Annotated in this window: 84 protein-coding genes, 1 tRNA gene and 4 pseudogenes (2 of these 89 cut by a window edge); 67 read left to right on the top strand and 22 right to left on the bottom strand. The window is 70.5% G+C overall.

The genetic code is table 11. The features are described 5' to 3' along the window. A protein-coding gene (locus tag AB0I16_RS14540; protein ID WP_363249701.1) for an amino acid permease crosses the window boundary here: on the top strand, positions 1 to 844 show its 3' portion. The gene continues 614 nt to the left of window position 1, outside the view; 844 of the gene's 1,458 nt are visible here — the last part of the coding sequence; its start codon lies off the left edge, out of view; its stop codon occupies positions 842 to 844. Positions 845 to 945: 101 nt separating this feature from the next. Then, complete coding sequence (locus tag AB0I16_RS14535) at positions 946 to 1,755, top strand: alpha/beta hydrolase (RefSeq protein ID WP_363249700.1); 810 nt, start codon at positions 946 to 948, stop codon at positions 1,753 to 1,755. A gap of 68 nt (positions 1,756 to 1,823) precedes the next feature. Here the strand turns inward: AB0I16_RS14535 and AB0I16_RS14530 are convergent, their stop codons facing one another. Next, the gene (locus tag AB0I16_RS14530) at positions 1,824 to 3,347 is read right to left on the bottom strand and encodes a M1 family metallopeptidase (RefSeq protein WP_363249699.1); all 1,524 of its coding nucleotides are present in this window, start codon (positions 3,345 to 3,347) and stop codon (positions 1,824 to 1,826) included. Positions 3,348 to 3,562: 215 nt separating this feature from the next. Here AB0I16_RS14530 and AB0I16_RS14525 point away from each other — a divergent pair, with 215 nt between their 5' ends. The 4 genes from AB0I16_RS14525 (at position 3,563) to AB0I16_RS14510 (ending at position 9,917) form a co-directional block, all read left to right on the top strand. Further along, the gene (locus AB0I16_RS14525) at positions 3,563 to 5,530 is read left to right on the top strand and encodes a Xaa-Pro dipeptidyl-peptidase (RefSeq protein ID WP_363249698.1); all 1,968 of its coding nucleotides are present in this window, start codon (positions 3,563 to 3,565) and stop codon (positions 5,528 to 5,530) included. Continuing rightward, entirely contained in the window at positions 5,527 to 6,807 is a 1,281-nt protein-coding gene (locus AB0I16_RS14520) for a M14 family metallocarboxypeptidase (RefSeq protein WP_363249697.1), read from the top strand. The genes AB0I16_RS14525 and AB0I16_RS14520 overlap by 4 nt, the downstream gene beginning before the upstream one ends. A gap of 165 nt (positions 6,808 to 6,972) precedes the next feature. Beyond that, positions 6,973 to 8,652: a BCCT family transporter gene (locus AB0I16_RS14515; protein ID WP_363249717.1), complete on the top strand. Its 1,680-nt coding sequence runs from the start codon at positions 6,973 to 6,975 to the stop codon at positions 8,650 to 8,652. Positions 8,653 to 8,831: 179 nt separating this feature from the next. Continuing rightward, positions 8,832 to 9,917 (top strand): oxidoreductase, encoded by a 1,086-nt coding sequence (locus AB0I16_RS14510; RefSeq protein WP_363249696.1) that lies wholly within the window; start codon positions 8,832 to 8,834, stop codon positions 9,915 to 9,917. Between the two features lie 51 nt (positions 9,918 to 9,968). Here AB0I16_RS14510 and AB0I16_RS14505 read toward each other — a convergent pair whose 3' ends face one another. Further along, positions 9,969 to 11,594 (bottom strand): hypothetical protein, encoded by a 1,626-nt coding sequence (locus AB0I16_RS14505; protein ID WP_363249695.1) that lies wholly within the window; start codon positions 11,592 to 11,594, stop codon positions 9,969 to 9,971. A gap of 136 nt (positions 11,595 to 11,730) precedes the next feature. Between AB0I16_RS14505 and AB0I16_RS14500 the strand changes: the two genes are divergently transcribed. Then, complete coding sequence (locus tag AB0I16_RS14500) at positions 11,731 to 13,386, top strand: ABC-F family ATP-binding cassette domain-containing protein (protein WP_363249694.1); 1,656 nt, start codon at positions 11,731 to 11,733, stop codon at positions 13,384 to 13,386. Between the two features lie 45 nt (positions 13,387 to 13,431). Here AB0I16_RS14500 and AB0I16_RS14495 read toward each other — a convergent pair whose 3' ends face one another. The 3 genes from AB0I16_RS14495 to AB0I16_RS14485 all read right to left on the bottom strand — a co-directional run bounded on the left by AB0I16_RS14495 (position 13,432) and on the right by AB0I16_RS14485 (position 17,085). Continuing rightward, positions 13,432 to 15,840, bottom strand: a complete 2,409-nt coding sequence (locus AB0I16_RS14495; RefSeq protein WP_363249693.1) for a Tex family protein — start codon at positions 15,838 to 15,840, stop codon at positions 13,432 to 13,434. Positions 15,841 to 15,914: 74 nt separating this feature from the next. Then, entirely contained in the window at positions 15,915 to 16,070 is a 156-nt protein-coding gene (locus AB0I16_RS14490; protein ID WP_363249692.1) for an LPFR motif small protein, read from the bottom strand. Between the two features lie 88 nt (positions 16,071 to 16,158). Beyond that, the gene (locus AB0I16_RS14485) at positions 16,159 to 17,085 is read right to left on the bottom strand and encodes a hypothetical protein (protein ID WP_363249691.1); all 927 of its coding nucleotides are present in this window, start codon (positions 17,083 to 17,085) and stop codon (positions 16,159 to 16,161) included. Positions 17,086 to 17,296: 211 nt separating this feature from the next. Between AB0I16_RS14485 and AB0I16_RS14480 the strand changes: the two genes are divergently transcribed. Further along, on the top strand, positions 17,297 to 18,313 hold the full coding sequence (locus AB0I16_RS14480) for a GlxA family transcriptional regulator (RefSeq protein ID WP_363249690.1): 1,017 nt from the start codon (positions 17,297 to 17,299) through the stop codon (positions 18,311 to 18,313). A gap of 7 nt (positions 18,314 to 18,320) precedes the next feature. Then, on the top strand, positions 18,321 to 18,953 hold the full coding sequence (locus AB0I16_RS14475) for a DJ-1/PfpI family protein (RefSeq protein ID WP_363249689.1): 633 nt from the start codon (positions 18,321 to 18,323) through the stop codon (positions 18,951 to 18,953). Positions 18,954 to 18,976: 23 nt separating this feature from the next. Here AB0I16_RS14475 and AB0I16_RS14470 read toward each other — a convergent pair whose 3' ends face one another. Continuing rightward, positions 18,977 to 19,729, bottom strand: a complete 753-nt coding sequence (locus AB0I16_RS14470) for an enoyl-CoA hydratase-related protein (protein WP_363249688.1) — start codon at positions 19,727 to 19,729, stop codon at positions 18,977 to 18,979. A gap of 197 nt (positions 19,730 to 19,926) precedes the next feature. Between AB0I16_RS14470 and AB0I16_RS14465 the strand changes: the two genes are divergently transcribed. Continuing rightward, a complete protein-coding gene (locus AB0I16_RS14465) occupies positions 19,927 to 20,520 on the top strand; it encodes an ATP-binding protein (protein ID WP_363249687.1) in 594 nt (197 codons plus the stop codon). A 24-nt stretch (positions 20,521 to 20,544) separates the two neighbouring features. Here AB0I16_RS14465 and idi read toward each other — a convergent pair whose 3' ends face one another. The 4 genes and pseudogenes from idi to galE all read right to left on the bottom strand — a co-directional run bounded on the left by idi (position 20,545) and on the right by galE (position 24,590). Beyond that, positions 20,545 to 21,138 carry an isopentenyl-diphosphate Delta-isomerase gene (idi, locus tag AB0I16_RS14460; protein ID WP_363249686.1) on the bottom strand — a complete coding sequence of 198 codons (594 nt, stop codon included), beginning with the start codon at positions 21,136 to 21,138 and terminating at the stop codon, positions 20,545 to 20,547. 383 nt (positions 21,139 to 21,521) lie between these two features. Beyond that, positions 21,522 to 22,259, bottom strand: a pseudogene (locus AB0I16_RS14455) (methyltransferase domain-containing protein); the annotation flags it as partial. 211 nt (positions 22,260 to 22,470) lie between these two features. Continuing rightward, positions 22,471 to 23,409, bottom strand: coding sequence for a cation diffusion facilitator family transporter (locus tag AB0I16_RS14450; protein WP_363249685.1), 939 nt, complete (start codon positions 23,407 to 23,409; stop codon positions 22,471 to 22,473). A 176-nt stretch (positions 23,410 to 23,585) separates the two neighbouring features. Next, entirely contained in the window at positions 23,586 to 24,590 is a 1,005-nt protein-coding gene (gene galE, locus AB0I16_RS14445) for a UDP-glucose 4-epimerase GalE (RefSeq protein ID WP_363249684.1), read from the bottom strand. Positions 24,591 to 24,867: 277 nt separating this feature from the next. Between galE and AB0I16_RS14440 the strand changes: the two genes are divergently transcribed. From AB0I16_RS14440 to AB0I16_RS14355, 18 genes are all read left to right on the top strand, one after another. Further along, a complete protein-coding gene (locus AB0I16_RS14440; RefSeq protein ID WP_363249716.1) occupies positions 24,868 to 26,676 on the top strand; it encodes a DUF5941 domain-containing protein in 1,809 nt (602 codons plus the stop codon). Further along, positions 26,673 to 27,410, top strand: coding sequence for a phosphocholine cytidylyltransferase family protein (locus AB0I16_RS14435; protein WP_363249683.1), 738 nt, complete (start codon positions 26,673 to 26,675; stop codon positions 27,408 to 27,410). The genes AB0I16_RS14440 and AB0I16_RS14435 overlap by 4 nt, the downstream gene beginning before the upstream one ends. Beyond that, on the top strand, positions 27,398 to 28,462 hold the full coding sequence (locus tag AB0I16_RS14430; protein ID WP_363249682.1) for an iron-containing alcohol dehydrogenase family protein: 1,065 nt from the start codon (positions 27,398 to 27,400) through the stop codon (positions 28,460 to 28,462). Before AB0I16_RS14435 ends, AB0I16_RS14430 begins: the two co-directional genes overlap by 13 nt. Then, positions 28,440 to 29,219, top strand: a complete 780-nt coding sequence (locus AB0I16_RS14425; protein WP_076683139.1) for a CDP-alcohol phosphatidyltransferase family protein — start codon at positions 28,440 to 28,442, stop codon at positions 29,217 to 29,219. The genes AB0I16_RS14430 and AB0I16_RS14425 overlap by 23 nt, the downstream gene beginning before the upstream one ends. A gap of 29 nt (positions 29,220 to 29,248) precedes the next feature. Continuing rightward, positions 29,249 to 30,130, top strand: a complete 882-nt coding sequence (locus AB0I16_RS14420; protein WP_363249715.1) for a glycosyltransferase — start codon at positions 29,249 to 29,251, stop codon at positions 30,128 to 30,130. A 95-nt stretch (positions 30,131 to 30,225) separates the two neighbouring features. Continuing rightward, positions 30,226 to 31,164 carry an ABC transporter permease gene (locus AB0I16_RS14415; protein WP_363249681.1) on the top strand — a complete coding sequence of 313 codons (939 nt, stop codon included), beginning with the start codon at positions 30,226 to 30,228 and terminating at the stop codon, positions 31,162 to 31,164. Beyond that, on the top strand, positions 31,157 to 31,954 hold the full coding sequence (locus AB0I16_RS14410; protein ID WP_363249680.1) for an ABC transporter ATP-binding protein: 798 nt from the start codon (positions 31,157 to 31,159) through the stop codon (positions 31,952 to 31,954). The genes AB0I16_RS14415 and AB0I16_RS14410 overlap by 8 nt, the downstream gene beginning before the upstream one ends. A 364-nt stretch (positions 31,955 to 32,318) precedes the next feature. After that, a complete protein-coding gene (hpnC, locus tag AB0I16_RS14405; RefSeq protein ID WP_363249679.1) occupies positions 32,319 to 33,218 on the top strand; it encodes a squalene synthase HpnC in 900 nt (299 codons plus the stop codon). After that, complete coding sequence (gene hpnD / locus AB0I16_RS14400) at positions 33,215 to 34,165, top strand: presqualene diphosphate synthase HpnD (RefSeq protein ID WP_363249678.1); 951 nt, start codon at positions 33,215 to 33,217, stop codon at positions 34,163 to 34,165. Before hpnC ends, hpnD begins: the two co-directional genes overlap by 4 nt. A gap of 124 nt (positions 34,166 to 34,289) precedes the next feature. Next, entirely contained in the window at positions 34,290 to 35,696 is a 1,407-nt protein-coding gene (gene hpnE / locus AB0I16_RS14395; RefSeq protein WP_363249714.1) for a hydroxysqualene dehydroxylase HpnE, read from the top strand. Then, positions 35,693 to 36,823: a polyprenyl synthetase family protein gene (locus tag AB0I16_RS14390; protein WP_363249677.1), complete on the top strand. Its 1,131-nt coding sequence runs from the start codon at positions 35,693 to 35,695 to the stop codon at positions 36,821 to 36,823. Before hpnE ends, AB0I16_RS14390 begins: the two co-directional genes overlap by 4 nt. A 104-nt stretch (positions 36,824 to 36,927) precedes the next feature. Beyond that, positions 36,928 to 38,940 (top strand): squalene--hopene cyclase, encoded by a 2,013-nt coding sequence (gene shc, locus AB0I16_RS14385; RefSeq protein ID WP_363249676.1) that lies wholly within the window; start codon positions 36,928 to 36,930, stop codon positions 38,938 to 38,940. Further along, positions 38,940 to 39,593, top strand: coding sequence for a 1-hydroxy-2-methyl-2-butenyl 4-diphosphate reductase (locus tag AB0I16_RS14380; RefSeq protein WP_363249675.1), 654 nt, complete (start codon positions 38,940 to 38,942; stop codon positions 39,591 to 39,593). The genes shc and AB0I16_RS14380 overlap by 1 nt, the downstream gene beginning before the upstream one ends. A 5-nt stretch (positions 39,594 to 39,598) precedes the next feature. Further along, the gene (hpnH, locus tag AB0I16_RS14375; RefSeq protein ID WP_363249674.1) at positions 39,599 to 40,621 is read left to right on the top strand and encodes an adenosyl-hopene transferase HpnH; all 1,023 of its coding nucleotides are present in this window, start codon (positions 39,599 to 39,601) and stop codon (positions 40,619 to 40,621) included. 230 nt (positions 40,622 to 40,851) lie between these two features. Beyond that, positions 40,852 to 42,819, top strand: coding sequence for a 1-deoxy-D-xylulose-5-phosphate synthase (gene dxs, locus AB0I16_RS14370; protein ID WP_363249673.1), 1,968 nt, complete (start codon positions 40,852 to 40,854; stop codon positions 42,817 to 42,819). Continuing rightward, the gene (locus AB0I16_RS14365) at positions 42,816 to 44,201 is read left to right on the top strand and encodes an aspartate aminotransferase family protein (protein ID WP_363249672.1); all 1,386 of its coding nucleotides are present in this window, start codon (positions 42,816 to 42,818) and stop codon (positions 44,199 to 44,201) included. Before dxs ends, AB0I16_RS14365 begins: the two co-directional genes overlap by 4 nt. Before the next feature lie 158 nt (positions 44,202 to 44,359). Then, the gene (locus AB0I16_RS14360; protein ID WP_363249670.1) at positions 44,360 to 44,986 is read left to right on the top strand and encodes an XRE family transcriptional regulator; all 627 of its coding nucleotides are present in this window, start codon (positions 44,360 to 44,362) and stop codon (positions 44,984 to 44,986) included. A gap of 50 nt (positions 44,987 to 45,036) precedes the next feature. Then, a complete protein-coding gene (locus AB0I16_RS14355) occupies positions 45,037 to 45,153 on the top strand; it encodes a DUF6126 family protein (protein WP_062781807.1) in 117 nt (38 codons plus the stop codon). 22 nt (positions 45,154 to 45,175) lie between these two features. Here AB0I16_RS14355 and AB0I16_RS14350 read toward each other — a convergent pair whose 3' ends face one another. Further along, positions 45,176 to 45,973, bottom strand: a complete 798-nt coding sequence (locus AB0I16_RS14350; protein ID WP_363249669.1) for a tyrosine-protein phosphatase — start codon at positions 45,971 to 45,973, stop codon at positions 45,176 to 45,178. A gap of 279 nt (positions 45,974 to 46,252) precedes the next feature. Between AB0I16_RS14350 and AB0I16_RS14345 the strand changes: the two are divergent. The 8 genes and pseudogenes from AB0I16_RS14345 to AB0I16_RS14310 all read left to right on the top strand — a co-directional run. After that, positions 46,253 to 46,546, top strand: a pseudogene (locus tag AB0I16_RS14345) (alpha-galactosidase); the annotation flags it as partial. Positions 46,547 to 46,624: 78 nt separating this feature from the next. Then, positions 46,625 to 47,431 (top strand): SGNH/GDSL hydrolase family protein, encoded by an 807-nt coding sequence (locus AB0I16_RS14340; protein ID WP_363249668.1) that lies wholly within the window; start codon positions 46,625 to 46,627, stop codon positions 47,429 to 47,431. Between the two features lie 101 nt (positions 47,432 to 47,532). Next, the gene (locus AB0I16_RS14335) at positions 47,533 to 48,735 is read left to right on the top strand and encodes an MBL fold metallo-hydrolase (RefSeq protein ID WP_363249667.1); all 1,203 of its coding nucleotides are present in this window, start codon (positions 47,533 to 47,535) and stop codon (positions 48,733 to 48,735) included. Between the two features lie 448 nt (positions 48,736 to 49,183). After that, positions 49,184 to 51,058, top strand: a complete 1,875-nt coding sequence (locus AB0I16_RS14330; protein ID WP_363249666.1) for an ATP-binding protein — start codon at positions 49,184 to 49,186, stop codon at positions 51,056 to 51,058. 126 nt (positions 51,059 to 51,184) lie between these two features. Further along, a complete protein-coding gene (locus tag AB0I16_RS14325) occupies positions 51,185 to 51,619 on the top strand; it encodes a roadblock/LC7 domain-containing protein (protein WP_363249665.1) in 435 nt (144 codons plus the stop codon). A 2-nt stretch (positions 51,620 to 51,621) separates the two neighbouring features. Further along, complete coding sequence (locus AB0I16_RS14320) at positions 51,622 to 51,993, top strand: DUF742 domain-containing protein (RefSeq protein ID WP_363249664.1); 372 nt, start codon at positions 51,622 to 51,624, stop codon at positions 51,991 to 51,993. After that, the gene (locus AB0I16_RS14315; protein ID WP_363249663.1) at positions 51,971 to 52,564 is read left to right on the top strand and encodes an ATP/GTP-binding protein; all 594 of its coding nucleotides are present in this window, start codon (positions 51,971 to 51,973) and stop codon (positions 52,562 to 52,564) included. The genes AB0I16_RS14320 and AB0I16_RS14315 overlap by 23 nt, the downstream gene beginning before the upstream one ends. Continuing rightward, positions 52,561 to 53,100, top strand: coding sequence for a GAF domain-containing protein (locus AB0I16_RS14310; RefSeq protein ID WP_363249662.1), 540 nt, complete (start codon positions 52,561 to 52,563; stop codon positions 53,098 to 53,100). The genes AB0I16_RS14315 and AB0I16_RS14310 overlap by 4 nt, the downstream gene beginning before the upstream one ends. A gap of 185 nt (positions 53,101 to 53,285) precedes the next feature. Here the strand turns inward: AB0I16_RS14310 and AB0I16_RS14305 are convergent, their stop codons facing one another. Further along, on the bottom strand, positions 53,286 to 56,009 hold the full coding sequence (locus tag AB0I16_RS14305; protein WP_363249661.1) for a LuxR family transcriptional regulator: 2,724 nt from the start codon (positions 56,007 to 56,009) through the stop codon (positions 53,286 to 53,288). Positions 56,010 to 56,187: 178 nt separating this feature from the next. Between AB0I16_RS14305 and AB0I16_RS14300 the strand changes: the two genes are divergently transcribed. Further along, entirely contained in the window at positions 56,188 to 58,338 is a 2,151-nt protein-coding gene (locus tag AB0I16_RS14300; protein ID WP_363249660.1) for a M4 family metallopeptidase, read from the top strand. A 120-nt stretch (positions 58,339 to 58,458) separates the two neighbouring features. On the opposite strand, the gene AB0I16_RS14295 is transcribed toward AB0I16_RS14300, so the two are convergent. Beyond that, positions 58,459 to 58,668 (bottom strand): hypothetical protein, encoded by a 210-nt coding sequence (locus AB0I16_RS14295; protein ID WP_363249719.1) that lies wholly within the window; start codon positions 58,666 to 58,668, stop codon positions 58,459 to 58,461. Between AB0I16_RS14295 and AB0I16_RS14290 the strand changes: the two are divergent. Then, positions 58,568 to 59,624 (top strand): annotated as a pseudogene (locus AB0I16_RS14290) (phytase). The gene AB0I16_RS14295 and the pseudogene AB0I16_RS14290 overlap by 101 nt on opposite strands. A 111-nt stretch (positions 59,625 to 59,735) precedes the next feature. Here AB0I16_RS14290 and AB0I16_RS14285 read toward each other — a convergent pair. Both AB0I16_RS14285 and AB0I16_RS14280 read right to left on the bottom strand, forming a co-directional pair. Further along, positions 59,736 to 59,835 (bottom strand): annotated as a pseudogene (locus tag AB0I16_RS14285) (IS5/IS1182 family transposase); the annotation flags it as partial. A gap of 211 nt (positions 59,836 to 60,046) precedes the next feature. Then, complete coding sequence (locus AB0I16_RS14280) at positions 60,047 to 63,037, bottom strand: S8 family serine peptidase (RefSeq protein WP_363249659.1); 2,991 nt, start codon at positions 63,035 to 63,037, stop codon at positions 60,047 to 60,049. A gap of 277 nt (positions 63,038 to 63,314) precedes the next feature. On the opposite strand from AB0I16_RS14280, the gene AB0I16_RS14275 reads away from it, so the two are divergent. The 5 genes from AB0I16_RS14275 (at position 63,315) to AB0I16_RS14255 (ending at position 68,222) form a co-directional block, all read left to right on the top strand. Then, positions 63,315 to 64,298: a transcriptional regulator gene (locus AB0I16_RS14275; protein WP_363249658.1), complete on the top strand. Its 984-nt coding sequence runs from the start codon at positions 63,315 to 63,317 to the stop codon at positions 64,296 to 64,298. A gap of 128 nt (positions 64,299 to 64,426) precedes the next feature. After that, positions 64,427 to 64,843, top strand: coding sequence for a hypothetical protein (locus AB0I16_RS14270; protein ID WP_363249718.1), 417 nt, complete (start codon positions 64,427 to 64,429; stop codon positions 64,841 to 64,843). A gap of 109 nt (positions 64,844 to 64,952) precedes the next feature. After that, positions 64,953 to 65,981: an L-threonine 3-dehydrogenase gene (tdh, locus tag AB0I16_RS14265; protein WP_363249657.1), complete on the top strand. Its 1,029-nt coding sequence runs from the start codon at positions 64,953 to 64,955 to the stop codon at positions 65,979 to 65,981. A gap of 54 nt (positions 65,982 to 66,035) precedes the next feature. Then, positions 66,036 to 67,232, top strand: a complete 1,197-nt coding sequence (locus AB0I16_RS14260; protein WP_363249656.1) for a glycine C-acetyltransferase — start codon at positions 66,036 to 66,038, stop codon at positions 67,230 to 67,232. A gap of 90 nt (positions 67,233 to 67,322) precedes the next feature. Continuing rightward, a complete protein-coding gene (locus AB0I16_RS14255) occupies positions 67,323 to 68,222 on the top strand; it encodes a LysR family transcriptional regulator (RefSeq protein WP_363249655.1) in 900 nt (299 codons plus the stop codon). Between the two features lie 193 nt (positions 68,223 to 68,415). On the opposite strand, the gene AB0I16_RS14250 is transcribed toward AB0I16_RS14255, so the two are convergent. Further along, positions 68,416 to 69,489 carry an alkene reductase gene (locus AB0I16_RS14250; protein WP_363249654.1) on the bottom strand — a complete coding sequence of 358 codons (1,074 nt, stop codon included), beginning with the start codon at positions 69,487 to 69,489 and terminating at the stop codon, positions 68,416 to 68,418. A gap of 108 nt (positions 69,490 to 69,597) precedes the next feature. On the opposite strand from AB0I16_RS14250, the gene AB0I16_RS14245 reads away from it, so the two are divergent. From AB0I16_RS14245 to AB0I16_RS14220, 6 genes are all read left to right on the top strand, one after another. Continuing rightward, complete coding sequence (locus AB0I16_RS14245; protein WP_363249652.1) at positions 69,598 to 69,969, top strand: MerR family transcriptional regulator; 372 nt, start codon at positions 69,598 to 69,600, stop codon at positions 69,967 to 69,969. Between the two features lie 91 nt (positions 69,970 to 70,060). Beyond that, positions 70,061 to 70,639, top strand: a complete 579-nt coding sequence (locus AB0I16_RS14240; protein WP_363249651.1) for an XRE family transcriptional regulator — start codon at positions 70,061 to 70,063, stop codon at positions 70,637 to 70,639. A gap of 217 nt (positions 70,640 to 70,856) precedes the next feature. Continuing rightward, on the top strand, positions 70,857 to 71,846 hold the full coding sequence (locus AB0I16_RS14235) for an alpha/beta hydrolase (RefSeq protein ID WP_363249650.1): 990 nt from the start codon (positions 70,857 to 70,859) through the stop codon (positions 71,844 to 71,846). Between the two features lie 72 nt (positions 71,847 to 71,918). Beyond that, the gene (locus AB0I16_RS14230) at positions 71,919 to 72,311 is read left to right on the top strand and encodes an MmcQ/YjbR family DNA-binding protein (protein ID WP_363249649.1); all 393 of its coding nucleotides are present in this window, start codon (positions 71,919 to 71,921) and stop codon (positions 72,309 to 72,311) included. Between the two features lie 206 nt (positions 72,312 to 72,517). After that, on the top strand, positions 72,518 to 73,804 hold the full coding sequence (locus tag AB0I16_RS14225) for an MFS transporter (protein WP_363249713.1): 1,287 nt from the start codon (positions 72,518 to 72,520) through the stop codon (positions 73,802 to 73,804). 139 nt (positions 73,805 to 73,943) lie between these two features. Further along, positions 73,944 to 74,020, top strand: a tRNA-Pro gene (locus AB0I16_RS14220). Positions 74,021 to 74,331: 311 nt separating this feature from the next. Here the strand turns inward: AB0I16_RS14220 and AB0I16_RS14215 are convergent. Together AB0I16_RS14215 and AB0I16_RS14210 are read right to left on the bottom strand one after the other, a co-directional pair. Then, positions 74,332 to 75,285, bottom strand: a complete 954-nt coding sequence (locus tag AB0I16_RS14215; protein WP_363249648.1) for a site-specific integrase — start codon at positions 75,283 to 75,285, stop codon at positions 74,332 to 74,334. A gap of 810 nt (positions 75,286 to 76,095) precedes the next feature. After that, positions 76,096 to 76,725, bottom strand: a complete 630-nt coding sequence (locus AB0I16_RS14210) for a TetR family transcriptional regulator (RefSeq protein ID WP_363249647.1) — start codon at positions 76,723 to 76,725, stop codon at positions 76,096 to 76,098. Between the two features lie 125 nt (positions 76,726 to 76,850). On the opposite strand from AB0I16_RS14210, the gene AB0I16_RS14205 reads away from it, so the two are divergent. The 14 genes from AB0I16_RS14205 to AB0I16_RS14140 all read left to right on the top strand — a co-directional run bounded on the left by AB0I16_RS14205 (position 76,851) and on the right by AB0I16_RS14140 (position 107,068). Next, entirely contained in the window at positions 76,851 to 77,843 is a 993-nt protein-coding gene (locus AB0I16_RS14205; RefSeq protein WP_363249646.1) for an aldo/keto reductase, read from the top strand. A gap of 128 nt (positions 77,844 to 77,971) precedes the next feature. After that, on the top strand, positions 77,972 to 78,262 hold the full coding sequence (locus tag AB0I16_RS14200; RefSeq protein WP_363249645.1) for a hypothetical protein: 291 nt from the start codon (positions 77,972 to 77,974) through the stop codon (positions 78,260 to 78,262). A gap of 343 nt (positions 78,263 to 78,605) precedes the next feature. Continuing rightward, positions 78,606 to 79,706: a serine/threonine-protein kinase gene (locus tag AB0I16_RS14195; protein WP_363249644.1), complete on the top strand. Its 1,101-nt coding sequence runs from the start codon at positions 78,606 to 78,608 to the stop codon at positions 79,704 to 79,706. 115 nt (positions 79,707 to 79,821) lie between these two features. Then, positions 79,822 to 82,941, top strand: coding sequence for a DEAD/DEAH box helicase (locus AB0I16_RS14190; protein WP_363249643.1), 3,120 nt, complete (start codon positions 79,822 to 79,824; stop codon positions 82,939 to 82,941). Further along, positions 82,938 to 88,394 (top strand): hypothetical protein, encoded by a 5,457-nt coding sequence (locus tag AB0I16_RS14185; RefSeq protein ID WP_363249642.1) that lies wholly within the window; start codon positions 82,938 to 82,940, stop codon positions 88,392 to 88,394. The genes AB0I16_RS14190 and AB0I16_RS14185 overlap by 4 nt, the downstream gene beginning before the upstream one ends. After that, positions 88,391 to 95,062, top strand: a complete 6,672-nt coding sequence (locus AB0I16_RS14180) for a DEAD/DEAH box helicase (RefSeq protein WP_363249641.1) — start codon at positions 88,391 to 88,393, stop codon at positions 95,060 to 95,062. Before AB0I16_RS14185 ends, AB0I16_RS14180 begins: the two co-directional genes overlap by 4 nt. Continuing rightward, the gene (locus AB0I16_RS14175; RefSeq protein ID WP_363249640.1) at positions 95,059 to 97,449 is read left to right on the top strand and encodes a UvrD-helicase domain-containing protein; all 2,391 of its coding nucleotides are present in this window, start codon (positions 95,059 to 95,061) and stop codon (positions 97,447 to 97,449) included. The genes AB0I16_RS14180 and AB0I16_RS14175 overlap by 4 nt, the downstream gene beginning before the upstream one ends. 912 nt (positions 97,450 to 98,361) lie before the next feature. Beyond that, positions 98,362 to 99,417 carry a restriction endonuclease gene (locus tag AB0I16_RS14170; RefSeq protein WP_363249638.1) on the top strand — a complete coding sequence of 352 codons (1,056 nt, stop codon included), beginning with the start codon at positions 98,362 to 98,364 and terminating at the stop codon, positions 99,415 to 99,417. 1,054 nt (positions 99,418 to 100,471) lie between these two features. Further along, on the top strand, positions 100,472 to 101,011 hold the full coding sequence (locus tag AB0I16_RS14165) for a GNAT family N-acetyltransferase (RefSeq protein WP_363249712.1): 540 nt from the start codon (positions 100,472 to 100,474) through the stop codon (positions 101,009 to 101,011). 438 nt (positions 101,012 to 101,449) lie between these two features. After that, the gene (locus AB0I16_RS14160; RefSeq protein WP_363249637.1) at positions 101,450 to 102,601 is read left to right on the top strand and encodes a tyrosine-type recombinase/integrase; all 1,152 of its coding nucleotides are present in this window, start codon (positions 101,450 to 101,452) and stop codon (positions 102,599 to 102,601) included. After that, complete coding sequence (locus tag AB0I16_RS14155) at positions 102,598 to 105,222, top strand: site-specific integrase (protein ID WP_363249636.1); 2,625 nt, start codon at positions 102,598 to 102,600, stop codon at positions 105,220 to 105,222. Before AB0I16_RS14160 ends, AB0I16_RS14155 begins: the two co-directional genes overlap by 4 nt. Further along, positions 105,219 to 105,806 (top strand): DUF6262 family protein, encoded by a 588-nt coding sequence (locus AB0I16_RS14150; protein WP_363249635.1) that lies wholly within the window; start codon positions 105,219 to 105,221, stop codon positions 105,804 to 105,806. Before AB0I16_RS14155 ends, AB0I16_RS14150 begins: the two co-directional genes overlap by 4 nt. A gap of 69 nt (positions 105,807 to 105,875) precedes the next feature. Then, on the top strand, positions 105,876 to 106,451 hold the full coding sequence (locus tag AB0I16_RS14145; protein ID WP_363249634.1) for a hypothetical protein: 576 nt from the start codon (positions 105,876 to 105,878) through the stop codon (positions 106,449 to 106,451). Positions 106,452 to 106,561: 110 nt separating this feature from the next. Continuing rightward, entirely contained in the window at positions 106,562 to 107,068 is a 507-nt protein-coding gene (locus AB0I16_RS14140; RefSeq protein ID WP_363249711.1) for a hypothetical protein, read from the top strand. A gap of 112 nt (positions 107,069 to 107,180) precedes the next feature. On the opposite strand, the gene AB0I16_RS14135 is transcribed toward AB0I16_RS14140, so the two are convergent. Further along, entirely contained in the window at positions 107,181 to 107,813 is a 633-nt protein-coding gene (locus AB0I16_RS14135; protein WP_363249633.1) for an HAD-IA family hydrolase, read from the bottom strand. A 173-nt stretch (positions 107,814 to 107,986) separates the two neighbouring features. On the opposite strand from AB0I16_RS14135, the gene AB0I16_RS14130 reads away from it, so the two are divergent. Both AB0I16_RS14130 and AB0I16_RS14125 read left to right on the top strand, forming a co-directional pair. Beyond that, positions 107,987 to 108,151: a helix-turn-helix transcriptional regulator gene (locus AB0I16_RS14130; RefSeq protein ID WP_363249632.1), complete on the top strand. Its 165-nt coding sequence runs from the start codon at positions 107,987 to 107,989 to the stop codon at positions 108,149 to 108,151. Between the two features lie 92 nt (positions 108,152 to 108,243). After that, positions 108,244 to 108,840, top strand: a complete 597-nt coding sequence (locus tag AB0I16_RS14125) for a hypothetical protein (protein WP_363249630.1) — start codon at positions 108,244 to 108,246, stop codon at positions 108,838 to 108,840. Here AB0I16_RS14125 and AB0I16_RS14120 read toward each other — a convergent pair. From AB0I16_RS14120 to AB0I16_RS14110, 3 genes are all read right to left on the bottom strand, one after another. Continuing rightward, a complete protein-coding gene (locus AB0I16_RS14120; protein ID WP_363249629.1) occupies positions 108,815 to 109,900 on the bottom strand; it encodes an integrase core domain-containing protein in 1,086 nt (361 codons plus the stop codon). The genes AB0I16_RS14125 and AB0I16_RS14120 overlap by 26 nt on opposite strands. A 63-nt stretch (positions 109,901 to 109,963) precedes the next feature. Continuing rightward, a complete protein-coding gene (locus tag AB0I16_RS14115) occupies positions 109,964 to 111,130 on the bottom strand; it encodes an integrase (protein ID WP_363249628.1) in 1,167 nt (388 codons plus the stop codon). Between the two features lie 28 nt (positions 111,131 to 111,158). Beyond that, the gene (locus AB0I16_RS14110; protein ID WP_363249627.1) at positions 111,159 to 111,893 is read right to left on the bottom strand and encodes a hypothetical protein; all 735 of its coding nucleotides are present in this window, start codon (positions 111,891 to 111,893) and stop codon (positions 111,159 to 111,161) included. Between the two features lie 212 nt (positions 111,894 to 112,105). On the opposite strand from AB0I16_RS14110, the gene AB0I16_RS14105 reads away from it, so the two are divergent. After that, on the top strand, positions 112,106 to 114,208 hold the full coding sequence (locus AB0I16_RS14105; RefSeq protein ID WP_363249626.1) for an AAA family ATPase: 2,103 nt from the start codon (positions 112,106 to 112,108) through the stop codon (positions 114,206 to 114,208). Beyond that, on the top strand, positions 114,183 to 115,343 hold the 5' portion of the coding sequence (locus tag AB0I16_RS14100; RefSeq protein ID WP_363249625.1) for a PE-PGRS family protein. 171 nt of this gene lie beyond the right edge of the window; only the first 1,161 of its 1,332 coding nucleotides appear in the window; its start codon is at positions 114,183 to 114,185; its stop codon lies off the right edge, out of view. Before AB0I16_RS14105 ends, AB0I16_RS14100 begins: the two co-directional genes overlap by 26 nt.

Genomic DNA, 115,343 nt, shown 5'->3' with positions numbered 1-115,343 from the left:
GAAGCCGGGTCTGAGCGTCATCACCGACAACGGCGGATTCCTGCCGAACGGCCTGATGCCCGTCGTGATCGTCATGCAGGGCGTCGTCTTCGCCTACGCCTCGCTGGAACTGGTCGGCGTCGCGGCGGGCGAGACCGCCGACCCGCAGGAGATCGTGCCGCGCGCCGTGAACTCGATCATGTGGCGCGTGGGCCTGTTCTACGTGGGCTCGGTCGTCCTCCTCGCGCTGCTGCTCCCCGGATCGGTGTACTCGGCGGGCGAGAGCCCCTTCGTGACGGTCCTGTCCAAGATCGGCGTCCCGGCGGCCGGTGACGTGATGAACCTCGTCGTCCTGACCGCGGCCATGTCCTCGCTGAACTCGGGCCTGTACTCCACGGGCCGCATCCTGCGCTCCATGGCGATGTCGGGCTCGGCCCCCCGGTTCACCGCCCGGATGAACAAGAGCCAGGTGCCCTACGGCGGCATCCTGCTCACCGCGGGCGTGGGCGTCCTCGGTGTCGCCCTGAACAGCATCGTGCCGAGCAAGGCCTTCGAGATCGTCCTGAACGTGGCGTCCCTCGGGATCATCAGCACCTGGGTGATCATCATGGTCTGCCACCTGGCGTTCGTCCGCCGCTCCAAGGAGGGCGCCTTCGAACGTCCGAAGTTCCGGCTGCCGGGCAACCCGGTCACGGAGATCGTCACGATCGTCTTCCTGGTGGCCGTGCTCGGCCTGATGTGGAAGGACCCCGAGGTCGGCCGCAAGACGCTGTTCCTCATCCCGATCGTCGCCGCGGCCCTGGTCGTGGGCTGGTACGCGATCCGCCGCAAGGCCGACCGCGAGCGGGACGCCCTGACGGAGTAGCCCCTGGGGCTCGGCGGCACCACGGCACCCCCACAGGTGGCCGTGGGACTCGGCCGAGTCCGCACTGGCGGTGTGGCCCCCGGCGCCGGATGCTCGGGGGCATGGACCTCATGGTGCCGGTCAAGGACGGCGAAGTGTGGGCGCGGGACTCGGGGGTGCCGGGCGGCGCCGACGGCGAACGCCCGCCCCTGGTGCTGCTGCACCCGGGAGTCGCGGACTCCCGCGTCTGGGACGGCATGCTGCCGCGGCTCACCGCCCGGCACCGGGTGATCCGCTACGACGCGCGGGCGTACGGCAGGTCGCCCGAGCCGACGGCGGCGTACTCGCTCGTCGAGGACCTCGTCGCGGTCCTCGACCACTTCGGCGTGGCGCGGGCGTTCCTCGCCGGGTCGTCCATGGGCGGCGCCACCGCCATCGGCCTGGCCCTCCACGACCCCGCGCGCGTCACGGGCCTCGCCCTGGTGGTGCCGGCCGTCACCGGCTGCCCGGACCTCGTCTCGCCCGACTTCACGGCCGAGGTCGGCAGGCTCGCGGGGGCGGGCGACATCGACGGCATCGTGGCACTGGTCATGCGCGTCTCGGCCGCCGCGGGCACCGGCGACGACCCGCGGGTCCGCCGTTACGTCAGGGCGGTGATCCCGGCGTGGTTCGCCGCCCACGCCCACAGCGTGGAGGACCCGCCCGCCTACGACCGGCTCGGCGAACTCGACGTGCCGTGCGTCCTCGCCCTGGGCGAGCGCGACCAGCCCGAGGTGGTCCGGGCCAACGAGGAGATGGCGCGGCGCATCCCGGGCTGCCGCCTGGTGCGCCTCGCGGACAGTGACCACTTCCCGATGGTGCGTGAGCCGGAGGCGGTGACCGACCTCATCCTGGACGCCTACGAGAGCGCGCACCGACGGGCGGCGCACTGACGCGCGGCGCCCCACCGGCCGGCCGGAACAGGACCGGCCGGCCGGCGGCACGTCTCACGACAGGGCCGTCAGTGCCCGTGCCCGTCTCCACGGCCGTGGCCGTGGTCGTGGACGGTGTTCGTGGCGGCGATCTTCTTCCAGGACTTCGGCTCGGCCGTGTGGGCGGCCGACGAGAGGGTCAGGCCGGCGGCCTTCGCGGCCGGGGCCTCCGGACGCGTCGGCTGGTACAGCCAGGTGTCGAAGAGCCCGGCGAGCGGCTTGCCCGAGACCTTCTCGGCGTACTTCACGAAGTCGCCGACCTTGGCGTTGCCGTACGCGTACGCCTTCGGCCAGCCCTTCAGGATCGCGAAGAACGCGTCGTCGCCGATCTCGTTGCGCAGCGCCTGCAGGGCCAGCGCGCCCCGGTCGTAGACGGCGATGTCGAACTGGTCGTCCGGGCCCGGGTCGCCCGGCTTCACCGTCCAGAACGGGTCGTCGGCGGGGTGCTGCGCGTACACGTGGTCCGCGAGTTCCTGCGCGGTGCCCTCGCCCTCCTTCTCCGACCACAGCCACTGGCTGTAGCGGGCGAAGCCCTCGTTGACCCAGATGTCCTTCCAGCCGTGCACGGAGACGCTGTCCCCGTACCACTGGTGGGCCAGCTCATGGACGACGATGGAGGTGTTGGCGCCGTTCCTGAACGCGGCGGGGCTGTAGAACGGCCGCGTCTGGGTCTCCAGGGCGTAGCTGCTCTTGACGTTCGGGACGTATCCGCCGAGCGCGTTGAAGGGGTAGTCCCCGAAGACCGTCTCCAGCCACTCGGCGACCTCGGCGGTCCGCTCGATGCTGGCGCGCGCGGCGCCCGCGTTGTCGCCGAGGTCCTTGCTGTAGGCGTTGAGGACCGGCAGACCGCCCTCGGTCCTGTCGGTCGTGATGTCGAACTTGCCGACCGCGAGCGTGGTGAGATAGCTGGCCTGCGGCTTGTTGGAGCGCCAGTTGTAGCGCGTCCAGCCCAGCTTCGAACTCTGCGACTGGAGCACGCCGTTGGAGATCGCCTGCGTGCCGTCGGGCACGGAGACCGACACGTCGTAGGTGGCCTTGTCCAGCGGGTGGTCGTTGGACGGGAACCACCACACGGCGGCCTCCGGCTCCTGTGCGGCGACACCGCCGTCCGGCGTCCGGTGCCAGGCCGTGTAGCCGTTGATCTTCAGCTCGGACGGCTTGCCCGCGTACCGCACGACGACCGTGACGGCCGTGTTCCTGGGCAGCCCCGCGGCCGGCGTGATCTCCAGCTCCTGGTCGCCGGTCTTGGCGAACCTGGCCTTCTTGCCGTTGACCCGCACCTCGGAGACCTTGAGCCCGAAGTCGAGGTTGAACCGCGAGAGGTCCTGCTTCGTGCGGGCGTTGATCGTCGCCGTGCCCTCGATGAGGTCGGTGGCGGGCTGGTACTTCAGCCGCAGGTCGTAGTGCGAGACGTCGTATCCGCCGTTGCCGCTCGCCGGGTAGTAGGGGTCGCCGATGCCCGGGGCCCCGGGGGTGAAGTCCGCGGCCGATGCCGGGATCGCCAGCAGCAGGGAGGCCGCGATCGCCCCCGGAACGATGAGTCTGCGGTGCACGTCAAGCTCCAAGTCGTCGTCACGAGTCACAGAGGCCCAAGACCCTGTATGTCTTGGTCGCCGAGCCTATTCAGCCCTTACGGCGCACGTCATGTCCATGGCCCCTGCTGTCACACGATCGCCATTCGGCCGACATGTGCCTCGATGTCCCGAGCACCTGACAGGCACGTCCCGCCCCCTGTCGCGCGGGAGTTCGCCGGTGTACCTTCCGCGCCATGCCGATACGTGCGCGACGCACCCGCCTCCTCTGGAGATCGCTGCTGACGGCGGCCCTGGCCGCCCTGATGGCCACGCTCATGACCCCGGGCGCGGCACAGGGGGCCGCGGGCCCCCGTACCCCCGATGAGAGCAAGCCCGTGTACGCGTACGAGAACGCGATACGCGAGTCCGTGTGGGTCGACACCGGACTCGACGGTGACGCGGACGGCAGGAGCGACCGCGTCGCCGTCGACATCGTCAGGCCCCGCGAACTCGACCGCACCGGCCGCCGGATACCCGTGATCATGGACGCCAGCCCGTACTACGCCTGCTGCGGGCGCGGCAACGAGAGCCAGAGGAAGACCTACGACGCGCAGGGGAACCCCGTACGGTTCCCGCTCTACTACGACAACTACTTCGTCCCGCGCGGCTACGGCTACGTCGCCGTGGACCTGGCGGGAACGAACCGCTCGGACGGCTGCGTCGACGTCGGCGGCCGCTCCGACGTCCGGTCCGCCAAGGCCGTCGTCGACTGGCTGAACGGCCGGGCCCGGGGCTACACCAGCCGCGCGGGACAGGAACGCGCGAAGGCGTCCTGGTCCAACGGCAGGACCGGGATGATCGGCAAGAGCTACGACGGCACCGTCGCGCAGGGCGTGGCCGCCACCGGTGTCGAGGGGCTCAAGACGATCGTGCCGATCGGCGCGATCTCCTCCTGGTACGACTACTACTTCCAGCAGGGCGCCCCCCTCTACGACAGCGGCCCCGAATGGCTCTCGAACGCCGTCGAGAGCCCCGAGGCGCGCGCCCGCTGCGGCGCCGTGCAGCAGCGCCTGATCGACGGCGCGCCCCGCAGCGGCGACTGGACCCGCCTGTGGAGCGAGCGCGACCACGTCCCGGACGCCGACAAGGTGCGGGCCAGCGTCTTCGTCGTCCACGGCATGCAGGACCTGAACGTCCGCGCCAAGCACTTCGGCCAGTGGTGGGACGCCCTCGCCGAGAACGGCGTCGACCGCAAGATCTGGCTCAGCCAGGCCGGTCACGTCGACCCCTTCGACTTCCGCAGGGCCGACTGGGTCCGCACCCTGCACCGCTGGTTCGACCACGAACTCCTCGGCCACGACAACGGCGTGGACCGCGAGCCGATGGCCGACGTCGAACGCGCCCCCGACCACTGGACCACCGACCGCGTGTGGCCCCCGCGCGCCACCGACACGGTCGCGCTCCGGCCCGCCGAAGGCGACGCGCCGGGCGTCGGCACGCTCGGCACCCGTCGGGCCAAGGGCACCGAGACCTTCACCGACGACCCGGGCCTGAGCGAGACGGACTGGGCCGAGCGGATCGACGTGCCGACACCCGCCAAGGCCGGCTTCGTCACCCGGCCCCTCGCCCGTGACCTGCGCCTGTCCGGCTCCTCCAGCGTGACCGTGACCGCGACCCCGACGACCCGCACCGCCCACCTCTCCGCCGTCCTCGTCGACCTCGGCCCGGCCACCATCCGCGACTACGCCGCCGCGGGCGAGGGCATCACCACGCTCGCCGAACGCGACTGCTGGGGACCGAGCACCGCCGGCGACAGCTCCTGCTACCGCCGGACGCAGGCCAGGACCGCCGACGTCGAGCACACGGTCTTCAGCCGCGGCTGGGCCGACCTCGGCACCTGGGCCGACGCGCGCCGCGGGCGCCCGCTCACCCCGGGCAGGCCCCACACCATCACGGTGGACCTCGCCGCGAGCGACCACGTCGTCCCCAAGGGGCACCGCCTCGCGCTGATCGTCGCGGGCACCGACAAGAACCTCATCGAACCCCCCGCCGACACCCCGACGCTCACCGTCGACCTGGCCCGCACCCACGCGAAGGTGCCGCTCGTCGGCGGCGCGAGCGCGTTCAGGACCACCGCGTCCGCCACCCCCCGCGAGACCCGTCTCGACGGCGTCGCCCCGCCGCGTCCGCTCACCCCCCTACCGGGAGGCAGAACCTCATGACACCCCGCATCCGCACCCTCGCGCTCGCCTGCGCCACCGCGGCCCTCGCCGCCCCGCTCCTGACGGTGCCCGCCCGGGCGAGCGCGGAGCCGCCCCGCACCGGCTTCGAGGAGTCCGAAGGCGCCCGCTGGACCAGCGGGCCCGAGGAACAGCGGCTCCTGGCCACGGTCGACGAGGCGAGCGACCGCATAGCCGTCTCCCGGATCGGAAGAACCAAGCAGGACCGGCCGATCCAGCTGGTCCGCGTCGGGGAGCACCGCACGAAGAACACCGTGCTGCTGATCTGCAGCCAGCACGGCGACGAGCCGTCCGGGCGCGAGGCCTGTCTGACCACCGTCCGCGACCTGGCGTACGCCAAGGACCGCGCGACCCGGGAGTTCCTGAAGCGCACCACGCTCCTCGTCGTCCCGACGGCCAACCCCGACGGCCGCGCCGCCGACACCCGCGGCAACTCCGACGGCCTCGACGTCAACCGCGACCACCTCTCGCTGGCGACCGCCGAGGCCCGCGCGACGGCCGCGGTCATCCGCGACCACCGGCCCGACGTCATCTACGACCTGCACGAGTACGGGGCCACCCCCAAGTACTACGACAAGGACCTCTTCGACCTCTGGCCGCGCAACCTCAACACCGACGAGGCGGTGCACAAGGAGGCGCGGACCCTCTCGAAGGCGTACGTACGCCCGGCCGCGGAGAGCGACGGCTACACGACGGGCACCTACGGCATCTGGACGGACCCCGTCACCGGTGAGCCCGTCAAGCAGACCGCGGGCGACGGCCAGGAGCGCATCCTGCGCAACATGTCCGGCATCAAGCACGCGGCGGGCCTGCTCATCGAGAGCCGCGTCGACCCGCTCACCGACGCGGAGAAGAACGACGAGGCGCTGAACAACCGCCGCCGCGTCGACTCCCAGCTCTCCGCGCTCGGCGGCCTCTTCGACTACACGGACGAGCGGCGCGCGGGCCTGGAGCGGGCCACCGGAGCGGCCCGTGCCGAGGGCTACCGCGACCGCGGCCCGGTCTACGTCGGCGGCGCCGACAACGACCCCGCCGAGCCGTCCGAGGTCATCGCCGACCCGCCCTGCGGCTACCGCCTGACCGCCGCCCAGTACGCCGGCATCAAGGACGAACTCGCCCTGCACGGGGTGCGCGTGAAGCGCCAGAAGTCCGGCGCGTACGTCCCGCTCCGGCAGCCGGCCAGGGCCCTCGTGCCGCTGCTCCTCGACGAGCGGGCGACTTACCACATGGTCACAGCTCGGCCCGACATGAGCTGTTGACGGGTGAGATGTAGGTCACATGTGGTAGGGGGTATCAAGAACAAACAGTCGACCGAAAACGGTCGGCGACAGACGATCGACGACAAGCGATCGACCCCTTGAAAGGTGCCACTTGTGACGCATGAACAGCAGAAGGCGGACGACGGGGGAGGGTCGCCGGACATCATGACGCCCGCCCCCGGCGGCCGGTCCCCACAGACGGACCGGGTGGTGTTCGGCGTCACCGCCGTGCTGACCCTGGCGTTCGTGGTCTGGGGCGCGGTGGCGACGGACACGCTCAAGGATGTCTCCACGGACATGCTGAACGGTCTGATGCACAACGGCGGTTGGTTCTTCATGCTGGCCGCCACCGGATTCGTCGTCTTCGCGCTCTGGCTGGCCGTCAGCCGGTACGGCAAGATCACCCTGGGCAGGGAGGGCGAGGCACCGGAGTTCCGCACGGTCTCCTGGGTCGCCATGATGTTCAGCGCCGGCATGGGCATCGGCCTGATGTTCTACGGCGTGAGCGAGCCCCTGGCGCACTTCACCTCGCCGCCGCCGGGCACCGACCCGGCGGACGCGGCCGCCGCGATGGAGACGTCGCTGGCCACCACCCTCTTCCACTGGACGCTCCACCCCTGGGCGATCTACGCGGTCGTGGGCCTCGCCATCGCGTACAGCACCTTCCGGCGCAACCGGCGCCAGACCATCAGCGCCGTCTTCGAACCGCTCATCGGCAAGAAGCACGCCCGCGGCGCCTGGGGCCGGGTCATCGACATCCTGGCCATCTTCGCGACGCTCTTCGGCTCGGCGGCCTCCCTCGGCCTCGGCGCCCTGCAGATCGGCAGCGGCATCGAGGTGCTCGACTGGATGAACGACGCGGGCACCGGCCTGCTCGTCGTCATCATCGGCGTGCTGACCCTGGCCTTCGTGGCCTCCGCCATCTCCGGGGTGGAGAAGGGCGTCCAGTGGCTGTCCAACATCAACATGGTGCTCGCGCTGCTGCTCGTCGTGTTCGTCTTCATCGCGGGCCCGACGGTCATCATGCTCGACATGCTGCCGACCTCCATCGGCGCCTACCTCGACGACCTGCCGCAGCTCATCGGCCGCACCGAGGCATCCAGCGGCAAGGGCGTCGCGGACTGGCTGAGCGGCTGGACGGTCTTCTACTGGGCCTGGTGGATCTCCTGGACACCCTTCGTCGGCATGTTCATCGCGCGCATCAGCCGCGGCCGTACGATCCGCCAGTTCGTCGGCGGCGTGATGCTGGTGCCCAGCACGGTCAGCCTCATCTGGTTCGCCGTCTTCGGCGGCAGCGCCATGACCGTCTCCGAGCGAGGCGGCCTCAAGGGCGAGACGACGGCGGAGGCGCAGCTCTTCGGCCTGCTCCACGAGTACCCGATCGCCACCGTCACCAGCCTGCTCGTGATGATCCTGGTCGGCATCTTCTTCGTCTCGGGAGCCGACGCCGCGTCCATCGTCATGGGCACGCTCTCGCAGAAGGGCGCGCTCGAACCCAGCCGGCTCGTCGTGGTCTTCTGGGGCGTCGTGACCGGCGCCGTGGCGGCGATCATGCTGCTCATCGGGGACGGTTCGGGTGACGCGCTCACCGGTCTGCAGAACCTCACGATCCTCGTGGCGGCCCCCTTCACCCTCGTGATGATCGGCCTGTGCGTGTCCCTGATGCGGGACCTGCGCCACGACCCGCTGATCGTGCGCGGCGAGCACGGCACGGAAGCCGTCGAGAAGGCCGTGATCGCGGGACACGAGCAGTACGACGGCGACTTCGAGATCCGTATCGGCCCGTCCACGGACGAGGACCTGGACGGTCCGGAGCCGGACAACGACTCGGCACCGGCGCGCTGAGCCCGGCCGGGCCGGGTCCGGACCCGACCCGGCCCGGCCCGTCCAGCCGAGTGTGCTCGGGTACGCCATCGAGCACGCGTACGCCCCACCGGCCCCAGCCACCCCGGGGCGGCGGCGGATCGGGCGAGGAATGTGCCGTGCCGTGCTCACATCACACCATCGGCGGGGATACTCACAGCATGTCTGCCGAGTACGCGACCTTCGGTCTGGCGCCGGCCATGCGGGCCGGCGGGGTCCTCGCCAACGGTGACTACCAAGTGCACCGTGACTTCGTCGACTTCATCGTCGACGGCCGCCCCCTGCTGTTCCGGCTCTCCGACCTCGACGCGGTGTCCCCGCTGGCCGCGGACATCCCGCCCGCCATATTCACCGCACACGTCCGCAGACTCCTGCTGGAGGCGGAGGCACCGCTGCGTGACAACCGGTACGTCATATACGGCTGCCCGGAGTGCGAGGGCCTGGAGTGCGGTGCCGTCACCGCGGTCATCGAGAAGGCCGCCGACGGCAGCGACGACTTCGTCTGGCGCGACTTCGCCTGGCAGACGGGGGAACCGGTCGATCTGCGGCTCAACGGGTACCACGGCATAGGGCCGTTCCGCTTCAGCGGTCCCGAGTACCGCCGGGCGCTGCGGCAGTTGCTCGCGGCCGACGAGCCGCAGGCCCGCCGCCGGGTGCTGCTCATCGGGGCCCGCGTCGCGCTCCTCGCCAAGCTGGCCGCGGCCCTGCGGACCATCGGCATCGGCGCGGAGATCGCCGCCGACGCGGCGGACGTGCCGCCGGACGAGCTGCGCACGTACGGGGCGGTCGCCTTCGGGCGCACGGTGCCCGCCGAGACCCGTCAATCCGTGCGGTCCGCCTTCGAGGGGGCGGGGGTACGGGTCGCCTACGTCGACGGGCTCGCCCCGATAGTGCCGCTCCTGGTGGCGCAGATCGAGTACGCGCTCGACCGGAGCCCCGCGGAGCAGCGGCGGCTCACCCGGCTCGCGGCCGGGCGGGACGCGGCGCGGCTCTCCGTCACGTCCACGTGCCGGGTGCAGTTGATCGCGTACCGCAGGGACCGGCTGTCGCGGACGCACGTCCACGAGGTCTTCGACGAGGTGCTGGAGCCGGGGGAGCACCGGGTGCCGTTGGCCGCGCACAGCACGAAGGGCGACTCGTACGTGGTGGCCCGGACCTCCACCAGTGTTCTCGTCACGTCGACCTCCGCGGGTGGCGTGCGGCGCCGCGCGGAACGCCGGCCGGGAGGAACCGGTAAGAACCCGTAAGAACCGGTAAGAACCGGTAAGAGGGTCTCCTCGCGGCCGACGTGTCGGAGCTTACGACTCGGCTGAGATGAACTGGCTCCCGAGGGCCTCGGGGGGCGGCTCGGAGACGTCGCCCTGGGCCCCGGTGGGCTCCTGCCGCCCGCCGCTCCCGGTCACCGCGTCGGGGCCGGGCACGGAATCGGCACCGGCCGCGTCCAGGGACTCCAGCCACGGCGCGGCATACACGTTGGCGCGCGCGGGCCGCCTGGCCGCCGCCAGGGCGAGCTGCTCCGCCCGTGCCGAGGGCGGTCCGTCGGTCGGCGGCGAGTAGGGCACCACGCTGCTCAGCCAGGCGACGATCTGCGCCCCGGGGACCGTGAGCGTCGTGCCGTCGAAGGACGACGCGAAGCGCCGGGTCGACGAACTGTTCTGGTAGCTGCCCGACAGCGAGAACGGGCCGAAGCCCACGCTGCCCCTGATCGACGTGGACTGCGTGGCCCTCTGGAGGTCGGTGGTGCCCCAGTCCGCGCTTATCTTGATGTCCCTGGCCAGAATGAAGGAAGAGGGCAGCAGCGAGAAGATCCCCTCGTTCTTGTCGTTGACCTCCCCGGTCGAATAGTCGCCGGGACGGCGGCCGGCCGTGCTCCACCCGCGCAGGGACGTCAGTGACGAGTCCAGCCAGCGGCGGCGTATCTCGATGCGGCCGAAGCGGAAGGAGATGGTCATGTTCGACGTCTCGGTCTGCAGGCTGTACTGGGTCCTCTCCGTGGAACCGGCGGAACCGACGCGCCACAGTCCGAGATTGATTCCGCCACCGGCCCCGTACCGCGAGAAGCGCGATTCCTCGTTGATGCGGAGACGGCTGCTCTGGAGTGTCAGTGCCGTGAAGTTCGTGGCGCCCGACTCGGCGAACCAGTTGCCGGGGAACGCCTCGCACAGATGCCAGAAGATGTTCGGGTCGACGACACTGCCCCGCCGGGTCTGCACATACGTCTGCCGGGCACGCGAGAAGATGCCCGCGAGGCTCGACTGCTGGTACTGGCCCAGGGTGGCGAGGGCGCTCTCCACCACACCGGGGCTCGCGGCCTGGAGGTCCTGGTAGGCCAGGTCCACGGGCGCCCTGAGCACCGGCGCGAGGACGGCCCACTTCCGCTGGTCCTCCGGCTTGCTCAGGTCGTACTGGAGGAAGTTCGTCGTGTAGCTGAGCAGGGCGGCGTTGTAGAGCTGGAACTTGTTCTTGTAGTTGCGGTACAGCGGCGAGTCGACCTTCACCGTGACGGGCAGGCCGTTCTCGTCGAAGTCCTGGCCGTCCACGAAAAGCGTGTTGAACGCCTTCTCGTACGCCCTCTGTCCGTCGGGGTCGGGCTGCTGCGGATTCACGTTCGCGCGCACGATCTCGCCGTAGACGGTGTCCGTGCTGACACCGCCGACCGCATAGGACGGGGTCAGCAGCGGAACCGGGTCCACCAGCGTGGCGAAGTTCTCGCTGGCCGCGACGGAACCGTTCGGATTGCTCGGGGACCACGGATTGGCGAACTGGGCCGCGTCCACGGGATTTCCGGGCAGTTGCAGCGACATGTACGTAGACGCCCGGCGCAGTATCGGCTGCCCGCCGCCCACCCCGGAAGGGGCGACGGTGAGTGCGTCGAAGATCGCGTCGTAAATCGACTGCAGAAGTTGCTTCTGATCGATGGCCATGGGATTCCCCCTAGATTGACCACCATCGGATGGGATGGAGAGCCGCTGGGTCGCGGCGAGTGTCACTGTGGTCCTACTCCGGCGGAGCGAGAGCGTCAACGAGGGCGGAGGCGAGTCCCCGTAGAATGCCCCCCTGATGACCGCAACCCTCGTCGCCAAAGACCTCGCCGCCGGCCACGGCGACCGCACCCTCTTCTCCGGCCTTGACCTCGTCGTCGCCCCTGGTGACGTCATCGGTCTCGTCGGCCCCAACGGGGCGGGCAAAAGCACCCTCCTGCGGCTGCTCGCCGGGCTGGAGACCCCCGAGGGCGGCGCGCTGAGACTGTCGCCGCCCGCCGCCTCCGTGGGGCACCTGCCCCAGGAGCCCGACCGCCGCCCCGGCGAGACGGTCCGCGCCTTCCTGGCCCGCCGCACCGGCGTCGCGGAGGCCCAGCGCCTGATGGACGAGGCGACCCGGGCCCTGGTCGACGGCGCCCCGGGCGCCGACGACGCGTACGCCGACAGCCTGGAGCGGTGGCTGGCACTCGGCGGCGCGGACCTCGACGAGCGCGCCGAGGAGGTCGCGGACTCCCTCGGCCTCGCCGTCGGCCCCGACCAGGAGATGACGTCGCTCTCCGGGGGCCAGGCGGCCCGCGCGGGCCTCGCCTCCCTCCTGCTCTCGCGCTACGACGTGTTCCTCCTGGACGAGCCGACGAACGACCTCGACCTGGCGGGCCTCGACCGCCTGGAGCACTTCGTGAAGGGCCTGCGGGCGGGCACGGTCGTCGTCAGCCACGACCGGGAGTTCCTCAGCCGCACCGTCACCAAGGTCCTCGAACTGGACCTGGCCCAGCAGCAGATCAACCTCTACGGCGGCGGCTACGACGCCTACCTGGAGGAGCGGGAGGTGGCCCGCAGGCACGCCCGCGACGAGTACGAGGAGTACGCCGACAAGAAGGCGGCGCTGGAGGGCCGCGCCCAGATGCAGCGCTCCTGGGCGGACAAGGGCGTCAAGAACGCCCGCCGCAAGGCCAGGGCCGGCGGCGGCGACAACGACAAGATCGGACGGAACTTCCGCAGCGACGCCACCGAGAAGCAGGCCGCCAAGGCCCGCCAGACGCAGCGCATGATCGAGCGGCTCGACGTCGTCGACGAACCCCGCAAGGAGTGGGAGCTGCGCATGGAGATCGCCGCGGCCCCCCGCTCCGGCGCGGTCGTGGCGGGGCTGCGGGACGCCGAGGTGCGCCGCGGCGCGTTCACGCTGGGCCCCGTGACCCTGCAGATCGACTGGGCGGACCGCGTGGCGATCACCGGCGCGAACGGCTCGGGCAAGTCGACGCTGCTCGGGGCCATGCTCGACCGCGTCCCCCTGAGCGCGGGCCACGCGAACCTCGGCTCGGGCGTCCTCGTCGGCGAGGTCGACCAGGCCCGCGCGCTGTTCCACGGCGAGGAGTCGCTGCTCGACGCGTTCTGCGCGGCCGTGCCCGACACCGAACCGGCCGAAGTCCGCACGCTGCTCGCGAAGTTCGGTCTGAAGGCGGACCACGTCCTGCGGCCGGCGGCGACGCTCTCACCCGGCGAGCGCACCCGCGCCGCCCTGGCCCTGCTCCAGGGCAGGGGCGTCAACCTCCTGGTCCTCGACGAGCCGACCAACCACCTCGACCTGCCGGCGATCGAGCAGCTGGAGTCCGCCCTCGACTCCTACGAGGGGACCCTGCTGCTCGTCACCCACGACCGCAGGATGCTGGACGCCGTCCGCGTGACGCGCCGCCTCGAGGTGGCGGAGGGCAGAGTGACCGAGCTGTCACTCTGACCTCCGCCCCGCCCCGGACCGCGAGGACGACGCGGCGTCAGGACGTCAGCGTCGCTTCGGGTCCACCAGGCCGGCCCGGCGCAGCGCCTCGGCCATCGCGTCGTTGGCGGGCGGCGGACCCTGCCGCTGCCCGCCGCGCCGGTCGCCTCCCTGGCCGCCGCCGCGCTTGCCCTGCCCACCGCGCTGCCCCTGCCCGGGCGCCTGGCCCTGGCCCTGCCGCTGCTGCGGCGGACGGCCGCCGCCGCGCCGGGGCCGCTCCTCGCCCGACGGGCTCGCCTCGTCGTCGAGGCGGAGCGTCAGCGAGATCCGCTTGCGCGGGATGTCGACGTCCATGACCTTCACCTTGACGATGTCGCCGGGCTTCACGACGTCCCGCGGGTCCTTCACGAACGTCTTCGACATGGCGGACACGTGCACCAGACCGTCCTGGTGCACGCCCACGTCCACGAACGCCCCGAACGCCGCCACGTTGGTCACGACGCCTTCCAGCACCATGCCGGAGGCCAGGTCGGAGATCTTCTCGACGCCTTCCTTGAACGTGGCCGTCTTGAAGGCGGGACGCGGGTCGCGGCCGGGCTTCTCCAGCTCCTTCAGGATGTCCGTGACGGTCGGCAGACCGAAGACCTCGTCCACGAAGTCGTCGGGGCGGAGCGAGCGCAGCGCCGCCGTGTCGCCGATCAGCGAGGCGACCTCGCCGCCCGTCGCCTTCACCATCTTGCGCACCACCGGATACGCCTCGGGGTGCACGCTGGAGGCGTCCAGCGGGTCGTCGCCGCCGCGGATGCGCAGGAAGCCGGCGCACTGCTCGTACGCCTTGGGACCGAGCCTGGCGACGTCCTTGAGGCCCTTGCGGCTCGTGAAGGGGCCGTTGGCGTCACGGTGCGCGACGATGTTCTCCGCGAGGCCCGCGCCGATGCCGGAGACCCGGGCGAGCAGCGGGGCGGACGCGGTGTTCACGTCCACGCCCACGCCGTTCACACAGTCCTCGACGACCGCGTCGAGCGAGCGCGAGAGCTTCACCTCGGAGAGGTCGTGCTGGTACTGGCCGACGCCGATCGACTTCGGGTCGATCTTCACCAGCTCGGCGAGCGGGTCCTGAAGCCGCCGCGCGATGGAGACCGCGCCGCGGATCGACACGTCCAGGCCGGGCAGCTCCTGCGAGGCGAAGGCCGAGGCGGAGTACACGGAGGCGCCCGCCTCGGAGACCATCACCTTGGTGAGGTTCAGCTCGGGGTGGCGCGCGATGAGGTCGGCGGCGAGCCTGTCGGTCTCGCGGGACGCGGTGCCGTTGCCGATCGCGAGCAGGTCGACCTCGTGCGCCTCTGCCAGCGCGGCGAGCGTGGCCAGCGACTGGTCCCACTTGTTGGCGGGCACGTGCGGGTGGATCGTGTCGGTCGCCACGACCTTGCCCGTGGCGTCGACGACCGCGACCTTCACACCCGTACGGAAACCGGGGTCGAGGCCCAGCGTCGCGCGCGTGCCCGCCGGTGCCGCGAGCAGCAGGTCGCGCAGGTTGGACGCGAAGACCCGCACGGCCTCGTCCTCGGCGGCCGTGCGCAGCCGCAGCCGCAGGTCGATGCCGAGGTGGACCAGGATGCGGGTGCGCCAGGCCCAGCGCACCGTGTCCCGCAGCCACTTGTCGCCGGGGCGCCCGCGGTCGGCGACGCCGAAGCGGTGCGCCACGATCCCCTCGTACGAGGAAGGACCCTCCGTGGGCTCCTCGGGCTCCAGGACGAGGTCGAGGACGTCCTCCTTCTCGCCGCGCAGCATGGCGAGCACGCGGTGCGAGGGCAGCTCGGTGAAGGGCTCGGCGAAGTCGAAGTAGTCGGCGAACTTGGCGCCCGCCTCCTCCTTGCCCTCCCTGACCTTCGCGGCGAGCCTGCCGCGCACCCACATGCGCTCGCGCAGCTCGCCGATCAGATCGGCGTCCTCGGAGAACCGCTCGGCGAGGATCGCGCGCGCCCCGTCGAGGGCGGCCTGCGGGTCCGCGACGCCCTTGTCCGCGTCGACGAACGCGGCGGCCGCGGCGCGCGGCTCGACCGAGGGGTCGGCGAGCAGGCCGTCGGCCAGCGGTTCGAGACCGGCCTCGCGGGCGATCTGCGCCTTGGTGCGCCGCTTGGGCTTGAACGGGAGGTAGATGTCCTCCAGGCGCGCCTTGGTGTCCGCCTCGCGGATGCGCGCCTCGAGGTCGTCGGTGAGCTTGCCCTGCTCGCGGACCGAGTCGAGGATCGCGGCGCGCCGCTCCTCCAACTCGCGCAGGTAGCGCAGCCGCTCCTCAAGCGTGCGCAGCTGCGCGTCGTCGAGCATCTCGGTCGCTTCCTTGCGGTAGCGCGCGATGAAGGGCACCGTCGAACCGCCGTCGAGCAGGTCGACGGCGGCCTTCACCTGCCGCTCCCGTACGCCGAGCTCCTCGGCGATCCTGCCTTCGATGGAGGACGCAGTGGGCGTCTTCAAAGCTGCCACGTTCCGGTACCGCCTTCTCGCTGGGTTGCCCGGCAATTGTGGCAGGTGGTCACGGCAACGGGCGGTCAGACCCGGCGGGCCCGCCCGGCGCGCCCCCCGCTCCTGCCGGTGGAACGCGAAGCTCCGCCGAACAGCCGGGCCAGCGCCCGGAACGGCAGGGTGACGACGGTGGCGACGGCACCGGCGATCTGGCGCAGGACATCCGCGATGGCACGGAACATGAGGTTCCCCTCTCGTCTCCCGGCGCGCAGGTGTGCGGCCGGGGGACGGACGGGTACCTCGGTCGGGCCGTACCATGCCGAACGCGTCTCAGCGCTTGCCGATGAGGTCCGCGGGGAACGCCCCGGCCCGCAGCGCGGCCCCGACGAACACCGTGCCCAGCTCCGTGAGGCGTTCGACGCCCGCCGGGCCCAAGTGCTCGTAGGGCGCGCGGTCCAGGCGGTCGGTCTCCGCCTCGATCTCCTCGCGCAGTGCGATCCCGGCGCCGGTCAGCTCGCCCTCGGCGTCGAGCACGCCGCGGGCGCGCAGGCGCTCCTCCGCGGCGTCCCACTCGTCCTTGTTCCAGCCGCGGGTGGAGAAGACCCACTTCGGGCGGGTGCCCTTGCCGGTGGCGGTATGGGTGACCAGCGCCTCCAGACCGTCGAGCCCGGCGCCGAGCAGGACGCCCACGTGCCCGTCGCCGCGGTGCTCGCGCAGCAGCGTCGCGGCGTGCCAGTACGCCAGGTGCGGCTCCCGCGGCACGGGCAGGTCGGCGTGGGCGGAGTACAGGGGCCGGCCGCCGCGGGCGCAGGCCTCGGTGGCGCGCAGCGCGAGCCCGGCGGCCTCGGCCATCTCCGGTGAGGCGACGGCGTCGTCGCCGAGGAGGCGCCGCAGCGTCGCGTCGACGCCGCGCAGCCGGGCCGCGAGGACGTCCTCGGGGGAGGCGGTGCGCCAGATGTCCGGCACGTGCGCGGCCACGAGGTCGTGCTTGTAGTTGTAGAAGGCGGCGGTCACGGCTCCGGCCCCGACGGCTCCCAGGGCCGCCGCGCGCACCGCGAAGTTGACGGCGCTGGGGTGGGTGATGCCGAGTCCGGCCAGCTCACGCGTCACGTCCGGCGAGAAGTAGTGCGACGAGTGCAGGGCGTTGAGCGCGTTGTGGCAGCGGCGTCCGGCGCGGGGGTGCGGCGCGGCGGACGAGGGCGCGGCCGTCGCGGCCGTGGAGGTCGTCGAGGCCGTGGAGGTCGTCGAAGAGGTCATGGGAGCACGCTACCTACTGGTCGGTATGACGTCTCCGGTCCACCCCCGCGCAAACACGCCATGGCGGGAACGGCACCGGCTCCCGGAGAGCGCGAGGAAGACCATGGCAGGAAGGGCCATGGCAGGGAGGGCCATGGCAGGGAGGGCCATGGCAGGAATGGTGGGTCATGCGTCATTGCGGCCATGCGGCGGGCGCCGAAGAATCGAGGGCATGGAGCAGCGAACCGTTCTGGTCGTCCTCTTCGACGGTGTCCAGAGCCTGGACGTCACCGGCCCCGTGGAGGTCTTCACGGGCGCCGGCATGGCCCACGACGGCGGCGAACCCGCGTACGCCGTGCGCACCGCCTCCCTGGACGGCGGCCCCGTACGCACGTCGAGCGGCCTCACGCTCGTCCCGGACCACCCGCTGTCCGACGCCCCCGTGCCGCACACGCTGCTCGTGCCCGGCGGCATGGGCACGCGCCCCGAGGACCCGGCGCTGATCGGCTGGCTGCGCGCGCACGGCCCGCGCGCCGAGCGCCTGGTCTCGGTCTGCACCGGCGCCATCAGGCTCGCCCAGGCGGGCCTGCTGGAGGGGCGCAGGGCGACGACGCACTGGGCGTACTGCGACAAGCTCGCCAGGGACCATCCGGGCGTCGAGGTCGACCCCGATCCGATCTACGTCCGCGACGGCCGGGTCGCGACGTCGGCGGGGGTCACCGCGGGCATCGACCTCGCCCTGGCGCTCGTGGAGGAGGACCTGGGCCGCGAGGTCGCCCTGACCGTCGCCCGGCACCTCGTGGTCTTCCTGCGGCGGCCGGGCAACCAGGCGCAGTTCAGCGTCCAGCTCTCCGCGCAGACCGCGCGGCGCGAACCGCTGCGCGAGGTGCAGCAGTGGATCACCGAGCACCCGGAAGCGGACCTCTCGGTGGACGCGCTGGCGGCACGCGCGAACCTCTCGCCCCGCCACTTCGCCCGCGCCTTCCAGGCCGAGACCGGGCTGACGCCGGGCAAGTACGTCGACCGCGTCCGCGTCGAGCACGCGCGCCGGCTCCTGGAGGACACGTCCGACGGGGTCGAGGAGGTCTCGCGCGCCTGCGGCTACGGCACTCCGGAGGCCATGCGCCGCGCCTTCCTCAAGGCGCTCGGCACGGCCCCCGCGGAGTACCGCCGCCGCTTCCACCCCGTGCCACCCGCGGCGGACCCCGCCGCCCCGAACCGCACATCCACCGCCCACGCCAACCGATGAGGACACCATGCAGATAGCCATTGCCCTGTACGAGCGCTTCACCGCCCTCGACGCGATCGGCCCGTACCAGACGCTCTCCCCGCTGCCCGGCGCCGAGACCGTCTTCGTGGCCGAGGAGGCGGGGCCGGTCCACGACGACAGCGGGAGCCTCACGCTGATCGCCGGCAAGTCGTTCGCGGAGGTGCCGCGCCCCGACATCGTGGTGGTGCCCGGCGGCCCCGGCCAGAGCGACCAGATGGAGAACGAACCGCTCCTCGGCTGGCTCCGCGCCGTCGACGCCACCTCGACCTGGACGACCTCGGTGTGCACGGGGTCGCTCGCGCTCGCCGCCGCCGGCCTGCTCAAGGGCCGCCGCGCGACCTCGCACTGGCTCGCCCTGACCGAGCTGGACGGGCTCGGCGTCGAGTCGACGGGGGAGCGAGTCGTCTTCGACGGCAAGTACGTCACCGCGGCCGGTGTCTCGTCGGGCATCGACATGGGCCTCGCCCTGGCGGGCCGGATCGCGGGCGACGAGCACGCGCAGGCCGTCCAGCTCATGACCGAGTACGACCCGCAGCCGCCCTACGACGCGGGGTCCCCGGAGAAGGCGCCCGCGCACCTGGTGGCACGGTTCCGGGAGGGGAGCCGCTTCGGGCAGTAGCCGCCCCCGGGCTCGTGCGCGGCTCAGCCGGCGGGGGCGCTCCAGGTGAAGCGCGGCTGCCTGCGTTCGAGGAAGGCGGCGACACCCTCCGCGGTGTCGCCGCCGGCGCGCGCCTGCTCCCGCCAGTGCGCGTCGCGGTCGGTGCGCCCGTCGGCGAACTCCTTCGCCGCCGCCTGCGTGAGCCCGGAGCGCGCCGCGAGGACGCGGGTGAACTCCGCGACCCGCTTGCCCAGCAGGCCCGCGGGCAGCACCTCGTCGACCAGGCCGGTGCGGGAGGCCCGCTCGGCGCCGATCAACTCGCCCGAGAACAGCAGGTACTTGGCGGTGGCGGGGCCCACCAGGGAGACCAGGCGCCGCGTGGACGACGCCGGGTAGACGAGGCCGAGCTTCGCGGGCGTGATGCCGAAGGAGGCGTCCTCGTCGGCGAAGCGCAGGTCGCAGGCGGCGGCGAGCTGGCAGCCGCCGCCCACGCAGTAGCCGCGGACCGCCGCGAGCGTCGGCTTGGGGAAGGCCGCGAGCGCCTCCTCGGCCCGCACCGCGAGGTCCTGGGCGGTCCCCGCCGCCTCCCGCAGCGAGGAGATGTCCGCGCCCGCGCAGAAGGTGTCGCCCGCGCCGGTGAGCACCAGGGTGCGCACGGCCGGGTCGGCGGCGAGCCCCGCGAGGAGCGGCGGCACCTGGCGCCACATGGCGGCGGTCATGGCATTGCGCTTGTCCTGATGGTCGATGACGAGGGTGGCGACGCCGTCCGTGACGGCGTGCCTCAGCTGCGGCTCCATGCGCCGGATGCTATCCGTCCCTGCCGCGCCGCCTCGTCGGCCTCGTACAAGCTGAAGAATCTGTGAAGACGGCAACAAAATGACGAGAACAGTCATGAAAGCGGCATCACATTGCGACGCCGATCAAATCACGTCGATAATCGCCGACTTCTCGTCAGTACGGCGGTCAGGACCCGAGCGTTCCCAACACTCGACGTGTGGTGACTATCGAGCGCGAGGGCGGCGACCGGACGATGGAGAACGACGGGAGGGGCCCCGGCCCACTCCCCGGAGACGGCCCGCGAGTGCCGTACGAGGGGGTGTGGCGCTTCACGGCACCCGCCGTCGACGCCTCCGTGCCCCAGGCGCGGCGCGCGGTGCGCGACCTGCTGTACCGGCAGGGCGTACCGGTCTCCGACGACACCATGCAGGGGCTGCTGCTCATCGTCTCCGAGCTGGTCACCAACGTGGTGCGCCACGCCGCCCTGCTCTCACCGATGCTCGCGGTGGAGGTCGCGGTCGGCGCCGAGTGGGTGCGGGTCTCCGTCGAGGACAACCACCCCTACCGGCCGACGGCCCTGGTGGCCGACCACGGGCAGACGGGCGGGCGCGGCCTGCTCCTGGTGCGCGAGGTCACGCGGGAGGTGGGCGGTGCCTGCGACGTCGAGCACACCGCGAGCGGGGGCAAGGTCATCTGGGCGGCCCTGCCCCTCAAGCCCGTCAACGGCTCGGGCCCGTCGGAGAGCGACCCGCCCGGCACGGGGCCCTGGAGCCCCGGCCACTCGGGCCTCGGCTCCGCGGGCCCCTTCTGAGCGCGCACCGGCCGGTCCCGCGTGCTACCAGCCGGCGGAGGGCCCGGTCAGCTCCCTGATCGCGGGCCGCGCCGCGTCGAGCACGGTCATGAACCACGCGGAGAACGGGCCTTCCTCGTGCCGCTCCTTCAGCTCCTCGGCGGTCACGAACGCGGTCTCGCCGACCTCGGAGGCGTCCGGGCGCAGCGGCGCCTGGACCATCCCCACGAAGAGGTGGTTGAACTCCTGCTCGACGAGGCCGGAGTCCGGGTCCGGGTGGTTGTAGCGCACGGTGCCCGCCTCGGCGAGCAGCGAGGGCGAGACGCCGAGCTCCTCGTACGTGCGCCGGGCGGCGGCGGCGAACGGCGCCTCGCCCGGATAGGGGTGGCCGCAGCAGGTGTTCGACCAGACGCCGGGGGAGTGGTACTTGCCGAGGGCGCGCTGCTGGAGCAGGAGGCGGCCCTGCTCGTCGAAGAGGAAGACGGAGAACGCCCGGTGGAGCTGTCCGGGGGCCTGGTGCGCGGCGAGTTTCTCCGCGGTGCCGATGGTCCTGCCGTCCTCGTCGACGAGTTCCAGCAAGATCGCTTCTCCGGTGCCGTTCGACGAGCTGTTCGCCGCGGTGGCAGGTGTGATCGGCATACCCATCCTTCGCTTCGGTCTTCGAGCCTCAAGTCTGCCGTACGTTCCGGACGCTCCAGGCACGTGCGGGCCCGCATGTCCCGGCGCGCGGAAGCACGCCGGGACACGCGGCGGGCGCCGCCGGCCCGGGCGCCCGCACGGGCGGGGGCCCCGGAAAGCGGCCGGACGCCCGATCACGCACCGCCGCGGCGGCGCCGAACCGCCGGAACCGCCGCGGACGAGCGCCGTCACGGCGCGGCCGGGAGCCGCGAAGCTTGGCCGGATCACGCCCCCGAAGCGGGCCGGAAACCGGACCCCGGGCGGCACGCGGAGCGCCCGGGGTCCGGCGCGGCCTACGCCGCCGGGGTCCCGGCGGCCTCCGGCCCGGCAGGCCCGGCGCCGACCGGCCGCATGACGTAGCCCGTGTAGCCGAACTCCGTCCCGTGCTCGCGCCGCATCGCGATCTCCTCGCGGGTCGCGGCGAGCGCCTCGGCCATCCCGGGCCTGCCGGGGTCCGCCGCGTCGGCGCGCGCGGCGAGCGGGCCGTAGTACTCCTCCCAGTCGGACTCGGGCTGCGCGTACACACCGAGCACGGCGTACCCGGCGGCGGTGGCGGCCCGCACGTTGTCCGCGCCCGTACGCAGCGTGTAGTGCGGCTCCCAGAAGGCGCGCGCGGCGGCGGACGGTTCGGCGACGGTCCACTCGCACTCGGTGACGACGAGCGCGCCGCCGGGCGCGAGCAGCCTGCGCCAGGCGCGCAGGGCGGTGTCGAAGCCGATGGAGTACGCCGAACTCTCCGCCCAGACGAGGTCGAAGGCCCCGTCGTCGTAGGGGAGTTCGGACATGTCGGCCTTGACGGCGGTGATCGAGCCGTCGAGCCCGCGCCGCAGCGCCGCGGCGCGCAGCTCGTCGAGGAACGGCTCGTGCAGGTCGACGGCGGTCACCTCGGCGCCCGCCTCGGCCGCGAGCAGCAGCGCGGCCCGTCCGGGCCCGCAGCCCAGATCGAGCACGCGCGGCCGCTCGGGCAGCGCGCCGGCGAGGGAGAGCAGCCGCCGGGTGGTGTCGTCGGAGCCCGGACCCTGCCGCGGAAGGCCGTGGTGCAGGGCGAAGAAGGCGTCGGTGATCGAAGAGTGGTCGGTCAACGTGGGAAACCCTTGGATGAGGGACCCGCGGACGTGACGTACGAAGGCGTACGAGAGGTCAGGCGCGGGCCCGGTGAGTGAGGACGCACGTGTGGCCGCGAAGAACGGCGCTCGTCACGACAGACATCGACCCACCTCCAGGGTTCCGGTGCCCCGTGAGCCGGGGCCGGGTCACCGTAACACCGGCCGCGGCCGGGGCGCCCGCGATTTCTCAGTGGCAGAGCCCCGCCTCGTGGCGCGCGTAGCCGCTGGGCTCCAGCTGGAAGGTGCAGTGCTCCACGTCGAAGTGGTCGCCCAGGCACTCCCGCAGCTCGTGGAGCATCTTCTCGTGGCCGAGCGAGTCGAGCGTGCCGGAGCCGACGACGACGTGCGCGGAGAGCACGGGCATCCCCGAGGTGATCGTCCAGGCGTGCACGTCGTGGACCTCCTCCACGCCGGGCAGGGCGAGCATATGGGCCCGCACCTCCGCCATGTCGACGCCCTTGGGCGCAGACTCCAGGAGGACGTTCAGGGTCTCCTTCAGGAGCTTCACCGTGCGCGGGACGATCATGAAGCCGATGACGAGTGAGGCGATCGGGTCCGCGGCCTGCCATCCGGTGAGCATGATCACGACCGCCGAGACGATGACCGTCACGGAGCCCAGCGTGTCCGCCACCACCTCAAGGAACGCGCCGCGCACGTTCAGGCTCTCCTTCTGGCCGCGCATCAGGAGCGTCAGCGAGACCATGTTGGCGACGAGGCCGAAGACGCCGAACCAGACGGTCAGGGTGCCCTGCGTCTGCGCGGGGGTGATGAACCGCTCGACCGCCTCGTACAGCACGTAGCCGCCCACGGTCAGGAGCAGCAGGCAGTTGGCGAGCGCGGCGAGTATCTCGGCGCGGGCGTACCCGAAGGTGCGGTTGCCGGTGGCCGGGCGGTTCGCGAAGTGGATCGCGAGCAGGGCCATGCCGAGCCCGAGCGCGTCCGTCGCCATGTGCGTCGCGTCCGCGACGAGCGCGAGGGAGTCGGCCAGGACGCCGCCCACGACCTGGGCGAGCATGACGGTGACCGTGATGGCGAGCGCCACCCGCAGCCGTCCCTTGTAGGCGTTGGCCGCGGTTCCCTTCGCCGGTGCCCCGTGGATGTGTCCGTGATCGTGCCCAGCCCCCATGGAGCCGCCTCCCGCGTCGCTCATCGGTCTGCCGTTCGGTGGTCGCGCGACCTCAGTGAACTACGGGCGGGGGGTATTGGCAACGCGGCACTGAACACCGTTGTCACCTGCCCTGACCTGCGAAAATGGCAACGGTTGCCGTCAAGGGGAGCTGTGCAGGTCAGGGCGGTGCGACCTCAGCCGCCGAGCGCTCCGTGGTGGTCGCGGCGCGCCTCGGGGTGATGCAGGCACCACCCCGCCCACGCCGACTCGACCATCTCGCGCACCGAGCGCCGGGCCCGCCAGTCCAGCTCCCGGGCGGCGAGCCGCGCGTCGGCGACGGCACGCGGCGCGTCGCCCGCCCGCGCGGGCTCGACGAGCGCGGGCCTGTCGTCGCCGGTGACCTCGCCGATGACATCGATCAGTTCGCGTACGGAAACGCCCTCGCCGCGCCCGATGTTCACCGTGAGGTCGCCCTCGGCGCCCCCCGCGAGCCGGCGGGCCGCCGCCAGATGGGCCTCGGCGAGGTCGGACACATGGATGTAGTCCCGTACGCAGGTGCCGTCCGGGGTGGGGTGGGTGTCGCCGAAGATCCGCGGCGACTCGTCGCGGGTGAGGCGGTCGAAGACCATGGGGACCACGTTGTAGACGCCGGTGTCCGCCAGCTCGGGGGCCGCGGCGCCCGCCACGTTGAAGTAGCGCAGGCACACCGTCGCGACGCCGTGCGCCGGGCCCGCCGCCCGCACCAGCCACTCACCGGCGAGCTTCGTCTCGCCGTAGGGGCTGACCGGCGCGCACGGCGTGTCCTCGCCGACGAGGTCCACGTCCGGCGGGTTGCCGTACACCGCGGCCGACGAGGAGAAGACGAACCGCCGCACCCCCGCGTCGGCCACCGCTTCGAGGAGCGTCGTCAGGCCGCCCAGGTTCTCCCGGTAATAGCGCAGCGGCTGCTCCACCGACTCGCCGACCTGCTTGCGGGCCGCGAGGTGCACCACACCGGTGACGCCGTGCTCGGCGAAGATCCGGCGCAGCAGGGCGCCGTCGAGCGAGGAGCCCTTGATCAGGGGGATGTCCGCGGGCAGCCGCCCCGGAACGCCGGACGAGACGTCGTCGAGGACGACGACGTCTTCCCCGGCACCGGCCATGACCCGCGCCACATGTGCCCCGATGTATCCCGCTCCGCCTGTGATCAGCCATGTCATGGCCGACCACCCTATGACCCGGTGCCCCGGGTGAACGCTCTGGGGCAAGCCGGGCGTGGTGCGGGCGCGGTTTGTGGCCGCGGCCCCCCATCCACCATGATGATCGCGAGGGCCGGGCCCTCGCAGGCCGCCCTTATGGGGCGTGAACGGGTGGTGAACGCCCGCTTCCCGGCATCCGATAGCCTCTGCCGACGTGCCGCCCGGCCGTGTGGCCAGGGGCGCCCCCTTCCGCACGTGCCCGGCGCGAGCCGTGCCGGGAATCAAGGAGTGAGTTCGTCTGTCGACCGCCATCCTCACCGGTCAGCCGGTCCCCGGGTCGCCGCTCGAAGGTGACTTGCGGTCCCTCGGCTTCGACGTGCGGGTCGCCTCCGACGCGGCGGACGCCGAGACGCTGCTCGCCGCCGTGCCGGCCGGACAGCGGGTCGCCGTCGTCGACACGCGCTTCGTCGGCCACGTGCACGCCCTGCGCCTCGCCCTCACCGACCCCCGCTTCACCGCGTCGGCGGTGCCCGGCGCCGTGACGGCCAAGCCCGAGGCCCGCCAGGAGCTGACCCGCGCCCTGCGGGCGAGCGCCGCGGCCCACGGCGGCGTGGCGACCCTCGAAGCGCTCCCCGACTCCGTCGCCGCGGCCATGGAGTCCGGCGCCGCCGACGTGCACCGCCCCGACCTCGGCACCCTCGTCGCCACCGTGCCCACCGACCCGCAGACCCGCAACGAGGCGCGGCAGGCCGTCGCCGCCGTCGACGACGAGGCCGTACGCCTGCGGAGCGCGGTCAAGGCCAGGGACGGCTTCTTCACCACGTACTGCGTCTCCCCGTACTCGCGCTACCTCGCCCGCTGGTGCGCGCGCCGGGGCCTGACCCCGAACCAGGTCACCACCGCCTCGCTGATCACCGCCCTGATCGCGGCGGGCTGCGCGGCGACCGGCACGCGCGGCGGCTTCGTCGCGGCCGGTGTGCTGCTGCTCCTCTCCTTCGTCCTGGACTGCACGGACGGCCAGCTCGCCCGCTACTCCCTCCAGTACTCCACGCTCGGCGCCTGGCTCGACGCGACGTTCGACCGCGCCAAGGAGTACGCCTACTACGCGGGGCTCGCGCTGGGCGCGGCGCGCGGCGGCGACGACGTCTGGGCGCTCGCGCTCGGCGCGATGGTGCTCCAGACCTGCCGGCACGTCGTCGACTTCTCCTTCAACGAGGCGAACGCCGACAGCGCTGCCGCCGGTGGCAACACCAGCCCCACCGCGGCCCTCTCCGACCGGCTCGACAGCGTCGGCTGGACGGTCTGGCTGCGCCGGATGATCGTGCTGCCCATCGGCGAGCGCTGGGCGATGATCGCCGTGCTCACCGCGGTCACCACCCCGCGCTTCACACTCGTCGTCCTGCTCGTCGGCTGCGCCCTCGCCGCCTGCTACACCACCGCGGGCCGCGTCCTGCGCTCGGTGACCCGCAAGGCCGCCCGCACCGACCGGGCCGGGCGGGCGCTCGCCGACCTCGCCGACGGCGGCTCGCTCGCCCGGGCCTTCGCCGCCCTGCGGAAACACTGGCCGCTGCCCGCCCCCGTCATCGCCTTCGCCGGCGGCGCGGTCGTCACCGCCGTGGCCGCGTTCACCTCGTACGGCAGCTCCTGGGTCGTCGTCGGTGCCGTGATCCACGTCGCGCTCAGCGGCCTGGCGCTCGCGCGGCCCCTCAAGGGCCCCCTCGACTGGCTGGTGCCGCCGTTCTTCCGGGCCGCCGAGTACGGCACGATCCTGATCCTCGCGGCCAAAGCCGACGTGAACGGGGCGCTGCCGGCGGCTTTCGGGCTGGTGTCCGCGGTCGCCTACCATCACTACGACACGGTGTACCGCCTCAAGGGCGGCACCGGCGCACCCCCGCGCGGGCTGGTGCGGGCGATCGGCGGCCAGGAAGGCAGGACCCTCGTGGTCGCGCTGGCCGCGGCCCTGCTGCCCGCCACAGATTTCACCGTCGCGCTCACGGCACTCGCCGTGGCCGTGGCACTGGTGGTGCTCGTCGAGAGCATCCGCTTCTGGGTGACCGCTCACAAGCGCGGCGCACCCGCCGTACACGATGAAGGAGAACCCGCATGATCGGCCTCGTCCTTGCCGCAGGCGCCGGACGGCGTCTTCGTCCCTACACGGACACGCTGCCCAAGGCTCTGGTGCCCGTCGACGGGGAGACCACCATCCTCGACCTGACGCTCGGCAACTTCGCCGAGATCGGTCTCACCGAGGTCGCGATCATCGTCGGCTACAAGAAGGAAGCCGTCTACGAGCGCAAGGCGGCTCTTGAGGCGAAGTACGGCCTCAAGCTGACGCTGATCGACAACGACAAGGCCGAGGAGTGGAACAACGCCTACTCCCTGTGGTGCGGCCGTGACGCCATCAAGCACGACGTGATCCTCGCCAACGGCGACACCGTGCACCCGGTCTCCGTCGAGAAGACGCTGCTCGCCGCGCGTGGCAACGGCCAGAAGATCATCCTCGCCCTCGACACGGTGAAGCAGCTCGCCGACGAGGAGATGAAGGTCATCGTCGACGACGCCAAGGGCGTGCAGCGCATCACCAAGCTGATGGACCCCTCCGAGGCCACCGGCGAGTACATCGGCGTCACCCTCATCGAGGGCTCCGCCGCCGACGAGCTGGCCGACGCCCTCAAGACCACCTTCGAGCGCGACCCCGACCTCTACTACGAGGACGGCTACCAGGAGCTCGTCAACCGCGGCTTCAAGGTGGACGTGGCCCCGATCGGCGACGTCAAGTGGGTCGAGATCGACAACCACGACGACCTCGCCAAGGGCCGGGAGATCGCGTGCCAGTACTGACGAGGCTCATCCCCTCGCCGGTCGTCGTCGACATCCGGCCGGGGGCGCTCAACGACCTGGCCGGTGTCCTCGCCGACCAGCGGATCTGCTCGTCGACCGGCAAACTCGCCATCGCCATCAGCGGCGGCTCCGGCGCGGTCCTGCGGGACCGCCTCATGCCGTCGCTGCCCGGCGCCGAGTGGTTCGAGGTGGGCGGCGGCACGCTGGACGACGCCATCAAGCTCGCCGACGCCATGAAGAAGGGCCGCTACGACGCCGTCGTCGGCCTCGGCGGCGGCAAGATCATCGACTGCGCCAAGTTCGCCGCGGCGCGCGTGGGGCTGCCGCTGGTCGCCGTCGCGACCAACCTGTCGCACGACGGCCTCTGCTCCCCGGTCGCGACGCTCGACAACGACGCGGGCCGCGGCTCGTACGGCGTGCCCAACCCCATCGCGGTCGTCATCGACCTCGATGTGATCCGTGAGGCGCCCGTCCGCTTCGTCCGCTCCGGCATCGGCGACGCGCTGTCCAACATCTCCGCCATCGCCGACTGGGAGCTCGCGGCCCGCGAGCGCGGCGAGGACATCGACGGCCTCGCCGCCGCCATGGCCCGCCAGGCGGGCGAGGCCGTGCTGCGCCACCCCGGGGGCGTCGGCGACGACGGCTTCCTCCAGGTCCTCGCCGAGGGTCTCGTCCTCACCGGCATCGCCATGTCCGTCTCGGGCGACTCCCGCCCGGCGTCCGGCGCCTGCCACGAGATCAACCACGCCTTCGACCTGCTCTTCCCCAAGCGCGCCGCCAGCCACGGCGAGCAGTGCGGTCTGGGCGCGGCCTTCGCGATGCACCTGCGCGGTGCCCGCGAGGAGTCGGCGTACATGGCCTCGGTGCTGCGCAGGCACGGCCTGCCCGTGCTGCCGGAGGAGATCGGCTTCACCGTGGACGAGTTCGTGAAGGTCGTGGAGTTCGCTCCGCAGACCCGTCCGGGCCGCTACACGATCCTCGAACACCTCGACCTGTCCACCGACCAGATCAGGGACGCATACGCCGACTATGCAAAAGCCATCGGTAGCTGAGCTACGCCCGGTCGTCCACCCCCCGGGCGTGAAGGACCGGCGGAGCGGCGAACACTGGGCCGGCCGGCTCTACATGCGCGAGGTCTCCCTGCGCATCGACCGGCACCTGGTGAACACGCGGGTCACGCCCAACCAGCTGACCTACGTGATGACCGTCGCCGGCGCCCTCGCCGCCCCGGCCCTGCTCGTGCCGGGCATCACGGGCGCGGTGCTCGGCGTGGTCGCGGTCCAGCTCTACCTGCTGCTCGACTGCGTGGACGGCGAGATCGCCCGCTGGAAGAAGCAGTACTCGATGTCCGGGGTCTACCTGGACCGGGTCGCCGCCTACCTGTGCGACGCCGCGGTCCTGGTCGGCTTCGGCCTGCGCGCCGCCGACATCTGGGGCTCCGGGCGCATCGACTGGCTGTGGGCCTTCCTCGGCACCCTGGCCGCCCTCGGCGCGATCCTGATCAAGGCGGAGACCGACCTCGTCGGCGTGGCCCGCCACCAGACGGGCAAGGAGCCGGTCAAGGAGTCCGCGGCCGAGCCGCGCTCCTCCGGCATGGCGCTGGCCCGCAGGGCCGCCGCCGCGCTGAAGTTCCACCGGCTCATCCTCGGGGTCGAGGCGTCCCTGCTGATCCTGCTCATCGCGATCGTGGACCAGGCCAGGGGCGACCTGTTCTTCTCGCGTCTGGGCGTGGCGGTCCTCGCGGGCATCGCGCTGCTGCAGACCCTGCTCCACCTCGTGTCCATCCTCGTATCGAGCAGGTTGAAGTGAAGACCCCGGCAGACACCCCGGCACAGAGGCTGAAGGTCGGTGCCGTCATCATCACGATGGGCAACCGGCCGCAGGAGCTGCGCGCCCTCCTCGACTCCGTCGCCAAGCAGGACGGCGACCCGGTCGAGGTGGTCGTGGTCGGCAACGGCGCCCCCGTGCCCGACGTCGCAGCGTTCCCGTCGGTCGTACGCACGGTCGAGCTGCCCGAGAACCTCGGCATCCCCGGCGGCCGCAACGTCGGCATCGAGGCGTTCGGCCCCGGCGGCACCGACGTCGACATCCTGCTCTTCCTCGACGACGACGGGCTCCTGGCCAACAGCGACACCGCGCGGCTCTGCCGCGAGGCGTTCGCCGCCGACCCGAGGCTCGGCATCGTCAGCTTCCGCATCGCCGACCCCGACACGGGCGAGACGCAGCGGCGCCACGTGCCGCGGCTGCGGGCCTCGGACCCGATGCGCTCCTCGCGCGTGACGACGTTCCTCGGCGGGGCCAACGCCGTGCGCACCAAGGTCATCGAAGAGGTGGGTCCGCTTCCGGGCGAGTTCTTCTACGCCCACGAGGAGACCGACCTCGCCTGGCGCGCGCTGAACGCGGGCTGGATGATCGACTACCGCTCCGACATGGTGCTCCTGCACCCGACGACGGCCCCCTCGCGGCACGCGGTCTACCACCGCATGGTGGCCCGCAACCGCGTCTGGCTGGCCCGCCGCAACCTGCCGGCGCTCCTCGTCCCCGTCTACCTCGGCGTCTGGATGCTCCTGACCCTCGCCCGCCGCCCCTCGGGCCCCGCCCTGAAGGCATGGTTCGGCGGTTTCAAGGAGGGCTGGACCACGCCCTGCGGCCCGCGCAGGCCCATGAAGTGGCGTACGGTGTGGCGGCTGACCCGACTGGGCCGACCTCCCGTCATCTGACAAGCTCGGGTCTGAGAGCATTCGGGCCATACCCCGGTCCCTGGCCCACGCCTATGCCCGACCGGCTGCGCATCTGAAGACGAAAGTTTCCACTCGTGAGTGAGACAACGCATGACGGCGGAGTCGCGGTGAGCGCGCCCCCGTCGCCCGATGACGGGCTCTCCCGCGCCGAACTCGCCGCCAAGTACGGTCTGACCGTCAGCGGCGCACGGCCCGGACTTTTCGAGTACGTCCGCCAGCTCTGGGGGCGGCGCCACTTCATCATCGCCTTCTCCCAGGCGAAGTTGACCGCCCAGTACAGCCAGGCCAAGCTCGGCCAGCTCTGGCAGGTGGCGACCCCGCTGCTGAACGCGGCGGTCTACTTCTTCATCTTCGGCCTGCTGCTCGGTGCCAGGGAGGGCATTCCGCACGAGATCTACGTGCCGTTCCTCGTGACGGGCGTCTTCGTCTTCACGTTCACGCAGAGCTCGGTCATGGCGGGCGTGCGGGCGATCTCCGGCAACCTCGGCCTCGTCAGGGCCCTGCACTTCCCGCGGGCCTCGCTGCCGATCTCCTTCGCGCTCCAGCAGCTCCAGCAGCTGCTGTTCTCGATGATCGTGCTCGTCGTGATCATGTGCGCGTTCGGGATCTTCCCCGCCCTCTCCTGGTTCCTCGTCCTGCCCGCGCTGATCCTGCAGTTCGCCTTCAACATGGGCCTCGCGCTGATCTTCGCCCGGATGGGCAGCAAGACGCCCGACCTGGCGCAGCTCATGCCGTTCGTGATGCGGACCTGGATGTACGCCTCCGGCGTCATGTTCTCCATCCCCGCGATGCTCGCGACCAAGGAGGGCGTACCCGGCTGGGTCGGTGACGTGCTCCAGTGGAACCCGGCCTCCATCTACATGGACCTGATCCGCTTCGCCATGATCGACAAGTACGACTCCTCGTACCTGCCGCCGCACGTGTGGGCCTTCGCCATCGGCTGGGCCGTCGTGATCGGCGTGGTCGGCTTCGTGTACTTCTGGAAGGCTGAGGAGCGTTACGGCCGTGGCTGACGACAAGACGGACGCGAAGATCACCGACAAGGGGCACATCCCCACCGTCATCGCCGACGAGCTGCACATCGTCTACCGCGTCAACGGCGCGCGGACGGGCAAGGGCAGCGCCACCTCCGCCCTGAGCCGCATGCTCAGGCGCGGCGAGGAGCGCGGCGTCCGCAAGGTGCACGCCGTGCGCGGCGTCAGCTTCACCGCCTACCGCGGCGAGGCCATCGGCCTCATCGGCTCCAACGGCTCGGGCAAGTCCACGCTGCTCCGTGCCATCGCGGGGCTGCTCCCCGCGGAGAAGGGCAAGGTCTACACCGACGGGCAGCCCTCGCTGCTCGGGGTGAACGCGGCCCTGATGAACGACCTGACCGGTGAGCGGAACGTCATCCTCGGCGGCCTCGCGATGGGCATGTCCCGCGAGCAGATCAAGCAGCGCTACCAGGACATCGTCGACTTCTCCGGCATCAACGAGAAGGGCGACTTCATCACCCTGCCGATGCGTACGTACTCCTCCGGCATGGCGGCCCGCCTGCGCTTCTCCATCGCGGCGGCCAAGGACCACGACGTCCTGATGATCGACGAGGCGCTCGCCACGGGCGACCGCAAGTTCCAGAAGCGCTCCGAGGCCCGCATCCGCGAGCTGCGCAAGGAGGCCGGCACGGTCTTCCTGGTCAGCCACAACAACAAGTCGATCCGCGACACCTGCGACCGGGTGCTCTGGCTGGAGCGCGGCGAACTGCGGATGGACGGCCCGACCGACGAGGTCATCAAGGAGTACGAGAAGTTCACGGGCAAGTAGGCGGCCGAGGGGCAAGTAGCCCATTTGCGCCATCCGGCTTCACCCGTTCGACGACAGGCCCCGCCGGGCGCACTCCGGCGGGGCCTGTCGTGCTCACGCGTGCCGGGAGCCCCGGCGGACCCTCAACTCACGGCGCACCGCGGAAGGTTGGCGCCGATCGGTGTGTTGTTGTGATGTGCGGAATACCCCGACGATGCGGGTTGGGTTGTACAACGTAAGCTGTACCGGTGCTGATTCGCGGCAAGTGGGGCGATATGGCGCGGCGTCCCGCCCTCTGAGCACGGTCCGTCTCCGGTGAGGCAGGGCGGCGTGTCCGAAATAGGATGTATTGGGTCGGCAGTGTAGAACGGGAGATGTGACGGCAATGGCTACGGATGATCTCCGGCTCCGCGATGCTTCCGCCGTCCTCGACAAGGCCGCGGACGAGAACTTCCCGGTGGCCCCCTTCTTCCTGCCGCGGGCCTGGCGCGACGACCTCATGGCGGTCTACGGCGTCGTGCGGCTCATCGACGACATCGGCGACGGCGACCTGGACCCGGCGGCCGGGCACGCCGCACGCCTCGGCGTGGACCCCGCGGGCGCCCGCGACCCGCTGCGCATGCTCGACGCCGTCGAGGCCGACCTGCGCGAGGTCTTCGGCGGCGGCGAGGCGGGGCACCCGCTCGTACGCTCGCTCGCCGCCCCCGCGGGGCGCGGGACCCTGACGCTCGACCCCTTCCTCGGCCTGATCGCCGCCAACCGCCAGGACCAGCACGTCGGACGCTACGAGACCTACGACGACCTGGTCGCGTACTGCGCCCTCTCCGCCAACCCCATCGGCCGCCTCGTCCTCGCCATCACCGGCACGGAGACCCCCGAGCGCGTCCGCCGCTCGGACGCGGTCTGCACCGCCCTGCAGATCGTCGAGCACATCCAGGACGTCGCCGAGGACCTCCGGCGCGACCGCATCTACCTGCCCATCGAGGACATGAAGCGCTTCCACGTCAGCGAGCCGGATCTGGCCGCGCCCACCGCAGGCGCGTCGGTGCGCGCACTGGTCGCATTCGAAACGGAACGCGCCCGCCGCCTCCTGAATGAAGGCACCCCCCTCGTGGGTAGCGTCCACGGCAGGCTGAAGCTGCTGCTGACCGGGTTCGTCGCCGGAGGGAGGGCGGCGGTCCGGGCGATCGTCGCCTCGGGGTACGACGTACTGCCCGGACCACCCAAGCCCACCAAGCCCCGCCTGCTGCGCGAGGCCGGGGCGGTTCTGCGAGGAGAGGGGTGAGCCGGACCGTGGAAACAGACCCGCACGTGTCCGCACCGGTGCTCGCCGCGTACAGCTACTGCGAGACCGTCACCGGCCAGCAGGCACGCAACTTCGCCTACGGCATCAGGCTCCTGCCGACGCCGAAGCGGCGCGCGATGTCCGCGCTCTACGCCCTCTCGCGGCGCGTCGACGACATCGGCGACGGCGATCTCGCGCCCGACGTCAAGGCCGACCGGCTCGACGAGACCCGCGCGCTCCTCGTCCGCATCCGCGAGGGCGCGGTCGACGAGGACGACACCGACCCGGTGGCGGTCGCCCTCGCCCACGCCGCCGCGCACTTCCCCATCCCGATGGGCGGCCTCGACGAACTGATCGACGGCGTCCTGATGGACGTACGCGGCGAGACATACGAGACCTGGGAGGACCTGAAGGTCTACTGCCGCTGCGTCGCCGGTGCCATCGGGCGGCTCTCGCTCGGCGTCTTCGGCACGGAGCCGGGGGCCCCGCACGCCGAGCGCGCGCCGGAGTACGCCGACACGCTCGGCCTCGCGCTCCAGCTCACCAACATCCTGCGCGACGTGCGCGAGGACGCCGGGGACGGGCGCACCTACCTGCCCGCGGAGGACCTCGCCAAGTTCGGCTGCTCCGCCGGGTTCACGGGCTCCGAGCCGCCCGCCGGCTCCGACTTCGCCGGACTCGTCCACTTCGAGGTCCGCAGGGCGCGCGCCCTGTTCGCCGAGGGCTACCGCCTGCTGCCCCTGCTCGACCGGCGCAGCGGCGCCTGCGTCGCGGCCATGGCCGGCATCTACCGCCGCCTGCTCGACCGCATCGAACGCGAGCCCGAGGCCGTCCTGCGCGGCCGCGTCTCGCTGCCGGGCCGCGAGAAGGCGTACGTCGCCGTGCGGGGCCTGTCCGGCCTCGACACGCGCCACGTGTCGCGCCAGAACCTCAGGAGGCGCGCGTGAGGCGCCCCACGAGCGCGGGCGCGGCGGCCGTCGCGGCCCCCGCGAAGCGGCGGGCAACCCTCCGCCGCACGACGGCGTCCCAGACTGCGACGGCCGAAGGAGAGGGTGCGTGAACAGCCACGACATGCGGCCCGACGGGCCGCCCGCGGACACCGGAGGCCGCCCCGACGGGGCGGCCGTAGTGATCGGCGGCGGACTCGCGGGCGTCACCGCCGCGCTCTCCCTCGCCGACGCCGGACTGCGCGTGACGCTCCTCGAAGGACGCCCGCGCCTCGGCGGGCTCGCCTTCTCCTTCCGGCGCGGCGACCTGACCGTCGACAACGGCCAGCACGTCTACCTGCGCTGCTGCACCGCCTACCGCTGGTTCCTCGACCGCGTCGGCGGCGCGCACCTCGCGCCCCTGCAGGATCGTCTCGACGTACCCGTGCTCGACGCCGACCGCAACCGGCTCGGACGGCTGCGCCGCGCCGAACTGCCCGTCCCGCTGCACCTGGCGGCGAGCCTCGCCACCTACCCGCACCTCTCGCTCGCCGAGCGCGCCAAGGTGGGGCGCGCCGCGCTCGCCCTCAAGGGCCTCGACCCGGCGGACCCGCTGCTCGACACGCAGGACTTCGGCACCTGGCTGGCCCGGCACGGCCAGTCGCCGCGTGCCGTCGAGGCGCTCTGGGACCTCGTGGGCGTGGCCACGCTCAACGCGGTCGCGGGCGACGCCTCGCTCGGGCTCGCCGCCATGGTGTTCAAGACCGGGCTGCTCTCCGACCCCGGAGCCGCCGACATCGGCTGGTCCCGGGTGCCGCTCGGCGAGCTGCACGACACACTGGCCCGCCGGGCGCTCGACGCCGCCGGGGTCCGCACCGAGGTCAAGGCGCGCGTCAGCGCCATCTCCCGTACACCGGGCGGCGGTTGGCGGGTGGAGGTGCCCGGCGAGACCATCGACGCCGACACCGTCGTCCTCGCCGTGCCGCAGCGCGAGGCCCACGACCTCCTCCCGGACGGGGCGCTCGACCACCCCGACCGGCTGCTCGACATCGACGACGCGCCGATCCTCAACATGCACGTCGTGTACGACAGGAAGGTCCTGAAGCGGCCGTTCTTCGCCGCCCTCGGCACGCCGGTGCAGTGGGTGTTCGACCGCACGGAGGCGTCCGGGCTCACCGAGGGGCAGTACCTCGCGCTCTCGCAGTCCGCGGCCCAGGACGAGATCGACGCACCCGTCGCCGCGCTGCGGACGCGCTACCTGCCCGAACTGGAACGGCTGCTGCCCGCCGCGCACGGCGCCGAGGTGCGGGACTTCTTCGTGACCCGCGAGCGCACCGCCACCTTCGCGCCCACCCCCGGCGTCGGCCGGCTCAGGCCGGGGGCGCGCACCAGGGCCCGCGGTCTGTACCTCGCGGGCGCGTGGACCGCCACCGGCTGGCCCGCGACCATGGAGAGCGCCGTGCGCAGCGGCATCAGCGCGGCCGAGGCCGCCCTCTCCGCACTCGACCGCCCCCGTGACCACCTCTTCGCGTTCGAGGAGGCGGCGGCGTGAAGCTCGACCTCCTGGGGACAGCTCCCCAGGGAACAAGCACCGGAACCAGAGGAGAAACTGTGCCGACTGTGCCCTCGGCCGAAACGGCTGCCGACACGGTGGACGTGACCTCACTGCTCGAACGCGGAAGGACCCTGGCCACCCCGGTGCTGCGGGCCGCTGTGGACCGTCTCGCGCCCCCCATGGACACGGTGGCCGCCTACCACTTCGGCTGGATCGACGCCGCGGGCAACCCGTCCGACGGCGACGGCGGCAAGGCGGTGCGCCCCGCGCTCGCCCTGCTCTCCGCCGAGGCCGCCGGCGCGGCCCCCGAGGTCGGCGTGCCCGGCGCCGTCGCCGTGGAACTCGTGCACAACTTCTCGCTCCTGCACGACGACCTGATGGACGGCGACGAGCAGCGCCGCCACCGCGACACCGTCTGGAAGGTGCACGGCCCCGCGCAGGCCATCCTCGTCGGCGACGCCCTCTTCGCGCTCGCCAACGAGATCCTGCTGGAGATCGGCACCGTCGAGGCGGGCCGCGCCACGCGCCGCCTCACCTCCGCCAGCCGCGCGCTGATCGACGGCCAGGCGCAGGACATCTCCTACGAGCACCGCGAGCGGGTCACCGTCGAGGAGTGCCTGGAGATGGAGGGCAACAAGACGGGCGCCCTGCTCGCCTGCGCCGTCTCCATCGGTGCCGTGCTCGGCGGCGCCGACGACCGCACCGCCGATGTCCTGGAGACGTACGGCTACCACCTCGGCCTCGCCTTCCAGGCCGTGGACGACCTGCTCGGCATCTGGGGCGACCCGGAGTCCACCGGCAAGCAGACCTGGAGCGACCTGCGCCAGCGCAAGAAGTCGCTGCCGGTGGTGGCCGCGCTCGCCGCGGGCGGGCCCGCGTCCGAGCGGCTCGGCGAGCTGCTGGCCGCCGACGCCAAGAGCAGTGACTTCGACAGTTTCTCCGAGGAGGAGTTCGCCGCGCGCGCCGCCCTCATCGAAGAGGCGGGCGGACGCCGGTGGACCGCCGAGGAGGCCCGGCGCCAGCACACCATCGCCATCGAGGCCCTGGACACCGTGTCGATGCCGGACCGGGTGCGGGAGCAGCTCGTCGCACTCGCCGACTTCGTCGTCGTACGAGAGAGATGATCACTATCGGCCGCATATGACTCGCAGTCGCCGGCCGGCGCACCGCGTCGGCCGACGGCGGACCCACAGCAGAGGTAAGCACCGCACTGCACGAAGGGGAAGCCATGACAGCGACGACCGACGGAAGCACCGGAGCGGTGACGCCCCGCGCAGCCTCGGCCAGCCATTCCATCGACGCCCCCGCCGCGACGCCGCCGACGGCCGGGACCAGGGACGTCGCCGCCCGGGCCATACAGCGCTCCACCGACTTCCTGCTGTCCCGGCAGGACGCCGAGGGCTGGTGGAAGGGCGACCTCGAAACCAACGTGACCATGGACGCCGAGGACCTCCTCCTGCGGCAGTTCCTCGGCATCGGGGACGAGCGGACCACGCGCGCCGCCGCGCTGTTCATCCGCGGCGAGCAGCGCGAGGACGGCACCTGGGCCACCTTCTTCGGCGGCCCCGGAGAGCTCTCCGCCACCATCGAGGCGTACGTCGCGCTGCGCCTGGCGGGCGACGGGCCCGACGAGCCGCACATGGCCAGGGCCGCCGAGTGGATCAGGGACCGGGGCGGCATCGCGGAGAGCAGGGTCTTCACCCGCATCTGGCTCGCCCTCTTCGGCTGGTGGAGCTGGGACGACCTGCCCGAACTCCCGCCGGAGCTCATCTACTTCCCGCCCTGGGTCCCGCTCAACATCTACGACTTCGGCTGCTGGGCGCGGCAGACCATCGTGCCGCTCACCATCGTCTCCGCCAAGCGCCCGGTGCGCCCCGCGCCCTTCGCCCTCGACGAACTGCACGTCGACCCGCGCGTCCCGTGCCCCGCCAAGCCCCTGGCCCCCGCGACGAGCTGGGACGGCCTCTTCGAACGGCTCGACAAGGCGCTGCACGTCTACCACCGGGTCGCGCCGCGCGGGCTGCGCAGGGCGGCGATGAACAGCGCCGCCCGCTGGATCATCGAGCGCCAGGAGAACGACGGCTGCTGGGGCGGCATCCAGCCGCCCGCCGTCTACTCGATCATCGCGCTGCACCTGCTCGGCTACGACCTCGAACACCCCGTCCTGAAGGCGGGGCTCGCCTCGCTCGACCGGTTCGCCGTGTGGCGCGAGGACGGCGCCCGGATGATCGAGGCCTGCCAGTCGCCCGTGTGGGACACCTGCCTGGCCACGATCGCGCTCGCGGACGCCGGACTGCCCGCCGACCACCCGCAGCTCGTCAGGGCGGCGGACTGGATGCTGGGCGAGGAGATCGTGCGCCCCGGCGACTGGGCGGTGCGCAAGCCCCGACTGGCGCCCGGCGGCTGGGCGTTCGAGTTCCACAACGACAACTACCCCGACATCGACGACACCGCGGAGGTGGCCCTCGCACTGCGCCGGGTGGCCCACCCCGACAAGGACCGGGTGGAGAACGCCATCGCGCGCGGGGTGCGCTGGACCCTCGGCATGCAGTCGAGGAACGGCGCCTGGGCCGCCTTCGACGCCGACAACACCAGCCCCTTCCCCAACCGGCTGCCGTTCTGCGACTTCGGCGAGGTCATCGACCCGCCGTCCGCCGACGTCACCGGGCACGTGGTCGAGATGCTCGCCGTCGAGGGCGAGTCCCACGCCCCGCACACCCGGCGCGGCATCGAATGGCTCCTCGCCGAGCAGGAGGACAACGGCGCCTGGTTCGGCCGCTGGGGCGTCAACTACCTCTACGGCACGGGCTCGGTGGTGCCCGCGCTGATCACGGCGGGGCTTCCCGCGTCGCACGCCGCGATCCGCCGCGCGGTGCGCTGGGTGGAGTCGGTGCAGAACGACGACGGCGGCTGGGGCGAGGACCTGCGCTCCTACCGCGACCGCGGCTGGGTGGGACACGGCACGTCCACCGCGTCGCAGACCGCGTGGGCGCTGCTCACCCTGCTCGCGGCGGGGGAGCGCGAGGCGCCCTCCGTGGAGCGCGGCATCGCCTGGCTCGCCGGGACCCAGCGGCCCGACGGCTCCTGGGACGAGCCGTACTTCACCGGCACCGGCTTCCCCTGGGACTTCTCCATCAACTACCACCTCTACCGCCAGGTGTTCCCGCTCACCGCCCTCGGCAGGTACGTCAACGGCGAGCCGTTCCCGGCCGGCTCGGCCCGCACCGGCAAGGGAAGCTGATGGCGGGCGCCCCGGCCCGCGGGGCGGGCACCGCACCGCTGCTGATCGCCTGCGCGCTCGGCATCGAGAGGTTCGCCCTGCGCACGGGCGACCGCGGCGGCGCCCCGGACGCCATGACCGTGCTCCGCACCGGCATGGGCCCCGCCAACGCCGAGCGCGCCGTCGCCGGGGCGCTCGGCGAGGGGCCCCTGCGCGGCGCGGCGGTGGTGGCCACCGGCTTCTGCGCGGGGCTCACGCCCGGGATGCACCCGGGTGACCTCGTCGTCGCCGACCAGACCAGGGACGCGCACGGCGCCACGCCGTGCACGGGCACCGAGCTGCTGGTCGAGGAGCTGGGCAGGGCCCTGCCCCGGCGGGCCGTGCACACCGGTCCGCTCATCGGCTCCGACCACGTGGTCCGCGGCCCCGAACGCGGCCGGCTCCGCGCCGCGGGGGCCATCGCCGTGGACATGGAGTCCGCGGCGACGCTGCGCGGCGCCGTCCGCGCCGGACAGCGGCCCGTTGCCGCCGTCCGGGTGGTCGTGGACACCCCACAGCACGAACTCGTCCGCATCGGCACGGTACGCGGTGGAATATCGGCTTTCCGCGTTCTCCGTGCCGTGCTTCCCGCTTTCTTCGAATGGCACCGTTCTTCTTTGCTCCCCCGGAGGTGAGCCAGATGGCCATGCCGCTGCGCCAGTCCATCAAGGTGGCGACGTATCTTGCCGAGCAGAAGCTTCGAAAGCGTGACAAGTTTCCGTTGATCGTCGAGTTGGAACCGCTTTTCGCGTGCAATCTCAAGTGCGAGGGCTGCGGGAAGATCCAGCACCCGGCCGGGGTGCTCAAGCAGCGCATGCCCGTGGCCCAGGCCGTGGGCGCCGTCCTCGAATCCGGCGCGCCGATGGTGTCCATCGCCGGCGGCGAGCCGCTGATGCACCCGCAGATCGACGAGATCGTGCGCCAGTTGGTGGCCAGGAAGAAGTACGTCTTCCTCTGCACCAACGCCATGCTGATGCGCAAGAAGATGGACAAGTTCACGCCATCGCCGTATTTCGCGTTCGCCGTGCACATCGACGGCATGCGCGAGCGGCACGACGAGTCGGTGGCGAAGGAGGGCGTGTTCGACGAGGCGGTGGAGGCCATCAAGGAGGCCAAACGGCGCGGTTTCCGTGTCACCACCAATTCGACGTTCTTCAACACCGACACCCCGCAGACCATCATCGAGGTCCTCAATTTCCTCAATGACGACCTCCAGGTCGACGAGATGATGCTGTCGCCCGCCTACGCCTACGAGAAGGCCCCCGACCAGGAGCACTTCCTGGGCGTCGAGCAGACCCGCGAGCTGTTCAAGAAGGCCTTCGCGGGCGGCAACCGCCGGCGCTGGCGGCTGAACCACTCGCCGCTCTTCCTCGACTTCCTGGAGGGCAAGGCGGACTTCCCGTGCACCGCGTGGGCGATCCCCAACTACTCCCTCTTCGGCTGGCAGCGCCCCTGCTACCTGATGAGCGACGGGTACGTCCCCACGTACCGCGAACTGATCGAGGAGACCGACTGGGAGAAGTACGGCCGCGGCAAGGACCCGCGCTGCGCCAACTGCATGGCGCACTGCGGCTACGAACCGACCGCCGTCCTCGCCACGATGGGCTCGCTCAAGGAGTCCCTCCGCGCCGCCCGTGAGACGGTCTCGGGAAACCGCGGGTGACGGCCGTGACCCCTGGAGAGCCCGTTTCCCCGGGCCTTCCCGAGCCGCCGGTCCGGCCCGTCCCGCAGCGTCGCGTCCCGCGGCGCGTCGAGGCGGGGCGGGGCGGCGGTGGTCGCCCCGGGCAACGTCACCGTGAGCTGAGCTGAGCTGAGCAGAGCAGGGCCGCCGAGCAGAGCCGCTGAGCGGCGGAGCCGAGCAGAGCCGAGAACTGGCAGAGAGGGGGCCCGAGCATGACGATTCTCGACACCATCCGGGGGCCGCGCGATCTCAAGGCGCTGACCGAGGCCGAACTCGACACACTGTCGGAGGAGGTCCGCGAGTTCCTGGTGCACGCGGTCGCGAGGACCGGCGGCCACCTCGGGCCCAACCTGGGGGTGGTGGAGCTCTCGATCGCCCTGCACCGGGTCTTCGAGTCGCCCGTCGACCGCATCGTCTGGGACACCGGACACCAGAGCTACGTGCACAAACTCCTGACGGGGCGCCAGGACTTCTCCAAGCTGCGCGGCAAGGGCGGCCTCTCGGGCTACCCCTCGCGCGAGGAGTCCGAGCACGACATCGTCGAGAACAGCCACGCCTCGACCGCGCTCGGCTGGGCCGACGGCCTCGCCAAGGCGCGCCAGGTACTCGGCGAGCGGGGCCACGTGGTCGCCGTCATCGGGGACGGCGCGCTCACCGGCGGCATGGCGTGGGAGGCGCTGAACAACATCGCGGCGGCGAAGAACCGGCCGCTGATCATCGTCGTCAACGACAACGAACGCTCCTACGCCCCCACCATCGGCGGCCTCGCCGACCACCTCGCCACACTGCGCACCACCGACAGCTACGAAAGGGTCCTTGCCTGGGGCAAGGACATCCTCCAGCGCACCCCCCTGGTGGGGCAGACCCTGTACGAGTCCCTGCACGGCGCCAAGAAGGGCTTCAAGGACGCCTTCGCGCCGCAGGGCATGTTCGAGGACCTGGGGCTGAAGTACGTGGGTCCGATCGACGGCCACGACACAGGCGCCGTCGAGTCGGCGCTGCGACGCGCCAAACGCTTCCACGGCCCGGTCCTCGTGCACTGCCTCACCGAGAAGGGCCGCGGATACGAACCCGCGCTCGCGGACGAGGCCGACCGCTTCCACACCGTCGGCGTCATGGACCCGCTCACCTGCGAGCCGCTGGCACCCTCCAACGGCCCGTCCTGGACCTCGGTGTTCGGCGACGAGATCGTGCGCATCGGCGCCGAGCGCGAGGACGTCGTCGCCATCACCGCCGCCATGCTGGGCCCGGTCGGCCTCGCCGAGTTCGCCGCGGCCCACCCCGACCGGGTCTGGGACGTGGGCATCGCCGAGCAGCACGCCGCGGTGTCGGCGGCCGGTCTCGCCACGGGCGGCCTCCACCCGGTCGTCGCGGTCTACGCGACCTTCCTCAACCGCGCCTTCGACCAGCTCCTGATGGACGTCGCGCTGCACCGGTGCGGGGTCACCTTCGTCCTCGACCGCGCCGGGATCACCGGGGTGGACGGGGCCTCGCACAACGGCATGTGGGACCTGTCGATCCTCCAGGTCGTGCCCGGCCTGCGGATCGCCGCGCCGCGCGACGCCGACCAGCTCCGCGCCCAGCTCAGGGAGGCCGTCGCGGTGGACGACGCGCCCACCCTCATCCGCTTCCCCAAGGAGTCCGTGGGCCCCGCGATCCCGGCGGTGGACCGGCTCGGCGGCCTGGACGTGCTGCTCCAGTCCACCGGCACCGGCACCGGCACCGGCGCGGATGCCGGAGCCGGCGCCGACGTGCTGCTCGTCGCCGTCGGCGTGATGGCGCCGGTCTGCCTCCAGGCCGCCGAGCTGCTGCGGGAGCGCGGCCTTCGCTGCACCGTCGTCGACCCCCGCTGGGTCAAGCCGGTCGACCCGGAGCTGCCCGGCCTCGCCGCCCGCCACCGCGTCGTGGCCGTGGTCGAGGACAACAGCCGCGCCTCGGGCGTCGGCGCCGCGGTCGCGCTCGCGCTCGGCGACGCCGAGGTCGACGTACCCGTACGGCGGTTCGGCATCCCGGAGCAGTTCCTCGCGCACGCCAAGCGCGGCGAGGTCCTGGCGGACCTCGGCCTCACGCCGGTCGAGATCGCGGGCCGGATCAGCGCCACGCTGGCCCGCAAGGACGGGGCGGGAGCCGAAGGACGGGAGACGGACACGGAGCACAGCGGCAAGGAGTACAGCGCATGACCAAGGAGTTCGACCTCGGCAGGCTCCTGGCCGAGCGGGGCGCCGAGCGGTACGAGCTGCACGCGAGGCACCTCAACCACCAGCTGCCGCGCATGCTGCACACCATCGGCTTCGACAAGGTCTACGAGCGGGCCGAGGGCGCGTACTTCTGGGACGCCGAGGGCGACGACTACCTCGACATGCTGGCCGGCTTCGGCGTGATGGGCCTCGGCAGGCACCACCCCGTGGTCCGCAAGGCGCTCCACGACGTCCTGGACGCCTCGCTCGCCGACCTCACCCGCTTCGACTGCCAGCCGCTGCCGGGGCTGCTCGCCGAGCGGCTCCTCACCCACAGCCCGCACCTGGACCGGGTGTTCTTCGGCAACAGCGGCACGGAGGCCGTCGAGACCGCCCTGAAGTTCGCCCGGTACGCCACGGGCAAGCCGCGGGTCCTCTACTGCTCCCACGCCTTCCACGGGCTGACCACCGGCTCGCTCTCCGTCAACGGCGAGAGCGGCTTCAGGGACGGCTTCGCGCCGCTGCTGCCCGACACGGCCGTCCCGCTCGGCGACCTCGACGCGCTGGCGAAGGAGCTGGAGAAGGGCGACGTGGCCGGGCTCATCGTCGAGCCCGTCCAGGGCAAGGGCGTCCTGGAGCCCCCGCCCGGCTATCTGCGCGCCGCCCAGGAGCTGCTGCACCGCCACAGGGCGCTCCTGATCGCCGACGAGGTGCAGACCGGCCTCGGCAGGACCGGCCGGTTCTACGCCTACCAGCACGAGGAGGGCGTCGAGCCGGACCTGGTCTGTGTCGCCAAGGCGCTGTCGGGCGGCTATGTGCCGGTCGGCGCCACGCTCGGCAAGGACTGGATCTTCAAGAAGGTCTACTCCTCCATGGACCGCGTGCTCGTGCACTCGGCGAGCTTCGGCTCCAACGCGCAGGCCATGGCCGCCGGGCTCGCGGTCCTCGCCGTCATGGAGGACGAGGGGACCGTGGAGAACGCCCGCGTGACGGGGGAACTCCTGAAGTCCCGCCTCGCCGCGCTCGTCGACCGCTACGAGCTGCTGCACGAGGTGCGGGGCCGCGGCCTGATGATCGGCATCGAGTTCGGGCGCCCCAGGTCGCTGAAGCTGCGCGGGCGCTGGACGATGCTGCAGGCCGCGCGCAAGGGCCTCTTCGCGCAGATGGTGGTCGTGCCGCTGCTGCGGAAGCACCGCATCCTCACCCAGGTCTCCGGCGACCACCTGGAGGTCATCAAGCTGATCCCGCCGCTGACCGTGGGGGAGAAGGAGGTCGACCGCTTCGTGGGGGCCTTCACCGCCGTGATGGACGAGGCGCACAGCGGGGGCGGGCTGATGTGGGACTTCGGCAGGACACTGGTGAAACAGGCGGTCGCGAACCGCTAGGGGCGCACCGCTGCGAACCGCTGGCGGGCGCACCGCCGCGAGCGGCTTCCGGAGGGCTTTGCCCCCGGCTTCGCCCTGGCCTTGCCCCCGGCTTCGCCCCGCTTTGCCTCTGGGGCAAGAAAGTTGCCTGCGAGGCAAAGCTCTGGCTCAATCAAGGTATGAGCACCCCCGAGCCCGCCGAGGCGCCGGAAGCGGCCGAGGCGCTGCCCGCCGTCGCGCCGCAACTGCGTGAGCTGCGGCGCCGCGCCCAGCTCACCCTGGAGGCCGCCGCCCGCACCGCCGGGCTCTCGCCCGCCCACCTCTCCCGCCTGGAGACCGGGCAGCGCCAGCCGTCGCTGCCGATGCTGCTCGCACTCGCCCGCATCTACGGTACGACGGTCTCCGAACTCCTCGGCGAGACCGTGGCCGACCACGACTCCGTGATCCGCGCGGCGGACATGGAACCCACCAGGGCCGGCGGCTGGACCTACTGGCAGGCGGGCGCCCGCAGCCGCTCCATGCAGGCCCTGCGCGTCCACGTGCCGCACGGCGCGCAGGGCGACATCGTCCGCGTCCACCCCGGCGAGGAGTGGCTGCACGTCCTGAAGGGGCGGCTGCGGCTGCGCCTGGGCGACGCCACGCACATCCTCGCGCCGGGGGACGGCGCGCACTTCGACTCGCTGACCCCGCACCGCATCGCCGCCGCCGATCAGGACGGCGCCGATCTCCTCTTCGTCCACACGCTGCTGCAGAGCCCCGCCACCGCGGTGTGCCTGGGCGGCCCCACCCCGGGAGAGCCGGCATGAGTGACCTCGAACCGCAGGGTTCCGCACAGCCCGAGCGGCGGTCCAAGGACATGGAGGAGAAGTTCCCCCGCGCCCTGTGGATACGCCTGATCATCTACGTCGCCGTCGGCCACATCTTCGCGGCCTTCATCTACCTGCTGTTCGAGCTGGGGGCGCAGAACCAGTAGGCCGCCAGGGCGGCCGGCGGTCCTAGTCGAGCAGGCGCTCGCGCAGCCGCTCGCGGGTCTCGGGGGAGAGCTTCAGGCCCTCGGCGAGGTAGGCGTCCGTGCCGCCCCAGGTCCGCTCGATCGTCTCGAACGCGGCGGCCAGATACTCGGCGCGGGCGTCGAAGAGCGGGTTGAGCAACTCCATGACCTCGGGGGACATCGCGTTCGGGACGGCGCTCGAACGCCGCACCCGGTAGCGCCTGTGCGCCGCGTTCGACTCCAGGTAGTCCGCCTCGATGGCGTCCCGCTCCACCCCGACGGCCAGCAGCGTCACCGCTATGGAGAGCCCGGCGCGGTCCTTGCCCGCGGCGCAGTGCATCAGCGCGGGCACGCTGTCGTCGGCCAGCGCGTGCAGCACCCTGCTGTGCTCGGCGGTGCGGTCCTTGATGATCATCCGGTACGAGGCCGTCATCCGTTCGGCGCCCTTGCCGTCGGCGAGGATCGAGCGGAGCTGGTCGAGGTCGCCGTCGCGGACCATCTCCCAGAACTCCGCGCCGTCGGCCGGGTCGCTCAGCGGCAGGTTCACGTTCCGCACGCCGGGCAGCGCCACGTCAGGGCCTTCGAGGCGCTGGTCGGCCGCGTTGCGGAAGTCGAAGACCGTGTGCAGGCCCAGCGAGGACAGGAAGGCGGTGTCGGCCTCGGTGGCGTGCGCGAGGTGCCCGCTGCGGAACAGCCGCCCCGCGCGGACCCGGCGGCCGTCCGCGGTCGGCAGCCCGCCCACGTCACGGAAGTTGCGCACGCCGGCCAGCTCGGGCTCTGTGGACGGGACCTGCTGCGTCACGAACTCTCCTCGGGCTCTGCCGCCGGCGTCGCTCGCCGGTGAATGCGCCTTCGACGATACGACATGGGTTCCTCGGGCAATCACCCTCGCGCGGCGGTTGCCCGAGGCGCACTGGGGCCCCGACGATGTGCGTATGCGCGTCTTCCCGTCCGGTTCGCGGCGAGACTCTGCGGGGGTCCGATGGTCGAGGTCGCCGAGGAGCGGCAGCGGGCCCCGGCGCACCGGGCGGCAGGGCCCGGCGTCGAGCTGTTCGTCGTCGACGACGCGTGGTTCGGCGGCCGGGTCGACGGCCGCGTCAGCTCGCCGCGCCTCCGGTTCGTCGGCGCGATGGCCGGGGTACTCGACGTCGGGGGCGACCTCACCCGGGGAGCGAGGCCGAACTCGCCGGAGCCCGCGACTGGGTCGACCTCTACAAGGAGATCAGGCCGACCGTGCGGCTCGGCCACCTCTACCAGAGCGGTGCTGCCGCACCGGGGGCCGCGGACCGGGCTCACGGGCGATCTGGACGCGGCGGTGTCCCGGCTGCGGAGGTGCCACGGGACGGCATTTATTCCGGCCTTGGACGAATCTTGACCGGTGGGTTATCTCACGCCCCGTCAACCCCTCCCTACGGTGGCGTAGGTCACTTAGCAAGGTGAAGTATGTGACCCCGTGAGCGCAGAGTCGACAACCTTCATCCCCCGCCCCCTCAACCACACCGTCTTCACCTCCTACGCGGCCGTCGGCGACAGCTTCACCGAAGGAGTGGGCGACCCCGGCCCCGACGGCACGTTCGTCGGGTGGGCCGACCGCCTCGCGGTCCTGCTCGACGACCGGGTGCCCGAGCACACCTTCCGGTACGCCAACCTCGCCGTGCGCGGGAAGCTCCTCGACCAGATCGTCGAGGACCAGGTGCCCCGCGCCAAGGAGCTCTCACCCGACCTGGTGACCTTCTGCGCGGGCGGCAACGACATCATCCGCCCCGGCACCGACCCCGACGAGGTCGCCGAGCGCTTCGAGCGCGCCGTCGCCGACCTCACGTCGTCCGTCGGCACGGTCATGGTGACCACCGGCTTCGACACCCGCGGCGTCGCGGTGCTCAAGCACCTGCGCGGCAAGATCGCCACGTACAACATGCACGTCCGCGCGATCGCCGACCGCTACGGCTGCCCCGTCCTCGACCTGTGGTCCCTCAAGACCGTCCAGGACCGGCGTGCCTGGGACGGCGACCGGCTGCACCTCTCGGCGGAGGGGCACACGCGCGTGGCGCTGCGGGCCGGCCAGGTGCTCGGCCTCGCGGTGCCCGCCGACCCCGACCAGGTGTGGCCGCCGCTGCCGCCGCGCGGCGCGCTCGACCTGCGGCGCGACGACATCCACTGGGCGCGCGAGTACCTGGTGCCGTGGATCGGCCGGCGCATCCGCGGCGAGAGCTCCGGCGACCACGTGGCCGCCAAGCGCCCCGACCTGCTGCCCCTCTGACGAGGCGCCCGCGCCGGGCCCGGGAGCCGGGGGCTCGGCGATGTGGCGGCGCGGCCGGCGGACATAATGGAAAGGCCCATCCATCCCCTTCAGGAGGTCCCGTGTCACGGTCCCTGATTCCCGGGCTCCGCTCGCTGCGGTCCCTCGCCTTCGGTGCGGACCCGGCGGGCGCGCGGCTGGCGCGAATCCGCCGGTCGCCGAACTTCTCCGTGGCCGAAGGGTCGTTCCAGAACCCCGTGGGGGCGCGGACCAGGCCGTCCGGTTCCACCCTGGAGTTCGCGAAGATCTACTTCCGCAGGGAGGAGCGGCTCCGCCGCGGCCCCGCGGGCACGGTCCCCGTGCACTCCACCACGCTCGCCGACCTCGCCAAGCCGCCCGCCGACGGACTGCGGATCACCTGGATGGGGCATTCGAGCGTGCTCGCCGAGATCGACGGGCGCCGCGTCCTGTTCGACCCGGTGTGGGGCGAGCGGTGCTCGCCGTTCTCCTTCGCGGGGCCCAGGCGCCTGCACCCCGTACCCGTGCCCCTCGAAGCGCTCGGCCCGGTCGACGTGGTCGTCATCTCGCACGACCACTACGACCACCTGGACCTGCCCACGATCAAGGCCCTGGTCGGCACCGGCACCGTCTTCGCCGTACCGCTCGGCGTCGGCGCCCACCTGGAGCGCTGGGGCGTGCCCGCCGACCGGCTCCGCGAGCTGGACTGGCACGAGTCGGCCGAGGTCGCGGGCCTGACGCTGACGGCCACGCCCGCGCGCCACTTCTGCGGCCGCGGCCTGCGCAACCAGCAGCACACGCTCTGGGCGTCCTGGGTGGTCGCGGGGCAGGGCCACCGCGTCTTCCACAGCGGGGACACGGGGTACTTCGCCGGCTTCCGCGACATCGGCGCCGAGTACGGCCCCTTCGACGTCACGATGATCCAGATCGGCGCCTACTCGGAGTTCTGGCCCGACATCCACATGACCCCCGACGAGGGGCTGCGGGCCCACCTCGACCTCCAGGGAGGGCGGCCGCACGGCGTGCTGCTGCCGATCCACTGGGCGACGTTCAACCTCGCGCCGCACCCCTGGCCGGAGCCGGGCGAGGGCACGCTCGCGGCGGCGCGCCGCGCGGGCGCCGCCATCGCCCTGCCCTGCCCCGGACAGCCCTTCGAGCCCGGATCGCGGACCCTGCCGGACGCGCCCTGGTGGCGCGGCGTCGCCGCCGTACCGCCCGGCGGCTGGCCCGAGGTGCCCCCGGCGGCGGCCGGGCCGCGGCCCACGGCGGCGGACAGCGGCGACACGGAGGCCGCGCCGGTCGGCTGACCCGCCGATCCGCGGCGGGGCGCCTTGCCCCCGCCGGCCACGCCCACAGCGCCGCCCGCTCCTCGTGAGCGGGCGGCGCTTCGCTGTCTCTGCGGAGTCCCGGGGGCCTCCTGCCGCCCGTCCTGGGGGTCCTCCTGCCGCCCGCCCCCGTGCGTTTTCCTGCCGCCCGACGGCCGTCCCGGGCCCGATGCGGACCCGCGTACGACCCGATTCGGACCCCTGTACGAGGCGTCATACCAGAGCGGGACGCTGCCCCGCCGACTTTCCCAAGCGCCCACCGCACCCGCCGCGCGGCCGACTACCGTGTGTGGCCGTCGGGCGACGTAGGGATCACGGGGCGGCGATGGCCTCGCGGACCTGCCGGCCGGCACGGCGCTGCCGCGAACCCGCCGCACCTGAGGAGTCGGGCCGCCCGCCGAACCCCCGTCGCAACGTACCGAGGACGCAGATGTCGCACCTACGCGCACCGGCCACCCGCGCAGACCGCCGAGAGGGCGGGCGGCACGGCAAGCCCGGCAGCCGTGCCGCCACCGCACTCCCCGAGGCCCACATAAGGCCCCAGCTCCTGCGGATCGCGGTCCTGCCCGCCGTGGCCGTGGGCCTCAGCGCCTGCGCGGCCGTGCTGTTCACGCTGCGCTCGGCCGGGATGACCCCCGGCCCCGTCCTGCTCGCCGTCCTCGGCGCCGCCGCGCTCGTCGGCCTCACCGGCATCGCGGTCGCCGCCGTGGCCGCCGACCGCGCCGCGAAGACCGTACGGGACCGGATCGGCACGCTGCGCCACGCCACGGCCAAGGGCCAGGGCGAGCTGCGGGAGGTCGTCGAGAAGCTGCGCAGGGGCGAGCCGCCGCCCACGCGCGGCACACCGCCGAGGACCCGTCAGGGAGCCGACGAGTTCGACCTGCTCGCCGACGAGCTGAGCCGCGCGCAGGACGCCGCGGTCGGCGCCGTGGTGCGGGCGTCGCAGCTCTCCAGCCACGCGGGCAGCGAACAGAAGGTCGAGGTCTTCGTGAACCTCGCGCGCCGTCTGCAGTCCCTGGTGCACCGCGAGATCTCCCTGCTCGACGAGTTGGAGCACGAGGTCGAGGACCCCGAACTGCTCAGGGGCCTCTTCCACGTCGACCACCTCGCCACCCGCATCCGCAGGCACGCCGAGAACCTCGCCGTCCTCGGCGGCGCCGTCTCGCGCCGGCAGTGGAGCCACCCCGTCTCCACGACCGAGGTGATGCGCTCGGCCATCGCCGAGGTCGAGCAGTACTCCCGCGTCAAACTGGTGCCGCCCATCGCCGGCACCCTGCGCGGGCACGCCGTCGCCGACGTCATCCACCTGCTCGCCGAACTCGTCGAGAACGCCACGGTGTTCTCCGCCCCGCACACCCAGGTCCTGCTCCGCGCCGACCTCGTGACGGCCGGGCTCGCGGTGGAGGTCGAGGACCGGGGGCTCGGCATGCCCCTCACCGAGCAGAACAAGATGAACCGCCTGCTCGCCGACCCCGACCAGGTGAACGTGGCGAGCCTCCTGCAGGACGGCCGCATCGGGCTCTACGTGGTCGCCGCGCTCGCCCGCAGGCACGGCGTGGCCGTCCGGCTCCAGACCAACATCTACGGCGGCGTCCAGGCCGTGCTGATCGTGCCGCAGGAACTCCTCGGCGACGAGCCGGAGGCGGAACCGGCCAAGGGGCGCCCCGGCGCCCGTGCGGCCGTACGGGGGAGCGCCGCCGCCGGAGGGACCGCGGAGGGGACCACCGCCTCGGGCACGGCCGGTGCGGCCGGTGCGGCCGACGGTGGGACGGACGCGGGCACGGCAGCCGCGGACGGCGCCCCGGCTGCGCGACCCTCCGCCCCCCTCCCGGCCGACGGGCCCCGCACCGGCGCGGTACCCGTACCGCTCCCGCCACGGACCGAGGCGCCCGCGACCGTGCCCGCGGCGCGGCCGGGCCCCTCCCACGGGCCCGCGCCCCTGCCCGTGCGCGGCGCCCGGCAGGAGCGGCCGACCCCCGCCGAGGCCGTCCCCGGCATCCGGCAGGAGGACCGGGCGGCGGTGGCCCAGCACGCGGGCACGTTCCCCACACCGCTGAACGGAGCGGTGCGCGGCCGGGTCGGCAGACCGCAGCTGCCCAAGCGGAAGGCGCAGGAACACATCGCCCCGCAGCTGCGGGACTCCCCGGCGCCGCGCCCCGAGGGCGACGTCGTCGGCCACGACCCGGGCCTCATGGCCGCCTTCCAGCGCGGCATCGGCCTCGCCCAGGCGCAGGACGCGCGCGATCCCACCCCGCCGGAGCACGGGAACGGCCTCCCGTCCGACGGGCGCGGACACGGCGGCTGACCAGCACCACACGCCCGAAGACCCGTCCCTCTTCCCCCCACCGCCCCCCGCTCCCGCCCAGCCTTCCCCCACCGCCCCTGCCCCGGCAGACCCTCGTACGTCCGTACCCCAAGGAGTCGATCCACCATGGCGAGCGATGCGCCGACCGGTCATGTATCCGACCTCGACTGGCTGATGAGTGGCCTCGTGCAGCGTGTACCGCACACCCACAGCGCCGTCCTGCTCTCCTCCGACGGACTCGTGAAGTCGGTGCACGGCCTCGACCCCGACAGCGCCGACCACATGGCCGCCCTCGCCTCGGGCCTCTACTCGCTCGGGCGCAGCGCGGGCATCCGCTTCGGCGACGGCGGCGACGTCCGGCAGGTCGTCGTGGAACTGGACTCCACGCTCCTGTTCGTCTCCACCGCGGGCTCCGGCACCTGTCTCGCCGTGCTCGCGGGCAGGGACGCCGACGCGGCGGTCCTCGGCTACGAGATGGCGATGCTGGTCAAGAGCGTGCGCCCCTACCTGGTCACCGCGCCGAGGCAGCCGGTCGGCGAACCCACGCCGATGAGGCACTGACCGTGGCGGCCCCGCATGACGGGCCCTGGCTCGACGACGCGGCGGGGCGGCTCGTCCGCCCCTACACCGTCAGCGGCGGACGGACCAGACCGACCACCCCACTCGATCTGCTCTCCCAGGTCATGGCCACCGGGGCGACCCCTCTCGGCTACCTCGGACCAGAGCATTCCGCGGCCCTCGGCCAGTGCGAGGCACCCACCTCCGTGGCCGAGATCGCGGCCCAGCTGAAGCTGCCCGCGGTCGTCACCAAAGTGATCCTCGGCGATCTCCTCGACTGCGGGGCCCTCACCACGAAGGCCCCGGACTTCTCCCACAACCCCACTGACCGTTCCCTGTTGGAGGCAGTGCTCGATGGATTACGACGACAGCTCTGACCCCTTCCCCACCGCGCTGAAGATCTTGGTCGCCGGGGGATTCGGGGTCGGCAAGACGACCTTCGTGGGCGCGGTCAGCGAGATCGCGCCGCTCAGCACGGAGGAACTGCTCACGACGGTGAGCGAGGGCACCGACGACCTGTCGGGCGTCGAGAACAAGACCACCACGACCGTCGCCATGGACTTCGGACGGATCACGCTCGACCCCGAGCACGTGCTGTACCTCTTCGGTACGCCGGGACAGGAACGGTTCTGGTTCATGTGGGACGAGCTGTCGGCGGGCGCGCTCGGCGCGGTCGTGCTCGCCGACACCCGCCGCCTGGAGGACTGCTTCGCCGCCGTGGACTTCTTCGAACAGCGCGGCCTGGGCTTCATCGTCGCCATCAACGAATTCGACGGCGCCCACCGCTACGAGCCCGACGAGGTGCGCTCCGCGATCGACCTGGACCCCCGGGTGCCGGTGGTGCGCTGCGACGCGCGGATCTCCAGCTCCGGCATCCAGACCCTCCTGATCCTCGTCAGACACCTGCTCGACCATGCGCCGGCACCCAGCTACGGAGCCCACACGTGATGCACGACCCGACCGGTCGTCTCCTGCTCACCCCCGTCGACAAGGAAGCCCCCGCACGGGTGCGCAGACTGCGGGACCTGGACATCGGGGGACGGGCCGAGCCGGCCCTCGACGCCTTCGCGGCCCGGGTCGCCGAGCTGACCGGCGCACCGTACGCGATGGTCAACTTCATCGACGAGGAGCGGCAGTTCTTCGCGGGCCTGCACGCCGTCGACGGGCGGGCCTTCGGCGCGGTGGGCCGCTACCTGGCCCGCGACCACGGGTACTGCCCGCACGTGGTGGTGCGCCGCAAGGCCCTCGTCCTCGAAGACGTCCGCGACTTCCCGCGCTTCGCGGGCAACCCCGTCGTCGACGAGATCGGCATCCGCTCCTACCTGGGCGCGCCCCTCCTCGACCACACGGGGATGGCGCTCGGCACCGTCTGCGCCGTCGACGTCGAGCCGCGCCGCTGGGGCAGGGCGGGGCTCGACACCATCAAGACGGTGGCCGCGGAGCTCGTCGGGCAGATCCACCGCAGAGAGGCCGGCGGAATCTGAGCCCGGCTACACAGGGATCGGGCTCACCGCGGCAGGGGTGACGCCCGTACAGGCAACACCGGCACGAGCGAAGGAGCCTTCCCCGGAGCGCTGATCCCGGCGACCACCGCAAGGTGGTCCAGGCTACGCGCGGCAGCTCCAGGGCAAATCCGGGAGCATCCCGGAGCTGGAGCCGTACGGTCGGGTCACTCGCGTGCTGGTGTGACGGCGTGCGCGAGCTGGAAGCGTGAGTGCAGGCCGAGTTTCCGGTAGACGCGGGTGAGGGTCGCTTCGACCGTCTTGACGCTGACGGTGAGGGTGGTGGCGATGTCGCGGTTGCTCGCTCCGGCGGCGGCGAGCTCGGCGCAGCGTTGTTCGGCGGAGGTGAGGCGGGGGCGGGCGTTGTTGTCCGTGGGGGCGGCTTCCAGTCGGCTGAGGGTGTGCGCGGCGGTTTCGGTCCAGGGGTGTGCGTGGTGGGCGGTGAAGAGGTCGGCGGCGCTCTGCGCGGCGGTGCGGGCGCTGGCGCGCCGGCGTCCGCGTCGTTCCGTGTGGCTGAGCGCCAGCAGGGTCCGGCCCCGTTCGAGGGGAAGGTGGCGGAGGCGGTCGGCCGCGTCGGTGAGGCGTCCGGCCGCGGTGTCGTAGTCGCCGCGGGCCGCGTCCAGAAGCGCCTGGGTGCGTTCGAGTGCAGGGAGGACCGCGTCCCTGCCGAGGTCGGTCGCTGTGCGGCGGGTGTCGTCCAGGAGGCTCTGCGCCCGGTCGAGGTGGCCGATGGCGACGAGGGTCTCGGCGAGTTCGGGATGCCAGCGCAGGACGGAGGGGTCGCGGACCTGCTGGAGCTCCTCCAGTGCGCGGACCTCCTCCAGGGCCTCCAGGGCTTCCTTGGGGCGGTTGGTGGCCAGGAGGAGGTGGCCGAGGGCGAAGAGGTTGCGGGAGAGGAAGATCTTGTTGTCCTCCTGCCGGGCGGTGTCGACTCCGCGGTGTGCGTGGACGAGGGCGAGGTCGGTGCGTCGGGCGGTGCCCTCGACGAGGGCGGAGGTGTAGCACGCGGGTGAGGGGGACAGGGAGGTCTCGTCCGTCAGCGCCTGCGCGCGGTGGGCGTGGTGCAGTGCTCTGGCGCACCGTCCGGCGCGGAGTTCGGCCTCGGCGAGGCTGCGCAGGATGTCCACGGTCGCCTCGGTGTCTCCCGTCCGCTCGGCTTCGACGAGCAGGGGAAGCAGCGCGGTGCGGGCGTCGTCCGGATGGTCGTCGAAGAGGGCGTGCCGGGCGGCGAGGTGCTGGGGTGTGCCGTTGACCGGGATGGAGGCGGTGCGTGGCAGGGACAGTGCGCGGCTGAGCGTGGTCTCGGCGTCGGGGTGGCCGAGGACGCGTTGGAGGCGGGCCCGCATCGTGAGGGCCATGACGGTGGTGGGGGTGTCGTCGGCGGCTTCGGCGAGGGCGGTGGCCCGGCCGGCCAGGGCGCACGCCCGGTGGGGGTCGCCGTCGTTGACGTTGGCCCAGATGGATTGGCGGATGAGTATCCGCGCGGTGAGATCGGGTCGTCCGACCGCCGCGTGGAGTGCGGCGGCGAACAGTTCGTCCGCGCTGTGCAGGCGTCGGCCGCTCGCGTCGATCAGGGCGACGAGGGCGTCGACGTGTTGGGCGGGGGTGGGGTCGTGGCCCAGGACGAGTCGGGCGGCGGCCCGGCTGCGGGGGAGGTCGCCGTAGTGGGCGGCGTCGCGTACGGCGGTCAGGGCCCGTTCGGTGAGCAGTTCGCTGTCGTCGTGCGGGGTGCGCTGGGCGGCGAGGAGGGAGAGCTCTGCCGCGAGTGCGTGGTCGCCGCGCTGCCGCGCGCGGACGGCGGCGCGGGCGGCGCGGCGGGCTGTTTGCCGGTCGGGGCCATCGGCCGCCAGCGCGGTGTGCCGGTCGCGGCGGACGCTGTCGTGGCTGGCCTCGGCCAGGCGGGCGTGCAGGCGTCTGCGCTCGTCGCCCGGCAGCCGGGCCACGAGTTCGGTGCCGATCGCGGAGGCGGTGAACCGTACGCTCCTGTCCGCCCGTTCGATGTCGAGCAGCCCCGCTGCCTCGGCCTGGGTGAGGAGGGCCTCGGCTGCCGGGTCGGTCAGGCGGCCGAGCAGTTCGAGGTCGGGCCGGTCGTCCAGTGCGGCGAACGTCAGGAGTTCCTGTACCTGGGCCGGTACCTCGTCCAGCCACTCGCCCACCAGCCGGCGGGCCGTCGGCGGCAGGGCGGTGTCGCTCTCACCGCCCAGGTCCGGGAGCGGGCGCGAGGCGTCGGCCAGCGCGAGGGCCAGGGCCGGGTTTCCTCCACTGTGGGTGTGGATGCGCGTGACCTCGCGGGGGGCGAGCCGGTACGGGGACAGCAGAGTCGCGACCTGAGGGGACGTCAGGGGTGGGACGCGCACCGCGCATGTGTCCTCTCCGCACCAGTGGCCCGCGGCTCCCGGGCGCCAGGTGCGCTCGGCCGCGATGACGGCAAGGCCCGGGGTCAGGCGCAGCGCCCAGCCCAGGACGGCCGCACTGGCCGCGTCCAGCCACTGGGCGTTGTCCACCACCAGCGTCATCGGTGGAGCCTCCCGCAGCAGAGCGGTGGTCTGCCGGCGCAGCCGCAGGGACCGACCGGCATCGTCCGGAGAACCCGGCCGGCCGGCGGCCTCGTCGACTGCCGCCGCCAGTTCCCGCGCGCCGGGCAGTGCCGGTAGGGCCAGCGCGAGTTCGAGCAGCCCGGCACAGGGAACCAGGGCATCCTGCGGACGCGGGGCCAGCCGCAGGACGGGCAGGCCCAGCCGTCGTCCCAGCTCCCCGGCCGCGGTGGTCTTCCCGCTTCCGGGCGGCCCGAACAGGACCACCCGGCGGGTGCCGTGCACGTCTTCCGGCACTACCGGCAGCACGGGACCGGCCTCGTGGAACGCGTTCATCCACATCGCAGAGTCTGGCATCGGGCCATGGTGGGCCCGCCGGGCCTCCCCGTCCAGATCAAGGGGTTGCCCCGATGTCGGCCGCCTCCCTCGTCCTTAGCCTCATGGCCACAGCCGAGCCAACTGCTGCCGAACGCCCCCCGAGCCCCAGATGACGTTCTGCAGCTTTTCCCCGTCAAGGCCCGGCGGAAGGATTGCGATGTACCGCAAGAACGCCCTGGCAGCCGGTGTGGCGGCAGCCCTCGCCCTGGGCTCCCTCACCATGGTGGCCACCCAGTCCAGCGCGGCCCCCCGGCCCGCCGCGGCCGCCGACACCTCCGCGGACCGATCTGGCGCCGGGTTCCGAAAGCTGACGGCTGACGCGCGCCGCGAGGCAATACGCACGGCCGGCCGGAATGCCGCCGCGACCGCCCGCGAACTCGGCCTGGGCCCCGAAGAGCGCCTGGTGGCCAAGGACGTGCTGATCGACACCGCCGGTACCCGGCACGTGCGCTACGACCGCACCTACAGACGCCTGCCGGTGATCGGCGGCGACCTGGTGGTGCACCTCGCCAAGAACGGCAAGATCACCGGCTCGGACCTGGCGCACCAGGGCGCCGTCCGGATCCCCGGCATCACCCCGAAGCTGACGGCGGCCAAGGCATCCGCCAAGGCCGTGAAGCACGCCAAGCACGTGAAGCACGCCAAGGCCGCGGGCAAGGACAGCACCCTGGTGGTGTACGCGGCCGGCAAGATACCCGTCCTCGCCTACCGCTCGACCGTCACCGGCGAGGGCGAGACCGGCCCCGCCTCGCGGGAGGCGGTGATCGTCGACGCGACCAGCGGCGCGCCGTTGGACCAGTACGAACTGCACCAGAGCGCCACGGGGACCGGCAACGGCGTCACCTCCGGACAGGTCTCCATCGAGACCACCCAGACCGGCAGCGGCTACACCCTGACCGACGCGGCGCACGGCGGCACGGTCGTCTACGACTCGTACAACAGCCCGCAGTCGAACCCGAGACAGAACGCCCGGGCCTTCTCCAAGACCACCAACTCCTGGGGCAACGGCACCAGTTCCAGCCGCGAGAGCGCCGCCGTGGACGCCTCCTACGGCCTGGCGAAGACCTGGGACTACTACAAGAACGCCTTCAACCGCTCCGGTATCCGCAATGACGGCCGCGGCGCCCCCGCCTACGTCCACGTCGACACCGGCCTGCTGAACGCCTTCTACGACGACAACTGCTTCTGCATGTACTTCGGCGACGGCTCCTCGCAGAACGGCAACACCCCGGTCACCGCGTTGGACGTGGCCGGCCACGAGATGAGCCACGGCGTCACCGCCGCCACCGCCAACCTCACCTACTCCGGCGAGTCCGGCGGCCTCAACGAGGCCACCAGCGACATCTTCGGCACCATGGTCGAGTTCTCCGCCGACAACGCCGGCGACCCGGGCGATTACTACATCGGCGAGAAGCTCAACATGTCGGGCGGTTACATGCGCCGGATGGACAACCCCGCCGCCGACGGCAGGTCGCTGTCCTGCTGGAACTCGAACGCCGGCTCGTCGGACGTGCACCTCTCCTCCGGCATCGGCAACCACTTCTTCTACCTGGCGGCCGAGGGCACCGGCGCGAAGACCATCAACGGACGCTCGCACAACGGGACCACCTGCAACAACGACACCTTCGCGGGCATCGGCAAGGACAAGGCCGCAGCGGTCTGGTACCGGGCGCTGTCCACCTACATGACCTCCGCCACCAACTACGCCGGCGCCCGCACCGCCACCTTGCAGGCCGCTGCCGACCTGTACGGCACCAACTCCCAGGAGCGCTACCTCGTCTCCAAGGCATGGGCGGCCGTCAGCGTCGGCACCGCCCTGCCCGACCCCGGCACCGGCACCCCCACCCCCGATCCGACCGATCCCCCCAGCGGGAACGCGCTGACCAACGGCAGCTTCGAGCAGGGCACCAGCGGCTGGACCCAGAGCGACAACATCATCACCAACTCGTCCCTGCAGACCGCGCGTGACGGGTCCTGGTACGCCTGGATGATGGGCTACGGCGCCGACGCCGTCGAGTCCCTGTCCCAGTCGAACATCGCGGTGCCCTCCACCGGCACCCCGAAGCTCTCCTTCTCGCTGAAGGTCTCCACCCAGGAGTCCGGCTCCACGGCCTACGACACGCTCAAGGTCAAAGTGAACGGCACCACACTGGCCACCTACTCCAACGCCAACGCGAGCGCGGGATACGTCCAGAAGACCGTCGACCTGTCCGCCTACAAGGGCAAGACGGTGAAGCTGGAGTTCGCCGGCACCGAAGACACCTACCTGTCGACCGTCTTCCTTCTCGACGGTATCGCCATCGGCTGACCGGTCCCGCTCACCACCAGTGCTCCCGCGGCCGGAGCCCCTGCTCGGGTGCTCCGGCCGCGGGAGCCACCGCATGCGCCGGGGCGGTACGGTCCCCACTCCGCGGGTTTCGCGGTGCGTTCAACCGCCGTTCATCTTTATGTCGCGTACATGGCTCGCGACCTCGTTCGCACTCCCGGCCCAGGCTTCCGGGATCGACGGCGTCCTGCCGAAGGCCGAGACCGCGCCGCTGTACGACGACGAGGCGGGCGGCAACGCCGACGCGGACGACCCGGCGATCCGGCGCAACTCCGCCGGCCCGGGCCGCAGCCTGGTGATCGCGACGGCCAAGCAGGGTGGCCTGCGGGTCTACGACCTGGACGCCCGCCAGTGCGGTCGGTCCCCGCCCCGGCCGGGCCGGGCGCCGACGACAAGCCCGGCCGATTCAACAACGTCGACCTGGTGCAGGGCCTGCGCCTGGGCGGCGGGCGTGCGGACGTCGCGGTGGTCAGCGACCGCGGCAACGACCGGCTGCGGATCTACCGCATCGACCGCGACAAGCCCGGCGGCCCGCTCACCGACGTCACCGACCCGGGAGCGCGCCCCGTGTTCTCCGCCGACCAGGCCGAGATCAACGAGCAGCAGACCGCGTACGGCCTGGCCACCTGGACCGACCGCGCCACCGGCCGCTCCTACGCGCTGGTCAGCCGGCGCAACCGCACCCGGATCGCTTTGATGGAACTGGTCGCCACCTCGGCCGGCACGGTCGGGTACCGACAGGTCCGCGTCCTCGACCTGCCGTCCTCCTTCCGGATGCCCAACGGCGCCTCCTGGACGCCGTGCGGCGAGCCGGGTGAACTGCCGCAGGTCGAGGGCATCTGGCGCATCGACGCCGGCCGGGGACCTACGACGAGGAGACCGAGGAGTGCACGCCAGGCGTCGACCCCGGCTTCGGTGGCACGCACGTCAGCGCCGACGTCGAGGGCCTGACCCTGGTCACCGAGGGGGACGGCGACGGCTACCTGCTCGCCTCCAGCCAGGGTGACAACACCTTCGTCGCCTACGACCGGGAGCGCGACGAGGACAACGAGTACGAGAGCGCCTTCCGCGTCGCCGCGGCCTCCACCACCCTCGACGGCTCCGAGGTGTGCGACGGCGCCGCCGCCCTCAACGCCCCGCTCGGCACCCGCTACCCGAACGGCCTGCTCGTCGTCCAGGACGGCGAGGAGACACCCGGTGACGGCGACCGCGAGACCACCGGCTTCAAGTTCGTCGACCTCGGCGAGGTAGTCGACACCCTCGACTGATCAACGAACGCCGCGGGCGCACGGTGACCACACCGTGCGCCCGTCCCGCCGTCCCGCCGTCCCGCCTCGAAGAGGCGCGCCGACAGCCACCGACGGCATCCTTCGGCCTGCCCGCTCGCGGCGGTGAGGGTGACCAGGCCGGTGCCCCCCAGCCGCCGTCCGCGACGACCGTGGTGCGACCGACGGCGTCCTCGGCTCCGGACAGTTCCCATCGCGACGCCGGACTCAGGGCCCGGGCCCGCGCCCAGCGCGCCATGCCGCCGTACTGCCGCCCGACGAGGACGAGCCGCTGACCCGGGGCCGGCCGGCGACTGCGGCACCGAGCCGACGACACGTCGCGGTTCGAGTAGTCGGCCCGTGCGGAGCACGCCTGCGGGGGCGGCATGCGTGTGCGTGCCGCCCCCGCAGGTGGGTGCCGGGATTCAGTTGAGGGTCAGGAAGGAGCCCGCCCCGTTGCCGTACTCGATCCAGGCGCCGGACCGGGCGTCCGCCGGGACGCCGGACCAGGCGGCGGTCAGGTCGGTCGGCACGCCGGGGGTGACACGGCCCTGGCGCGGCGTGACCGTGACCTTGCCGGTGGCGGGGCTGTCCGCGGTGATGTGGTTCGCCTGATAGGTGTACGGAGTGACGGTCTCGTTCTCGGCCCCGATCGCGACCGGGGACACGAAGATGGCGTCGGCCGTGGGATGCGGCACGGTGATGGTGACCGTTCCGTCGCTGTCGGGGCCGGCGAGTTGGACGTCCTGGAGGACCCCGTCGACCTTCCTGCCCCAGAGGACGCCCGTGAGCGTGTCCTCTGCCGCGTCGAAGCGGACCGTGATCTGCGACGCCTTGGTGCCGGACGGGATCTTGGCGTCGTAGGAGATCTGCTGCGTCGTGGTCAGGGTGCCCTTGGTGGTGTCCGAGGCGACCGGTCCGTAGGCGGTGGCCGTCAGGGTGCTGGTGGCCGGGGTGACCGAGAACTTGGTCGAGCCGCTGGAGCCGGAGCCCTTGATCTCGGCGGGGGCGCGGACGATCTGCGGGGTGACGGCGATCGGGCTGCGGACGGTGGTGCGGCCGGAGGTCCAGGTGAGGGCCCCGGTGTCGACGCGTCCTGCGGGCGCGGTGGTCACGTCCAGGGTGACGGTGAAGGTGCGCTTCTGGCCGGGGTGGTCGAAGCGCAGTACGGACGGGCTCACGGTGGCCTTGATGCCGGGGAGGTCCACCCGGGCGCGGTAGGTGCCCGCCGATGTCGCGGTGACGGTGCGGGTGACGGTCTGCTTGCCGAAGAGGTCGCCGATGGCTATGGAGGGGTAGTTGAGGTCGCTCGGGTCGATGGCCTTCGTTCCGGTTCCGGTGTCCACGCCGGAGCCTTCGAGGTACGCGAGCCAGTCCCGCTCACCCGAGTCGTAGACGAGTCCGGGCCGCAGCATGGCCCGTGCCTCCACCTCGCCGGCGCCCTGCGCGAAGGCGTCGTCGCTGTTCCTGCCCTCCGCGGTCTTCGTCGGCGTGGCGGTGGTCATCATGGCCGACTTGATGCTCATCGGGGACCAGGTGGGGTGCTCCGAGAGGTAGAGCGCCGCCAGGCCGGAGATGTGCGGGGTGGCCATGGAGGTGCCGGAGTAGTAGTCGAAGTCGTGGCCCTTGTTGCCGTCCGGGGACACGGCCGCGAGGATCGTGACGCCGGGCGCGGTGATGTCGGGCTTGAGCAGGTCGCCGTTGCCGACGAGCGAGGGGCCGCGCGAGGAGAAGTCGGCCACCTGCGGGTAGGCGTCCGAGGTGCCTCCCTTGGCGAGGGTGGCGGTGGCCCCGTCCGTGGCGGCATAGGTGCGAACGGCGGTCGCCTCGGGGGTGTTGAGATGGACGGTCGGCAGGCTGTGCAGGTCACCGTCCGTGCTCTCGTCGCTGGAGTTCACCAGGACGACGCCGATGCCGCCGGCCCGCCGGACCTCGGCGGACTTGTCGGGGCGGGAGTTGTAGCCCCGTTCGCAGACGACGATCTTCCCGGCCGTGCGGGCGGGGTCGAGGGAGTCCGGCATGCAGAATTCCGCGTAGACGTCCACGGTGTCGGGGTCCTTGACCGCGGAGCCCAGGACGAGCGGGGCGGGGCCGACCTTCCGGTGCACGGTGGTGCTGATGCCGGTGTGGCTCGTGCCGTTGCCGAGGGTCACGGTGCCGGTGTGCGACGCGATGGTGCCGGCGGCGACCGTGGTGGTCCAGGGCGCGGTGTTGTCGAGGCTGGACGCCTTCGGGCCGGAGTTGCCCGCGGCGGTGGCGACGAAGACTCCGGCCGCGGCGGCGTTGCGGAGCGCGACCTGTGCCGGGTTGTTGTACGCGCTCTCGAACGTGCCGCCGAGCGAGTAGTTGATGACGTCCACGCCGTCGGCGACGGCCTGGTCGATGGCGGCGACGATGTCGCTGGTCAGACCGCCGTCCGACTGGCCGTCCTTGCTCTGCCAGAGAGCCTTGTAGACGGCGATGGTGGCTGCGGGGGCCACACCGGAGACGGTGCCGAGGTCCTCACCGTCGACCTTGGCGGGGACGTTGGCGTTGCCGGCCGCGGTGGACGCCGTGTGGGTGCCGTGGCCCTGGCTGTCGCGCGGGGAGACGTATCCGGCCCGGTTGGACTCCGGAACGGCGTCGAACCAGGCGTCGCCGAAGTAGCGGGCGCTGATGACCTTCTCGTTGCAGGCCGCGGCGGTGAATCTGTCGCCGGTCTGGCAGGTGCCCTTGAAGGTGCCGCCGTCCGCCTTGTGCATCACGGTGGCCGTGCCCACGCGGTAGGGGCGGTAGCGGTCCTTCTTGCCGGGCTTGCGGGAACTCAGGGCCGGGGCGTCGAAGGAGGGGTTCTCGGGCCAGATGCCCGTGTCGATGTCGCCGATGACGATGCCCTTGCCGGCTTCGGCGGTCCCGCCGAGGGCCTTCCACAGCCCCTTGCGGCCGGGGAGCCCGAGGAAGTCGGTGGAGCTCCGGTCGTCGGTGGCCTTGAGGAACTGGTCGGGGGCGATGTGCACGACGCTCTTGGTGCGGGCGAGGCGCACCAGTTGGCGGGCGTCGAGTCGGGCGCTGAAGGTGTTGGTGGTGACCGCGTAGTGCTGCCGGACGGTGGCGCCGACCTTCTTGGCGACGCGGGTCTGCCGGCCCGTCAGGTGGGTGCGGTACCGCTTGGCGGCGGCCGATGCGACATCGAGCTTGCCGCCCTTGGCGGGTTTCGTGGCGCGCAGGTCGCCTACCCCGCCGTCGTAGGTGACCAGGGGCTCGTCGGCGAGGGTGACCAGGTAGGTGCCGGTGGCGGATGTGGCGATCGGAGCGGTGGCGGGGACGGCGGTGGCGGTCGTGGCCAGGGGAAGGCTGAGTGCGGAAAGGGCGGTGGTGAGCAAGGCGGCGAGGGCGGCCCGCCGGTTGCGCGATGTTCTTCGCGGCAGGAGTGACACGAACTCTCCTCATGGATTTCCACGCACACCGGAGAGGCGAGCGTGGGTGCTCGCCTGTGGCGTGAGCATGGGGACGGGAATCTCTGTCCGCCTGGCACCAGGGGTGACTGACGGGTGGTCCGGGATGAGTGAACGCTGTGCAAATACCGACTGTCCAGATAGCGTGATGGCGTCTTTGGCGGGGTGACCAAACGCGCCACGCGTGGGAAGACCGGTCGGCCCGCACCGAAGCACGGGCCTCCGGCGCCGTCCCCTCGGGTGGCAAGAAAGGCTGGCTGTGCTGGAAGCCGTGGGTGTGAGCGCGTTCGACGAGAACGTGTACCGGGCGGTGTTGTCGGCACAGCAGTGCACGGTGGGCGATCTCGCGGAGAGCGCGGGCGCCGGAGTGGCGCGTACCGGGCAGGCGTTGAAGCGGCTGGCCGGTCTCGGCCTCGTGCGGCGGGTGGGCCGGGGCCGCTGGGAAGCGGTGAGCCCCCGGTCGGCGCTCTCGGCCCTGCTGAACCGGCGTCGGTCCGAGACGGAGACGATGTACGGCGAAATGGAGGCGCAGCTGTCGGACCTCCAGCGCCTCTACTGGGCCCATCAGTTGACCTCGGACCCGGAAGCCCTGGTGGAGGTGCTCTCGGACCCGGAGACGATCGCCCGCCGGGTCGATGAGGTGCACCGGTCCGTCACCACCCATTTGTGGACGCTGGACAAGCCGCCGTACCTGGAGGCGGTCGGTCAGCCGCACTTCCACGAGCAGGAGAAGGCGGCCACCCGCGAGTGGGTGGAGCGCGGCGTGGACATCCGGGGCGTGTACTGCCTGGAGTCGATGGATCCGCCCGGGCGGATGGAGACCGTTCTGCGGCTCACTGCGCTAGGCGAGAAGTCGCGGCTGCTGCGTCATCTCCCGTTCAAGGCGCGGATCGTGGACCGCAGGGTGGCGATGGTGCCGCTGACCGGTGGCAGCAAGGAATCCATCGTGCTCGTGCATCCGTCGGGCCTGCTGGACGGTCTGATGGAGCTGTTCGAGGCGTACTGGGAACGCGCCGAACCCCTGCTCGCCCATCAGGTGGACGAGGTGGGGGAGGGGCCCAGCGAGGAGGAGTTGGTGCTCGTGCGTCTGCTGCACGCCGGCTTCAAGGACCAGGCGATCGCCCGGCAGTTGGGGGTCAGCGTACGCACGGCGACGCGGCGGGTGGCGGCTCTGATGCGCACACTGGACGCCGATACGCGGTTCCAGGCGGGGGTCCGGGCGCGGGAGTGCGGCTGGATATGAGCCCGCCGGGGGTTGCCCGCCTTCACCCGCTCGTGCGTCCGGTCAAGGTCCCGTCCCTGTCCGCCGAGGTGCGATACACCTAAGAGGTCGTTTTCATCAGCAGAGCCCGATACCTGATGTTTTGCGTAGTGCTGACGGGGGCAGAAGTCGCCTTGCGCCCGTATTCGAGCGATCTCTCCGACGCCCGCTGGGAGTTGATCGAGCCGGTCCTGACGGCCTGGCGTTACGAGCGCCACGGTCGGGCTCTGGGCTTCGGCCCGCTCGGCGGCTTCGGGAAGGCCGGCGGCCCCGGCATGTTCTCCCTGACAGATTCCGACCGCATCCGCGATCTGCTCGCCGCCGGCGGGTTCGACGAGGTGGAGGTGCAGCGGGTCGAGGCGGCGGGGATGTGGGGCGCAGACTCGGCGGACGCCTCGGCATTCCTGCTGGACTCCGGACGAGAAGCGCGCGAGTTCGTAAATCCCAGTACGCCGTACAGCATGGACCTACCCCGCCCTCACCGCCTCTTTCGAGGGCGGACAGGTGCGCTGACCGGCAAGGTCTGAAGGAAAGCTGCGGCGGCGCTTAAGAAAGTCTCGATGGACCCGGGCGCCGCCGTAGGGAAGATTCCTGTGCCGTCGGAGGAAGAAGCGACGTACGACAGGAGCCGTTGCGTTGAAGGCGCTGGTCAAGGAGAAGGCGGAGCCGGGTCTCCGGCTGATGGACGTACCGGAGCCGGTCATCGGCCACGGGGACGTCCTCATCAAGGTGCTCCGCACCGGGATCTGCGGGACCGATCTGCACATCCGGGCCTGGGACGGCTGGGCGCAGCAGGCGATCAGCGCGCCCCTGGTGGTCGGCCACGAGTTCGTCGGTGAGGTGGTCGGGACCGGCCGCGACGTCGCCGACGTCAAGGCGGGCGACCTCGTCAGCGGCGAGGGGCACCTGGTCTGCGGCAAGTGCCGCAACTGCCTGGCCGGGCGGCGCCACCTGTGCCGCGCCACGGTCGGCCTCGGCGTCGGGCGCGACGGCGCCTTCGCCGAGTACGTCGCGCTGCCCGCGGCGAACGTGTGGGTGCACCGGACGCCGGTGGACCTCGACGTGGCCGCGATATTCGACCCGTTCGGCAACGCCGTGCACACCGCCCTGTCCTTCCCGCTGGTCGGCGAGGACGTGCTGATCACCGGGGCGGGCCCGATCGGCCTCATGGCGGCCGCCGTGGCGCGGCACGCCGGCGCCCGCAACGTCGTGATCACCGACGTCAGCGAGGAGCGCCTGGAACTGGCCCGCAAGGTCGGCGTCAGCCTGGCCCTGAACGTGGCCGAGGCGACGATCGCCGACGGCCAGCGCGGACTCGGCCTGCGCGAGGGCTTCGACGTCGGCCTGGAGATGTCCGGCAACCCGCGCGCCATGCGCGACATGGTCGCCAACATGACCCACGGCGGCAAGATCGCCATGCTCGGTCTGCCGGCCGAGGAGTTCGCCGTCGACTGGGCCAGGATCGTCACCTCGATGATCACGATCAAGGGCATCTACGGCCGCGAGATGTTCGAGACCTGGTACGCGATGTCCGTCCTGCTCGAAGGCGGCCTCGACCTGGCCCCGGTGATCACCGGACGCTACGGCCACCACGACTTCGAGGCGGCCTTCGACGACGCGGCGAGCGGCCGCGGCGGCAAGGTCATCCTCGACTGGACCACCTGACCCGCGCCCCGCTCCGGCCCGCCCCTCCACGGCTCACCCCTTAAGGATTCCCGCATGTTCGACTCCGTACGCGAAGACCTCCGGACCACCCTCGACGAGATCCGCTCCGCCGGCCTGCACAAGCCCGAGCGCGTCATCGGCACCCCGCAGTCCGCCAAGGTCGCCGTCACCGCCGGGGGCCGCCCCGGCGAGGTCCTCAACTTCTGCGCCAACAACTACCTCGGCCTCGCCGACCACCCCGAGGTCGTCGCCGCCGCCCACGAGGCCCTGGACCGCTGGGGCTACGGCATGGCCTCCGTCCGCTTCATCTGCGGCACGCAGGAGGTGCACAAGGAACTGGAGGCGCGGCTCTCCGCCTTCCTCGGCCAGGAGGACACGATCCTCTACTCCTCGTGCTTCGACGCCAACGGCGGTGTCTTCGAGACGCTGCTCGGCCCGGAGGACGCGGTGATCTCCGACGCGCTCAACCACGCGTCGATCATCGACGGCATCCGCCTGTCCAAGGCCCGCCGCTTCCGCTACGCCAACCGCGACCTCGCCGACCTGGAGAAGCAGCTCAAGGAGGCTGCCGAGGGCGGCGCCCGCCGCAAGCTGATCGTCACCGACGGCGTCTTCTCCATGGACGGCTACGTCGCCCCGCTCGCCGAGATCTGCGACCTCGCCGACCGCTACGACGCCATGGTCATGGTCGACGACTCGCACGCCGTCGGCTTCGTCGGCCCCGGAGGCCGCGGCACCCCCGAGCTGCACGGCGTCATGGACCGCGTCGACATCATCACCGGCACGTTGGGCAAGGCCCTCGGCGGTGCCTCCGGCGGCTACGTCGCCGCCCGCGCCGAGATCGTCGCCCTGCTGCGCCAGCGCTCGCGCCCGTACCTCTTCTCGAACACGCTCGCCCCGGTGATCGCCGCGGCCTCCCTGAAGGTCCTCGACCTCCTGGAGTCGGCGGGCGACCTGCGCGAGCGGCTCGCCGCCAACACGGCGCTGTTCCGCTCGCGGATGACCGAGGAGGGCTTCGACATCCTCCCCGGCGACCACGCGATCGCCCCCGTCATGATCGGCGACGCGTCCGTCGCGGGCCGCATGGCCGAGCTCCTCCTGGAGCGCGGCGTCTACGTGATCGGCTTCTCGTACCCGGTGGTGCCGCAGGGCGCGGCCCGCATCCGGGTGCAGCTGTCGGCGGCGCACTCCACGGAGGACGTCGACCGGGCGGTCGACGCGTTCGTGGCGGCCCGCGCCGAGCTGGGCTGAAGCCTTCAGCGGTGCCCCGCCGGTCCCGTCCGCGGGGCGGGCCGCGGCCCGGGGCGGGGCACCGCCGGGGGGTGAGGGAGAATTGGCCGCATGATCGAAGCGCGGCGGCTGCACATCCTCCGTGCGGTGGCCGACCACCGCACGGTCACCGCCGCTGCCGCCGCGCTGTACCTCACGCCCTCGGCGGTGTCCCAGCAGCTCACGGCGTTGGAGCAGGAGACGGGGCACCGCCTGGTCGAACGCTCGGCGAGGGGTGTGCGCCTCACGCCCGCGGGCGAGATCCTGCTGACGCACACCAACGCGGTCCTGGCCCAGCTGGAGCGCGCCGAGGCAGAGCTCGCCGCGTACAGCTCCGGCGAGGCGGGGACGGTGACCGTCGCCTCCTTCGCCACCGGCATCGGCCTGGTCGTCGGCCCCGCCCTGGCCCGCCTCGCCGGCTCCGCGCCCGGCATCAGGCTGCGGGTGCGGGACGCCGAGGGGGACGCGAGCCTGCCGATGGTGCTCGACCGGCAGGTCGACGTGGCGGTGGCCGTGGAGTACCGGGGCGCGCCCGGCGCCGACGACCCCCGGCTGACCCGCGTGCCGCTCTACGCCGAGCCCTTCGACGCGGTGCTGCCGCTCGGCCACCGGCTCGCCGACGCGGACCGGGTGCCGCTCGCGGAGCTGGCCAAGGACGCCTGGATCGGCCCGTTCGCCGGGAACCCCTGCCACGACGTCGTGGTCCTCGCCTGCGAGCAGGCCGGGTTCCAGCCGCTGCTCGAACACTGGTCGGACGACTTCCGCGCGGTGGTGGCGCTCGCCTCGGCCGGGGCGGGCGTCGCCCTCGTACCGCGTTCGGCGCTGCGCGGCATGGACGTCTCGGGGGCCGTGGTGCGCCCCGTGGAGGGCGCCGCCCCCACGCGCCGGGTGTTCGCGGCGGTGCGGTGCGGCGCGGAGGGGCATCCGCTGATCCGCCCGGTCCTCGCGGCGCTGGGGGAAGCGGCGGGCTGAGGCCGTCCCCCCCGGCCGCCTCCGGCGCCCCACGAAACTCAGGTCCGGCCTCTTGACCCCGTGCTCGGCCCGTCACCAGCGTGACCGGCAAGCCGTCAGGGGAGTTCATCGTGAAGAGCGCACTGTCCACGCCAACTCCCGTGCCGACGGCCGGAGTCGCCCCGGCATCGGCGCTCCACGGCACGCGGGACGGTCAGGCCGCGTGCTGGTACGTCGGGTAGGTGAGGTACCCGGCGTCGCCGCCCTGGTAGAAGGTGCTCTCGTCGGCGGGCGCGAGAGGCAGCCCCGAGCGCAGGCGTTCGACCAGGTCGGGGTTGGCGAGGAAGCCGCGGCCGAAGGCGATCAGATCGGCGCCGAGGCCCAGCCAGTGGTCGGCCTCCGCCTGCCCGGTCTGCTGCGCGCCGCCCGGCATGGTCGGGCTGACGACGAGGGTGCCCGGCCAGGTCTTGCGCAGCAGGAGGAGGGTCTCCTCGTCGGTGGTGCCCTCCAGGTGGACGTAGGCGAGGTCGAGACGGGCCAGCTCCGTCAGCAGGGCGGTGTTCAGCTCGGCGGCGTCATCCTCGACGACGCCCCAGATGCCGCCGCCGGGCGACAGACGGATACCGGTACGGGCTGCGCCCACGGCCTCCACGGTGGCGGACGCCGCCTCGACGGCGAACCGTATCCGGCCGGTGATCGAGCCGCCGTAGCGGTCCTCGCGCAGGTTGGCGTTGGACGACAGGAACTGGGAGATCAAGTAGCCGTTGGCACCGTGCAGTTCGACTCCGTCGAAGCCCGCGTCGACGGCGCGGCGGGCGGCGTGCGCGTAGGACAGCGCATGCCCGGGGACCTCGTCGGTCGCCAGGGCCCGGGGCACGGGCATCGGCTGCGGGCCGCTCGGGGTGAACACGCTGCCCTCGCCGGGCACGGCCGACGGGCCGACCGGCCGGAGGCCCGTGGTCTCGTGGTGCGAGACCCTGCCGCCGTGCATGATCTGGGCGAAGAGACGTCCACCGCTGGTGTGGACCGCGTCGGTCACCTGCCGCCAGGAATCGGTCTGCTCGTCGGTGTACAGGCCGGGCGTGCCCGGGTTGGACTGCCCCACCAGGCTGGGCTGGACGCCCTCCGTGACGATCAGCCCGGCCGTGGCGCGCTGCGCGTAGTAGGCGGCCATCGAGGCAGTGGCCAGACCGCCGGCGGCGGCCCGGACGCGGCTCATGGGGGCCATGACGGTCCGGTTGGGCAGGGTGAGTCCGCCGAGGCGGTAACTGCTGAACAGGGAAGGCATGTCGGTTCTCCTCGCGTACCCGTGCGCTCCGGCTGCCGAAGCGCATGCGTACGCTAAAACCTGACACCGGTGTCAGGGGCAAATGGGAGAACGCCGCGGGAGGCAGCCATGCGGATCGGGGAACTCGCGGCACGCGCCGGAGTGAGTGTGCGGTCCTTGCGGTACTACGAGCAGCGGGGGCTGCTCACCAGCACCCGCACGCCGAGCGGGCAGCGGCGGTACACGGAGGACGACGTGGACCGCGTCCACTTCATCCAGGGGCTGTACGCGGCCAACCTCTCCAGCGGCACCATCGCCGAACTCATGCCGTGCCGCGAGGCCCCGAGCAGGCACAACTCCGACGCCACGCTGGAGCGGATGGCCCGCGAGCGCGAGCGGATCACGGCGCAGATCGACGGCCTCCTGAGGGCCAGGGACACCCTCGACAGGATGGCGGCCCTGGCCCGGGCCCACCGCGAGTCCCTGCCGCCGTCCCCCTGAGAGGACCGGTGGCCGCTCGCTGACGGACCGGAGTCCGTTGAGAGGCGGATCACGCTTGTCGGCATCCCAGATGCGGGATAGCGTGCCGGATATGGACGATCTTTCCAGGGAACACGACGGAGCCGACGCGCGCCTCGCCGCACGGCTGGCCGAACTGCGGGCCGAACACGGCTGGTCCCTGGGGGAGTTGTCGGAGCTGAGCGGCGTCAGCCGCTCCACCCTGTCCCGTGCCGAGCGCGCCGAGATCAGCCCCACCGCGGCCCTCCTCAACCGGCTGTGCGCGGTCTACGAACGCACCATGTCGCAGCTCCTGAGCGAGGTGGAGGCGGAGCCCGCGCAGCTCGTGCGCGCCGTCGACCAGGCGGTCTGGACGGACGACGACGCCGGCTTCATGCGCTGGTCGGTCTCCCCGCCGCACCTCGGGATGCGCGGCGAACTGGTCGAGGGCCGGCTCCAGCCGGGCGCCGACATCTCCTACGACCGGCCGCCCGTGCCCGGCCTCGAACAGCACATCTGGGTGCTCGAAGGCGCCCTTGAGGTCACGGTCCGGGGCGAGGCACACGCCCTGCGCACCGGCGACTGCCTGCGCTACCGGCTCTGGGGCGCCTCGCGCTTCCGCTGCCTGGGCGACGAAGAGGTGCGGTACGCGCTGGTGGTGGTGCAGCCGTGACGGTTCCACGGCGGGAGACGGCACCGCGGGGGGGGGCGGGGCGGATACGGGAGGGCGGGGGAGAGCCATGGGCGGGCCTGTCGTGCCGTACACGGCGCGTGATCCGCATGGCGGCGCCGGTGCGGGGGAGGCTGAGCGGGAACCGTGGAGCCGTCCGGCCACAGGGCCGCACGGCCGCGGACAGCCGCACACCGCCGTACGCAGGGAGCCCGCCGCGATGCCCGACCACTCCGACAGCGCCACGACCGCCACGCCCGCCACCTACACCGCCGGGCTGCTCAACGCGGCGGACGGCGTGCCCGTCGCCACGTACACCTGGCTGCCGGCCGACGGCAGGCCGCGTGCCTACGTGCAGATCGCCCACGGAGCCGCCGAACACGCCCTGCGCTACGACCGCTTCGCCCGGCACCTGACCGCGCGAGGCTACGGCGTGGTCGCCTCCGACCACCGAGGCCACGGCGCCACCGCGCAGGCCACCGGCGGTTACGGGGTGACCTCCGAGGGCGGGGACGGAGGCGCGGACGGCGCCGACAGCTGGCGGGCGATCGTCGACGACCTCAGGGCCATCGGCGACCAGGTGCGCACCCTGCACCCGGGACTGCCGTTCTTCCTCCTCGGGCACAGCCTCGGCTCGATGCTCGCGCGGGACTACGCCCAGGAGTACGCGGACGGCCTCGCGGGCGTGATCCTCTCGGGCACGTTCCGCTCGCTGCCCGGCGCCGACGTCCAGGGGGCGATCGAGCGCCTGGAGCGGGAGGTCGCCGAGGGCGGGCGCGCGGCGCGCTCCTCCTACGTCCCCGATCTCTTCGCCTCGTTCAACGACCCGTACCCGCACCGCACCGGCTTCGAGTGGCTCTCGCGCGACGAGGCGGAGGTCGACGCGTACGTCGCCGACGAGCGCTGCGGGTTCGCCTTCTCCGCGGGGCTCGCCCTGGACTGGGTGCGCGCCGTGCGCAAGATCAACGATCCGCGCAACATCGCGCGCGTCCCGTCCGACCTGCCGATCCACGTGGCGGTGGGGGAACAGGACCCGTGCAACCAGGGGATGACGCTGGTCCATGAACTCCTTGAGGACTTCCGGTACGCGGGGGCCGAGGACCTGACCTGGAAGGGCTATCCGGACGCGCGCCACGAGATCCTCAACGAGACGAACCGGGGCGAGGTCCAGGCCGACCTGACGGCGTGGCTGGACGAGCGGGTCCTGTGACGCTTCGGCGGCGGCTCCGGGGGCTCCGACGGCTTCGGCGGGATGTCAGTGGCGTTGGCTAACGTTCTCGCCATGCCGAAGACCAGATCCCGGGGCCGTACCGCCCACGTCACCTCGGACGACGTGCGCCGCGTCGCCCTCGCCCTGCCCGACACGGTGGAGAAGACCGCGTGGAGCATGCCCACGTTCCGCGTGTCCGGAAAGATGTTCGTGACGGTGCCCGACGACGAGACGTCCATCGCGGTGCGCTGCCCGAAGGTGGAGCGGGACGAGCTGGTCCTCGCCGAGCCGGAGAAGTTCTGGGTCGCCGCCCATGAGGCGGGATCGGCGTGGGTGCGGGTGCGGCTGGCGGAGCTGGACGAGGAGGAGCTGACGGACATCCTCGCGGACTCCTGGCGCCAGGCGGCCCCGCCCCGGCTCCTGGAGGAGCACCCGGAGCTGGGCGTGCTGCCGGGCGCGGAGTAGCGGAGCAGCGGGGAGCCGCGCGCGAACGGGTCGCGTCACAGATCGCGGAACAGTCGGGGCTACGGGCTACTGGGCTACGGGGTGATGGGGCGGGGAGCGAATGCGGCGACCGCTGCCCGCGCCGCATGGCATGATCCCGCCACAACTACAGGGGAGGGGTGGCGGACGTGCCGTCAGGGGCGCCGGTGCGAGGCGGGGAGGCCGGCATCTGGAGCCGGGACTTCGGGCTCTTCTTCGGGGCCCGGGCCGTGGCCAAGCTCGGGGACACCATGCTGCCCGTCGCCCTCGCCGCCGGGCTGCTGCGGCACGGGCACGGCGCCGGGGCCGTCGGCCTCGCCATGGCCGCGACCACCGTCTGCTTCGCGGGGCTGGTGATCTTCGGCGGGGTCTTCGCCGACCGGTTCAGCACCCGGCTGCTCATGATCGGCGCCGACCTGGTCCGCCTGGGCACGCAGTCCGTCGCGGCGGTCGTCTTCCTCACCGGCCACGTGGTCCTCTGGCAAATCTGCGCGATCGGCGCGGCCAACGGCGCCGCGGCGGCCCTGTTCCAGCCGGGCGTCGCCAGCACGGTCCCGCGTCTCGCCGCCGACGTGCAGAAGGCCAACGGAGCGATCCGCGTGGCCGAGTCGACCGCCTCGCTCGCGGGACCGGCCGCGGCCGGTGTCCTGGTCGGCCTCGCCTCACCCGGCGCGGTGTTCGCCGCGCACGCGGCCACGTACGGAGTGAGCGCCCTGTGTCTCCTCCTGCTCCGCCTTCCGCCCCTGCCCGCGGGCTCGCAGCCGCACAGCGAGGGCTTCCGAGCCGACCTCGTACAGGGGTGGCGGGAGTTCCGGGCCCGCACCTGGCTGTGGGGCGTCATCGCCGTCTACAGCGTACTGATGATCACCACCATCGGTCCGACCGTGCCGCTGGTGGCGACGCTGGTCGTGCGGGACCACGGCTCCGGCGCCTACGGCCTGGTGAACTCCGCCCTCGGCGCCGGAACCGTCATCGGCGGCCTGATCGCCCTGCGGCTGCGCCCCCGCCGCATGCTCCGGGCCGGCAGCTTCGCCCTCGTGGCGAACTGCGCGTTCCCGGTCTCCGTCGGCGCGGGGCTCGACGTCCCGCTGATGGCGGCGGGCGCGGCCGTCGCGGGCGCGGGCGCGTCGTTCTGGGGTGTGATGTGGGCGACGAGCGTCCAGACCCAGGTTCCCCCGGACGTCCTGAACCGCATCCACGCGTACGACGTCGCGGGCTCCCTCGCGATGCTCCCGGTGGGCCAGGCGCTCGCGGGCCCCGCGGCGGGCGCCTTCGGGGCCGAGGCGGTCCTGATCACGGGCGGCGCGATGACGGTCGTGGTCGTCCTGGCCCTGCTCTCGGTGCCGGCGATACGCGGCCTGGTCAGGGCCGACGCCCACACCGGGCCACCCGCGGCCGCCGGCCACGGGGCGGGGCGCGGCCCCGCCGGGCGTCCCCGCGACCGTACGCGGACGGGCGACCTCAAGCGTGATTGAGGCCGACGGGCCCCGCGCCGCGAGGCCGGAGGGCTCCGCGTCGGTCCGGCAGGCGAAAGGGGTGAGCGATCACCCGTCGGAGTGCGGTATTGTTTCCGTGCGCGTTCGGCCAGGGGGAAACCCCAGGTCACACGGGCACCGGGACGTGGCGCAGCTTGGTAGCGCACTTGACTGGGGGTCAAGGGGTCGCAGGTTCAAATCCTGTCGTCCCGACCAGCTTTTTGCAGGTCGGAGGCCTTTCTGCCGTATGGCAGGGGCGGCCTTCCTCGTACGTGGTCGTTGGGTGGTCGTAACCAGGTCGGCGGTGCCTGGATCGTGCTGGTCGGCCTGACGCGGTGCGTGGTGTGGTGGTCGTGATGTGGTCGCGTGGTGGTCTTCGCGGTCGAGGGCGGTGGCGATGGCGTCGACGGCTTGGTGGGCGGTGCGTCGGGTGAGGTGGGCGTAGATATTCGCGGTGGTGGAGATGGTGGAGTGCCGTGCGGTCTGGGAGACGGCCCACAGGCTGACGCCTTCACTGATGGCCGTGGTCACGGCCAGGTGGCGCAGGTCGTGGAGAGTGCAACGGGGGAGACCGGCTTGATCAGTGAGGCGGGGAAGTGGTTGAGGACCCACTCCGGGTGCCAGGGGCGTCCGTCGGGGCGGGCGAAGACGAACCCGTCGGCTCGGTCGGTGAGGTCAGTCATCGCGGGTAACGTGTCGTGGCGCTGTTTAAGCGTGCGGTGGACGCGGGGCGAGAGTGCGACCCAGTCCCGGCTGCTGCGGGTTTTCGGGGCGGTCATAACCAACCGGTTGTTGTCGACGGCGGAGAGCGTCCAGCGGGTGTAGAGCCTGTTCTGGTCGAGGTGGACGTCCGGCCAGTGCAGGGCGAGGGCCTCGCCCTTACGTAGTCCAGTGCCGATGAGTACTTCGATGAGGTCGGCGAAGTCCGGATCGTTGATGCGGCAGTGGTCGAGGAAGCGCACGGCCTGGGCGGTGGTCCAGATGAGGCGTTCCGCGGGGGCGGGGCGGGGGATGATGGTGGGGCGGGCGACGTTGATGGGCAGCCGGTGGGTGCGCACGGCCTCGCCCAGGGCGCTGGAGAGTGTGGCGAGGATGTGCCACACCGTCTGTTGCCCCCGCCCTGCGTCGAGTTGCATTTGAGTGAAGCGCAACAGGTGTTCGTAGGCGAGATCATCGAGGCGGATTGAACCGAGAGCGGGGATGAGGTCGTTGCGGGTGTAGTCGCGGTAGCGGACCCAGGTGGTGGGCTTGAGCCGCAGCTTTTTACCGGCGAGCCACTCGGCAAGGTAGTCCTCGAGGGTCTGGTTGGGGTCGGCGCGGATGCCGATGCTGCGGCCGGTGAGGTAGCGGTGCAGCGCGGTGCGGGCGTCGTCCTGGGTTGGGAATCCACCCCGGCGCACGGTGTGGTTATGGCCTTTGGGCTCGGTGGCGGGGATTTCGACGGCGAAGGTCCAGGTCCCGTGTTCGGGGTCGGAGGCCAAGCGTGGGCAGTGGTTGCCGAGCTGGTGTCTTTGAGAGTCGCGGCATCCGCAGCGCCGATAGACACGTCCCGTGGCGTGCTGAGAGCGCATGGCGATCACTTCCCTGTGCGTTCTGCGACGCTCCTGCTTCCAGGATGATCCTGTGGCGCCCGAAATTCGCGGCGAACGTCCACGACACGACCACAACGCGCGCCGCAGAGCCTGCGACCTGCGTAGATCCCTTGACGGGGCGCACGGTGCGGTCGGCCTCGTGAGGAGCGGAATGATGGTTGACGCGAGTCGGGCCTCTTGTGCGGTAGACCCGAGTGACCAACGCGTGTTGGGCTGAGCGGAGCTGGCTCGGCGGTCAACGTCGCGGGGGACATAAGCTCCGTGATCCACTCGACCAGCGCGTCAGATCGAGTGCAGAGGGATTGGGAAGCGACCGGGTTTTGCGTAATGGTGTTGAGACTTCGAACACCTTCCTCAACAGCACCGAAGCCCTGCCCGCCCCGCACTCTCAACCCGTCACCTGATCGGCGGCCACTCCGCAGAGGCTCAGTGTCTCGTATGTCCAACATCAGGAGCCAAGGCCAAGTCAAGGCCCGCTCCCGGAGCTGTGAGATCTAAGTGGTCGGCTTCGGAAGCCCTTCGGAGGTTGACCCCAAGGCGGCGCGTCTGTCGCGTGTCGCCGAACTCCTGGCTGACACAACCGTGGGCGAGGGCCGCTACCGCCAATCCGGATGGCCGCGGCCATCACCGACCGCCTGGCGGGCCGCGGGCTCGACGTCCACACGCGGAGGTGTGCGTCAAACGGTCTGGGTGTTCGTCTCAGTGCGGGCGAGGGAACATGCGCTCGACAGCGGTCACCAGTGCGGCGCGACGGGCGGTGATGGAGGGGTCCACGGCCTGGAACGCGGCAGCGGCGGCGATTTCGGGCTGACCTGCCCAGGTCATGGCGATCTGGTTGATCAGGGCGAGGACGTCGACCGGGTCCCAGGCCGGGTCGAGCAGCCCGATGCGCTGTGCGTCGCGGAGTTGGTGGAGCTTGCCGGCGATCGTGGTCTGGAGGGGACTGGTGGTGTCGTCTGCGGGCTCGGCCAGTTCCAGGCGGCCCCACTGGATCAGGCGGTAGTGGTCCGGACGTGCCGTGAAGTGGTCGAAGAGGATGCCGGCATAACCGGGCAGGTCGGCCGGGTCCAGCCGAGTGGCCTCGATGAGTGCGGTCGTCTCGCGTTCGGCGACGTGCGCGTAAAGGGCTTCCTTGCCGCGGAAGTAGGCGTAGACACGTTCCTTGCTCGTCCTGGCCTGCTTGGCGATGCGGTCCACGCGGGCGCCGGCGATCCCGTGCCGGGCGAACTCCTCCTTGGCCGCGGCGACGATCCGCTGGCGCGTGGAGTCGGCCGACTCGCCCGAGGTGGCGGCGTCCGGGGTCTGGCCAGGGTGGGTGGAGCGAGACATGAGCCCAGGATAAGCGACCGAACCGTTCGGTTTTGCGCGGCATTCCAGAAGAACGTACGTTCATACCGAACAGTTTGGTTTGGGCAGCGGCTGTGGGCTGACGACATGACACGTGGAGCGATCTCATGCAGCACCGCACCCTGGGACAGCAGGGGCCGCGCGTCTCCGCGCTCGGACTGGGCGTGATGGGGATGTCCCTGGCCTATGGCCCCTCGAACGACGAGGACGGCATCTCCACCATCCGCCGCGCCCACGAACTCGGAGTCGACTTCTTCGACACCGCCGAGCTGTACGGCCAAGGCACCGGCAGCAACGAGACGCTGCTCGGCAGCGCGGTCAAGGACTTCCGCGACGAGGTCGTCCTGGCCACCAAGTTCGGCTTCGACATGACCAGCAAGACGTTGGGGAGCGGCGTCGACAGCCGCCCGGAGAACATCCGCAAGGTCGCCGAGAACAGCCTGCGCTACCTCCAGACCGACCGCATCGACCTCTTCTACCAGCACATCTCCGACCCCGACGTACCGGCCGAGGAGGTCGCCGGCACTGTGGGTGACCTGATCACCGAGGGCAAGGTGCAGTACTTCGGCCTGAGCAACGTCGGCCCGCGGTACATCCGCCGCGCCCACGCCGTCACCCCGGTCACGGCCCTTCGGTACGAGTACTCGGTCTTCGAACGCGAGGTGGAGGAAGAGATCCTGCTGGTCCTGCGGGAGTTGGGGATCGGCCTGGTGCCGTACTCGCCGCTCGGCCGTGGCTTCCTCTCCGGTGTGGTCAAGCCCGCCGACGAGTACCCCGAGGGCGACATGCGCCGCTGGGACGAACGCTGGCAGGGCGAGAACTACGCCTACAACCTGAACGCCGCCGAGCAGCTCCGAAGGCTCGCCGCCACCAAGGGCGTCACCCCCGCCCAGCTCGCCCTGGCCTGGCTGCTCGCCCAGGGCGAGGACGTCGTCCCGATCCCGGGCACCCGCAGCGCCACACGTCTTCAGGAGAACGTCGGCGCCACCGACGTAGAACTCACCGAGGCCGACCTGGCCCGCATCCGGGAGGTCCTCCCGCAGGGCTCCGCAGGCAGCCGCTACCCGGCCTCAGTGATGGCCGGTTTCCGTACCGACTGACAGCCCGTACTCCCAGTTCGGCGGTCCGGGGCACGCGGCAGCGAGCAGCGGCGGCATGCCCTCTCAGGAGGGGCTATGACCGGGGAGAAGCATGATTTCGTACAAGTCAGGAACGACGCGCACCGGGTGTGCGGACCGTCATTCCGTCCGACGTCGTCGGCGAGTGCCGCGCTCGCATCAGTCCGTTCGTACTGATCGAAGAGGTCGAGCAGCGACTCCGGCGGATCGTCGACCGGTGTCTCGGTATCGAGCATGTCCGCGCGTTCATCGCGCAGAGGAACAAGAAGAAGGCATGCCTGGCCGAAGACGCCTCGTCGCTCACCCTGGGCAACTACCCCTATCTCCTCAGGGACCCGGCCACCTGGAAGCATGCTGGGCTCCCTCTCGACCAGAACTACTTCACCGGCGCGCTCGAGTAATGTGCCGAGCTCCGTGACGACCTGATGCACTTCAGTTCGGTCCCGCTCGGTCAGCCACAGGTCAACTCCTACAGCGGTCCGCTCAGTCTGCTCCGAAACCTGGACGCGGCAGGATGAAGCGTCTCCCCGTGGTGCGACCGTAGGCACCAGAAACCGGCCAGGGGTGCAAATGCCGGACGAGCACCGCGAATTGCCGAGGCCGCTCCCGGCCGCCGAGCGGTGATCAGTATGCTGACGCTGTGATGTGTCCATGCTTGCTCCCTGCGCCCACTGCTAGCCCCAAGGTGAGCACGTACGGGCAGGCGGAGGCCGCATCGTCCGAGCGGCCGGCGGGGGGAGTCAGGTGAGCGGTCTGAGTCATCCGGAGCGGATCGGGCCGTACGCCGTCGAGCGCAGACTCGGGGCCGGCGGAATGGGAGAGGTGTACCTCGCGTATACCGTGGCGGGTGACCCGGTCGCGGTGAAGGTGATCCGGCCCGAGCGCACGAACGCACACAGCCGGGCACGTTTCGAACGAGAAGCAGCCATCGCGCGCACCCTGACCGGCACGGGGCGGGTCGCTCGCTTCATCGACGCCGACCCGACCGCCGACCTGCCCTGGCTGGCCACGGACTACATCCCCGGCCGTTCCGTGTACGACACCGTGGAGCACGGCGGGCCGCTGCTCAAACCGCACGTGGCCAGCCTGGGCGCGCTCTTGGCCGAAGGGCTGGCCGCCGTGCACGCCGTGGGCCTGGTACATCGCGACCTCACGGCCAAGAACGTCATGATGGGCGGCTTCGGCCCGGTGATCATCGACTTCGGGCTCGGTGCCTTCGTCGGGGCGGAGAAGGGCTCGATGTCCCAGGACGGCACCATCCTGGGCACGGTGGCCTACATCCCACCCGAGCAGGCACTCGGCGAGACCGATGTGACACCGGCGGCCGACGTCTACGGCCTGGGCACAGTACTGCTCTACGCGGCCACCGGCCGCGCCCCGTACGGCGGAGCATCGTGGCCCGCCGTCGCCGCCCAGGTGGCCAACCCAGAGGTCACGCCCGACCTGTCCGGGCTGCCCGAGGAGCTGGCCGCCGTCATCGCACCCATGCTGGCCCACCACCCGGGCGACCGACCCTCCCTCGCACACGTGACGCGTCAGTGCGCGGACCTCCTGCGTCGCCTGGGGACGAGCCCAGCCCGTGCCCGCCGCTCCTTGATCGAGCAGACGACACCCAAGGACCATCCCATGATGGTGCTGCCACAGCCCGACGCGCACATGCTCGACCGCCTGGACGAGCTGGACCGACAACTGCGCGAGGAGCCGGAGCCGCCCGCGGCGGAGGAACCGGCTGTCTCAGTCCCGGAGCCCCCGAGCAGAGGGCGGCCTCCGGCCTCCCGGCGGGTTGCCGGTGAGCTTCGCGACCGCTATGCGGCGCGCCGCGAGCTGGCTTGGTCGAGCCGCTGACACGACTGTGACCTCACGGCGCCTGCCGTCCGGAGCAGCTCAGCGGTACAGATGAGTACGGCATCACCAGCGAGCGTCATATCTGACGCGTACCAACAGCTCTAAGGAGTAGTACGTGACCACGGCGAAGCAGCCCGAGATGCCCGAAATGTGCGACGCCGTCTTAGCGGCCTCGCGAGGCACGAAGGCGGCGTTCGCTCCCGGTGCCCAGGTGCGCGTACGTGACGAGCAGTGGTTGGTCAAGTCCGTCGACGAGTCCCGCGACGGGTTGATGCTCGAGGTCAGCGGTGTTTCCCCGTTAGTACGCGGCACCGATGCGGTGTTCTACGAGGGCCTCGACCAGATCGACGTCCTCGATCCGCGGCGCACCCGGCTTGTGCCCGATGACACCTCCAAGCACGCCAAGGCGCGCCTCTACCTCGAAGCGGTCATCCGCAAGACCGCCCTCCCGCAGACCGAGCACGGTCTTGCACTGTCCGGCTCGCACCTCATGGACCGTCAGGAGCACCAGCTGCGCCCCGCCGAGCTGGCGCTCTCCATGCACAACCCGCAGCCCCGCCTCCTGATCGCCGACGTCGTGGGCCTCGGCAAGACCCTCGAAATCGGCATCGTCCTGGCCGAACTCATTCGGCGGGGACGTGGCGAGCGCATCCTGGTCATCACCCCCGCGCACGTGCTCGAGCAGTTCCAACGCGAGCTGTGGACCCGCTTCTCGCTGCCCCTCGTACGGCTCGACTCCACCGGCATCCAGCGCATCCAGCAGGAGATCCCGGCCGGGCGGAATCCCTTCGCGCACTTCAAACGGGTCATCGTCTCGGTCGACACGCTCAAGTCGGCCACGTACGCGCACCATTTGGACAACATCTCCTGGGACGCGGTGGTCATCGATGAGTCCCACAACCTTGTCAACAAGGGCACCCGCAACAACCGCCTCGCCCGCCGCCTGGCCGAGCGCACCGACGCGCTGATCCTGGCCTCCGCGACCCCGCACAACGGCGACGCAGAGTCTTTCGCCGAGTTGATCGGCATGCTCGACCCGGCCGCGATCGCCGACCCGAAGAACTACAAGGTCGCTGACCTCGACCACCTCTACATCCGGCGCACGAAGACCGATCGCGAGGTGCGTGACGGTCTCAAGGACAAGCCGTGGGCCGAGCGCGGCCCCTCACTCCCGGTCCCGGCACAGGCGTCCCCCAAGGAGGTCGTCGTCCTGGAGAAGCTCGCCGCCGAGTGGACCCCAGGCGAGACGGGCCGGTCCTCGGTGTGCGCCGACCCCCTGGTGGCCTACAACTTCCTCAAGGCCTTCCTCTCCTCGCACAGGGCCCTGCGGAAGTCCATCACCAACCGCCGCGCATACCTGGACGATCCCAAGCGAAGGCTCGATTCCGAAGACCGCCGCGCCGCGCTCGCCATCGAGCGGACCGCGCTGCATGAGCTCGATGCTCTGCTCGCCGACTTCACCGAGGCCGACTCCGCAAAACTTAACGCCCTCGTACGCACCCTGAAGGACCTTGGCGTCGGCCCGCGCTCCGAGCGACGCGTCGTCGTCTTCTCGGAGCGGATCGCCACCCTGACCTGGCTCGCCCAGGAGGTACCCGCCCGGCTCGGCTTCAAGCAGAAAGCCCCCGACGCTGATGATTCCCGCCCCTGGAAGACATACGGTGGCAGCGTCGAGGTCATGCACGTCGATACGACCAACGACCAACAGCAGCGCGAGATCATCGACCGCTTCGGCCGTGCCGACGAACCCGTACGTCTGCTCTTCACCGGTGATATCGCCTCCGAGGGCGTCAACCTGCACCACCAGTGCCACGACCTGGTGCACCATGATCTGCCCTGGTCCTTGATCCGGATCGAACAGCGCAACGGTCGCATCGACCGCTATGGGCAGGCCACCAGCCCCGAGTTCCGTGCCCTCATCCTCACCGCCGACGTGCCTTGGCGGCGCGACGAGGAGACCGGCGAGCAGCTCACCCTCGATGACCGGCTCGTCGGCACCCGCTTGCTGCGCCGCGAGGCTCAGGCGCACGAGATCGAGAGCGGTGAGGGCAGCGCGGAGGCCATCACGGGCCTGTACGACGACAAGAAGGAAGAAGATCGTCTCACCCGCGATCTCATCAAGGGCGGCACGGTCGACCGGTCCATCAAGCAGTCCCGGGAAAGCGCTGGCGGCGTGCTCGCCGATCTCCTGGCCAATGCCAACGCCCGCCTCAGCGATCCCACAGTGACTCAGACGGTCAGCGTCACGTCCCCGGTGCGCGAGGCCGACGTACCGCACGTCTTCGCGGACACCCGGACTTACTTTCACGCGGCGATGGACCTGATCTATCCGGAAGCCGAGCGTGAGGCTCTGAACTGGCGTCCGGAGACGGCGGGCGGCCGCATCGAGTTCACGCCGCCCGACGACCTGCAGTATCGATTCCGCGAGCTGCCCAAGTCGTACCTCTTACAGGAGAAGATCCTCACCACATCCCGCTACGACGGCACCCTGAAGATCACCTTCGACAAGGAGTACGCCGCCCAGCGCCTGGAGGCGGCCCGCAATGCCAAACAGAGCAAGGGCGACGAACCCACCTCGCAGTGGCCGAACGTCAGCTACGTCGGTGACATCCACCCCGTCCTGGACTGGGTGACGGACAAGGTCCTCGCGAAGCTCAAGTACGACGAGGCGTTCGTCCTCGCCTACCGGCCCGACGCAATCAAGGCCGCGGCCGTCGACACCGGCCTTCCGGACGCGCTGACCGGGCCGGTCTTCCTCCTCCAGGGCGTCTATTCCAACGCGGCGGGCCGCCCGACGGTGGTCGAGTGGATGGCGGTCACCGGACTTGCCGAGGACGTCCCGCGCGTGTGGCGTATGGACTCCGCCTTCTTGGCCGCCTGCGGTGTCGGCCCCGATATGCCGGGCCGCGACAAGCCTGTCGCGCCTGAACTCCTGCAGTCGCTGGTATCCCCGGCCGTCGACGCGGCCGAGGCGTACCTGCGTGAGCGCCGCGCCGACTACGACCGGCAGGTCGACGCCTACCTTGCCCCGTACGAGGACAAGGTGCGCGACTGGGAACAGGATGCCCTCTTCGCGGTCGGCACCAGTAAGCAGAAGCGGGAGGTTCTCGAGACCGCTGAGCGGCGCCGTGATCTTGTACGACGTCTGCGCACCGCGGGGGACCCGATGCTGCGGGTCCTCGGCGTACTCGAACCCCTTAACCCGGCCGCGCACCGCGAGGAGTCCGCCCGATGAGCTACACCTACGACTCCTTCGCCAACCGTGGTGAATACCTGGCAGCCCACTACTTCAGCGAGGAGCTGGAGAACACCCTCAAGCGCAGCAAGGCGGGCGAGGAGGGCCTGTTCAGTCTCTGGACAAACCGCGAGACCGACCCGCACGACTCCCGGCACACTCCGCGCGAGCTGCTGCCGAAGCTGCGCGGTGAGTACACCGCCACCGTACGGCCACAGCTCGCGGGCGCGGGGGAGGACCCCAACGGTGAGTGGGCCGAGCGGGTCGCCGCCTGGCACGCGGACGTCCTCACGGCCCTCGGATACGGGGAGCGGGCCAGCCGGACGCTCACCGTGCACAACGCCGGCAGAGAGTACGAGCTCCAAGTCGCCTGGCACGGTGATGGCATCGTCGCCCTCGACTGCGGCTGGACCGGCAGTCTCGACGACGCCCTCGATGCCGACGGGCCGGGGGCGGTCCTGCACCCGCTCAAGACCGTCGAGGGCACGCTCACGGCCGGGGAGAAGCTGACCGGCTGGCTGTTCCAGAGCGAACTGCACGAGGCGGGTGGCGAGCCGCCGCGCATCGTTCTCCTGCTGTGCGGCGGATCCCTTGTGCTCGCCGACCGCACGGCCTGGGCCGAAGGCCGCTACATCGCCGCGAGCCTGGACGCGGCCCTGGCCCGCAACGACACCTCGAAGTCCGGCGAGCTCGCGCTCCTTGCCGCGCTCTTCTCCCACGACATGCTCGCCCCGCGCGCGGACGGCAAGGGCCGCCGCATCGACGACCTGCTCAAGGCGTCGCGGGACAACGCCGTCGGAGTCAACTCCGAGCTGCGCAAGGGACTGCAACGCTCCGTGGAAATCATCGCCAACGAGGTACTGGAGCGCCTTCGCGAGGCAGGCGTTGAGCCCATCGACATCGAGGACCCGCAGCAGGGCCCCTTCGCCAAGCAGCTCACCCGCGAGTCGCTGCGCTACCTCTACCGCGTCCTGTTCCTGCTGTATGCCGAGGCCCGCCCGGAGCTCGGCATCCTGCCCTCCGACGACTCGACCTACGAGGCGGGCTACTCGGTCGCCCGACTGAGGGAGCTGGTGGCGCGTGAGGGCAAGCTGGTCGAGGAGGAGAGCCGAGGCGGCTTCCACCTGTACGCGTCGCTCGACGTCCTCTTCAACAAGGTCAACTTCGGTCACCGTCCGCACGGCACCGAGCATGGTGATCACCTGGGCGCCGGTGAGCGCAGTGAGCTTCGCGGGCTGCGCTTCGAGGCGCTGCGCAGCGAACTCTTCGACCCGAAGGCCATCACGCTCATCGGACGCAACGTCCTCCACCCCGAGTGTGACGAGGAGACGCAGCCGCAGTGGCTCGACCTGCGGCTGCGCAACGAGGCCCTGCACCAGGTACTGCGCCTGCTCACCATGAAGGAGGCGGGAGCGAGGGGCCGGCAGGGCGGCTTCATCTCGTACCGGAATCTGGGGGTCAACCAACTAGGTGCCGTGTACGAAGGGTTGATGTCCTACACGGGCAGGATCGCGGACGAGGAGCTCGCCGAGGTCGCCAAGCCGGGCAGCAAGAGCGGCGGCAAGCAGTACGGAGACCCCGAGAAGGGCTCGTGGCTCATCCCCGCACACCGGCTGAGGGACTACCCGGAGAACACGCACGTCGTGTACTCCGCGCAGGACGCCGAGCAGTACGGTCTGCGCGGTCCGAAGAAGTACGGCAAGGGCACGTTTGTCTACCGGCTCGCGGGACGCGACCGCGAGACGTCCGCGTCGTACTACACGCCCGAATCCCTGACCAAGGTCACGGTCGAGCTGGCACTCAAGCACCGCATCACGGACGACACGCGGGCGAGCGACCTGTTGAAGTTCACGATCTGCGAGCCGGCGCTGGGGTCGGGTGCGTTCCTCAACGAGGCGATTAACCAGGTCGCCGAGGAGTACCTGAAACGGCGGCAAAAGGAGTTGGGCGTCAGCCTGAACACCTCGAAGGCGCTTGACGCGAAGCAGAGAGTCAAGGCGTACATCGCACTGCACAACGCGTACGGGATCGACCTGAACCCGACCGGCGTCGAGCTGGCCGAGGTGTCCCTGTGGCTGAACACCATGCACCCCGGCATGCGTGCCCCGTGGTTCGGGCTGCACCTGCGGCCCGGTAACTCGTTGTTCGGGGCACGGCGATGGGTGTACACGGCCGACCGCATCAAGAAGGAGCGGACGATCGGCGCGGTGACGCCCGACAAGCTGCCGTTCCGGGCAGAGGGCACCGGTGAAGAACAGCCACTCCCGGAGGGGGCGGTGCACCAGTTCCTGCTGCCGACCCCTGGGTGGGGAGCGGTCGCTGGTACGAGCGGTGATGCGAAGAAGCTGGTGGAGCAGCTCGCAGACGAGCAGATGCGGCAGCTGAAGGCTTGGAAGAAGCGCCTTCAGAGCAAGCCGAAGGCGACAGGGGGAAAGAGCGGCCAGTTCGGGCGGCTGCAAGCGGCCGCACGACGGGTGGAATTCCTGTGGAAGCTTGTCGCCAAGCGCATGGAGCTCAGCGAACGCGAGATCGCCCGGACCATCGAGGTATGGGGAGCGGACCGTGAGGAGGACGCGGAGGAGTACGCGTTCTTGCGCCGTGACAAGGGAAGCGCTGGGGATAACGATCTGCCGCTGACCAAAGAACAGGTCTTCAAGGACCTGTTCGAGGCGGAGGGTTCGCCGTATTGGCGCCTCAAACACGTCATGGACGCGTGGTGCGCGCTGTGGTTCTGGCCGTTGGACAAGGTCGGGCTGCTGGATGGAACGGACGCGGAGTACGAGACGGCTCCGATTGTGTCCATAGACGCTCTGCTGTCGGCTGGAGTCGTCGGCGAGGTCGGGACGACGCCACAGGAGGAACCCGACCCCAAACCGCGTTTCGTCGAGAACGGGCTGCTGTTCACCCTCGAAGGCGACCAGATGTCCTTCGACGAAAATGCAAGTGACGGAGACCTGGTCGAGAAGCAAGAGATCAAGAAGAAGCGGATCACTGCGGCTGGGGCCAAGAAGCGCCGAGCTCCAACCCAACGCCGCGACATCGTGCCGCTGGCTGGCCTTGATGACTGGCTCGACTTCCTCGAATCCATGCTCGGCACCAAGGACGTGGAGCAGGACACCATCGTGTCGTCCGTCGAATCCCTCGAGGAGCTGAAGGACCTCGAAGACCTGATCCAAACTCAGCCCGAGATGGACATGGACGATGCCCGAAAGGCGGTCGAGAGTCGCTACCCGTGGATGCGCGTCGTGCGCGACATCGCAAAGGAGCAAGGCTTCCTGCACTGGGAGCTGGACTTCGCAGGCGTGTTCGCCAGTGACGCGGGTGGCTTCGATCTTCAGGTGGGAAACCCGCCGTGGGTGCGGCCACGCTGGAACGAGTCCCTGGTACTGGCTGAGCACGAGCCCTGGTTCGAGCTGGAGGAGCGCGCCTCCACGTCGGTTAAGGTGGAGCGCCGCGATGAGCTGCTGAAGACGTCGGCGGTGGCCACGTACGTGCTGGACGAGATCACGGACATCGTCGGACAGGTCGCGTTCTACGGGGCGCCGCAGGTGTATCCGCTACTGGAAGGCACGCAGCCCGATCTTTATCGGACCTTCATGTGCCAGGTATGGGACAACGCTTCGGTACGCGGTACGACGGGGTTCCTGCACTCGGGCACGCACTTCACCGGGGACAAGGAGGGTGCGCTCCGGGGGGTGGCGTATCGGCGGCTGCGGATACACGGGGATTTCGTGAATTCGGGTCAGCGGTTCTTCCCGCGTCCCGTGGGCGATACCACGCACTTCGGGGTGAATGTCTACGGCCCCCCTCAGGAGATCGACTTCAGCCATCTCTCCTGGCTTGTCTCCGCCGATGCCCTGCGCTTTTCGGAGAACCACGACGGATCTGGAGACGCTCCGGGAATCCGTTACCGTAACGGGGAGTTCGACGAGCGCCCGCACAGGACGCGTGTCGTACACGTCAGCAAGGAGCTGCTGACGGTTTGGCAGCGGCTCTTCGGTGACACGGGTCCAGTGGAGGAAGCGCGGCTACTGTTTCCGGTGAGCACGGCCGAGACATCCGCTATTGAGGCCCTGGCGAATTATTCACTGCGTCTTGCAGATTTAAATCCCCAGATCACGTCCGGCTATCACGAGAGCGGGGCCAAGAAGGATCGCCTGATCGACTACAACCGGCCGGACCCGAAGACGGGCGAGCCCTACGAACCCGACCGATGGCGCCACGTGATTCTTAAGGGCACGCAAATCAGTGTGGCCACACCGGTGTTCAAGCGGCATGACGCCAACTCCAACGCGCCCTTCGGCGCCGACCTGGTCTCGCTGCCTTCGGACTTCGTACCGGACACGGAGTACGTGCGGGTTCCGGGACGTACGCAGGAGTACCTCAAGGCGCAGGACCGGTGGATCGACCACCAGGCGCTCGCACGCCTGCGCGTAGACGGCAAGGCGATGGACCGTGCGCGGGCGCAGGTGGCCGAGGCCACCGGAGTGGCTCCGACCGATGCCGGACCCGAGCAGGTGGACGCGCTACTTGTGGGACGGGCACGGAGACGATATACGGCGTTCTACCGGGCCGCTTGGCGAGAAATGATCGCTCCTAACACGGAACGGAGCCTCTACCCCGCTGTGGTCCCCCCGGGTACGGCTCACACCAACGTGGTCCGCAGCGCAGTCTTGCGTAACGCCCATTTGTCTGTGCTCACTACGGGACTGTGGTCCTCCGTGCCGATCGACTACCTCCTGCGCATCACGGGCACGGGGCATCTCGACGTCGGTCGTGCTGGTGCCCTTCCGGCACCAGCACCGACTCACCCCCTCGCCCCCGCCCTCCTCCTCCGCACGCTCCGCCTGAATTGCCTCACCACCGCCTACGCTGACCTCTGGCAAGACCTCTACGACCCCACCTGGTCTGCGTACGAACCGTGGGCGCTCAACTGGCCAAGCATGAACACAGATCTCCACGCCGTGACGCCGTCCTGGCAGCGCGGCACCCCCTTACGCACCGAGTACGCCCGTCGCGCCGCGCTCGTCGAGATCGACGCGCTGGTCGCGGTCTGGCTCGGGATGGATGCGGATGCCCTGATCGCCGCGTACAAGGGGCGCTTCCCCGTGCTCCAGAAGTACGAGGCGGCAAGCTGGTTCGACGCCGAAGGATGGAAGCTGGCGAGCAACGCCCGAACCATCGGTCAGCGTCAGACCAAGGAGACCTGGACTCAGTTCGAGGCCTACTGTGAAGCCGTCGGCAAGCCGTCTCCCGACGGGGTGCTCCCCGCTTACCCGGACAACCCGCTCCCCGAGCCCGCTCCTGTCCCCGACGGCTACACCGCCCCCTTCTACAAGGCCAATCGTGAGCGCGAGATGCGCGAGGCCCATGCCTACTTCACCCAGCGCCTTAACGAGGCCATCGCCAAGGGTCTGTGGGACCCCAGCAAGATGGAGGTTCCGAAGCCGTGAGGCCGACGCTCGAAGCGCAAGGGCTGAAGGAGAGTCTGCTCCAGTACCTGTCCACCACGTACGGGCTTGCCGACGAGGGCGTACGCAAGGCGTTACACGCCTTTCTCGGGGACGAGACGGCCGGGATGTTCCGGGGTCCGTACCTCCGCCTCCGGACCCCCTTCACCCGCGCCGACGATGGCTGGCAGGACCACCTGGACTGGCGCCGTACTGATGGCTGGGCGCCGTACGCGCACCAGGCCCGCGCCTTCGCACGCCTCACCACACGCAACGGGCACACCCCCGAGCCCACGCTCGTCACCACCGGCACCGGCTCCGGCAAGACGGAGTCGTTCCTCTACCCGGTCCTCGACCACTGCGCCCGTGAGCGCACCGCAGGTCGTAACGGCATCAAGGCCGTATTCCTGTACCCCATGAACGCCCTGGCCACGGACCAGGCCGGCCGTATCAACGAGTTGCTGACCGAATATGAAGCACTTTCCCGCGTCCGTGCCGGCCTGTACATCGGTGACAAGGCCGCAACCGAATACGACAAGGTCTATACCCGCCGCCAGGACATGCAGCTGTCCCCGCCGGACATCCTGATCACCAACTACAAGATGCTCGACCTGCTCCTCCAGCGCGCCGCCGACGCACCGCTGTGGGAGGGCTGCGACATCCGGTACGTCGTCGTGGACGAGTTCCACACCTACGACGGTGCGCAGGGCACCGACGTCGCCATGCTCCTGCGCCGTCTCGCCTCCGCCGTCGGGGACACCGACCCCGAGCGGCCGCTGGGCACGATTACTCCCGTCGCCACTTCCGCGACCCTCGCTTCTGGAACGGGCGCCGACCGCGTACGCGACCTGTTGACCGTTGCCACGAACGTCTTCGGCACGGCCTTCACCGAGGAGGCGATCGTCGGCGAGGACCGCCAGACCGCGGACGCGTTCATCCCCGACGCGAAGTTCCTGCCCGGTGAGGTCCCGTTCCCTGAGGCAATCACGACCCTGCCCGATCCGGCGTCCGGCCCCGACGCGCTCGCCGCACTCACCGAAGTCGTCACCGGCGTCCGCATCACCGACCCGGTCGAACTCGGGCGAGCCCTCAAGCGCAACCGGCTCACATACGCCGTCCTCAAGGCCTTCGACGGCAACATCCGTACGTACGACGAAGTCCTCGATGTGATGCGCCGCAGTGGTGCGAAACGCTGGGAAGAGGCGATCACCACCCGCCCGCACCTCGCCACGCTCGCGCTCGCCCGGCTCGTGGCCCTGCTCTCCGTGGCGCGCGATCCGGATGCGCCCGCGGGCCTCACCCGTCCCCTCGTGCAGGTGGAGCTGCATCAGTGGGCGCGGTCCGTGACGCGCATGCTGCGGGGCGTGCTGCCGTGGCCGCGGGCGGCTTTCGCGTGGGACGGCGACGGAGCGCCGACGCCGTCACGGGCTACACCGAACACCACGACCTCCCGTGACACCGATCTGTTCCTGCCTGCCGTGTACTGCCGGGAGTGCGGGCGTTCTGGGTGGTCCGTCCTTGCGCCCGAGTCGGACATGGAGGAGCTGACCCTCAAGCCCCACAAGATCCGCCGGGCCTCCGTGACGGCCGACAAGGCCAAGGTACGCACGCTGGTCGCGGCCACCGACAACGAGGCCCGCGAGGGCAACGGCCGGACGAAGATGGACCGCGCGGCGCAAAAGACGCTGACCACTGGCGGTGCCGGGGTCCTCATGATCCTCGACGGCGTGGCGGGCCGTCTTCGCCTGCCCGACCCGATCGAGGACTACGACGGCGACGGCAACCCACGCCCCGCGACCGCCGACTCGGCCTTCGTGCTCGTCCTCCTCGGCGACACCGCCGAGCGGGCCGCCAAGGACGACTGGTGCCCGGCCTGCGGCACCCACAACGCGATCCGCTTCCTCGGTACCGGCTCGGCCGCTCTCGCCGCCGCATCCGTCACCCAGCTGTTCACCGGCGGGGAGATGGACAAGGCACAGCGCGAGACGAAGACGCTGATGTTCAACGACTCGGTGCAGGACGCCGCACACAGAGCCGGATTCGTCGCCTCGCGCTCGTACACCTTCTCCCTGCGCGCTCTGTTTGCCAAGCACCTGTCCGAGCAGCGGCCCAGTGCCCTCAACGACCTGGTCGCCGACGTGGTCGAAGCCACCACCGACCGTGAGACGCTCGCCGCTGTCGTACCGCCTGACCTGCACGACGACGCGGGCGTGGAACGGCTGCTCTCAGGCAAGGGGCGCGGCGGCGACAAGCGGACGTGGGATCTCATCGGGGAGCGTTTCGCGTTCGAGGCGGTGATGGAGTTCGGCCACCGCTCCCGCAATGGGCGCACCCTGGAGCTGACCCGTACCGCCGCCTCCTGGGTAGACATCCCCGACGTGCAGGCGGCCATCGCCCTCGTGCGTGCCGCGCACGAAGAGGCCGCGCAGCGCGGGCTTCAGATCACCGCGCACGACGACGCGCGCTATCTGGCCCTGGTGCGTGCGACGTTGGAGCGGCTGCGTACGCGCGGCGCGGTCGGGCACCGGTGGCTGGCGAAGTTCCTGGACGAGGCGGGGACCAGCCGCTTCTACATCTGGGGCGGGCGGCCGCGCGGTATGAAGGCCTTCCCGAGCGGTGTCTCGGCACCGACGTTCCTGCTTGCCCGGCCCAAGGACAAGAGCGAGTTCGACTTCGCGGCCGGGCGCCTGTCCTGGTTCCAGACGTGGGCGCAGCGTTGCCTGGACATGACCCGCGAACAGGCCGACGACTTCTGGGTGCGCCTTCTCCCCCGTCTCGCCGACGCAGGCCTCCTATCGGCGCGCACGCCGCGCGACACGACGGCCCGCTTGTACGGACTCCAGCCCGGTGCGCTGCGGCTGCAACTACTCGCCGACAAGGAGGTCAACGAGGCCTACGTGCGCTGCCCCAAGTGCTTCTGGGAGCAGACCGTGCACCCCACGCTGCTCGACCAGTACCACCAGCAGCCCTGCCCCGCGTACCGCTGCTCGACCGGACGGCTCATCGCCGGGGACTGGTGGCGGGAGACCGTGGACCGGCACGACCGGGACCGTGACTACCGGGAGGACTACTACCGGAGTCTGTACCGACGGGCCGGTACGTACCAGGTCATCACCGCCGAGCACACAGGTCTGCTTTCCCGGGCCCGGCGCGAACGCGTCGAGGAGGCCTTCCGCAACGGGGAGGGGTTCAACGACCCGAACGTGTTGTCCTGCACGCCCACGCTGGAGATGGGCATCGACATCGGCGACCTGTCCGCCGTGGTGCTCGGCGCGCTGCCGCGCCGTCCGGCCAACTACGCGCAGCAGGCCGGGCGCGCGGGGCGGCGGACGGGTAATGCGTTCCTGCTGACAATCCCGGACCGTTCACGGCGTGACCAGTACTTCCTGGAGCAGCCGCGCGAGATGATCGACGGACTGATCGTGCCGCCCGGCTCGTACCTCTCGGCGATCGAAATTCTGCGCCGCCAGTACACCGCGCATCTGCTCGACCTGGCGGCGCGCGGACGGCTGGCACGCGAGGACGGTAAGCCGCTGGCCGCGCTGTCACACAGGGTGGACGAGCTGTTCGGGCCCTCGGGCTACCTTGCCGACTTCACCGATGCCGCCCTCGCGCACGGGGAGGAACTCGTCGCAGGTTTCCTGGCGCTCTTCCCGACCGGAGTGAGCCGGACCGCCGCCGAGGAGCTCAAGCAGTACGCGACGCGCGGCATCCGCAGCGCAGTGGAGAAAGCCGAGCGGGAGTGGGAGCGCGAGAACGACAAGCTGCGCAACCGCATCCGCACCATCCGGGCGGCGATCGACGAGCTGAGGGACGGCGACGCAGAGCAGGAGCGCACGAAGGCCGAGCTGGAGGCTGAATGGCACGCCCTGTCCAAGGCAGGCGGGGCTCGGCAGCGGCAGCCGTCCCAGAACGTGCTGTGCGACCTGGGCTTGCTGCCAAACTACGCGCTGACCGACGCCACGACGATCCTGGACGCCACCGTCTACTGGCCCGACCCCGCGCCGACCGACCAGAAGCCGCGCTACAAGTCGAAGACGTACTCCTACGAGCGGCCGCGCGCCTACGCGCTGTCCGAACTCGCCCCCGGGAACACCTTCTATGCCGAGGGCTACAAGCACCGCATCACCGGCGTCGACATCGTCACCGGCAAGGAACAGGACTGGCGCACCTGGCGGTTCTGCCCCTCCTGCGGATACGTGCGCACCGAGCACGCCGAAAGCGACATCGCACCCTGCCCGCGCTGCGGCGACGACGGCATCGCCGACTCCGGCAGTCTCTGGCAGATCATGCGGCCCACCGTCGTCACCGCGCGCGCCAAGCGCGACGATGCGCGGATCGGCGACGAGAGCGACGACCGCGACCGGCGTTACTACACCGTCATCGACACGGTGGACATCGCTCCCGAACACTTCGTGGCCGGAAAGTCCTGGCGGCACAGGCGTGAGATCTTCGGCGTCGACTACACCCGCAGGGCCGTGATCCGCAAGGTCAACACCGGGCCACTACGCATCGGCGCCCAGGAGAACGACCAGCTCGCGGGCAAGAATGTACGTATCGTGCCGTTCCAGGTGTGTACCTCCTGCGGGGCCGCCAGTGCGGACGGGCGGCCCGTCTTCGACGATGACCGGGACGCCGTCGACAACTCCGCCAACCGCCAGAGCGACGTCAAGCACCACACCCCTTGGTGTCCGGTACGACGCGGAACGAAGGGGATCCCGCAGGAACAGGTCCTGCTCGCCCACGAGCTGGAGACGGAGGCCCTGCGCATCCTGCTGCCTGCCGCGACGGTCCTGGTCGAGGAGAAGATCCACTCCTTCCAGGCGGCCCTGCGCCTCGGAGTGGACCGCGCCTTCGGCGGCGACCCACAACACCTGGACACCACGCTCGCCTCCATGCCCGACCAGGCCACCGGCGAGAAACGCAACTTCCTGGTGCTGTACGACAAGCTGCCGCACGGCACCGGCTACCTCGACCGGCTCACCGACCCAGCCGACTTCCGGCAGGTCCTCGAGGACGCCCGCAGCATTCTGGTCGACTGCCCCTGCAACGACGAAAGCAGGGCAGCATGCCACCGATGCATGCTGCGTTACGCCGAGGACCGGCACATCGAGCATGTCTCGCGCCCGGCAGCTCTGGAGGTCCTCGACGACCTCCTGGGCACCGACAGCGACGCCTGGGACACTGAACAGGTCGACACCACCGACCAGATCGGCCTGGACGGACAGGTCGAGTCCGACCTCGAGGCCCGGTTCCTCACGGCCCTGCGCGGCTGGGCCGCCAGGCGTCATGACACCGTCCTCGACGAGAGCGGCGACAACAGTGGGTACCTGCGCCTGGACGAGGCCGGCACGGTGCATGGCTGGCGGCTCACCGCCCAGCGCAACGAGGGTTTCACGCGAACCGATTTCACCTTCGAACGCACTGATGGGCCCAAGCAGAAGGTCACCGTGTACCTGGACGGGCACCGCTACCACGCGACGCGCAAGCACAACCGGCTCGCGGGCGATGCAGACAAGCGCAACCGGTTGCGCGCGGACGGCCGGATCGTTTTCCAGCTGACGTGGGACGACCTCGATGCCTTCGAGCAGAAGGCGTCGGGTTCGAGTGCGGGTGCGGCCGCGCGGGAGGCCGCCGAGGCCGTGTGGCCGCCGTACGCGCACAGCGCTCGCGATGTCGCCAGGCAGTTGTACGGTGGCGGGGACGACCTCACCGACACCGCCTTCGCCGACCCGATGAGCATGCTGCTTGCCTACCTGCGCGGGCCGGACAACGCGGTCTGGGGCAAGCGGGCGACCGCCGTGGTGGGAGGCCTTCTGGGGGGCGACAAGGAACTGCTCGTCGGCAACGGCACCTGCGAGCAGGCGAGTGAGCGGCTCGGCCTGGTGCTTCAGGCCTGGGGCGACACCGGTGGTATCGACCCGACCCCCGTCTCGGGCGCGGGCACCCTCAACCTCTTCCAAGCGTGCGACGCCTCCGGCCTGCCCGTCGCACTCCTCGTCGACGGCGCGACCCACCGCTTCACGGCCCTGGCGTGCCTCGACGACACCGACCCGGCCCAGCTCGGCACGCCGGAGCACAAGACCCGCTGGCGCGCCTGGCTCCAGTGGTCCAACGTCCTACAGTTCCTCCCGTACGACGGCGGCGACGGTGCCCAGCTGACCACTTCCGCGGCTAGCGGTTTCGACCCCTCAGTACTCAAGGCGCTCGGCGGAATCGGCGAACTCGAAACCCTCGTCGTGCACCACGGCAGCGCGACGGCGGCAGCCGACCTGACCGCTCGCGAACCCACGAGTGCCTCGGGCCTCGAGACGGCCCCGCGCGACCCGCGCTGGGACCAGGAGATCCTCGAACTCCTCGACGAGGACGGCCCCGACGCCCCGCTCACCCGCCTTGCACACCTCCTCGCCGACCGAGGAAAAAAGGCCCCCGCGTACGGCTACGAGCTCGGCGAACGAGGCTGGCTCGCCGACTTCGCCTGGCCCCACACCGAGCCCAAGCTCGCCGTCATGGTCGACTCGCACGACGAAGAGGACGAGGAGAACGTCAAGACCTGGGCCGCCTACCGCAGCGCGGGATACACCGTCCGCACCGCCGAGGAGTGGTTCACCGACCTCGACGCGCTTCTCGCCGCACTGCCCGACTCCGACGAACAGAGTGCCGCACGATGACTGCCCGCCTGAGCCTCTATCAGAAGGCCGAGAACGAGCTCTACAAGATGGACTCGTCGGTCAAGACAAAGTTCTACGACTTCTGCCACCTCTTCCGCGACAACCCCGAGCACCCGAGTCTCGACCTCAAGCCGCTCAAGGGGGACGGCCGCATCTACCGGGCCAAAATCAACCCCCAGTACAGGGCGCTTCTGGCCCGTGCCGGGGTCGGTGCCGACGGTGTACAGCAGTGGCTTGTGGTAGCCGTCCGGCACCGTAAGGACGTCTACGAAGAGCTGTCCGTCGCGATCAACCGGGTCACTGGTGAGATCGAGTTCGTCGATCTCGGTGTGGTGGGCCAGAGCGTGTTGCAGCGCGCGGGAGTTCAGCTGACGCCGGCCGCGGACGACACCGAGGCCGCGCCCGCTCCTGAGGCTCCACTGCCTGATGCACCGGTCACGGAGCCCTCGGCTTCAGGCACGGTGGCCCGGCCGGGCGCTCCGGTCCCGGACGACGACACGGCCGTACCCACGCCCGCTTCCGCCGCGACCGCACGACCGGTGATCGGCGACTGCACTGCCGAGGACCTGCGCCGCCTCGGCGTGGCCGAAGCCCTCGTGGACCTTGCGCTCACGGTCACTACCGAGCAAGAGCTCGATCAGCTGATCGCCGGAGCCCCGCGGCTGACCGCGGAAGTCCTCACTGGACTCGGCTCCGGCATGGACATCCAGGAGGTCGAGGACGAGATCACCCGGCCCGCCTCCGCCGAACTTGAGCCCGGCTTCGAGAACGACATGGCCGCGGCCCTGTCCCGCACCGCGGTCACCACCGTCGACGACGACATCCGCAACGTACTGGCCGAAGGCGACTTCCGCGCCTGGAAGGTCTACCTCCACCCCACCCAGCGCAAGGCCGTCGAGAGGCACTACAACGGCCCCGCGCGCGTCAGCGGCGGGCCGGGCACAGGCAAAACCATCGTCGCGCTGCACCGAGTGGCACGCCTCGCGGCTCAGCTCCCTCCCGGCCACGGCAAGCCGATCCTGCTCACCACCTACACCAAGAACCTCACCGCTGACCTGCGCTCGCGCCTCACCTCTTTGGTGGGACCCGAGCTGCTGGAACGCATCGACATCAAGCACATCGACCAGCTGGCCCAGGGCGTCCTCAACGAGAACACTGCTCCCGGCTCCCAGCGTTCCCTCATCACCGACGACAAGGTTCTGGAAGTCCTGCGCGAAATCCTCTTCGAGTACGGCGAGAAGCGCTGGGACGCTGAATTCCTCCTCGACGAGTGGGAACAAATCGTCCTCGGCCAGTCCCTCGCCACCCGTCAGGACTACTTCAAAGCCCGCCGAGCTGGCATGGGTAAGGCACTGACCCGCCCCGAACGCGCCGCAGTCTGGAAGATTCTCGACCAGCTCACTCTGCGCCTGAACGGCATCAGTCGCGAGACCTGGGCCCAGGCCGCCGAGCGCGCGGCACGCTATGAGATGGAACGCGCCCGCAAGATCCAGATTCGTGCCGAGCGCAAGGAAGAGGTCGGTGGTGGTGACCTGATTCACCTCGACGCCAAGAGCTCGGGCATGCGCTACCTGCGCCACCGCTACCGGCACATCGTCGTCGACGAGGCTCAGGACCTCAGCCCGGCCCACTGGAAGATGCTGCGCGCGATGGTGGCCCAGGGACCCGACGACCTGTTCATCGCGGGCGATACCCACCAGCGCATTTACGACCGCCACGTCACCTTGTCCACCGTTGGCATCAACATTCGCGGCCGGGCATCGAAGCTGACTCTCAGCTATCGCACGACTCAGGAGATCCTCGAAAAGGCCGCCAGAGTCGTCGGCGACGCCACGTACGACGATCTCGACGACGGCACTGACAACCTGGACGGCTACCACTCCCTGCTGCGCGGCCCCGATCCCGAAATGGTCTCCTGCGCCGATTGGGACGACGAGATCACCCAGCTCGCCGCGGCGCTGAAGAGCTGGCGCGAGGAGATTGTCCGGCCCACCGAGGACGGCACTGTGCGCGACCCCAGCGGCACCATGGCCGTCTGCGTCGCGGACGGCGACATGGCCGGACGGGTCGCCGCCGACCTGGAGATGAAGCACGGCATCACCACCGCCACCCTCACCAAGGACGGCCCGCAGGGCGGCGGCGAGGTCCACATCGGAACCATGCACCGCTTCAAGGGACTCGAGTATCAGAAGCTCGCCGTGGTCGGAGCGAGCGACGGCGTCCTGCCGCGCACCGCGGTCATCGAGCAGCATGAGAAGAAGAACCCCAAGCGCTACGAACGCGAACTGAAGAAGAGCCGCAACCAGCTCTTCGTCGCCGCCACCCGTGCACGCGACGTTCTGCGCATTTCCTGGCACGGGGCACCGAGCCCGTTCCTGCCGGTGTAGCGCGGTGGGGAGGGCAGTGGCGGCGAGGACGCGGATGCGGCGGGTGGCATGCTCCATGACGGAAAGGGTGTATTGGCGTTGGCTGGTCAGGGTGCGGTCTCGATGAAGTCGCAGGCCAGGAGAGCGTCGGTCTGTGCGCGCAGGAGACCGGCCCAGGTAGTGGCGGGCCGTTCGGGTGCAGGGCCGATGCCCTGGGCGGTGAGGATCTCCCGGACGGTGGAGCGGCGATCGCGATGCCGAGGGCAACGAGTTCGCCGTGCGCCGTGCGATCATTCCACGCTGGTTCCCCCCGCACCAGGTGCACAATCAATCTGCGGATCGAGTGCACCGTGTGCGGCCGACCGGGTCTCTTCGGCCAGTAGGTGCAGGCATGGTGCCTTTTCATCAGATCGCGATGCCAGCGCAGCACGGTGTCAGGACGGATCATTAGGCGCAATCGGCGCAGGATCTAGCGGGGGATGCATCAGTAGAGCGGCGAGAACCCCCCCGGTTTTCCGGGGGAAAAACTGCACAAGATACGCGCCGAGTTGTTGCTCAAGGACGAGGAGGTGATGATGCGGGGAGAGGATCTCCGTCTCCGTGTCGCGTTCGCTCATCGGCTACAACGCAGCGCGCCAAACGGTTGGTGACAGTCAAGTAGGCAAGGCGAAGCAGCATAAGTGTGCCTTTTGATGCACAGTTGAAGACGTGCCTGAGCTGAATGGTTGGCGTACCCGGCAGACGCAGAGTCGATTGCCAAGACGAATGCGTCACAGACCACCTGGGAAGCAGGCTGGCGTACCAGCGCGAACAGCGTGGAACAGCACCCCCTTCTGTGATCGCGTCCTTGGTGGCACCCAGAAGGCGGATCGGTTGGGCATGACGCGGCATCACTTAGGCTTGCCCTCGGCGTGAAACATCCGAGGGGGGACCTTGAGTATCGATTCGAGCACGGCGCGGCCGACCACTCGACGACCGGCGTCACCGAGGGCGGAGTTCGGGCAGGCCCTGCTGCCCGGTACAGAGACAGGCACCGAGGGCATGCGTCAGCGGCTGATGATCCTGCAAGGCAGGCTCAAACGCTGCGCTACGGTGTTGCAGACTCACCAGGAGACCGTCACCCGCGCCCCGCGAACTGATGTCCTTGCTCTCGACCTGGTGCAGGATGATCAACGCCTCCTGCGCGACGTGCAGCAGTGTGACGACGTAGCCGGCGAAATCGGTGACGCGCTCACCGCATTCTTCCAGGAGCTCATGGCGGCCGACCTGAAGTCTGTCCGGCGCTGGCAAGAAGCCGAGCGTCTTTCCGATCGGATCGGAGCCTCACCCCCGTACTCCCCGGGTTGGAGCTCGGCGGACGAGATCTCGGAGACCTTCGCTCACGCCTCGTCGCCGCTGCTGAGGGTGGAGGGCGGAAGTCTCTTTGGGGCGACCCCCTTGTTCGTCAAGCGCTACGCCGAGCACGCGACGTTTACCCGCACCATGTACAAGGACGTCACCTCGCGGTTGGTGACGCTCCGGCAGGTGGTCCAGGAGGCCCTCGACGGCCCCCTTCTTCGGGAGCCCACGTTGATGGACTTGGAAAGGATCGACGAGCTGCACCACAGCCAGTTCGAGCAGCTGATCGCCGACCTCCTCAACCGCGACGGATACCGGATCATTCGCTCAGGTGGTGGTGCTGGCGACATGGGTGCCGATGTCCTCGCGACCGACCCCCTCGGGCGGTTCGTGATGGTGCAGGCGAAGCACTTCACCGGCGGTGGTGGTTCGGTTGGCCAGCCCGTCGTGCAGCACCTGTACGGCGGGTGCATGGCGACGCACCCCTCGACGTTGCCTGTCGTCGTGACGAATGGAAGGCTCACTGGCGGGGCGAAGGTGTGGGCGGCGGAACACTCACGGGCGCGGCTGATCGGCCGTGAGGAGTTGCGGCGGTGGGCGGAGGACGGGGAAAGCCTGGAGTCGGTCCTCAAGGGCACCGGGCTCGCATAGAGATCGCGCCTGCCTCAACATCGGGTGCCCCGTCCCCCAAGTGGTTCTATCGAGAACGGCGCCCGCTTGCCGGGGCGCCCGTGCAGTACTCCAAGGTGTTGGTGTCCACGGGGCCACTGCCGAGGGTCGCTCTGGGAAGCCGTGCATGGATGGCCTGCCCATGGCCGGTAGAGAGCGCATCCGCGCGTGGTGGCGCGCTGTGTGCGCGTACGGTCGACAGCGGTGGTGAACTGCTGGCAACAGCCGCTGCTGCACCCGCCTTCAGTGGATGGATTTACGTTGTACCGGTACTGACAGCCGTCAACGGCACGCTGTGGTGGTAGAGAGCTTGAGCGGGGAGCGCCCCTGGGGGTCAAGGGGTCGCAGGTTCAAATCCTGTCGTCTCGACTAGTTCGAACGATCGAACGTCGCAGGTGAAGGGCCGTTTTCGAACGGCCCTTTTTCTGTTTTTCCGGTGCTCCCAGCTGGGAGCGCGGGGGTGGGGGCATGCTCCCCTGTCCCCTTGTCTGTTTGCGCCCACTCGCGGCGCTGGCCGCATATTCGATTCCTTGCGCAGGCGTTCACATCCGTGTCCGTTTTGTGACCGTCGGCTCCTCGTCGATCGGGCGACGTCGTGGGTATGTGCTTGCGCTCTTGCCGCTGGCCGGGGGCGCTCCCACTGGGAGTAGGATCGGGAGCGGTGGCCCCATGTCCGGGGCGCTGGGTATGAGGGCATGCGAATCCTTGACCCCGTGTCCGATTGTGGATGCCCGGTTATGTCGGATTTCGGTGCTGGCTGTTGGGGGATGCATCGAGAGGTTGAACGCGGGGGAGCGCGGTAGGGGACTGCCGGGCGATGTGGGTGGTGCGGGGCGGCAGCTTGCATCCGTGGGTGGCCGTTGGCGGAGGTTGCGGGCGGTCGGCGGCTTTATTGGCCGTGCCGACGGAGAGCTCGACACGGTCGTCGCTGGGGCTTGGTTGGCCGCGGGATGGTGTGGTGGGCGGTGCTGGGCCTGGCTGACAAGAGGGACCGTAAGTCTTGATCGCCACTGAGGCCGCTGATTGGCTGTCCGCCATGAATTGTCTCGGACCCGTTGTGTGGCCGCCTGCACCGATCAAGACCGAGAGGCTCGTGCTGCGTGAGTCCGAGGCCAGGGACCGTGCGGCGTTCATCGAACTGCATGCCTCGCCGGAGGTGAACACCTACCTCGGCGGTCCCCGGCCGCGCGAGGAGCTTGAGGGCGAGATGCCCGAGGTGCCCGGGCGGCGGTCCGGGAGTTTCGTCGTCGATCTCGACGGGGTGATGATCGGGCAGGTCCTGCTCAGGAGAGTAACGGAGCACGTGTGCCCCGCTGCCGTGGGGAAGGTCGACCTCGGCTACCTGTTCCTGCCGCGGACGTGGGGCTTCGGGTATGCCGCCGAAGCGTGCGCGGCGGCACTGGACTGGCTCGAAGACGTCCTTCCGGGCGAGCCGGTGGTGCTCACCACTCAGACCGCCAACGCCCGCTCGATGCGCCTCGCGGCACAGCTGGGGTTCACCGAAGCGGAGCGGTTCCGGGCCTGGGACGCCGATCAGTGGCTCGGCTTGTGGGCCCCGGTCACGCCCTCCAGATGACTTCGCACTTGGTCAGGGTGAGGCTTTCACAGCGCCGTTGTCCTCTCCTGGCTGCTTGCCCGCGTATGGCGGCGTGCTGTTGTCAGTAGGTGCGGACGACCTCGTGCCGCGTGCGCCAGCGGGAGTTTCTCCCGGGCCTTCAAGTTTCCGGACAGCAAGCCCTTCGCCGCCCCAACGTCTTCCCGCAGCGGCACTATCCCACCCGCGCTTGCCGTCACGGACTCCGCTGCCATTACGGTGCCTTCGTGATCGACGCGATGCTGCCCCTGCTGCTCCTCGATGTGGACTTTACCGACCGCGGGTAGCACTGCCCGTGATGTCTGTCTGGGCCTGTGACTTGGGCGTCATGGGCTCGTTTACCGACCGGGAAACGTGGCGTCTGTCATGTTCCGGAGTCGGTACGGAGGACAAGTGGTACGGCACGTCGTGGTCGGGGACTTGAGGGTCCAACGGATCGAGAGGAAGGACGGGCGGAGGTCATGGACGATCGTGTGGCCCGAGGGCACGCTGCACACGGAGGCGGATCGGTTCCTGCGTGAGCACGAGGGTTCGGGCACGCAGAAGACCTACGCGTACTACCTGGTGGACCACCTGCGGTGGCTGGAGCGGGAGTGCCTGGCCTTCGCCACGGTCCAGCTGCGCGACCTGGAACGGTACATGGGGATTGTCGGTGCCGAGGTCCGCATGCCGCTCGGAGAACCGTGGCGGGTCGGCAAGCGCCCCTACGGCCGTTCCGCGCTATCGACCGCGGCAGCTTGCTTGAAGGGCTTCTACCTGTACCAGGCGTCCCTCGGCATCAACGGTGAGCTCGGCGAGAAGTTGGACAAGTCCCGGCTGCCGTCGCGGGTAGACCGACGTCGCTCGTTCCTCGGTCATGTGAAGTCGCCACTGTCCACGAACCCGCTGGCGCCGAAGGGGCCGCACCGCCGGCACCCGAAGATGCTGCCGGATGGGGCGAGGGAGAGGCTGCTGGAGACGGTGAGCGCTGCCCGCGACCGGCTGGTCGTGGACTGGCTCGCCGACGGGGGCCTGCGGATCGGCGAGCTGTGCGGGCTGCACCTGGTCGACCTGCACCTGCGGGAGAACGCTGCCTGCGGCGAGTGCCGCACCCCGCATCTGCATGTCTGCCACCGGCCCGGCAACCCGAACTGGGCCGAGGCCAAGACCAAGCACCCGTGGCGGGTCGAGCGAGGGACGGTCACCGGCGGGCTGATTAAGCGCGTCAGCCCGGCCATGGTGCACTCCTACTTCGAGTACATCACCACCGAGTACCCGCGCGGCGCCCGGCACGGCATGCTCCTGGTCCAGCTGCACGGCGCCGATACGGGCCAGCCGTGGGCGCCGGTCGGCGCCCGCCGGATGCTCGGCCGGGCCGGGAAACGCGCTGGTCTGGGGCTGGTGAAACCCCATGCCTTCCGGCACACCTTCACCTCGGCGGTTCTCGACGCCGCGGACGGCAACACGCTGATCGCCCGGGACGCGGGCGGCTGGGCCTCGGCCGCGATGGTCGATGAGGTCTACGGCCACGTCGACATCCACGATCCGGTCTTCGACGCTGCTCTGCGCACGGTCTGGGGTGAGGGCCGATGAAGCGCCGGGACGCGTTTTTGCTGCCCTTGCTGACCACGCACCAGAACCAGACGCGAATCGGCAGGGATCGCTTGGAGATCCTCACCGCGCTGACGGGCGCGCCCTCCTTCGACCCTCTGTTCCGTGACGACATCGTCCAGATCCCGCCAGGGCACCAGACGTATCGGTGGTTCTGCCGGGTCACCGACTGCCAGCGTGCCACTGGCCTCGGCGACTTCTGCCACGCCCATCGCCAGGAGTGGCTCGCGGCCACGAAAGAAGGTGTCAGCAGGTCAGCCTTCCTGAGCTCTGCTGAACCATTGAGCCGGACAACCGAGCATGACGGGAATCTGGCCTGTCTGATCTGCCCCGGACGACCCGCGCGGGCAGGCCAGTACCGTCTCTGCAGATATCACCTTCAGAAATGGAGTCGGACGCGAGCTGGCCAGGAAGCCACACCCGACTTCGATGAGTGGGCCGCCGAGCAGAGTCCTGCTCAGGGGTTCGGGACCTGCACGGTGCTGGTCTGTCCTCTGCTGGCAGAGTCGCCGCTAGGACTGTGCCAGCGACACGCTCACGCCTACCGGAGGGCGGGTTCCCCCGGCGGCGCCTCCATTCCGGGCGGATCGTGGCGCGAGGGCCGGGCCGCTGTCAGCTACATCGACCACGTCCAGTTCCAGGCGTGGTGCAACAGAGAGATCGCGGTCTCCGTGCCCGCTCAGCTGAACTTGCGCGGGCTGAGGCCCCTGCCGCGAGCGGAAATCCAGTGGGGGTTGTTCACTCATACACAGCGGTCGCGTCCGGCCCGCTGGGATGTCACCGCGCTCCGCATGGTGGTGAACGCCTGCCGCGAGCAGGACGCGACCTCGATCGTCGATCTGGACCTTGCCTGCTTGACCAAGACCGCCAGCGGGATCGCGAAAGAGATCCTCCACGAGTTGCGCCTGGTCTATTTCACACCTGAGGAGGCCAAGCAGGCCGGATTCCTCGAAACGAGGCACTTCGGCATCAGCTATGAGAGCCGACTTGGGCACCTCAGCCTCACCGCGATCTCTCAAGGATGGCTGCGGGACATCACGTGGGACTACTTCGCTGAACTACTGGGCTCGCCGCGCTGCCCCAACAGCGCCCACACGCTTGACCAGATTCGTCGGGCGATGATCGAGCTGAGCGCTTTCATCGGGGTCGACGCCCCCGGCGGGGGCGTCGACCCCGCCGTCCTGGCGAAGGAACACGCCGACCGCTTCGTCGCAGATCAGCGGCATCGCGAGCGCCACGCGCTCCCGTCTCTGGCCATGGTCCGGGTTGATGGGAAGCCGAGCATCGTCACGACCGGCACGCGATCGGTGGTCTTCAACCACACCCGCAGGATCCTCCGCAAGGCGATGGACGATGGCGTGACCGATGCCATTGGCCTGGCCAGGGAGTTCGTCATCGCGTTGCCGAACGGCGGCGGCACCGCTTATCAGAAGCGGCGACGCCCGTTCGCCGACGAGGTGGCACGCGCACTGGCCGACGAACACAATCTCGCCGAGCTCACACGCGTCCACGATCCAGACGACGAGGGCGCCCGGGACATCTGGGAGATCCTCGTGGTCACAGGACGGCGGTTGGGGGAGGTCATTGAGCTCCGTTGGAAGTGCATCGGTCGGCTCAGCGGGCTCGCGATGCTCTGGCACGACCAGACCAAGGTCGGCAACTACGATGCGGCCATCCGCATCCCCGAGTCGCTCTTCGAGCGCATCGCCGACCGGCAGCGCAAGACGCTCGCCCGGTTCGCCGACGATCACGGCTACACCCCCACGGGCAAGGAACGTGACGGGCTCGCGCTGTTCCCCACCAACTACCGCAGCACCGACGGGACGATCGCGCTGAGCAGGCCGTGGTTCTACAGCCGTTTCCGTCCCTGGGTCGATGCCATGGACATCGGCCATTGCGTCCCCCACCAGGCCCGCCACACACTGGCCACCAGCCTCCTGCGCCAAGGCGCCACCCTCACCCACATTCGCCGCTATCTCGGACACGTTTCGGACCGGATGGCCGAGCATTACGTCCACCTCTCCAACACCGACCTGGAGAACGTGCTCCAGCATGTGTGGGTCGCCGGCCCCGGCACGGCCGCTCCTGGGGAGCTCCTCGCAGGAGACTCAGCCGAGGCACTCACCAAGGAGCAGGCCCTGGCCATCGCGGTCGACCTGGCCCGCCGCAGCACTCCGGCCGAGGGTGGCTTCTGCACCTTCCAGCCGGTCGTCGACGGCGACGCCTGCCCCTGGAACCTCGACTGCCACAACTGCGACAAGTTCATACTCTCCGGCGCGGACCTCCTCTACTGGCGACGCAAGCGGGAACAGTGGCGGCTGCTGGCCGAAGGCGCCCCGGACGACGCCACCGCCGACTACCTCCACCGCTACTTCGAACCCACCGCCCGCGCGATCGACGGCCTGGAGAAGGCCCTGGCAGGCCTCGGCCTCCTCGACGACGCCCTCGCCCTGGACCTACGCAAACCCCAGGACTACTTCCACCGCGTGTGGTCCACAGCCTTCCGTGCCGCCGACCTCGCCGACGCAGGCAGCAACGAGGATGACGAGTACAGCAATACGGGCACAACCGACGGCGACGAGCTCGAACAGGACATCGCATGAAGACCGCTGCCGTTCCAGAACCCCGCACTGCCGCTGCCCTGGCCGCCCGTCGCCACAAGACCGAGACCGCCCTCCAGCGGGTCCGCGAAGCCATCACCCGCCTCCGGCGTGAGAAGGCCCAGGTCAGCGTCGCCGCCGTCGCCCGTCGCGCGGACGTCTCGCGCACCTTTCTCTATGACAACGCCGAGGCCCGAACCATGGTCGCCACCGCGATGGCCGAGGCTGGAGACCGCCGGACCCAGTTGCTCACCGACCAGGACGACGAGCGCGAGGCGACCTGGCGCGAACGGGCCCTGAACGCTGAGGAAGGTCTCAAGACCGCCCAGGCCGAGATCCTCACCCAGCGCACCCACATCGGTGAACTCCTGGGCCAAATCCGGGACTTGGAAGCCGAGTGGACTGAAGAGGCCATCCAACGGATCACCACCGAGAACACCACCCTCAAACAACGCGTCCGCCAGCTCACGACCGACAACCGCACCCTCGACGAGCGGCTCAAGGCCGCCCGCTCCAACCTCCGCTTCCAGGACCGCCGCGTCGCCGACCTCGAAGCCCGCCTCACCGACCCGACGCCAGGGACCTGAGCGTCGCCCCGATCGTCCGCCGCACCCCCGACAGGAAATCTTCTGTCGGGGGTGCCTCACAATGTCGGCGTGGATTCAGTCTGGGGAACAGCCCTCATCGCCTTGGGCGGCACACTCGTTGGTGCCGCTGTCTCCCTGTTCGGAGGCATCTGGCAGCAGAGGCGGAACGAGAAGGTCTCCGAAGCGAACCGTCGGACAGCTCTGCGGGAGGCCAGCCTCGAACGTATCGCAGAAGAGCTCTTCGCCATCATCCGGCACGAGGAGTCGATCCCTCATCAACACACCCCAGCCCACGAACACTTGGCCTGGGAGAAGACGCTGCAGGAGCACCTGACCCGGATCGAGATGGCCACTCTGCGTATGGACGACCTGGAGCTGCTGGCCGCGATCCACGACATGTGCTCGTTGATCAAGGACTGGGACAGACTGCAGCCAGCCGCCTGGCCGCGTGAAGTGATGACGGGCGCACCCCAGCATGCAATCGCCAGCATCAGAGCACACCTGACGGGAATGCCCCTGCCCCGACCAGGTCGGGACATCCAGAAACTCCGGGCAGCACAAGAGGCTGCGGACGAGTACGAACGCGTGGCCGCCGAAGAAACACGCCTGGCCACGGAAGAAATGCGCCGGAACTCTTCAACCTGATCCAGCCCCGACCGAGCCGTCCCACGAGACCACTCGGACGAGCGACAGCAACGGGCCCAACTCGGCGTCACGGACATGTAGTCTATGCATTGTCGCAGTTCAGAGCCGGTATCCGAGCTCCTGCGGTCGGTAAAGTGGACGGTCCTCTCATTCCTTTCGGGGCGACACGAGAGCAGCTACCTCACGGATATCCGACCTACGACACCGGCATGCCCCCGGCTGCGGGCAGCAACCCGCTCATCACCCGGATCAACCCCGCACACGGGCCACGGCTGCGAGCCCTCCCGGGCGCTCTGGTGTGGGCCACGACCTGGATGGACGACGCGAACGAGGTCGTCGCCCCCTGGCTTGGCCTTTGCGAACTGCCCGTCGTGAACTGGCCGGACACTTCCGAGAATGCGGCGGGCGGATGCCACTGGAAGACCCACCCGCTGGTGGACTGGGCCGCCGGTCGCACCTTCGTATGGATCGACGACGAAATCACCGACCGAGACCGAACCTGGGTAGCGGCTCACCACCCCGGAGAAGCCCTCCTGCACCGCGTCGACCCGCGATACGGCCTCACGGACACCGACTTCGCCGACATCGACCAGTGGCTCCAGCTCCACCAGGGCTGACTACCCCACAAGCAAAACTCAGAATCTTCCCAGAAGAAGAGCCACACTCTGGTTCGACGTAGGGGAGAAGGCCAGCGGTGCGGGGTGGAGGGGTCCTTGAACGCCGCTCACGTCAGGCCGGGGCCGGGTCGAGGAGGAGCGAGTCCAGGATGGCCGCGGTGCCCGCGGGGTCAGTGGTGTGATGCACGGTGCGAATTCCGAGGGCTTCCGCCGGCGGCAGGTTCTCGGCGTGGTCATCCACGAACACGCACTCTGGCCCGGTCAGCTCCAGGGCATCGAGTGCCCGCTGATAGATGAGCGGGGAGGGCTTCCGCACGCCTTCCAGTTCCGACAGGATCACCGCGTCGAAGAAGGTAGTCCACATGCCCTTGTCCTCGTACGGGTTGTAGGGCTCGATCCCGAACGAGTTGCGGAGCATGGCTACCCTGATCCCAGCCGCGCGTGCTCGCTTCGCCGCGGCGACGATCAGAGGCTCGGGGTGCAGGTTGGCCAGAGCGCGCCGCATCAGGTCGGTGGGGTCGATGCCGAGGATGCCGCCGATGACACGGTTCCAGTCTTCCTGGGTGGCTTCTCCGATCTCCAGCGCCGCGTAGATCGCGACACCGTCGGGGTGCTCGTTCAGGGCGGCGAAGTAGGCACCAGGCGTCAGCCCCTCCGACCTCTCGAACGCCTGCCCGTTCAATCTCATGCGGGTGGTGAGCACACCGCCGAAGTCGAGGATCAGGCCACGGTATGGGGCTCGCAACGGCGGCCTCCTTGCCTTTCTGCTCGTACGTGTAAGCGGTCCCCCTGCCGCCGGGCGGCAGAGGGACCGTTGAGTGCCCTCCCTGAGGAGAGGCCTCCAGTATCACCTTGCCGGACGGGTGTGGGCATACGCTTGACACGAGTGCCCTGTCCCCTACGACGGGGGGTCAATCCATGATTGTTGAAGGAGAGTTGTTCAGCATCGGGCAGAGGATGAAGTGGTGGCGTGAGCGCCGGGGCTACTCCCAGAAGATGCTCGGGGATCTTATCGGCAGGCCAGAGAACTGGGTCTACAAGATCGAGAATGACCGGATGCCTTGGATCGGCTTCCCATCCTGATTGCGCTCAGTAAGGCTCTCCGGTGCAGACTGGAAGACCTGACTGGCGGCTGTGTGTCCGGAATCGCTACCGCGGGCACCGAGCATGAGCACGTGCCGCTCATCCGACAGGCCTTGTCCCTGCCAACGTCCCTGCTCCCGAACCGCGTCGGCTTGATCAGCGCCGATGACTTCGAGTCGTCCGTGGCGGATGCCTGGCGGGTCTACGAAACGCAGGCCGAAGGTCGGTACCGGGACGTAGGCGATCGGCTGCCCACTCTGCTGCGTCAAGGCCACGCCGCCCTGAGGGATGCCACGGCGGATCAGGAGGGCGCCGTCCTGCGGCAACTCATCAGTCTCTACGGCCTGCACCAGATTTGGCTGCGCCGCGTTGGTGAACCGACCCTCGCACGCGTCGCGGCCGACCGCGGCCTGGCCCTCGCGGACAATGCCGGAGACCCAGCTCTCCTCGCAGCAGCAGCCTGGAACCTGGCCTGTGTCCTCACCTCCGCCGGGGACGTAGAGGACAGCTACGAACTGGCGCAGCAGGCCATCACCCAGTGTCGACCCCTGGATGACGCCAGCCCCGAGCACTGGTCCGCCTACGGCGCGCTGCACCTGCAAGGGGCCGTCGCCGCCGTGCGCGCGACGAAGGGTGTGGGGCTCGAAAAGTTATCGCTGCAGTTCAAGCGGCATGTCGGTACTCGTTGATTGCTCCGCTGAGGATCCGGGTGCGCAAGAGCTTGCGGGGCTCGAAACCATCCAGGACTGCTGGCTGTTCCTGGGCCTCGGGCGGTCGTTGATCGCGGGATCGGTGCGGCCGATGTCTGTTGTAGTGGTCCTGGTACTCGGCGAGGACCTGCCGGGCGTGGGCCTCGTTCAGGAGCAGAACGTGGTCGAGTGCTTCGCGGCGGATCGTGCCGATCACTCGCTCGCAGTGGGCGCTCATGCGCGGTGCTTGGGGTGCGCTGAGCGGCACGTCCATGCCTTTGGCTTCGAAGACGGCGTCGAAGGAGCCGGTGTACTTGCTGTCGCGGTCGCGGAGCACGAAGCGCAGCGACTCGACGCGGCTGCCCAGGTCATCGGCGGGATTGCGCGCCTGCTGGGTCGCCCATTGTGCGGTGGGGTGGGCGGTGACGCCGGTGATGTGGAGTCTGCGGGTGCCGTGTTCGAGGAACGCCAGCGCGTACAGCCGGCTGCCGATGATCGTGTCGACGTGGAAGAAGTCTGCCGCGATGATCCCCTCGGCCTGCGCGGTGAGGAATTCGCGCCAGCTCGGGCCGGTGCGGCGCGGGGCCGGGTCGATGCCGGCCTTGTGGAGGATCCCCCAAACCGTGGACGGCGCGATCGGGTGTCCCAGTCGGGCCGGTTCGCCCTGGATCCGCCGGTGGCCCCACCGCGGATTCTCCTGCGCCAGGCGCAACACCAGCTTCTTGAGCGCGGCCGCCGTGGGTGGACGCCCGGTGCGTCGGCGCCGGGCGGAGTAGTCCCACTTCTTGGCGATCAGCCTGCGGTGCCAGGCCAGTAGCGTCCCCGGCGTGACCGCGAAGACGCTGCTCCAGCAGCGGCGCGGTATCAGCGACGACAACGCGGCCAGCCAGAACCGGCCCGCGGGCTCGTAGCGGACCGGACCGCTGAGTTGGCGTCGCAACACCGAGTTGTCGTGCTGCAGCACCAGCAGTTCGGCGTCCTTGGCCGTGTCCCGGCGCAGCAGGACCGCGGGTATGGACAGCAGCGCCCGGGTGGCCCGGTACGGCATTGAGGTGATCACACGTGCAGCATCCCAGCCACCGCGGCGGGCCTGGCACGTAGGCTCCCACCTGCAGCGATGACTTTACGAGCCCCACAGGGCACCGAGATAAAGGAGCATGTCTGGGTTGCCGTTGCGCATCTCCAGCAAGTAGACCGGGTTCATCGAGACCAGAACCGCCTTGGCGAGCTTCTCCACGGCGACCCCGCCATGAAGCGCGAACTCGTCGTACTCGCCGCGTCCATGATCGTCCATGGCTCTGTGGGCGGCCTTCTTGGCGCCCTCTAAGAAGCTCTCGAACGAGAGCGCATCGTCCATGGGACGGACGGTAGTCGCCGCTGTAGACAGGTGCGACAAGTTTCCCAGGGTGCGGTCGAGGAGTTCATGGCGGCAGGTTTGCACCCACCGTTCCATGATCGAGTTCATGCGGGGTATGCGTACGCCGGATCGGACGACGGTGATGCCGGCGTCGGTGAGGATCTGGTCGAAGAGGGCAGGGAACTTCGTGTCCCGGTCTCGGATGAGATAGCGGATGCGCGTGCCGGCGTCGTCGAGGTCCATGACGAGGTTGCGGGCGGCCTGTGTGACCCAGGCGGCATTTGGGTGGGCGGTGGTGCCCAGTACGCGGACGCGGCGGGTGGTGTGCTCGATGGCGGCGAGGATGTACCGGCGCTGTCCTGTCAGGGTGACGGTTTCGATGAAGTCGCAGGCCATGAGGGCGTCGGCCTGGCTGCGTAGGAACGACGTCCAGGTGGTGGCCGTGCGCTGGCGTGCGGGGTCGATGCCCGTGTCTTGGAGGATTTCCCAGACGGTGGACGCGGCGATCTTCACGCCGAGCATGGTGAGTTCGCCGTGGATGCGGCGGTAGCCCCAGCCGGGATTCTCGCGGACCGGACGCAGCGCGAGGCGGCGGACGGAATGCACCATGCGTGGTCGTCCCGGTCGCTTCGGCCCGCACGCGGCAGCGTGGTGCCGCTTGATGAGGCTGCGGTGCCAGCGCAGCACGGTCTCGGGCTGGATGATCAGCCATAGTCGGGGCAGCACCTGGCGGGGTAGCGGTGCCAGCAGTGCGGCGAGGAAGGCCCGGTCCTCGGGGCGGTAATCAACCTTGCCGGGGCCGAGTTGGCGCTCCAGCACGATCTGGTGGCGCAGCGCCAGGATCTCCACGTCCTTGTCGCGTTCGCTCATAGGTAGCAAGCGAAGCGCGGCGGAGGCGTGGGTGACAGCGAGATAGGCGAAGCGGATCAGCACAGCAGTGGATCATTCCGCAGATCGGTGATCAAGCCGTAAGTAGGGTGACCTGCACGGATAAAGTTTCCGGCACGCGCAGGGTCCAGCCGGCTCGGTTGATCCGGTGGAGGTCGGTGTGGGCGTCCACGGAGACCATCAGGCCGTTGCCGGCCCCGTTCCGGGCCCAGGCTTCGAGTCGTTCGGCGCGGGCTTGCGCCTCGGCCAGGGGGAGGTCGAGCCATCCGCGTGGGCCGTGCCCGCCGGAGCGCTGCGGGATGCGCTCACCGCCGAACTGGGCATGGACGGCATCTTCGTACTTCCCCCAATAGGTGACGTCCGCGAGGCCGTCGGTCGATTCGCCGTCCGAGCCGATGAAGCCGTCGAGCGCCCGGACGTCGCCGAGGATCATGCCGCATCGGGCGACCGGCAGGTCACCGAGCCGTACGGGGCTGCCGTCGTCGGGGCCGGTCCAGGGCAGGCCGAGTTCGACGTCCAGCACGGCGATCGTGGGTTTTCCGTCGAAAGGCGAGGGTGTTGCGCGCCTCCCCACCCGCAAAGGGCAGTCCGGAGCGGCGGCGACAGCGATCGCCTCGCACATCCACGTGGACGGCTCGCCCTCTTCAGGGCTGTGCAGGTGGCCGCCTCCGGTCGCGATGACGGTCCGCGCCCGCTCGGACAGCGGCCGTCCCGCGTGTGGCCAGAAGTCGATCCAACCGGCCATCCCGAGCACGAGCATCCCGGAGGGGGCGGAGAGGGTGCCGAGGTCGGCAACGCTGTCAGTCATCTGCTGATTAAGCAGGTGCGGAACCGTAAGGATCAAGGTGCTTCGACTCTGCACGCTCGGAGCTACCTGAACGGTCCGTCTCGCGCGAACGGAGGCTCGCCCTGCTGGCGACTGGAGGTCAGCGACAGCAGGAAGGGGCTCTGCGTGCGCATGTCGACTTGGAGTGGAGGAGGAAGCCCCTCGCGCATTGAAGATCCGGCATCATGCCCTGCATGACGGACGAGATGGACTTGCCGGGGATCGCGGCGGCATACGACCGGAGTGATCTGACGGATGCCGTGGCGGCTGCTGATGTCGAGCGCAAGCAGCTATTAACACGGTTCCCGCTGGAGGCGTGGCCGATGATGTCGTTGTCGCACTACGCGCTGGGGCAGGCAGGGCCGCCCGGCGGCGGACCGACGTACTGCCGGCTCATGGAGTTCGGCACACCGGCTCTCGGCAGCATCAGAGGCGGGAGCGCCGCGAAGCACATTATGTACCGCCACAACTCCGGCGAGTGGCGCATGGCTGCTCCGCTGCGCAGCTTGGAACCGCAGGAGGCGTGGGAGGTGCTGCGCGGACAGTTCGTGCGGGCCTACGAGGCCGTGGCCGCCGGGGACTTCGGGGCCGTGGACGACCTGGAGGTGCTCAGGTTCGGGCCTGCGTTGGTGACCAAGTCCCTTGCTACCTACTTCCCCGAGCACTTTCTGCCTATTTACTCCGATATGCACCTGCGCCGGTTCGTCACGTTGTTGGGCGGCTCAGTGCAGAGCGACGCTCCGGCTTGGCGCACCAATCTCACACTGCTCGGACTCGTACGTTCTCGAGTCGAGTTCGCGGGGTGGAGGGGGCTTGAGGTCATGTACTTCCTGTACGAGCATTTCGATCCGCGTCCGCAACAGCGCATGATCTGGAAGATTGCACCTGGGGAGCGGGCGCGGTTGTGGACCGAGTGTCGTGATGCCGGGGTCATTCGTGTCGCCTGGGACGAGCTTGGCGACCTTGGCCAGTACCAGAGCGACACTGAGCTGAAGCAGGCACTCGATGCACACTGGCCGCGCAGCAGCGGCGGCAGCCTGACGCTCGCCCGACGGCTGTTGGCCTTCCGTGACCTTGAAGAAGGCGACCGGATTGTCGCGAACCGCGGAACGGACGAGATCCTGGCCACCGGGACCGTCCGGGGGAGTTACCGCTTCGAGGCGGACAACGCCGAGTATCGGCACGTCGTCCCGGTGACTTGGGATGCATCCCAGGCCCGGCTGCTCCCGAAGCCCCAGCACGGCTGGCGGTCCACCTTCGCCAAGGTCGATCCGGTGCTCTTCGCCCGGATCACCGGTGGCCCCGCACAGTCGGCCCCGGCGCCGGCCCAGCCGCACGCTCCTGCGCCCATCGCTTTGCCCGAGGATGTCCAAGGTGTGCTGGGTGCTCTGGAGCGTAAGGGGCAGGTGATCCTGCACGGTCCGCCGGGCACAGGCAAGACCAGACTGGCGCTCGGCGCGGCGCTCGCCCTCGCCGGCCGGGCCGACGCGCTCGATGCACCACCGGCCGAGCGGGCTACGCTCCAGGCCGAGATGCTGCAGGGCGGCCGCATCCAGATGGTGACGTTCCATCCTTCCTACGGGTACGAGGACTTCGTGGAAGGCTTCAAGCCGGACCTGAGCGCCACGGGCCCCGGTCTGACCCTGGCGCTCACCGACGGCGTGTTCCACACGTTGTGCGCTCAGGCCTCCGCGCGCCCGGACGAGACGTTCCTTCTGATCATCGACGAGATTAACCGGGGTGATCTGCCGCGCGTCTTCGGCGAGTTGGTCACCTTGCTCGAGCTCGACAAGCGAGGCCTGCCCGTTGCACTGTCCGTCAGTAGGCGTGCCTTCGCGGTGCCGCCGAACGTACGGATCATCGGGACCATGAACACGGCGGACCGCAGCATCAGCCATCTGGACGCCGCTGTGCGCCGCCGCTTCGCCTTCCTCCCGGTCGGCCCCGACTCGGATGCCGTGTCCGGCGCAGTTGGGCCGCTGGACCTGGCTGAATTCCTCGAGTCTCTCAACACGCGTATCGCCCGCCATCTCGACGCCGACCATCAGATCGGCCACGCCTATCTTCTCCGTGACGGTGAGCCGATCGCCTCGGAGGACGATCTCGCCGCCGCGTTCCACCATGACGTGGTCCCGCTTCTCGAGGACTACTGCCTCGGTCAGGCCGACCTGCTTCACCGTCTTCTCGGCGACCTCGTCGATGCCGACACCGGTCGCATCGCGCTGATGTCGCCGCAGGACCTTGCCTCCGCGCTGGTCGGAGAGTTCACCAATGGCGGTCCCGGTCCTGATGCCTGACCGCCCCGAGATCCGGCTCACGGAGTATGAAAGTGTTTTGTTGGAGCACATACAGCTGACCCGCCGGGACGTCGAGCGGCTGGGCGCCCTCCAGGCACGCAAGCGCCTGAGACTCGACCAGGTCGCGGCAGGCTGGCGTCTGACCGCCGACGCGACCGTCGGCGTCCTGACACTCGACCGCGTCCGCCTGGTCATCGAGCCGAAGTTCGCCATTCCTGGCGAGCAACTCATGAACTGGCTCGCCTACGCACTCGACGTGCCAACACCCCTGGAGACCACAGCACGACGCTGGACCACCGGGTCCGAGGGATACGCCGACCTCGTGGCCGCGGCGCTGCTGGAACAGTGCGAGCAACTGGTACGAGAAGGGTTGCGACGCGACTACGTACGACGCCAGCACCTCGACACTGTACTTCGGGGACGCCTTGACATCACAGCCCAGGTCTCCCGCCGCTACGGGCAACTCGACCACCTGCACACCCGAACCTTCGACCGGGAGGCAGAGATCTGGGACAACCGCGTCCTGAGTGCCGCCCTGGAAGTGGCCCAGCGGTACCTAGCGAACTCCGAACTGGCACGTCGCCTGCACGTCCTGGCAGAGGCATTTCCCCCGGCGCCGACCCGTGGCGCCGCCCTGCACGCCCTGGACCGCATCCAGTACACGCGCCTCAACTCCCGCTACCGCCCTGCCCACACCTGGGCCCGCCTGCTGTTGCGAGGCGGCGGTTTCACGGACCTTCTCACCGACCACGGCAGCACCGCGGACGGCCTGCTGCTGGCCATGCCCGCGCTGTGGGAGGCCGTCGTGCGTCGCCTGGCCATCGAGGCAGCCGCCCCGTTCGGGGGTAACCCCGTCACGGCTGGCAGCACGCCCGTCACCGTCCATGGCGACCTCGGCAACGCCTCCACATTCCGGCCGGACGTCCTTCTCGAATTCCCCGGTCCGGCCTCTGTGGCACGCACGCTGCTGCCGTTGGACGCGAAGTACAAACGCTATGACCGTCACGGTGTCAGCGCAGCCGACGTCCACCAACTCGTTACGTACTGTGCTGGCTACACCGCCCGTGGTGAGCAGCGCGCCGTAATCATTCATCCCGCTCCCGGCGGACATACCCAGCGGGTCCTCCACGTCGAC

This window comes from Streptomyces sp. NPDC050703, assembly GCF_040654435.1.
Lineage (GTDB): Bacteria > Actinomycetota > Actinomycetes > Streptomycetales > Streptomycetaceae > Streptomyces.
Note: the sequence above shows the minus strand (reverse complement) of the source record. Positions and strands in the feature narration are given on the sequence as shown.

Excerpts from the sequence above, each read along its gene's own strand:
- AB0I16_RS14535 (WP_363249700.1), top strand. The coding sequence starts at position 946 with ATGGACCTCATGGTGCCGGTCAAGGACGGCGAAGTGTGGGCGCGGGAC.
- AB0I16_RS14525 (WP_363249698.1), top strand. The coding sequence starts at position 3,563 with ATGCCGATACGTGCGCGACGCACCCGCCTCCTCTGGAGATCGCTGCTG.
- AB0I16_RS14520 (WP_363249697.1), top strand. The coding sequence starts at position 5,527 with ATGACACCCCGCATCCGCACCCTCGCGCTCGCCTGCGCCACCGCGGCC.
- AB0I16_RS14515 (WP_363249717.1), top strand. The coding sequence starts at position 6,973 with ATGACGCCCGCCCCCGGCGGCCGGTCCCCACAGACGGACCGGGTGGTG.
- AB0I16_RS14510 (WP_363249696.1), top strand. The coding sequence starts at position 8,832 with ATGTCTGCCGAGTACGCGACCTTCGGTCTGGCGCCGGCCATGCGGGCC.
- AB0I16_RS14505 (WP_363249695.1), bottom strand. The coding sequence starts at position 11,594 with ATGGCCATCGATCAGAAGCAACTTCTGCAGTCGATTTACGACGCGATC.
- AB0I16_RS14500 (WP_363249694.1), top strand. The coding sequence starts at position 11,731 with ATGACCGCAACCCTCGTCGCCAAAGACCTCGCCGCCGGCCACGGCGAC.
- AB0I16_RS14490 (WP_363249692.1), bottom strand. The coding sequence starts at position 16,070 with ATGTTCCGTGCCATCGCGGATGTCCTGCGCCAGATCGCCGGTGCCGTC.
- AB0I16_RS14485 (WP_363249691.1), bottom strand. The coding sequence starts at position 17,085 with ATGACCTCTTCGACGACCTCCACGGCCTCGACGACCTCCACGGCCGCG.
- AB0I16_RS14480 (WP_363249690.1), top strand. The coding sequence starts at position 17,297 with ATGGAGCAGCGAACCGTTCTGGTCGTCCTCTTCGACGGTGTCCAGAGC.
- AB0I16_RS14475 (WP_363249689.1), top strand. The coding sequence starts at position 18,321 with ATGCAGATAGCCATTGCCCTGTACGAGCGCTTCACCGCCCTCGACGCG.
- AB0I16_RS14470 (WP_363249688.1), bottom strand. The coding sequence starts at position 19,729 with ATGGAGCCGCAGCTGAGGCACGCCGTCACGGACGGCGTCGCCACCCTC.
- idi (WP_363249686.1), bottom strand. The coding sequence starts at position 21,138 with ATGCCGATCACACCTGCCACCGCGGCGAACAGCTCGTCGAACGGCACC.
- AB0I16_RS14450 (WP_363249685.1), bottom strand. The coding sequence starts at position 23,409 with ATGGGGGCTGGGCACGATCACGGACACATCCACGGGGCACCGGCGAAG.
- galE (WP_363249684.1), bottom strand. The coding sequence starts at position 24,590 with ATGACATGGCTGATCACAGGCGGAGCGGGATACATCGGGGCACATGTG.
- AB0I16_RS14435 (WP_363249683.1), top strand. The coding sequence starts at position 26,673 with ATGATCGGCCTCGTCCTTGCCGCAGGCGCCGGACGGCGTCTTCGTCCC.
- AB0I16_RS14425 (WP_076683139.1), top strand. The coding sequence starts at position 28,440 with ATGCAAAAGCCATCGGTAGCTGAGCTACGCCCGGTCGTCCACCCCCCG.
- hpnC (WP_363249679.1), top strand. The coding sequence starts at position 32,319 with ATGGCTACGGATGATCTCCGGCTCCGCGATGCTTCCGCCGTCCTCGAC.
- hpnE (WP_363249714.1), top strand. The coding sequence starts at position 34,290 with ATGCGGCCCGACGGGCCGCCCGCGGACACCGGAGGCCGCCCCGACGGG.
- shc (WP_363249676.1), top strand. The coding sequence starts at position 36,928 with ATGACAGCGACGACCGACGGAAGCACCGGAGCGGTGACGCCCCGCGCA.
- AB0I16_RS14380 (WP_363249675.1), top strand. The coding sequence starts at position 38,940 with ATGGCGGGCGCCCCGGCCCGCGGGGCGGGCACCGCACCGCTGCTGATC.
- hpnH (WP_363249674.1), top strand. The coding sequence starts at position 39,599 with ATGGCCATGCCGCTGCGCCAGTCCATCAAGGTGGCGACGTATCTTGCC.
- dxs (WP_363249673.1), top strand. The coding sequence starts at position 40,852 with ATGACGATTCTCGACACCATCCGGGGGCCGCGCGATCTCAAGGCGCTG.
- AB0I16_RS14365 (WP_363249672.1), top strand. The coding sequence starts at position 42,816 with ATGACCAAGGAGTTCGACCTCGGCAGGCTCCTGGCCGAGCGGGGCGCC.
- AB0I16_RS14360 (WP_363249670.1), top strand. The coding sequence starts at position 44,360 with ATGAGCACCCCCGAGCCCGCCGAGGCGCCGGAAGCGGCCGAGGCGCTG.
- AB0I16_RS14355 (WP_062781807.1), top strand. The coding sequence starts at position 45,037 with ATGGAGGAGAAGTTCCCCCGCGCCCTGTGGATACGCCTGATCATCTAC.
- AB0I16_RS14330 (WP_363249666.1), top strand. The coding sequence starts at position 49,184 with ATGTCGCACCTACGCGCACCGGCCACCCGCGCAGACCGCCGAGAGGGC.
- AB0I16_RS14325 (WP_363249665.1), top strand. The coding sequence starts at position 51,185 with ATGGCGAGCGATGCGCCGACCGGTCATGTATCCGACCTCGACTGGCTG.
- AB0I16_RS14315 (WP_363249663.1), top strand. The coding sequence starts at position 51,971 with ATGGATTACGACGACAGCTCTGACCCCTTCCCCACCGCGCTGAAGATC.
- AB0I16_RS14305 (WP_363249661.1), bottom strand. The coding sequence starts at position 56,009 with ATGCCAGACTCTGCGATGTGGATGAACGCGTTCCACGAGGCCGGTCCC.
- AB0I16_RS14300 (WP_363249660.1), top strand. The coding sequence starts at position 56,188 with ATGTACCGCAAGAACGCCCTGGCAGCCGGTGTGGCGGCAGCCCTCGCC.
- AB0I16_RS14260 (WP_363249656.1), top strand. The coding sequence starts at position 66,036 with ATGTTCGACTCCGTACGCGAAGACCTCCGGACCACCCTCGACGAGATC.
- AB0I16_RS14255 (WP_363249655.1), top strand. The coding sequence starts at position 67,323 with ATGATCGAAGCGCGGCGGCTGCACATCCTCCGTGCGGTGGCCGACCAC.
- AB0I16_RS14250 (WP_363249654.1), bottom strand. The coding sequence starts at position 69,489 with ATGCCTTCCCTGTTCAGCAGTTACCGCCTCGGCGGACTCACCCTGCCC.
- AB0I16_RS14245 (WP_363249652.1), top strand. The coding sequence starts at position 69,598 with ATGCGGATCGGGGAACTCGCGGCACGCGCCGGAGTGAGTGTGCGGTCC.
- AB0I16_RS14240 (WP_363249651.1), top strand. The coding sequence starts at position 70,061 with ATGGACGATCTTTCCAGGGAACACGACGGAGCCGACGCGCGCCTCGCC.
- AB0I16_RS14235 (WP_363249650.1), top strand. The coding sequence starts at position 70,857 with ATGCCCGACCACTCCGACAGCGCCACGACCGCCACGCCCGCCACCTAC.
- AB0I16_RS14230 (WP_363249649.1), top strand. The coding sequence starts at position 71,919 with ATGCCGAAGACCAGATCCCGGGGCCGTACCGCCCACGTCACCTCGGAC.
- AB0I16_RS14210 (WP_363249647.1), bottom strand. The coding sequence starts at position 76,725 with ATGTCTCGCTCCACCCACCCTGGCCAGACCCCGGACGCCGCCACCTCG.
- AB0I16_RS14205 (WP_363249646.1), top strand. The coding sequence starts at position 76,851 with ATGCAGCACCGCACCCTGGGACAGCAGGGGCCGCGCGTCTCCGCGCTC.
- AB0I16_RS14185 (WP_363249642.1), top strand. The coding sequence starts at position 82,938 with ATGAGCTACACCTACGACTCCTTCGCCAACCGTGGTGAATACCTGGCA.
- AB0I16_RS14175 (WP_363249640.1), top strand. The coding sequence starts at position 95,059 with ATGACTGCCCGCCTGAGCCTCTATCAGAAGGCCGAGAACGAGCTCTAC.
- AB0I16_RS14165 (WP_363249712.1), top strand. The coding sequence starts at position 100,472 with ATGAATTGTCTCGGACCCGTTGTGTGGCCGCCTGCACCGATCAAGACC.
- AB0I16_RS14155 (WP_363249636.1), top strand. The coding sequence starts at position 102,598 with ATGAAGCGCCGGGACGCGTTTTTGCTGCCCTTGCTGACCACGCACCAG.
- AB0I16_RS14150 (WP_363249635.1), top strand. The coding sequence starts at position 105,219 with ATGAAGACCGCTGCCGTTCCAGAACCCCGCACTGCCGCTGCCCTGGCC.
- AB0I16_RS14130 (WP_363249632.1), top strand. The coding sequence starts at position 107,987 with ATGATTGTTGAAGGAGAGTTGTTCAGCATCGGGCAGAGGATGAAGTGG.
- AB0I16_RS14110 (WP_363249627.1), bottom strand. The coding sequence starts at position 111,893 with ATGACTGACAGCGTTGCCGACCTCGGCACCCTCTCCGCCCCCTCCGGG.
- AB0I16_RS14105 (WP_363249626.1), top strand. The coding sequence starts at position 112,106 with ATGACGGACGAGATGGACTTGCCGGGGATCGCGGCGGCATACGACCGG.